Source organism: Bradyrhizobium sp. AZCC 2176 (genome assembly GCF_036924645.1).
Classification (GTDB): domain Bacteria; phylum Pseudomonadota; class Alphaproteobacteria; order Rhizobiales; family Xanthobacteraceae; genus Bradyrhizobium.
Genome location: NZ_JAZHRX010000001.1, coordinates 3258052 through 3372710 on the forward strand (window position 1 = coordinate 3258052; position 114659 = coordinate 3372710).

Here is a 114659-nt window from a genome sequence, read left to right on the forward strand (position 1 = left end):
CCTGAGGTCGACGATCTCGACCAGCGACATGCCGGGGCTGACGCGCTCGGGCGCAATATCGTACATCTCGACGAAGCGGTCGTTGCAGACGATCAGCCGGTGGTCGGAATCGAAGAAGCATAGCCCCTGCGACATATTGTTGATCGCGGTGTCGAACTGGAAGTTCCTGACGCGCAGCGTCTCTTCCTGCTCCCTGCCGAGTTCGTATTGTTTCTTCAGCCGGGCGTTGAGCTCTTCGCGCTCGGTGATGTCCTCATGGGTCGCCATTCCGCCGCCGCCGGGCATCGGGTAGACGGTGTAGGCGATGATCCGGCCGTCGGTGAATTCCTGCACCGTGGTGTCGAGCGCGATGTCGCGGCCGATGCGCTCACGGATGTAATCATCGGGCGCAACCGGCAGCTTCAGGCCGAGCTTAAGCCGATGCTGGATCAGTTCACGGGTCGGGATCCCCGGCTTCACCTGTTCAGGCGAAAGCCCGTACATCTCCCTGTAACGGGCGTTGCAGAAAACGATTTCGCGGTTTTCGTCGAAGACGACGATCCCGAGCGACAAATGGTTGATCGCCTCTTCGAGGCGCGCACTCAAATGCGCTGACCGCGGAACGGTTATGTGGCCGTGATCCGTCATATAGCGTTTCCCCAGCCGCTATCGGCGGCCCTCCCCCTCCAGGAGAGCGGCCATTAGAGGCGCAAGCTGGTGAATCGCGTCTTCGAGATGGGCCGGCTGCGGGCCGGTTCTTCGCAACCTTGCTCAACAAAGCGTTAACGCCGTCACGGCACGTACGGGATGCCGGCGGTCGCTCGGAAAACCTAGGCGGGGTCCACCAAAATCACCCTGACGTCGTTGACGTTGGTGAGCGTCGGGCCCGTCAGCACGAGATCGCCGGTGGCTGAAAAGAATGCGGTGGCATCGTTGTTGGCGAGATAGGCCGCAGGTGAGAGCCCGAGCGAGGTCATCTTCGCAAACGTCGTCTGATCGACCACGGCGCCGGCCGGATCGGTCGCGCTGCCAGCGCCGCCGTCGGCGCCGTCGGTGTCCGCGGCCAGCGCGACGATGCCTGAAGTGTCCTTCAGAAGGTCCGCCAGCGCCAGCGCATATTCCTGGTTGGGACCGCCACGGCCATTGCCGCGCACGGTCACCGTGAGTTCGCCGCCCGACAGGATCGCGATGCGCTTGCCTTCGCTCTGTGCCTTCAGCGCCAGGCGTGCATGATCGGCCGCAACATCGCGCGCCTCGCCTTCGAGATCGGCACCGAGGCCTATCACCTCATAGCCCGCGTCCTTGGCGACCTTGATGGCTGCATCGAGCGAAGCCTTGGGTTTTGCGATCATCTCGAATTGGGCGCGGGCAAACGCGCCATCGCCGGGCTTGCAGCTCTCATTCCGGGGATCTTCGAGCGCGCGCCTGACGGCATCGTCGACCGTGAGATTGTACTTCGCCACCAGCGCGCGGGCGTCCGCCAGCGTACTCGGATCCGGCACCGTCGGTCCCGATGCAATCGCGGACGGATCATCGTGCGGCACGTCGGATATCGCCAGCGTCACGATCTCGGCGGCGCGCTGTCCGGCACGGGCCAGCCGGCCGCCCTTGATCCGCGACAGATGCTTGCGGACGATATTCATCTCGCCGATCGGCGCGCCCGAACGCAACAACGCGCGGTTGACTTGCTGCTTCTGCGCGAACGAAACGCCGTCGGCCGGCGCGATCCAGTTCGCCGAGCCGCCGCCGGACAACAGCACCAGCAGCAGATCGTCAGCGGTTGCCTCCGCGGCGAGACGCAGCGTCTCGTCGGCGGCTTTCAGCCCGGCTTCGTCGGGCACGGGGTGGCCAGCCTCGACCACCCTGATCCGCCGCGTCGGCACGCCGTGGCCGTGGCGCGTGGTGGCAAGGCCGGTCAGTCGCGCGGGATCGAGCCCCAGCGTATCGAGGTAGTGCCGCTCCGCCGCAGCCGCCATCGCGGCTGCGCCCTTGCCGGCGGCGAGGCAGATTACGCGGCCTTTCGGTACGGGGCGCAGATGCGCCGAGAGCACGACGTCGGGATGCGCGGCCGCCACGGCCGCGTCAAAGATCGCACGCAAGAGGGGACGTCGGTCGGTCATGTCTGCTCGGGGACGAAGAGGGACGGGAAATCAGGTTATCCCTCCAATCGCCGCAAAAGAAAACCCCCGCGGGATGGCCGCGGGGGCGTTGCTGGCTACCAATCGATCGATAGGATTTTTCGATTAGCCGCCGACCTCGGCATCGATCACTTCGCCGAAGCGTTCCCAGGCCTCGCCTTTGAATCTATGAAGCTGGACCGCCGAAATCGGGGCAAAGTCGGTAGCGCTGGTGTTGACCTTGATGCCGGGCAGCAAGCTGCCGATCTCGAGACCTTTGATGCTGGCCGCCTGCTTCATGACGTTCTCGCGGGTGAGATTGTCGCCGCAGGCTTTGAGCACATGCACGAGCCCCTGGGCGACCGTGTAGCCGTACATGACAAAGCTATCGATCCTGTTGGCCTCGGGGTAGTACTTGGCCAGAAATTCGTCAAAGGCTTTCATGCCGGGGTCGTTCTTCCACTCCGGATCAGACGTATCCTTGAGGTAGTTGGACGAGATGATGCCCTGCGCGTTCTCGAAGCCGGCCGGCTTGATCACGCTGCCGATCGAAGAGGAGACACTGTTGAGAAAGTGCAGCGGATTCCAACCGATCTCCGCATTCTTCTTGATCGCCTGCGCCGCGAACTTCGGCGTGGTGATGTTGATAAACACGTCGGCGCCGGAAGCCTTCAGCTTGACGATGTGGGAATCGATGGTCGGTTCGGAGACTTCGTAGCTTTCCTCCAGGACGATCATCGATGAGGCCTTGGCGCCGAGCCCGTCCTTGAAGCCTTTCAGATAATCCTTACCGTAATCGTCGTTCTGGTAGAGAATTCCGACCTTGGCATCCGGCTTGTTCTTCAGAATATACTTGGCGTAGATCTGCGTTTCGCTCTGGTAGTTGGGCTGCCAGCCCATCGTCCACGGGAAGTTCTTCGGATCGTTCCACTTGGTGGCGCCGGTGGCGACGAACAGTTGCGGCACCTTCTTGCTGTTCAGGTATTTCTGAATCGCGGTGTTTGGCGGCGTGCCGAGTGGATTGAAGACAACCAGGACTTCATCGCTCTCGACCAGCTTGCGCGCCTGCTCCACCGTCTTCGGCGGGCTGTAGGCGTCGTCGTAGCTGATGAAGTTGATCTTGCGGCCGTTGATGCCGCCCTCGGCATTGATCTTCTTGAAATACGCATCCTCGGTCTTCGCGATCACGCCATAAGCGGAAGCAGGGCCGCTATAAGGCATGATGTTGCCGATCTTGATCTCGGTGTCGGTTGCGCCGGTATCGTATTTCTTCTGCGCGAGAACGCCGCTCGACGATGCAGCTAGCAATCCAAGCGCAGTCGAAAGAACTGCAAGTTTTTTTAATGCGGACATTTCTGTCTCTCCCTTTTCATTTAAACAAAGCTGGTCGTCAGGCTTCCTTGAAAGAAGCTCTTTAGCGTCGCGTGCTTACCATCTTGCCGGAAGCCTCACAACAAAAAGCCCCTGCGGCAAAGCCGCAGGGGCTGCGTGCTTGGTAGGCGAAGCCGGCGCGTCAGCCGCCGACGTCATCCGAGAGAATTTCGCCGAAGCGTTCCCACGTCTCGCCCTTTAACCTCATCAGTTGGACCTGCGAGATAGGTGCAAAGTCGGCCTCCGACGTGTTGACCTTGATGCCCGGCAGCAAGCCGCCGAGCTCGAGGTTCTTGATACTCGCGGCCTGCTTCATGACGTTGGCGCGTGTGAGATTGTCGCCGCTCGCCCTTAACACATGCTCGAGGCCCTGTGCCACGGTATATGCATACATCACGAAGATGTCGGAACGATTGGCTTCCGGGTAATATTTGTCCAGGAATTCGTTCCACGCCTTCATGCCGGCATCGTTCTTCCACTCGACATCCGTCGGATCCTTCAGGTAGTTCGAAGAGATGATGCCTTGCGAATTCTCAAAGCCCGCAGGCTTGATAACGCTGCCGATCGAGGAAGAGACGCCGTTGAGGAAGTGCAGCGGCTTCCAACCGATCTCCTGGTTCTTCTTGATCGCCTGCGCGGCAAACTTCGGCGTGGAGATGTTGAAGAAGACGTCGGCGCCGGTCGCCTTCATCTTGACGATGTGAGAGTCGATGGTCGGCTCGGAAACCTCGTAGCTTTCCTCAATGACAATCATCGAGGCGGCCTTGTCGCCGAGACCGTCCTTGAAGCCCTTCAGATAGTCCTTGCCGTAGTCGTCGTTTTGATAGAGCACGGCGATCTTGGCGTCCGGCTTGTTCTTCAGAATGTACTTCGCATAGATTCGGGATTCGCTCTGGTAGTTGGGCTGCCATCCCATGGTCCAGGGGAAGTCCTTCGGATCGTTCCACTTGGTGGCGCCGGTGGCGACAAACAGTTGCGGCACCTTCTTGCTGTTCAGGTACTTCTGGATTGCGGTATTCGGCGGAGTGCCCAGCGGATTGAAGACGAGCAGGACTTCGTCGCTCTCGACCAGCTTGCGCGCCTGCTCCACGGTCTTCGGCGGGCTATAGGCGTCGTCATAGCTGACGAAGTTGATCTTGCGGCCGTTGATGCCGCCCTCGGCGTTGATCTTCCTGAAATAGGCCTCTTCGGTTTTTCCGATCACGCCGTAGGCCGAGGCCGGCCCGCTGTAGGGCATGATATTGCCGATCTTGATCTCGGTGTCGGTGGCGCCGGTGTCGTATTTCTTTTGTGCCAATGCGCCGCTGCTGGTCGCGGCAAGCAATGCGAGGGCAGCAGCAAAAGCTCCCAGTCGCAAGTTGATAACGGACATTTTGATCTCCCTGGGATCACGATGGATGTGTCATCTTCTTTTTGATTGGAGCGCTTGGCGGCTCTTTGGGGATATTGAATACCTTTCGGCCCCGTCCAGCAACAGAAAGCCCCCCGCGACGGCGTCGCGGGAGGCGATATTTAGTCTGATCCTCCGGGAAACTACCGTCCGGCGGAATATTGGTTAATGGCTGGGCTCGCCGCTGATGACCTCACCGACATATCCCATCTCTCACCCTTGAAGCGCATCATCTGAAGTTGCTCGATCGGCGCGAAGTCGGTGGCTGAGATTACTTCTTCAGTTTTCCGATGAGGTGCTGGGCGACCATCGCGACCTGCCTGGCTCCGTGTGGCACGAGGAAGATGACGAGGAACAGAAGCACGCCGAATACGGCGCCCGAGAGGCCTTTGGAGATTCCCTCCGCGATATTCGGCACGAAGATGATGAATGCAGAACCGACGATCGATCCCGGCAGCCAGCCGACGCCGCCGACGACCATGCCGAGGAACAGCGAGATCGCAAGCACTATGGTGTAGCCGTCGGGTGCCACGAACTGCACCGCGATGGCGCCGAGCCCGCCGGCAACGCCGGTGATGCCGGCCGAGACGCCGAACGCCAGCGTCTTGTACAGCGCGACGTCGACGCCCATCGCGGAGGCTGCGATCTCGTTGTCGCGGATCGCCATGAAGGCGCGGCCCGAGCGCGACCGCAGCAGGTTGACCGATGCGATATAGATTCCGATCGTGATCACGAGCGTGAAATAATACAGCCACATGTCCTGCGACATCGGCAGGCCGAACGGCGCATCGGGCTTGGTCACGACCAGGCCCTGGACGCCGCCGGTCCAGTGCTCGAAGAAGCCGAGCTTGAGCAACTGCGGCATTGCGGTGGCAAGCGCGAACGTCGCCAGCGCGAGATAAACGCCGGAAAGACGCAATGCCGGCTGGCCGAAGGCGAAGCCGAAGGCAAAGCAGATGACCCCCGCGATCGGCAGCGTCAGCGCGTAGTTCATGCCGACGTGTTCCATCAGGATCGCCGACGTGTAGGCGCCGACCGCGTAAAACGCGCTCTGGCCCAGTGAGAATTGGCCGCTTCCGCCGGTCAGGATGTTCAGCGCGAGAACTGCAAGGCCGTAGATCAGGAGCATCGTCATCTGGAAGATGATGAAGTTCTTGACGAACAGCGGCGCGATGACGAGCGCGGCCAGCACCACCAGCGAGGTGCCCAGTCCCAGCGTCATGGCTCGCTTCGGAACGGCCTCGACGGCCGGTGCTTCTGTGACGACGTCTTCGACAGCGCTCATGATCAAACTCGCTTCACGATGGGCCGGCCCAGCAGGCCAGCGGGTTTGAAGACCAGGACGGTAATGATCAGCGCAAGCGCGATCGGCAGTTTCAGCTCGTTACCGACGCCGGGAATGTAGGTTCCGGCGAGATTTTCAAAGATGCCGACCAGGAAACCGCCGATCACGGCGCCGAGCGGTGAGGTCAGGCCGCCGAGCACGGCCGCGGCGAAGCCATAGAGCAGCACGCCTAACATCATGTTCGGCTCCAGGAACACGACGGGTGCGATCAGGATGCCGGCGATCGCGCCGATTGCGGACGCCATGCCCCAGCCCAACGCGATCATCCATGAGGTGTTGATGCCGACCAGCCGCGCCGATTCAGGCAGCGCGGCGGCGGCGCGCATTGCAAGACCGATCCGCGTGAACTGGAAGAAGACATAAAGTGCGATCAGCAGCAGTACGGTGACGCCGATCATGCCGGCCTGGTGGGTCGAGATCAGTTGGCTGCCGAGGAACGGCGAAGATCCAAACGGGGTGGGATACTGCTTGATGGTGAAGTCCCAGATCAGCCCGGCGACGCTGTTGATGATACCATATAGCGCAATGAAGCCGGCGACGTTGGTCAGCACCGGGGCCTTGGCGAGCGGCTTGAACAGCAGCCGCTCGATCACGATGCCGCCGGCAAAGGAAATGATCAGCGTGATCAGGAAAGCCCACCAGTAGGGTATGCCCCACTGCATCAACTGCCAGGAAATGAAGGTCGAGAACATCGCCATTTCGCCCTGGGCAAAATTCAGATGGTCGATCGCCTGGTAGATCATCACGACGGCGAGTGCCATACAGGCATAGATCGCGCCCGTGGCGATCCCGGCCAGGACTTGGTTGGTAAAAAGCTCCATTGTCCTGCTCCTCAGTAGCCGAGATAGGATTTGCGAACGTCTTCGTTGTTCGCGATGTCCTTGGCGTTGCCCGACATCACGATCTTCCCGGTTTCGATCACATAGGCCTGGTCGGCGAGCTCCAGCGCCAGTTGCGCGTTCTGCTCCACCACCAGAATGGTGACCTTGTCCTCGCGGTTGATCTTGCCGAGAATCTTGAACAGCTCGCGCACGATCAACGGCGCCAGGCCGAATGACGGCTCATCCAGCAGCATCAGTCGCGGCCGCAGCATCAGCGCGCGCGCCACCGCGAGCATTTGTTGCTCGCCGCCCGACAGCGTGCCCGCCTGCTGGGTATGCCGTTCCTTCAGCACCGGGAAGTGCTCATACATCCGCTCGATATCGGCGACGATATTCTTCTTGTCGGTGCGGGTGATGGCCCCTAACTGCAGGTTTTCCTCCACCGTCATGGTGGTGAAGGTGCCGCGGCCCTGCGGCACATGCGCAATGCCGAGACGGACCACGTTTTCGGTCGACTTGCCGGAGAGCGGCTTGCCCTCGAACTCGATCGCGCCGGTCGAACGCACCATGTTGCAGATCGCCCGCAAGGTGGTGGTCTTGCCGGCGCCGTTGGCGCCGAGCAGGGTGGTCAGCGAGCCCTCGTTGAGCGCGAACGAGAGGCCGTGAAGCGCCTGGACCTGCCCGTAATAGGCGCGGAGATCCTTGATGTTGAGCATCGCGGTCATTGGTCCTTGCTCCCCAGATAGGCTTTGATGACATCCGGGTCGGCCTGGACCTGGGCCGGTGTTCCCTCGGCGAGCTTGCGGCCGAAGTTGAGAGCGACGACGTGATCGGCGATCGACATCACCAGACCCATGTGATGCTCGACCAGCAGCACGGTCATGTGACGCTCGTCGCGAATCCGGCGGATCAAATCGCCGAGCACGTAGACTTCTTCGTGGTTGAGGCCGCCGGCGGGCTCGTCGAGCAGCAGGATCTTCGGGTCGGCGGCGAGCGCACGCGCGAGCTCAACACGCTTCTGGGTGCCGAAGGGCAGACCGGAAACCACCGTGTGGGCGACGTCATTGAGATCCAGGTAATCCAGTATCTCGTGGACCTTCTTGTTGACCTCGGCCTCGAGGCGGCGGACCTTGCCGAGCTTCAGCGAGTCGCTGACGATGTCGCTGGTGGTGCGGGAGTGCGTGCCTACGCGAACATTGTCGAGCACGGAGAGATTCGGAAACAGCGCGACATTCTGGAAGGTGCGGCCGATGCCGATCTCGGCGATCCGGTGCGGCGGGCGCGTCAGGATGCTCGCGCCCTCCATCAGGATATCGCCGGAGCTCGGCTGATAGAGTCTGGAGAGACAGTTGAACAGCGTCGTCTTGCCGGCGCCGTTCGGTCCGATCAGGCCGAGGATTGCGCCTTTGTGCATGTCAAAGGACACGCCATTCAACGCGATGATGCCGCCGAACACGACGCTGACGTCGCGAACCGCGAGCAGGGGGGCACTTCCCTGCGCGAGCTGTGCCTGCGTCATCGCGCCCCGCCCGCTCTGATCACGGAGCGGGAAAGACCTTGCGAATGGTTTCGCCGGTCGTGATGAAGGCTATCTGATCCCCTCGGCCAAACGTGCAACTTTCCCTCCTGGTTTCGACTTCTTGTTCTCTGTTTTTTTTGATTGCGGGGCTGCGCCACCCAACGCTGCCTCGATGTTCCTTACCATCGTGACAAGGCGAGGTCCAATGTCGTTGATCAAGCGATCTTCCGTGAAGCGGAAAGCAGGCGCACCGCAATTAAAGGCATACGGTCCGGTTCCGTCATTGAGCTTCAACGCCACACCTACCGCGTGCACGTCCTCTTGCCATTCACCTGCGGAGATCGTGAATCCGTGACGCGCAACCATTTCCCCCGCGCGTTCGATGCCGTCGCGCATCCGCGACCAGCGGCTACCGTAATGATCGCGCAGTTCGCGCAACAAGGTGGCGCGCTCATCCTCGGGCAGCGCCCAGATATAGGCGCGCCCCATCGCGGTAGTCGCAATCGGTACGCGCGAACCGACGTCGAGCTGCACACCGAGTAGCCCGGTACGGCTCTGCCCGAAATAGATCATGCTGTGGCGGTCACGTCCGCCGACGGCGACGGCGCCGCCGGTCTCGCGCATCAGTTCTTCCCGGTAGGGTTCGGACAAATGCCGAACGCCGAGATTGGCAAGGGCGGCATACCCCAGCGCCATGGCCGACGGCGCGAGCTGATACTTCTCGAACCGCGGAACGGGTGTAAGATAACCCAGCTTGGTCAGGGTATAGGTCAGCCGGGAAATGGTCGGCTTCGGCAAATTGGTACGGGCAGCGAGTTCCTGATTGCCGAGCAGCCCATCATTGGGATGAAATGCGCGCAACACATCGAGTCCGCGGGAGAGTGCGACGACGAAGCTGCGATCAGTCGCCACCTTTTTCCCTGGACGCTTCATTACCCGCTACTGCTGCTGATGAGCTCGTTGACAAGGGACGTGCTTCAAAATAACCCTCCCTGTCAAGATGTGGAATTAAATTTCGCAGTGCGAAATCGGCGAGATTGACCGTAGCCACTCAACGCAAGTCGAGCGGCATCCAAGAACAAACGATCCAGAGAACAAACGATCCAGGGAGAGTCCCGTGAGCGAAGTGGTAAAACTCGAGCGTCATGACATCATCGCCATCGTCACGGTCGACAGTCCTCCCGTCAACGCGCTGAGCGCTGCGGTGCGCGGCGGCATCTTCGAATGCATGAAGAGCGCGATCGCCGATGCCGAAGTGAAGGCCATCGTGCTGACCTGCGGCGGCCGCACCTTCATTGCCGGCGCCGACATCACCGAATTCGGCAAGCCGCCGAAGCCTCCGGGGCTCGCCGAAGTACTTGTCCTGATGGAGAACTCGCCGAAGCCGATCGTTGCCGCCATTCACGGCACTGCGCTCGGCGGCGGTCTGGAAGTCGCGCTGGCATGCCACTACCGCGTGGCGACCAAGGAGGCCAGACTCGGCCTGCCCGAAGTGAAGCTCGGCCTTCTGCCCGGTGCCGGCGGCACGCAGCGGCTGCCGCGCGCGGTCGGCCCTGAACTTGCGGTCAAGATGATCGTCAGCGGCGATCCGATCAGCGCGGCGGAAGCCCTCAAGAACGGCCTGATCGAGGAGATCGTCGAAGGTCCGGCGGCCGGCGGCGAGGCCTTTGCGCTCAAGGTGCTGGCGGAGAAGCGCCCGCTGCGCAAGCTGCGCGACGACGACTCCAAGCTCGCGGCGGCCAAGGCCGACATCTCGATCTTCACCAATGCGGTCGCAGCGCTGACCAAGAAGGCGCGCGGGCTCGAAGCGCCGTTCGCGGCGGCAGATGCCGTGCGCGCCGCGATCGAGTTGCCGTTCGACGAGGGACTGAAGAAAGAGCGCGAAGGTTTCCTCAAGCTCGTCGCCAGCGACCAGTCGAAAGCGCAGCGCTACGCCTTCTTCTCCGAGCGCGAAGCCGCCAAGATCGCCGGCGTGCCTGAGGGCACCAAGGCGCGTCCGGTCGAGCGCGTCGCCATCATCGGCGCCGGCACCATGGGCGGCGGTATCGCGATGTCGTTCGCCAATGCCGGTATCCCGGTGACGCTGATCGAGACTGGCGAAGAGCAGCTCAAGCGCGGCATGGGCGTGATGCAGAAGAACTACGAGGCCACCGCGGCCCGCGGCGGTATCCCGGCGGATGCGCCCGCCAAGCGCATGGGACTGATCAATGGCGTCGTTGGCCTGGAGAACGTCAGGGACGCTGACCTGGTGATTGAAGCCGTGTTCGAAACCATGGCGGTCAAGAAGGAAGTGTTCGAGGCGCTCGACAAGCACGCCAAGCCGGGCGCGGTGCTGGCCTCCAACACCTCCTATCTCAACATCGACGAAATCGCGAAAGTGACAAAGCGTCCGCAGGACGTGCTCGGCATGCACTTCTTCTCGCCTGCCAACGTCATGAAGCTGTGCGAGATCGTCCGCGCCGACAAGACCGCGCCGGATGCGCTGACCACAGCGGTTTCGATCGCCCGCAAGATCGCCAAGGTTCCGGCCGTAGTCGGCGTCTGTGACGGCTTTGTCGGGAACCGCATGCTGGCCCAACGCGGCAAGCAGTCCGAGAAGCTGTTGTTCGAAGGTGCGCTGCCGCAGCAGGTCGACGCTGTCGTGACGAAGTTCGGCATGCCGATGGGCCCGTTCGCGATGAGCGATCTGGCCGGCCTCGATATCGGCTGGCGTTCGCGCAAAGATCGCGGCATCAAGTCGGAAATCGCCGACGCGCTGTGTGAGGCCGGACGCTTCGGCCAGAAGACCGGCAAGGGCTACTACAAGTATGAAGGCGGCTCGCGCGCGCCGTTGCCCGATCCGGACGTCGAAAAACTGATCGACGAGACGCTGCAGCGTCTTGGCCGCAAGAAGCGCGTCGTCAGCGACGACGAGATCCTCGAGCGCATGATGTACCCGATGATCAACGAGGGTGCGCGCATCCTGGAAGAGGGCATCGCGGCGCGTCCGAGCGACATCGACGTGATCTGGCTCTACGGCTATGGCTGGCCGATCTATCGCGGCGGCCCGATGTTCTATGCCGACCAGGTCGGTCTCAAGCACATCGCCGATCGTCTCTCCTACTACGCCAAGGAGACCAACGATCCCTCGCTCGAACCGGCCCCGCTGCTCAAGCGTCTGGCCGCGGAAGGCAAGACCTTTGCGTCGCTGGCCGCGCAGTCGAAGGCGGCTTGATGGGGCACTGCTCCCACCACACGTCATTCCGGGATGGTGCGACAGCACCAGACCCGGAATCTCGAGATTCCGGGTTCGCGCGCCGCGCGCCCCGGAATGACGGCTTCCACTGAGCGCTTCCATGACCCATCCCGGCGAACAGTTCTATCCGGAAGGCGTCCGCTGGGACGATCCGATCGCGCGCGGAACGTTGCCGGACCTGTTGTCGGCGGCCGCCGCGGAATTCGGACCGCGCCCCGCTATCGAATTCCGCGACCGGCCGATCAGCTACGCTGAACTGGAAGACAAGGTCGAACTTGCCGCCAGCGCCTTTCTGCGCGCCGGCTACGGCAAGGACAGTTCGGTCGCGCTGTTCCTCGGCAATTCGCCCGACCATCCCGTCAATTTCTTCGGCGCGCTGAAGGCAGGCGCCCGCGTCGTGCATTTGTCGCCGCTCGACGGCGAGATCGCGCTGTCGCACAAGCTCACCGATTCCGGCGCGCGCGTGCTGGTCACCAGCAATCTTTCGGCGTTGCTGCCGACCGCACTGAAATTCCTGGACAAGGGCCTGCTCGACCGCCTGATCGTCTGCGAGGACGATTATTGGGGCAAGGCCGGAACGCCGCAGACGGCGCTGCCGGATAATCCGAAGATCGTCACCTGCAGCCAATTCACCGACGGCGCGGCGAAGCCCGCGCGGTGGCCGGCGATCTCGGTCGATGACGTCGCGCTGCTGCAATATACCGGCGGCACGACAGGGCTTCCAAAAGGCGCGATGCTCAGCCACGGCAATCTCACGTCCGCAGTCTCGGTCTACGACATCTGGGGCAAGCCGGCGCGCGCCGAGCGCAATGCGATCGAGCGCGTGATCTGCGTGCTGCCGCTGTTCCACATCTATGCGTTGACCGTGGTGCTGCTGTCGTCGATCCGCCGCGGCAATCTGATTTCGCTGCATCAACGTTTTGACGTCGAGGCCGTGATGCGCGATATCGAGATCAAGCGCGCCACTTCATTCCCGGGCGTGCCGACGATGTGGATCGCGATCGCAGCACTTCCCGATCTCGACAAGCGCGATCTGTCCTCGCTGGTGTCCTGCGGCTCCGGCGGCGCGCCGCTGCCGGTCGAGGTCGCAAAAATCTTCGAGCGCCGGGTCGGCATGAAGCTGAAGAGCGGCTGGGGCATGACCGAGACCTGCTCGCCCGGCACCGCTCACCCCAAGGATGGGCCGGACAAGCCCGGCTCGATCGGCCTGATGCTGCCCGGCATCGAGATGGACGTGGTGTCGCTGGAAGACCCCACAAAACTGATGCCGGTGGGCGAAGTCGGCGAAATCAGAATCCGCGGTCCGAACGTCACCAAAGGCTACTGGAACCGGCCGAAAGAAACCGCGGAAGCCTTCGTCGGCGACCGCTTTCTCACCGGCGACATCGGCTACATGGACGCCGACGGCTATTTCTATCTGGTCGATCGCAAGAAGGACATGATCATCTCCGGCGGCTTCAACGTCTATCCGCAGATGATCGAGCAGGCGATCTACACGCACCCTTCGGTGCAGGAAGTGATCGTGATCGGCATATCAGATGACTATCGCGGCGAAGCCGCAAAAGCCTTCATCAAGCTGCGCGCGAATGCAAAGCCCTTCACGCTGGATGAATTGCGCGCCTTCCTCACCGGCAAGCTCGGCAAGCACGAGATTCCGGCGGCGGTCGATTTCGTCGACGAGTTGCCGCGCACGCCGGTCGGAAAATTGTCGCGCCACGAATTGCGCATGCAGCAATCGCCGCCGCAGGCCACCATCAAGAAAGACGTCGCGTAACCGGAATTTGGAATTATTCGCTCACAGGAGGATCCGATGGATCTCGCTTTCAGCAAGGAAGAAATCGCGTTTCGTGAGGAGGTGCGGGCCTTCTTCCGGGACAACGTGCCGCCGGAGACGCGGCGCAAGATGGTGGAGGGCCGCCATCTCTCCAAGGACGAGATGGTCGCCTGGTGGCGCATCCTGAACAAGAAGGGCTGGGGCGTCTCGCACTGGCCGAAGGAATATGGCGGCACCGGCTGGACCTCGGTACAGCACTATATCTTCAACGAAGAGCTGCAGATGCATCCGGCGCCGGCGCCGCTCGCCTTCGGCGTCAGCATGGTCGGCCCGGTCATCTACACCTTCGGCAACGAGAAGCAGAAGAAGCAGTATCTGCCGCGCATCGCCAATGTCGACGACTGGTGGTGCCAGGGCTTTTCGGAGCCCGGCTCGGGATCGGACCTCGCCTCGCTGAAGACCAAGGCCGAGCGCAAGGGCGACAAGTACATCATCAACGGCCAGAAGACCTGGACCACGCTCGCCCAGCACGCCGACATGATCTTCTGCCTGTGCCGCACCGACAGTAATGCGAAGAAGCAGATGGGCATCTCCTTCATCGTCTTCGACATGAAGTCGAAGGGCGTCACCGTGCGCCCGATCGAGACCATCGATGGCGGCCATGAGGTCAACGAAGTGTTCTTCGACGACGTCGAGGTGCCGGTCGAGAATCTGATCGGGGAAGAGAACAAGGGCTGGGACTACGCAAAATTCCTGCTCGGCAACGAACGCACCGGCATCGCCCGCGTCGGCGTCTCCAAGGAGCGGCTGCGCCGCATCAAGGAGCTCGCCTCCAAGGTCGAACAGAACGGCAAGCCCGTGATCGAGGACCAGGGTTTCCGCGAAAAGCTCGCCGCCTGCGAGATCGAACTCAAGGCGCTCGAGCTCACCCAGCTCCGCGTCGTCGCGGATGAAGGCAAGCACGGCAAGGGCAAGCCCAATCCGGCATCCTCGGTGCTGAAGATCAAGGGCTCGGAGATCCAGCAGACCACCACCGAACTGTTGATGGAAGTAATCGGCCCGTTCGCGGCGCCTTACGACGTGCACGGCGACGACGGCTCCAACGAGACCATGGACTGGACCGCCCAGATCGCGCCGAGCTACTTCAACAACCGCAAGGTCTCGATCTACGGCGGCTCCAACGAGATCCAGCGCAACATCATCACCAAGGCGGTGCTGGGGCTGTAGGCCCACCACCGTCATGCCCGGGCTTGTCCCGGGCATCCACGTCTTGTTTTGAGGATAGGAAAGTCGTGGATGGCCGGGTCAAGCCCGGCCATGACGACATAGAGGTCGGAAAGTAACGAACATGGATTTTGATTTGTCCGAGGAGCAGCGCCTTCTCAAGGAAAGCATCGACGGTCTGTTGACCGACTCCTACGATTTCGATGCGCGCAAGAAGTACCAGAAGGAGAAGGGTGGCTGGAGCAAGGCCGTCTGGAGCAAGCTCGCCGAGCAGGGCTTGCTGGGCCTGCCGTTTGCCGAAACCGATGGCGGCTTTGGCGCCGGCGCGGTCGAGACCATGATCGTGATGGAGGCGCTCGGCAAGGCGCTGGTGCTGGAGCCGTATCTCGCCACCGTGGTGGTCGGCGGCGGCTTCCTGCGCCATGGCGGCTCGGCCGAGCAGAAGGCCGCGCATATCCCCGGCATCATCGACGGCAGCAAGACTTTTGCATTTGCGCAGCTCGAGAAGAACTCGCGCTATGATCTCGGCGATGTCGCAACATCAGCCAAGAAGAAGGGTTCGGGGTGGGTCATCGACGGCGAGAAATTCGTCGTGCTCAACGGCGAGAACGCCGACACCCTGATCGTGACCGCGCGCACCAAGGGCGCGCAACGCGATCGCAGCGGCATCGGCGCGTTTTTGGTGCCGGCCAATGCCAAGGGTGTCACCCGCAAGGGCTATCCGACTCAGGACGGCCTGCATGCGGCCGACATCGCCTTCACCGGCGTCGAGGTCGGCGCTGATGCCGCAATCGGCGATCCCGAGAACGGCTTGCCTTTGATCGAGCGCGTGGTGGATGAAGCCCGCACCGCAATGTGCGCGGAAGCAGTCGGCGCGATGGATGAATCGCTGAAGTCGACCGTCGAATATCTCAAGACCCGAAAGCAGTTCGGCGTGCCAATCGGCAGCTTCCAGACCCTGCAGCACCGCGCCGCCGACATGTTCGTGGCGCTCGAACAGGCCCGCAGCATGTCGATGTTTGCGACCATGGCGGCCGATTTCGACAGCGCGAAAGAGCGCGCCACCGCGGTCGCTGCCGCCAAGGTGCAGATCGGCAAATCCGGCAAGTTCATCGGTCAGCAGTCGATCCAGCTTCACGGCGGCATCGGCATGACCCAGGAAGCCAAGATCGGCCACTACTTCAAGCGGCTCACCATGATCGAGAACACCTTTGGCGACACCGACTACCACCTCCGCCGCGTCACCGACGCGGGCGGGCTGGTGTAGTTCCCCTGCCGTATCTTACCCTCCCCTGGAGGGGGAGGGTCGATGCGACCCGGCGACGCGAAGGGTCGTCCGGTAGAGCGGCGGGGTGGGGCGACGGTCTCTCCACTCGAACAGTGCCCGAGTTGAGAGACCGTCACCCCACCCCGTCTCGCATTTCGCTTCGCTCCATGCGAGCCGACCCACGAGCGAGCTCCGCTCGTCTCGGACCCCTCCAGGGGAGGGTAAGAGAAGGCGTCGCCTCCCGCATATTGACCTTCGCCGCCCAATCGGATTGCCTCTTGGCAACTAAAATGTCCCGGGGAAGCAACGTCATGTCCTTTGTGCTGGCCATCGATCAGGGCACCACGTCCTCACGCGCCATGGTGTTTCGATCAGACATCTCCATCGCCGCCACGGCGCAGCAGGAATTCCCGCAGCATTTTCCGGCGTCTGGCTGGGTCGAGCACGAGCCGGAGGACATCTGGACCTCGACAATAGCGGTCTGCCGCGAGGCGCTGGAGAAAGCCGGCCTGAAAGCGCAGGACATCGCCGCGATCGGCATCACCAACCAGCGCGAGACCACCGTGGTGTGGGACCGCGCGACGGGTCAGGCGGTGCACCGCGCCATCGTCTGGCAGGACCGCCGTACCGCCGACATCTGCGCTAAACTAAAAGCCGAGGGCCACGAGCCTGCGATTTCGGCCAAGACCGGCCTGATCATCGATCCCTATTTCTCCGGAACCAAAGTCGCCTGGATCCTCGACCACGTCCCGGGCGCGCGCGAACGCGCGCGTAGCGGCGAGCTGATGTTCGGCACCGTCGATTGCTATCTGCTGTGGCGCCTGACGCGCGGCAAGGTGCACGCGACCGACGCCACCAACGCTTCGCGCACGCTGCTGTTCAACATCCACACCGGCGAGTGGGACGACGAGCTCTTAAAGCTCCTGCGCGTGCCGCGCTCGATGCTGCCCGAGGTAAAAGACTCCTCCGCCAAATTCGGCGATAGCGACCCAAGCCTGTTTGGCGGCTCGATCGCGATTTCAGGCATCGCCGGTGACCAGCAGGCGGCGACCATCGGCCAGGCCTGCTTCACGCCCGGCATGATCAAATCGACCTACGGCACCGGCTGCTTCGCGCTCCTCAACACCGGCACTACGCCGGTCGCCTCGAAGAACAAGCTGCTCACAACCATTGCCTATCAACTGAACGGCAAGCGCACCTATGCGCTCGAAGGCTCGATCTTCGTCGCAGGAAGCGCGGTGCAGTGGCTGCGCGACGGCCTCGGCATCATCAAGCAGGCGTCGGAGACCGGCCCGCTTGCCGACAAATCCGATTCCATGCAGAGCGTCTATCTGGTGCCGGCCTTCGTCGGCCTCGGCGCGCCTTACTGGAACCCCCGCGTCCGCGGCGCATTGTTCGGCCTCACCCGCAACACCGGCCCGGCCGAACTGGCGCATGCTGCGCTGGAAAGCGTCTGCTACCAGACTTTTGACCTCTGGGCCGCGATGCGCGCCGACTGGCCGGATGCGACCGCCGCCAACATCGTACTCCGCGTCGACGGCGGCATGACGGCGTCGGACTGGACCATGCAGCGCCTCGCCGACCTGCTCGACGCCCCGGTCGATCGCCCGATGATCCAGGAGACCACCGCGCTCGGCGCCGCCTATCTCGCGGGACTGCAGGCCGGCGTCTATCCCGAACCCGCAAAGTTCGCCGACAACTGGCGGCTGGAGCACCGCTTCAAGCCGGCGATGAGCGTGGCGACGCGTGAGCGCAAGCTGGCCGGATGGGCGAGGGCGGTGAAGGGCGTCCTGGCAAGCGATGAGGGGGAGTAGCGTCGGATGATCCTGCCCGACGGCCATTCCGACGTCCCTGCCGGCAAGATCGCCGCCGTCGTCACGCATCTGGAAATGACCGCGCGCCCCGCGCCGCGTTCCGATCCCGCAGGCTCGTGGTCGCTACGGCGGGTCGATGTTCTCGCGCTCGACTGGTTTCGTGATCTCTATTGTCGCGTCGGCCAGCAATGGCTGTGGATTTCAAGGATGCGGATGTCCGACGCGGAATTGGCTGCGATCATTCAATCGCCGCGGGTGGAGGTCTACGCGCTGGCCCACGAGGGACACGACGAAGGCTTGCTCGAACTGGATTTTCGCGAGCCCGGACAATGCGAACTCGTCTCTTTCGGGGTCACCGAAAAACTTGTCGGAACGGGTGCCGGCCGCTGGCTGATGAACCGCGCACTGGAGCTCGCATGGTCGCGGCCGGTTACGCGCGTCTGGCTGCACACCTGTACCTTCGATCATCCCGCCGCGCTCGCCTTCTACCAGCGCTCGGGCTTTCGTCCATTCCGGCGGCAGGTCGAAATCGTCAACGATCCGCGGCTCAATGGAACAGTGCCGCGCGACGTGGCGCGGCATGTGCCGATTATTGAGTAATGGGTGTCGTCGCACACTCAAGCGTCATCACCGGGCTTGTCCCCGATGATACACGTCTTACGTTCCTGGGTAGGAGCCAAAGACATTGGATGGCCGGGTCAAGCCCGGCATGACAAGTGGGGAGAGCACAACGAACATGATCCTGATCGGCCAATTCGATTCCCCCTTTGTCCGCCGCGTCGCCATTGCGATGCGGCTCTATGGCATCGCCTTCGAGCATAAGCCGTGGTCGACCTTCGGCGACGCTGACAAGATCGCACCCTATAATCCGCTGCGACGGGTGCCGACGCTGGTACTTGACGATGGCGAGGCGCTGATCGAGAGCGCGATGATCCTGGATCATCTCGATGATCGCGTCGGCCCCGAGAAAGCGATGCTTGCGCGGAGCGGCGAGGCGCGGCGGCGGCATTTGCGGATTTGCGCGCTGGCGATGGGGCTCGGCGACAAGGGCGTCAGCCTGCTGTACGAACGCGTGCTGCGCAAGGAGAAGCAACTCGATCTCTGGGTCGAGCGCTGCAAGTCGCAGATATCAGGTGTGCTGGAGGTGCTGGAAAAGGAGCGCGCTGATGTCAAGACGCCGTACTGGTTCGGCGAAAACATCGGCCACGCCGATATCGCGGTCGCCTGCGTGCTGCGCTTCACCGGCGAGGCGCATCCCGCGCTGTTCGACATGCGCTATCCTGCGCTGAAGGCGCATGCCGAGCGTTGCGAGGCGCTGCCGCCGTTCAAGGAAATCGTCCAGCCACTGGCGCCGCCGAGCGGCGATTGAGCTGGACGGGGCCGCGCCCGGCCACGGCCGCGGTGCCGGGCCCAATCCTACTTTGCATGGGGTTGTTTTCGCGATTTTTTTCGGCCGGGTGCGGCGCGTCCGGGGAGTCGTGCCGCCGGACGGCGAGCCTCGCTTTCACACCTTATGCCGCATCGCCTCCGGCGTGTCCGGCTGCGCCAGCGGATGCGCTTTCGCAAATTCCGGGAGCGCCATTGCCGTCTCGAAGATGCGCTTCACGGTGGGATAGATGTTCAAATCGATCTGCTGCGTCACGGCGAAGGTGACATGCCCCACCATGCAGATATCGGCCAGCGTCGGTGCATCGCCGTGGCAGAATTTACCCGTGTCCTTGTCGCCGGCGAGATGTCCCTCCAGCGCCGCCAGCGTTTCCACGATCCAGTGCCGTCGCCATGCCGCTTGCTGCGTATCGCGCAGATTGAGTTCGTGGTCGAGATAGCGCCGCACCCGCGGCGTCAGCAGCGGATGGCCCTCGCAGGCGACCATCAGCGCCAGCGCGCGGACGCGAGCGCGGCCGTTGATGTCGGCGGGCAGCAAAGGCGGGGAGGGAAATCTCTCGTCGAGATATTCGAGGATCGCCAGCGACTGGAACAGCGTGGTGCCGTCGTCTTCGACCAGCGCCGGCAGCGCCATCTGCGGGTTGATGCGGCGATACTCGGCCTCGCGATGGGCATTGGCGTCGAGGTCGACGACGATCACCTCGGTCGGAATATTTTTCAGATTGAGCGCGATGCGCACGCGAAAACTCGCCAGCGATCGCCAGAACGAGAAGAATTTCATGAGGCCTCCGCACCTTTTCTTCCCCTCTCCCCTTGTGGGAGAGGGTGGATCAATCGTGCGAAGCACGATTGAGACGGGTGAGGGGTTCTTTCCGCGGATAGAGACCCCTCATCCGGCAGCCTTCGGCTGCCACCTTCTCCCACAAGGGGAGAAGGGAAGAAAGCAAGAAAGCAAGAAAGCAAGAAAGCGAGTTATCAGGCCCCGACGGCCTTCTTCCGCCAGGCCAGATGCACGGCACAGGTGCAGCCGGGCGGATGCGAAGCGACGTCGTTGGCGGGGACGATCTCGGCCACCGCCGGCGCCTTCGCCGCGGCCTGCTCCTGCAACGGAATATAGTTCAGCACCGGCGCCAGCCAGCGCTCGGTCTCGGCGACGCTCATGCCCTTGCGGGCGGCATAATCCTCGACCTGGTCGCGCTCGATCTTGCCGACGCCGAAATAGAAGCTTTCGGGATGCGAGAAATACAGCCCGGACACCGACGAGCCCGGCCACATCGCAAAGCTCTCGGTCAGCTTCACGCCCGCCGTGTTCTCCGCATCCAGCAGGCGGAACAGCGTCGCCTTCTCGGTGTGGTCGGGCTGCGCGGGGTAACCCGGCGCGGGACGGATGCCGGCATATTGTTCGAGGATCAACTGATCGGAGGCCAGCGCCTCGTCCGGCGCGTAGCCCCAGAATTCCTTGCGGACGCGCTGATGCATCCGCTCGGCAAAAGCTTCCGCCAGACGATCGGCCAGCGCCTTGCACAGGATCGAGGAATAATCGTCATTGGCGTTCTTGAAGCGGTCGGCGACCGCGTCCTCGCCGATCCCGGCGGTGACGACGAAGGCGCCGATATAATCCGGCACGCCCGAAGACGCGGGTGCGATGAAATCCGACAGCGCGGCGTTGAAGCGGCCTTCCCGCTTCTCCAGTTGCTGGCGCAGCGTGTGGAAGGTCGCGATTTTTTGCTTGCGGCTGTCGTCGGCATAGACGGCAATATCGTCGCCGTCGGCATTGGCCGGCCAGAAGCCGATCGTGGTGCGGGCGGTGAACCATTTCTCCTTGATGATGCGGTCGAGCATCTTGCGCGCGTCGTCATAAAGCGAGCGCGCGACTTCGCCGATCTTGGGGTCGTCGAGGATGGCCGGGAAGCGCCCGGTCAGTTCCCAGGTCTGGAAGAACGGCGTCCAGTCGATATATTCCGCGAGCTCCGCGAGGTCGTAGGCGTCAAAGCTCTTGATGCCAAGGAACGAAGGCTTCTTCGGCGGCGTCTTGGCGAAGTCGGCCTTGACGGCATTGGCGCGGGCATCCGCCAGCTTCAGCCGCTTCTTGTCGGCCTGCGCGCGGAAATGCGCCGCAGAAATTTTGGCGTATTCGGCGCGGATGTCGGCGGCGTATGCCTCGCGCTTGTCGGGCGAGAGCAGCGACGACGCCACGCCGACCGCGCGGCTGGCGTCGTTGACATGCACCACCGGGCCGCCCTTGTAGTTCGGGTCGATCTTGACAGCGGTATGGACGCGGCTCGTCGTGGCACCGCCGATCAACAGCGGCATCTTCATGCCCTGCCGCTCCATTTCGCCCGCCAGAAAACTCATCTCGTCGAGCGAGGGCGTGATCAGGCCGGACAGCCCGATGATGTCGGCGTCTTCGGCCTTGGCGGTTTCGATGATCTTGGCGGCCGGCACCATGACGCCGAGGTCGATCACCTCGAAATTATTACATTGCAGCACGATGCCGACGATGTTCTTGCCGATGTCGTGGACGTCGCCCTTGACGGTGGCGAGCACGATCTTGCCCGCCGCGTTGCGGCCGTCGCCGGTCACGCCGTTGGCGAGGTTGCGGGCCTTCTCCTCCTCCATGAACGGCATCAGATAGGCGACCGCCTGCTTCATCACGCGGGCGGACTTCACCACCTGCGGCAGGAACATTTTTCCATCGCCGAAGAGGTCGCCGACGATGTTCATGCCGGCCATCAGCGGGCCTTCGATCACGTTCAGCGGCCGCTCCACCGTCAGGCGCGCGGCCTCGGTGTCCTCCTCGATGAATTCGGTAATGCCGTGCACCAGCGCATGCGACAGCCGCTTCTCGACCGGCCATTCGCGCCAGGCAAGATCCTGCTCCTTGGTCTGCTTCTCCTTGCCGCGGAATTTTTCCGCCAGCGTCAAGAGCCGCTCGGACGCGCCGGGGTCGCGGTTGAGGATGACGTCCTCGCAGACCTGCCGCAACTCGGGATCGATGTCGTCATAGACGATCATCTGCCCGGCATTGACGATGCCCATGTCCATGCCGGCGTGAATCGCGTGATACAGGAACACCGAATGCATCGCCTCGCGCACCGGCTCGTTGCCGCGGAACGAAAACGAGAGATTCGACACGCCGCCGGAGATGTGCGCATGCGGCAGATTCTGCCGGATCCAGCGCGTCGCCTCGATGAAGTCGACGCCGTAATTGTTGTGCTCGTCCAGCCCGGTCGCGATGGCAAAGATATTCGGATCGAAGATGATGTCCTCGGGCGGAAAGCCGACCTCGTTGACCAGGATGTCATAGGCGCGCTTGCAGATTTCGGTCTTGCGCGCAAACGTGTCCGCCTGTCCGACCTCGTCGAATGCCATCACCACGACGGCGGCGCCGTGGCGGCGCGCGATCTGGGCCTCGTGGACGAACTTCTCCACGCCTTCCTTCATCGAGATCGAGTTCACGACAGGCTTGCCCTGAACGCATTTCAGGCCGGCCTCGATCACGTTGAATTTCGAGGAATCGACCATCACGGGAACGCGGGCGATGTCGGGCTCGGCGGCGACGAGATTGAGGAACGTCACCATCGCCGCTTCAGAGTCGAGCAGGCCCTCGTCCATGTTGACGTCGATGATCTGCGCGCCGTTCTCGACCTGGTCACGCGCCACCTGAAGCGCCGCGGTGTAATCGCCGGCCGTGATCAGCTTGCGGAATTTGGCGGAGCCTGTGACGTTGGTGCGCTCGCCGACATTGACGAAGGGGATCGCCGGCGTCAGTTCAAACGGCTCGAGACCCGACAGCCGCAGGCGCGGCTCGATCGTGGGGATCGCGCGCGGCTTGTGCGGGGCGACGGCGGCGGCGATCGCGGCGATATGGTCCGGCGTGGTGCCGCAGCAGCCGCCGACGATATTGACGAGGCCCGCCTCGGCAAACTCGCCGATCAGCCGCGCCATGTATTCCGGCGTCTCGTCGTACTGGCCGAACTCGTTGGGCAGGCCGGCGTTCGGATAAGCACAAACCAAGGTATCGGCGACGCGGCCGATGTCGGCAATGTGGGCGCGCAGGTCTTCGGCGCCGAGCGCGCAGTTGAATCCGATGGTGATCGGCTTGGCGTGCCGCACCGAATTCCAGAACGCTTCCGGCAACTGCCCCGAAAGCAGGCGGCCCGACTTGTCGGTAATGGTGCCCGAGATCATCACGGGCACGTCGATGCCGCGCGCTTCCGTGATTTCGGCAATGGCGTAGAGCGCGGCCTTGGCGTTGAGGGTGTCGAAGATGGTTTCGACCAGCAGCATATCTGCGCCGCCGTCCAGGAGGCCGTTGATCTGCTCGCCGTAGGCCTTGCGCAGATCGTCGAAAGTGACGGCGCGATAGCCGGGGTTGGAAACGTCGGGCGAGATCGACGCGGTGCGGTTGGTCGGGCCCAGCGCCCCCGCGACAAAACGGGGCTTGCCGTCCTCGGCGCTGACGCGCATCGCTGCGGCGCGGGCGAGTTTTGCGCCATCGCGGTTCAGCTCATAGGCGAGGTCCGACATGTCGTAGTCGGCCTGCGCGATCGAGGTCGAGGAAAACGTGTTGGTCGCGACGATGTCGGCACCCGCGCGCAAGTAAGCAGCATGGATGTCCTCGATCGCTTGCGGCTGCGTCAGGATCAAAAGATCGTTGTTACCCCTGACGTCGCGATGGAAGTCGGCAAAACGTTGCCCCCGAAACGCGGCCTCGTCATACTGCAGACCCTGGATCATGGTGCCCATGGCGCCGTCGAGCACCAGTATGCGCTCTCGGGCGGCGGCGAGCAGGGCAGTCCGCTTCGGCGAACTCTTGGGCGAAATCGAAACACTCATCGGATCAGGCGGCCTTCTGTGCGCCATTGGGGCGGATGCCCAGCAAATGGCTGATCGCAAACACGAGGTCCGCGCGGTTCATGGTGTAGAAGTGAAAGGTATCGACGCCGTGCTTGGCGAGCTTTTGCACCTGGCCGGCCGCGACAGTTGCCGCCACCAGTTTGCGGGTATCGGCATCGTCGTCGAGGCCATCGAATTTTGCCGCGAACCAATCCGGCACCGTGGTGCCAGCGCGGGTGACAAACTTGCGTGCCTGCTTGAAATTGTGCATCGGCATGATGCCAGGCACGACCGGAATATCGATGCCGCGGGCGCGGACGCGGTCGAGGTAGCGGAAGTAGAGGTCGTTATCGAAGAACACCTGGGTGATGGCTCGCGCCGCGCCGGCGTCGACCTTGGCCTTCAACGTATCGATGTCGGCGTCGATCGTCGGGCTCTCCGGATGTTTTTCGGGATAGGCCGAAACCGAGATCTCGATATCCGGATAGCGCTTCTTGATGCCCGCGATCAGGTCGGGCGAGCTCTGGTAGCCATCGGGATGCGCATGATAGGCGGTGCCGATGCCGGTGGTGGGGTCGCCGCGCAGCGCCACGATATGGCGGACGCCGATCTCGTGATAGCGCGCCACCACGTCGTCGATCTCGCCCTTCGGCGCGCCGACGCAGGTCAGGTGCGCTGCCGGCGTCAGGCGGGTCTCTTTGAGGATGCGGGCGATGGTCGAATGGGTCCGCTCGCGGGTCGATCCGCCGGCGCCATAGGTCACGGAGACGAAATTCGGCGTCAGCGGCGCCAGCCGGTTGATGGTTTCCCACAGGCTCCGCTCCATCTCTTCCGTCTTGGGCGGGAAGAACTCGAAGGAAATCTTGGGCGAATGCAGCGCACGATGGCCGTCGAAAGCGGGGGACGTAAGCTCGGTCATGGCACTCACAAAAGCTCCACAGAAATGGGCAGGCATCAGGCCTAGCGGTCGTCAGCTAAAATAAGCCAAACAAGGCCGACCAAACAGCCCATCAGCGATGGGAAATAGCCCAATATGTGTAGAAAAATGCGAAATATCGGCCTTGTTGGAAGGTTGTTGGGCAGTCGTCGAATAAAGATTTATATAGCAAAAACAATTCTATAGCGAATTTTCGGCCATCCGGAGGGGTGTTTCGGATTGTGGGCAGATCAGTAATCTGATGAATTTGTTGAATTTTATCCCACTCAAGGGATGCGCCGCCACCGCCGCTTTCCCCACAAGCGCGGGCCTGACCTGCACCAGCCAGGCCTTTGTCGCCCTCGTTTGCCGCACTAGTTTAGCGCCATGATCCCGCTTTCAGTCCTCGACCTCTCCGTCGTCACCACAGGCACCCGTCCCGCCCACGCGCTGCAGAACAGCATCGATCTGGCGCGCCATGTCGATGGGCTCGGCTATGTCCGCTACTGGCTCGCCGAGCATCACAATCTGGCGTCGGTGGCGAGCCCCGCGCCCGATCTGATGATCGGGCAGATCGCGGCGGTGACGAACAATATCCGCGTCGGCTCCGGCGGCGTGATGCTGCCCAACCATGCGCCGCTTGTCGTGGCCGAGCGCTTCAAGATGCTCGAGGCGCTGTTTCCCGGCCGCATCGATCTCGGCCTCGGCCGCGCGCCCGGCACCGACGGCGCCACGGCGCATGCGCTGCGCAGCCGGCTCGATCGCCGCGAGGGTGACGATTTTCTCGAACGCTTAAGTGAACTGGTGTTGTGGGAGACTCGCGATTTCCCTGCCGGGCATCCCTACAACAATGTGGTGGCGATGCCCGACGACACGCCGCTGCCGCCGATCTGGCTGCTCGGTTCGAGCGATTACAGTTCGGAGCTGGCGGCACAGGTCGGCATGGGGTTCGCGTTTGCGCATCATTTTGCGTCCTACGACGCGATCGCGGCGATGACCAATTACCGCGACCATTTCAAGCCGTCCGGCTGGCGCGCCACGCCGCACGGCATTCTCGCCGTCGCTGCCGTTGCCGCCGAAACCGATGCGGAAGCTGAACAGCTCGCGTCCTCGATGGACCTCAACCGCCTGCGCCGTGACCGCGGACAATACCTGCCGCTGCCGAGCGTCGAGGAAGCGCTGGCCTATAATTATACGGACGCCGAGCGCGGCTCGGTCGCGCGCAATCGCTCGCGGCTGTTCGTCGGCAGCCCGGCGACGATCCTGTCGAAGCTGCAGCCGATGATTACAGCCAGCCAGCCGGATGAGTTGATGATCATCACCGCCGTCTACGATCATGACGCGCGGAAGAAGTCGTATAGTCTGCTGGCGGATGCGTTCGGGCCGAGCAAGAAAGCCGCCGCATAAAGACTGTCGTCCCTGCGAACGCAATGCGAACGCAGGGACCCATACCGCGTGATCTATCGATGAGGCAGTGTGGCTGACACCTTCAACGACAACTATGTTCGGTGGCTATGCGTCCCTGCGAACGCAAGGGACGACCCGCTGAGGGAGCGCCGGATGTCGCGCGAACCGCATCTCTCCCGTCGGGCGGCGCTCACCGGCTTGGCCGCGACCTGCGCCGCCGGCCTTATGTCCCGGGCATCCGCTGAAGAGGCGGTGCCGATCTTCTCCTCCACTGGTCCAAATGCCGACCGCTATGGTGCCGCCGCGGGATATCCTGTCCCCGACGCCGCAAGGGCGCGGTGGCAAGGCAATCCGTGGCAGCCAGCTGATCGCGTCGGCGCGTTCACCCACATCGATGACATCTATCCGACGCGGCAGGTGAAGCGCGCCGCAGTACCCTGGGCGTTCAAGCGCGCACCGGTGGAATTGTCTGATCCGTTTCGGGCTGAAGTGACCGGCTACCTCGCGCGCAATCCCGTCACCGGCCTGCTGATCGCCAAAGACGACCAGATCCTGTTCGAGCATTACCAATACGGCCGGACCGACCGCCACCGGTTTGTTTCCCAGTCGATGGTCAAGTCGATCACCGGCCTGTTGATCGGCATCGCGGTTTCCGAAGGCGCGATCAAATCGGTCGACGACACGGCCGAGATGTATGTGCGGGGCTTCCGCGGATCGGAATATGGCCGAACGCCGATCCACGATCTCCTGCACATGTCCTCAGGGATCGACTTTGGCGAGGAGGCGGAAGGCGGGCGCGATCTCAACCGGCTATGGCAGGACATGGTCGCCGGCTTTTCGGGGAAAGGCACAGTCAACAGCATTGTTCAATTCAATCACCGGATCGCGCCGCCAGGGACGCGCTTCCATTACGCCAGCATTGAACCGGATGTGCTCGGTATGGTCCTGCGCAACGCCACCGGCAAATCGCTGTCCGACTGCCTGCAGGAAAAAATCTGGCAACCCATCGGGACAGAAGCCGATGCCAGATGGATGGTGGACGCCGAAGGGTTCGAACTGGCTCACTTCGGCTTCAATGCGGTGCTGCGCGATTATGCCCGGCTCGCGCGCTTGCTGGCGCATGACGGCGCGTGGGGTGGGCGGCAGATCATTCCGGCGCAGTGGGTGATTGATGCGACCACGGTGCGGCCGTCAGGCGGCTATCTCGCGCCGGGAAAAGCCGATCGCGATTTCGGCTATGGCTATTTGCTGTGGCTGCTGCCCTGGGGGCAGCGCCAGTTTGCGATGTTCGGTGATTTCGGACAGCGCGTCTGCATCGATCCGGCTTCAAAAATCGTGATCGTGCAGACCGGACTGGAGCAGACCCCGGAGATTTGGAAACTGTGGTTGGCGGCGCTGAAGCGGTTCAGCTAGAGCATTATCCGGAAAAGTGGCTACCGGTTTTCGGAAAAGATCGTGCTTAAAAAAGGATAATGCGGGATGACTTTTCTTCGAATCTTCATCGCATCCTTTTGAACATGCCTACGTTTGTTCGAGCCTCAAAAGCAACCAAGCGTTGTCAAGGGAGTTGTTGCAGTCTCCAACCAGGGAGACAAACCATGGAACTGAAATCTGCAGTTGTTGGGTTGGCCGCCCTCGGCGGCGTTATGCTCGCCGCTGGCTCAGCTTCCGCCGCGATGCCGAACGGGCTTCCGCATGCCGACCAGATCTCACGCCAGGCCACTGATGTCGAGCAGGTCCGCTGGGTCTGCAACGCCTGGGGTCGCTGCTGGTGGCGTCCGGGTCCGAGATGGGGCGCCGGCGGTTGGGGCCCGCGCCCCGTGTGGCGTCCGGGATGGCGCAGCGCCTATGCTTGGGGCGGGCCGGTTTGGGGCCCGCGGCCCGTGTGGGGTCCGCGGCCAGGATGGGGCCCGCGTCCAGGGTGGGGCTGGAACGGCAGGTGGTGATCGGAGAGGGGGCGTACGCCGGCTGATAACGCCGCGAGTACTGCTTTCATAATATCCGTACCCGCTGCACCGTTGGTGCCGCGCAACTCGCCGCTCGCTGGTAAGTGTCCGGCTGCTGCACGTCACGAATCTGCGCTCTCCGCGCGCTCGGCAGCAGTCGTGCGCCGGGAGACGCTAGCAGAGGCGTGTGTGTCCCTTAGTCCTGCTTCTCGCTGAACGTCGCGCGGAACGGATGTGCCGGGTAGACGCCGACGATGCGGAATTCACGCGAGAAGAATTTCAGTTCCTCCAGCGCAAAGGCGAGGCCGCGGTCATCGGGGTGGCCGTCGACATCGGCATAGAACTGCGTCGCAAAGAAATTGCCATCGACCATGTAGCTTTCCAATTTCGTCATGTTGACGCTATTGGTGGCGAAACCGCCGAGCGCCTTGTAGAGCGCGGCGGGCAAATTGCGCACCCGGAAAACAAAAGTGGTGACCAGCGGGCCAGAGCCCTGGGCGGCCCATTTCTGGTCGCGCGCGAGCACCACGAAGCGCGTGGTGTTGTGGGTCTCGTCCTCGACGTCCTCGGCCAGGATATCGAGGCCGTAGATTTGCGCCGCCAGGCGGGAGGCAATCGCGGCAACGCTCTTGTCCTTGCGTTCGGAAACGTCGCGCGCGCTGCCGGCGGTATCGGCCGCAACGATCGGCTTGATGCCAAGCTTGCGGATGATGCGGCGGCATTGCCCGAGCGCGTGGACGTGGCTCTCCACCGTCTTGATGTCGGAAAGCTTTGTGCCCTTCGGTGCCATCAATTGATGGCGGATCGGCAAGAACCATTCACCGACGATGAATAGACCGGACGCCGGCAGGAGATGATGGATGTCGGCGACCCGGCCGGCGACCGAATTCTCGATCGGGATCATGCCGAGGTCGGCCTCGCCGGAGGCGATCACCGACAGCGCGTCCTCGAAGGTCGGGCAGGGCAGCGGCTCGGCGTCGGGATAGGCCTCGACGATGGCGATATGGGAATTGGCGCCAGGCTCGCCCTGGAATGCGATTTTGAACTTTTTGGTCATGCGGGGCCTTTTAGCAGCGGCTCAGGCTTTTGCCAGTGTGCGGCGGGCGGTTTCGAGGTCATCAGGCGTATCGACGCCGAGCGGCACCGAACTCACGATGGCGGCGTCGATCCGCATGCCGGCTTCCAGCGCCCTGAGCTGCTCGAGTTTCTCGCGTTGTTCCAGGACGGAGGGCGGCAGTTTGACGAAGCGCTCCAGCGCTCGCCGCCGATAGGCATAGAGCCCGATGTGATGGTAGCGCGGACCGTCGCCGTACGGCGCGGTGGCGCGGGTAAAATACAGCCCACGGAGCCGTTGGCCGCCCAATGGCGACCCGATCAGCTTCACTACGCTCGGGTTGGTGTGTTCTTCATCTCGTCGGATCTCGGCGGCCAAGGTCCCGATGTCGACCTGGGGGTCGTCGAGCAGCGCGAGCGCGGCCCGGATATCCTGAGGGGGAATGGTCGGCAAATCGCCCTGGACGTTGACCACGCTCTCGGCCCGGCCCTCGGGATCGAGCCGCGTCAGCGCCTCGTAAATACGGTCCGAGCCGGAGGGATGGTCGGGCCGGGTCATGACCGCCGTGCCGCCATGGGCTTTCACGGCGGCCGCGATCTCGGGCGTGTCGGTGGCGACTGCCACCCGGCCGATTTGGGCCTCCTCGGCGCGCCGCAGCACGTGGACGATCATCGGCAGGCCGCCGATGTCGAGCAGCGGCTTGCCGGGCAGGCGGGTCGCCGCCATGCGGGCGGGAATCAGCACAAGAATGCGGGTTTCGGTCATCCGTCGCGAGGTCAGCCGGCCAGCAAAAACAGGCCGGAAATAATGGGGGATCGATGGAAAGTCGGGGCGTTTATACGGGTTGCCAGAGCCCGGGCAAACCGATATCTCAACCCCGCTGAGGGTGCGGCGCGAAAAGCTGATTCCTGACGCGCATCCGCGGCCGTTCGCCGGCCTTCAGTCGACCTTTCCGGCCTGGAGCCTGATCCGTTATGGACTCCTTCGAACTCAACAAGATTCTCGGTGCCATCCTCGGCACCTGCATTCTCGTTCTGGTGACGAGCTTTGCCGCCCATGCGATTTTTGCGCCCGTGAAGCCGGAAAAGCCGGGCTTCGAGATCGCCGTGAAGGAAGACGCCTCTCACGGCGGCGCCAAGGAAGCTGCCGCGCCGTCCGAGCCGATCGAGAAGCTGTTGCAGACGGCTTCCGTCGAGAAGGGCACCGCCGCCGCCAAGAAGTGCGCCGCCTGCCACACCTTCGAGAAGGGTGGCCCGAACCGCGTTGGCCCGAACCTTTACGGCGTCCTCAACGAGCCAAAGGGCGCCGGCCGCGGCGGGTTCAATTTCTCGGCCGCCATGAAAAGCAAGGGTGGCACCTGGACCTATGAAGACCTCAACAAGTTCCTTGCCAACCCCAAGGCTTTTGTTCCGGGCACCGCGATGGGCTTTGCCGGCATCCCGAAGGACAGCGAGCGCGCCGACGTGATCGCCTATCTGCGCAGCCTTTCGGAGAATCCGGCTCCGCTACCGACGGCGGCGAAGTAATATTTCGCCTCTTCGGCATGGACTTCCGAGCGATATCACGGCCAGGCAATGCCTGGCCGTTTCGCTATGAGGGGATCGCATTGTTGTTATCGGAGTTGTTACCGGGACTTTTCGCCGCAGCGGCGGTGTTCCCAAGCTGCTATCATGAGGAAAAAGCAACGTAATTGGTCGAACCCTTGCCTTATATTGGGTCCTCACTAACTCCGCCTCGTGCTTGCGTCGTTCGCGTCTGGGGCCGCCGCGGACTCGACAGTACGGATACTGGCGTCAGCAACAGGAATTCTGCATTTGGCCATTACCCGACGACATCTTCTCCAGGGCGGCGCGCTTGCCGCCATGACCCCCGCGCTGGGGCTTGCTCCCGGAATCTCGGCCATTACTCCAGCCCACGCCCAATCGGCGTCCGGCGAACTGACGTGGCGGCATGCGCTGTCGCTGTTCGGCGAAGTCAAGTACCCGGCCGGCTTCAAGCGCTTCGACTACGTCAATCCGGAGGCCCCTAAGGGCGGCACCGTACGTCAGATCCAGATCGGGACGTTTGATAACTTCAACCTTGTGGTTGCCGGCGTCAAAGGATCGCTCGCAGGCGGCGTTCAGCTGATCTACGAATCTCTCATGACGCAGTCGCTGGATGAGGTTTCGACCGAGTACGGCGAATTGGCCGAAGCCGTCAGCCATCCCGAGGATTTCTCCTGGGTAACGTACCGTCTCAGGCAAGAGGCGAAATGGCACGACGGAAAGCCTGTCACGCCTGACGACGTGATCTTCTCACTTGACGCGTTTAAGCAAAATCATCCGCAATATTCGGCTTACTATCGCCATGTGGTGAAAGCTGAAAAAGTCGGTGATCGCGAGATAAAGTTCAGCTTCCATGCGCCTGGCAATCGCGAGCTCCCGCAGATCGTTGGACAGCTCACGATCTTGCCGAAGCATTGGTGGGAGGGCACTGACAGTCAGGGCCGCAAGCGCGACATCTCCGCGACAACGCTGGAGAAGCCGCTGGGCTCGGGCGCTTACCGCATCAAGGAATTTGTCCCGGGAAGGACGCTGACGCTGGAGCGGGTGAAGGACCATTGGGGGCGCGATTCCAGCACGAATGTCGGCCGCAACAATTTCGACGAGTTGCGTCTGGAATATTTCCGGGACTCGACGGTCGCACTCGAGGCTTTCAAGGGCGATCAAGTCGATTGGCGCACAGAGAACAGCGCGAAGAACTGGGCGACGGCCTACGACTTTCCGGCCGTCAATGACAAGCGTGTGCTGCTCGAGGAGTTTCCAAACCGCAGTTCCGGAATCATGCAGGCATTCGCGTTGAATACCCGGCGTGAGCAGTTCAAGGATCCGCGGGTGCGTCGTGCGCTGAATTTTGCGTTCGATTTCGAGGAAACGAACAAGCAGATGTTCTTCGGTCAGTACAAGCGCATCAGCAGCTACTTCGATGGCACTGACCTGGCTTCAAGCGGCGTGCCGCAAGGTAAGGAATTGGAAATACTCGAAGCCGTCCGCGCGGAAGTGCCGCCCGAGGTTTTCACGAAGCCCTATACCAATCCGGTCGGCGGCAGTCCCGAGGCGGTTCGCGAAAATCTACGTGAGGCGCTGCGCTTGCTGAAGGAAGCTGGGTACGAGGTGCGCGAGCGCAAGCTAGTCGATAGCAAGACTGGAGCACAGTTTGCGCTCGAATTGCTCGGTGCCGACCCGACCTTCGAACGGGTGATGCTGTTCTTCAAGCCGTCGCTGGAGCGGCTTGGCATCGTTGTCAGTGTGCGCACAATCGATCCAACACAGTATGAAAACCGGCTTCGCAGCTGGGATTTCGACGTGGTCGTCTCGTCGTGGGCGGAATCATTGTCACCCGGAAATGAACAGCGCGAATATTGGGGTTCGCAGGCGGCGGACATGGCGGGTTCGCGCAATGTCATCGGCATCAAGAATCCGGCCATCGACAAATTGATCGAGCGGCTGATCTATGCCAAGGGTCGGGATGACCTTGTTGCCGCGACCAGGGCGCTCGACCGCGTGCTGCTGTGGAATCACTATGTCGTGCCGCAGTGGAATTATCCCAAGGTCCGTACCGCGCGCTGGGATCGCTTCGGCCGGCCGTCCGAATTGCCCAAATACGGCCTGTCGGGCTTCCCGACGCTGTGGTGGTGGGACGCCGAAAAGGCTGCCAAGATCGGAAAGCGCAGTTGAAGGAATCGCGCATGGCGCTACTCAATCGCCGGCACGTGCTGGGTCTCGGTGTCGGCGCGTTAAGCGCTGTCGGCCTCAAACCGGTCGCCACCGCTTCCGAGGCGGGCACTGAAAGCCACGGCATGTCGGTGTTCGGCGACCTGAAATACCCTGCCGACTTCAAGCATTTCGACTACGTCAATCCGCAAGCGCCGAAAGGCGGGTTGTTTTCCACGATCCCGTCGACCCGTGCCTATAATCAGTCCTTCCAGACGTTCAATTCCTTCAACGCCTTCATCCTCAAAGGCGAAGGCGCAAAGGGCATGGAGCTGACCTTTGACTCGCTGATGGCGCGCGCGAATGACGAGCCCGACGCGATGTACGGCCTTGCCGCAAAGTCGGTGCGGATCTCGCCTGACAAGCTGACCTACCGCTTCACGATGCGGCCCGAGGCGCGTTTTCATGACGGCTCGAAGATGACGGCGCATGACGTCGCCTTCTCGCTCAACACGCTGAAGGAAAAGGGTCATCCGCTGATCCTGGTTCAGTTGCGCGACTTCGTGAAGGCCGAGGCGCTCGACGATGGGAAGCTGGCCGTTGTCTTTGCGCCGAACCGCGCGCGCGACGTCCCGCTCTATGTTGCAGGCTTGCCGATCTTCTCCAAAGCCTATTACGCGAAGCGCGTGTTCGAGGAATCGACCACCGAGATCCCGCTCGGCTCGGGGCCGTACAAGGTGGGCAAATACGAAATCAACCGCTACGTCGAATACGAACGGGTGAAGGACTGGTGGGCGGCCGATCTTCCCGTCAACCGCGGCAGCTACAATTTCGACACCGTGCGCTACGAGTTCTATCGCGACCGCGACGTGGCGTTCGAAGGCTTTACCGGCAAGAGCTATCTCTACCGCGAGGAGTTCACCGCGCGGATCTGGGCGACGCGTTACGATTTTCCGGCGATCAAGGATGGCCGCGTCAAGCGCGAGACCCTGCCGGACGAACTGCCGTCGGGAGGACAGGGCTGGTTCTTCAACACCCGCCGCGACAAGTTCAAAGACCCCAAAGTGCGCGAAGCGGTCATCAATGCCTTCGATTTCGAATGGACCAACAAGACCGTGATGTACGGCGCCTATGCGCGCACGGTGTCGCCGTTCCAGAATTCGGACATGGTGGCGACCGGGCTGCCGTCGCCGGAAGAGCTGAAGCTGCTCGAGCCGTTCCGTGGGCAGGTGCCGGACGAGGTGTTCGGCGAGCCGTTCGTGCCGCCGGTATCGGATGGATCGGGCCAGGACCGGCAATTGCTGCGCAAGGCGCAGCAACTGCTGCAGGAGGCAAAACTTCCCGTCAAGGACGGCAAGCGGCTCATGCCGAACGGCGAGATCTTTGCGATCGAGTTCCTGCTCGACGAGCCATCGTTCCAGCCGCATCATGCGACCTTCATCAAGAATCTCGGCCAGCTCGGCATCGAAGCCAGCATCCGGTTGATTGACGCCGTGCAATATCGCGCGCGGGTGGAGGCCTTCGATTTCGACATCACGACGATGCGCCTGAGCATGTCACCAACGCCGGGCGACAGCCTGCGGCCGTATTTTACGTCGCATGCGGCCGCTACCAAGGGATCGTACAATCTGGCGGGGGTGGCCAGCCCCGCGATCGATGCGCTGGTCGACAAGGCCATCGGCGCCGAAACGCGGGCTGATTTGACCTTCGCGTGCCGCGCGCTCGATCGCGTGTTCCGGGCCGGCCGCTATTGGGTGCCGCAATGGTACCGCACCAACCACCCGATCGCCTATTGGGACCTGTTCGCGCATCCGCCAAAGCCGGCGCGCTACACGCAAGGCACCGGTGCGCCGGACAACTGGTGGTATGACGCCGCCAAGGCCGCGAAGCTCGAGCAGGCGAAGTAATTCATGACCGCCTATATCGCCCGCCGCATTCTCCTGATGGTACCGACGCTGCTCGGAATCCTTCTGGTATCGTTCGTGGTCGTGCAGTTCGCGCCCGGAGGTCCGGTTGAACGCGTCATTGCGCAGCTCTCGGGCGCCGACACCGGCGGCACGTCGCGGGTATCGGGCGGCGGCGGCGATTTCGGCGCACGCGGCAACCAGGTCGGCGCGGCGGCGGACGCCGTCAGTTCGAAATATCGCGGCGCGCAGGGGCTCGATCCTGACTTCATCAAGAAGCTCGAAGTCCAGTTTGGCTTCGACAAGCCGGCGCCCGAGCGTTTTGCGCTGATGCTGTGGAATTTCGCGCGCTTCGATTTCGGCAAGAGCTATTTCCGCGACGTCAGCGTGCTCCAGCTCATCAAGGAGAAGCTGCCGGTGTCGATGTCGCTCGGCATCTGGATGACGCTCCTGACCTACCTGATCTCGATTCCGCTCGGCATCCGCAAGGCTGTCGCGGACGGTTCAAAGTTCGACACCTGGACCTCGGCGGTGATCATCATCGGCTTTGCGATACCGGGATTCCTGTTCGCGATCCTGCTGATCGTCCTGTTCGCCGGCGGTTCGTTCTTCAACGTGTTCCCGCTGCGCGGCCTGACCTCGGACGGCTGGGCGCAGTTTCCCTGGTATTGGAAGATCATCGACTATTTCTGGCACATCACGCTGCCGCTGGTGTCGATGGCGCTCGGCGCCTTCGCCACCATGTCGCTGCTCACCAAGAACTCGTTCCTCGATGAGATCCGCAAGCAATATGTCATGACCGCGCGCGCCAAGGGCTGCAGCGAGCGGCAGGTGCTCTACAATCACATCTTCCGCAATGCGATGCTGATCGTGATCGCCGGCTTCCCGAGCGCGTTCATCCACGCCTTTTTCTCCGGCTCGCTCCTGATCGAAACCATCTTCTCGCTCGACGGCCTCGGTCTGCTCGGATTCGAGAGCGTGCTGAACCGCGACTACCCCGTGGTATTTGGAACATTGTTCATCTTTTCGCTGGTCGGTCTCGTGGTCAACCTGATCTCCGACCTCGCTTATATGTGGATCGACCCGAGGATCGATTTTGAGGCGAGGGAAGTCTGATGGCGATGCTCGCGCCCCAGCCGGTCGAAACCACCACGCAGTCACCGCTCGGCGAAGTCGTGCCGCCGGTGCGCCACGTCTTCCAACCTTCGCCGCTCAATCGTCGTCGCTGGCATAATTTCAAGGCGAACCGCCGCGGCTACTGGTCGTTCTGGATATTTACGGTTCTGTTCGTGATGTCGCTGTTTGCCGAGTTGATCGCCAACGACCGGCCATTCCTGATCAAATATGACGGCCATCTCTACTGGCCGGCCTTCGTCACCTATTCCGAAACCACTTTCGGCGGCGACTTCGAGACCGCTGCCGACTATCGCGATCCCTACTTGCAGAAGCAGATCGCGGCCAAGGGTGGCACCGTCGTCTGGCCGCTGGTCCGCTTCTCCTACCACACCCACAATCTCGACCTGCCGACGCCGGCGCCGTCGCCGCCGACCTGGATGCTCACCGAAACGCAGTGCAAGGAGATGGTGCAGAAGAAGGGTCTCAAGGGCTGCAGCGACCTCGAATACAACTGGCTCGGTACCGACGACCAGGGCCGCGATGTGGTCGCGCGCCTGATCTACGGCTTTCGCATCTCGGTGCTGTTCGGCCTGACGCTGACGATTATCTCCTCGATCATCGGCATCGCGGCCGGCGGCGTGCAGGGCTATTTCGGCGGCTGGATCGATCTGACCTTCCAGCGGCTGATCGAGGTCTGGACTGCCATTCCTTCGCTGTATCTGCTGCTGATCCTGTCCTCGGTGCTGGTGCCGGGCTTCTTTGTCCTGCTCGGCATCTTGCTGTTGTTCTCCTGGGTGTCGCTGGTCGGGCTGGTGCGCGCCGAGTTCCTGCGCGGACGAAATTTCGAATATATCCAGGCGGCGCGAGCGCTCGGTGTTTCAAATCGGGTGATCATGTTCCGCCACCTGCTGCCGAACGCGATGGTGGCGACGATGACGTTCCTGCCGTTCATCGTGTCGTCCTCGGTGATGACGCTGACGGCGCTGGATTTTCTCGGCTTCGGCCTGCCGCCCGGTTCGCCGTCGCTCGGCGAATTGCTGTCGCAAGCAAAAGCAAACGTGCAGGCGCCCTGGCTCGGTTTCACCGGCTTCTTCTCGGTCGCGATCATGCTGTCGCTCCTGATCTTCATCGGCGAAGCCGCGCGCGACGCCTTCGATCCGCGCAAGACGTTCCGGTAAGGGTGCTGCGCATGGACGCCATCAACCAGCCTTTACTCGATGTCCGCGACCTCTCCGTAGCGTTCGGCGATACGCTCGCGGTCGATCGCGTCTCGTTTTCGATCCGGCGCGGCGAATGCGTGGCCCTTGTTGGCGAGTCAGGCTCGGGAAAATCAGTCAGCGCATTGTCGATCCTCAAGCTGTTGCCCTATCCCAGCGCCTCGCATCCCTCAGGCCACATCCGCTTCCGCGGCCGCGAGCTGCTGACCGCGGCGGAAGGCGAGATGCGCGAGATCCGCGGCAATGACATCTCGATCATCTTCCAGGAGCCGATGACCTCGCTCAATCCGCTGCACACGATCGAGGCGCAGATCGGCGAGATTCTTTCCCTGCATAGCGGTCTCGGCGGGCAGATGGCGCGGGCGCGCACGCTGGAGCTTTTGACGCAGGTCGGCATTCCCGATCCCGAAACCCGGCTGAAGAGCTATCCCCATCAATTGTCCGGCGGCCAGCGCCAGCGCGTCATGATCGCGATGGCGCTCGCCAACGAGCCGGACCTCCTGATCGCGGATGAACCGACCACCGCGCTCGACGTCACGGTGCAGGCCCAGATCCTGGCGCTCTTGGCGGAAATTCGTTCCCGGCTCGGCATGAGCATGCTGTTCATTACCCACGATCTCGGCATCGTCCGCCGCATCGCCGACGTCGTCTGCGTGATGAATTCAGGCAAGATCGTCGAGCAGGGGCCGGTCGAGGAGGTCTTTACCGCACCGAAACATACCTATACCCGCGCGCTGCTCGCGGCCGAACCCAAGCCCGATCCGGCGCCGCCGCGGCCCAACGAGCCGGTGGTGATGTCGGCGGATAATCTGAAGGTCTGGTTTCCGATCAAGCGCGGGCTGTTGCGCTCGACCGTTGGCCATATCAAGGCGGTGGATGGCGTCAGCCTAGCGGTGCGCAAAGGCGAGACGCTCGGCGTCGTCGGCGAATCCGGCTCGGGCAAGACCACGCTGGGCCTGGCGCTGCTCCGGCTGATTTCCTCTGACGGCCCGATCGTGTTCCTCGGCAACAACATTCAAGGCCTGCGCTTCAAGGCCATGCTGCCATTCCGCCGCGACATGCAGATCGTGTTTCAGGATCCGTTCGGCGCGCTGAGCCCGCGCATGTCGGTCGGCGATATCGTCGCCGAGGGCCTTTCCGTGCATCAGAAGTCGTTGTCGCACGAAGAGCGCGAGGCCCGCGTCGTCAAGGCGCTGCGGGACGTCGGTCTCGATCCGGAGACCCGATTCCGCTACCCGCATGAATTCTCCGGCGGTCAGCGCCAGCGCATCTCGATCGCGCGCGCGGTGGTGCTGGAGCCGAATTTCGTCGTGCTGGACGAGCCGACGAGCGCGCTCGACATGCTGTTCCAGGCGCAGATGGTCGACCTGTTGCGCGAGCTGCAGCGCAAGCGCGACCTGACCTACATGTTCATCTCGCACGATCTACGCGTGGTGGCCTCGCTGGCGAGCCATCTGATCGTGATGCGTCACGGCAAGGTAGTCGAGGAGGGGCCGGCCGCGGAGCTGTTCAGGAATCCGACGAGCGATTACACCCGCGCCTTGTTCGCCGCCGCTTTCCGCATCGAGGCCGTGCCGGACGCACCCGCTACCTGACCGTCATTCCGAGGCAGGCTACAGTCGTTTGATCGCCGTCACCTCGCTGCCCGCCGCCTTGATCCGCACAATCGCCTCGTGCGCGTTCTCGACCACGGTCGCCATATGATGCGCGTTGGCGTGAACGATAGTGTCGGGATCGCGGACGATCGCGACGTGGCCTTTCCAGAAGATCAAGTCGCCGCGTTGCAGCTTTTTCATTTCAGCCGGACTCAGTGCCCGGCCCAAGCCATCCTGCTGCAGGTCGCTGTCGCGCGGGCAGCCGATGCCGGCGGCGTTCAGCGATACCTGGACGAGGCCGGAGCAATCGATGCCGAGTGAGCTCTTGCCGCCCCAAAGATACGGCGTGCCGACGAACCGTTCAGCGACCGCCACAAAGTCAGATTCATAGTCGTGAAGATCCACGAGATGACGCTTCGGCAGATACTGGCCGTCATGCCTGATGGCAAAATCGCCTTCTTCGCGCGTGATTTCGACCCATGATCCCATGACCAGCGAATCCGAGGGCGCCACTTTGATCGAGGGGCCGGGGAATGCGAATGTCCGAATGGCAATAACCTTGTGCGTTGGCGCAGTCGTCTCCCCCATGAGCGAGGAATCGGGTAGCCACCCTACATAGCCATCGACGTTGAGTTGACCCCACGCCCAGCCCTCACTGTTGCGGTCGTAGACCGTGACGCGCTCGCCTTTCAGCACTTGCGTCATCATCTCGGCATCGGGAGAGGGCACGCGGCGAAGGGGAGCGATGGTTTCGATCACCTCGAACACCTCGCCCTCGACGAAGCGCGCGGCCTTTACCTTGCCTTCGAGATATTTTGCGGCGACCTCTGGCCGTGCCGGTGTCAGGCGCGGGTCATCCATAGCGTTCGCTCAGCAGTTTGTAGATCGCGCGCGCGGCCTGGCACTCGCCGCCTTCCGGACGCGCGGGTTTTGCGGACGGCGTCCAGCCGTAGATATCGACATGCAGCCAGCTCTTGGCATCCGTCACGAAGCGCTGCAGGAACAGCGCACAGGTGATCGAGCCGGCAAAGCCGCCGGATGGTGCGTTGTTGATGTCGGCAACCTTCGAATCCAGCCAGGAATCGTAGGGCGGCCACAGCGGCATTCGCCACAACGGATCGTTCTCCCGTTTCGCATGGGCTGCGACGCTTTCGGCGAGCCTCTCATCATGGGTGTAAAAGGGCGGTAAATCCGGCCCCAGCGCCACACGCGCCGCACCCGTCAGGGTGCCGAGGTCAACCAGCAGATCCGGTTTCTCTTCGTCGGCGAGCGCCAGTGCGTCCGCCAGCACCAGTCGTCCCTCGGCGTCGGTGTTGCCGATCTCCACCGTTGGTCCCTTGCGCGATTTGAAGATGTCGAGCGGGCGGAAGGCGTTGCCGGCCACCGCGTTCTCGACCGCGGGGATCAGCACGCGCAGGCGGACCTTCAGCTTCGCATCCATCACCATCTGCGCCAGCGCCAGCACGTTGGCGGCGCCGCCCATGTCCTTTTTCATGATCAGCATGCCGCTGGACGGTTTCAGGTCGAGGCCGCCAGTGTCGAAACAGACGCCCTTGCCGACCAGCGTCACTTTGGGATGGGCGGGATCGCCCCAGGTCAGGTCGATCAGGCGCGGGGCGCGCGTCGAGGCCATGCCGACGGCGTGGATCAGCGGAAAGTTCTGCTTCACCAGTTCGTCGCCGATGATGCAGTTGAACTCGGCGCCGAAGCGCGTCGCCAACTGTTGCGCAGCTTCTGCCAGTTCCGCCGGTCCCATGTCATTCGACGGCGTGTTGATCAGGTCCCGCGCCAGCGCGGCGGCCTCGGCCATCCGCGCAATGTCGGCGATGTCGACGCCCTCGGGCGGCACCAGCCGGACCGCGGGCTTGTCGGCCTTGCGGTAGCGGCCGAAGCGATAGGTGCCCAGCGCAAAAGCGAGCGTAGCCAGCCGGAAATCATGCGGCGCATTGGCGAAGCGATAGACGCCGGGCGGTAGCAGGCCGGGCAGCGCGCCCGGCCGGAACAGATCGCGCGACTTGGCGGTCTCGTCCTCCAGCCCGAAAACGACCCGTGCGATCTGACCGTCGGGCGCGGGCAACGCCAGGCATTTGCCGGGCTTGGCGGTGAAGTCGTTGGCCGTCGCAAATTGCCGGGCCTGTTCGGGGAGTTCCCTGGCGATCGCGCTCCAGGTCGTCTTGGTGGTGAAGGTAATCGGAATGGCAGCGGCGTCGGGCGCGGTCTCGAACGGGGATGGCATGCGGATCTCGCGGAAGAGGGCGGGCAGGGTGGTGCCGATGGGCATAGCACGGCCAATTAACCGGCCGTTAGGGTTAACAGTCTATTGCTGGCGCGTTCGGCTCCATTCATCAGCCATTCCCGTGAGTTAAGGTGCCATGCGTCGACAGTCCAGCCACGCCGGATCGCTTGCCCGGTTCCTGACCTCCGCGGCCGTAACCGCGGTTTTGGCCGCAGGCCTTGGTGGCTGCCAGACCATGTCCGACATAACAGGATCGCTGACCTCATCGTCTCCCAAAGCGCAAACCATTCCTGAGGATCCGCGCCGCGCGGCCGAGGTCTACGGCGAGCGCTACCGCGCCAACCCCAAGGATGCCGAGGCGGCACTGGGTTACGGCCAGGCGCTGCGCGCCACCGGCCAGCGGGCGCAGGCCGTCGCCGTGCTCGAGCAGGCAACCATCGCCCATCCCGGCAACAAGGCGCTGCTCGCCGCCTACGGTCGCGCGCTCGCCGACAACGGCAATTCGCAGGCCGCCTTCGACGTACTCAGCCGCGCCCATTCGCCGGCCAATCCCGACTGGCGCATTCTTTCGGTGCAGGGCACCACGCTCGACAAGATGGCCAAGCACGAGGAGGCCCGCCGCTATTACGCGAGCGCGCTGAAGATCATGCCGGAAGAACCCTCGGTGCTGTCCAATCTCGGTCTCTCCTACATGCTGACGCGGGAGCTGCCGCAGGCCGAGGAAACGCTACGGCGCGCCTATTCCAATCCCGGCGCCGACGGCAGGGTGCGGCAGAACCTGGCGCTCGTGGTCGGCCTGCAGGGCCGCTTCGCGGAAGCCGAGACCATCGCCAAGGGCGATCTGCCCGCCGACGAGGCGGCCACCAACGTGGCTTACCTGCGGGAAATGCTGAGCCGCAAAGACAAGGACAGTTCGCGTCCTTCCGGCAACAAGGCGGCCGTCCCGGTTGCAGCGCTCAGCCGGCCGGACTAGAGCTTCGGTTCTGAATCCCGATATTCAAGGCTGTCTACTGTCAATCCGGCGTCGCGCGTGCCGTGGCAAGCCGGGGTTGACGACGTCGAACGGCGCAGCAGCGGCTGCGCCGTTCGCCTTACGGCATCATCTGGATCTTGATGTAGGTCGGCCCCAGAATGACGATGAACAGACACGGCAGGAAGAACAGGATCATCGGCACGGTCAGCTTCGGCGGCAGCGCCGCCGCCTTCTTCTCGGCCTCGGTCATCCGCATGTCGCGGTTTTCCTGCGCCATCACGCGCAGGCTCTGGCCGAGCGGGGTGCCGTAGCGTTCCGACTGCATCAGCGCCAGGCAGACCGATTTCACGCCCTCCAGCCCGGTGCGCTTGGCGAGGTTCTCGTAGGCCACCTTGCGATCCTGCAGGTATGACAATTCCGCCGTTGTCAGCGAGAATTCCTCCGACAGCGCGATCGATTGCGACGTGATCTCGGTGGAAACCTTGCGGAAGGCGACTTCGACCGACATGCCGGACTCGATGCAGATCAGCAGGAGATCGAGCGCGTCGGGAAAGGCGCGCTTGATGGAGAGCTGTCGCTTGCTGATGGCGTTCTTCAGGAACAGCATCGGCGCCTGCAGTCCGAGATAGGCGGCGCCGATGCAGATGCCGAGCTTGACCGTCAGCGACTTGTCCAAGTTGGTGATCACGAACACGTAGAGGACCGCGCCGAGAAACAGCACGATCGGCGTCACCGCGCGGGCAAACAGGAAAGTGACGTAGGGCGCGTGGCCGCGATAGCCGGCCATGATCAGCTTGTCGCGTGCGGCTTCCTGCGCCAGCCATTTGGTCAGGTTGAAGTCTTCCACCACCTTGGAAACGAGTTGCTTCGGGGTCTGCCGCAGCGACACCTTCTCCGATTTGTTGAGGCGTTCGCGCTCGCGCTGGCGAAGCCGCTCGCGCTCGCTGGCGACCGCCTTCATGCGTTTGGCAAGACCTTCGCCGGCAAACAGCGGCATGATCAGCGTATAGGCGGTCGCACTCGCCGCGATGGCGGCAAGCAGCATGGTCATGAACCGCGCGTCGTGCATCTTGGCGATCAGGAACTCAATCATAGGCGCACCGTCAGAAGTCGAAGTTGATCATTTTCTTCATCACCAGAACGCCGATCGTCATCCAGGCGACGCAGCACACCAGCATGAACTGGCCGACGTGGGTGGTCCAAAGCAGTGCGATGTAGTCGGGCGTCGAGATCCACACCAGCATCATCACGGCCGGCGGCAACGAGCCGATGATACCGGCCGAGGCCTTGGCTTCCATCGACATCGCCTGAATCTTCTCCGCCATCTTCTTGCGATCGCGCAGCACCTTGGACAGATTGCCGAGCGCTTCGGACAGATTGCCGCCCGACTTCTGCTGGATCGCGACCACGATGCCGAAGAAGTTTGCCTCCGGCAGCGGCATCCGCTCATACAGGCGAGCGCAGGCCTCGCCTAGCGGCATGCCGATGGTCTGGGTTTCGATGATAGCCAGGAACTCGCTCTTGAGCGGCTCCGGCGCGTCGGCGGCGACCACCTTGATGGATTCGAACAGCGGCAGACCGGCCTTGATGCCGCGCACGATGACGTCGACGGCGTCGGGGAGCGCCTTCAGAAACGCTTTCTCGCGGCGCTTCTTGAGATAGCCCAGGATCCAGCGCGGCAGGCCGAGGCCGGTGCCGAAAGCCATCACGGCGGCGCCCAGCAGGTGGCCGCCGAACATAAAAGCGAGCACGAATCCAACCGCGCCGGAAACGGCTGATACGATCCAGAATTTCTGAGGCGTCCACGATCCCAAACCGGCCTGCGCAAGGCGGGTTGAAAGGGGCACGGACTTGTCCTTCTTGCGGCGGGCGTCGAGCTCCTTCAGCGATCCTTCGACCTGGTCACGGCGCGAACGCTGGCTTTTTTCGGTCTGGCGCGCCGGGGCGTCGGTCCGTGCGATTGAGGCGCGGCGGGATTCGGCCTTCCGCTCACCCGACAGCGACGGATAGATGAATACCCAGGCTAGGCCACCGATAGTAGTGGCGGCGAGAAAGGCCAGTGCAAGTATCTGCATGCTCATCGCATTCCTCAAACGGTCTCGATGACTTCGGCGGCATCGAGCGCGGCCGCAAGCCGCTTCTCTTCGCCGTAATATCGTGCCCGCTCCCAGAACCGCGGACGTCCGATTCCGGTCGAGCGGTGCCGCCCGATAATCTTGCCGTTCGCGTCCTCGCCGATCATGTCGTAAAGAAATACGTCCTGCGTGATGATGGTATCGCCTTCCATGCCCATCACCTCGGTGATGTGGGTGATGCGGCGTGAACCGTCGCGAAGGCGCGCGGCCTGCACGATGACGTCGATCGAGGCGCAGATCATTTCGCGGATGGTACGCGAGGGCAGCGAGAAGCCGCCCATCGTGATCATCGATTCGCAGCGCGACAGGGCTTCGCGGGGATTGTTGGCGTGCAGCGTTCCCATCGAGCCGTCGTGGCCGGTGTTCATGGCCTGCAGCAGATCGAACGCTTCTGGTCCACGGACTTCGCCGACTATGATGCGCTCGGGACGCATACGCAGGCAGTTCCGGACCAGTTCGCGCATCGTGATCTGGCCTTCGCCTTCGATGTTGGGCGGGCGGGTTTCCAGCCGCACCACGTGAGGCTGCTGGAGCTGAAGTTCGGCGGCGTCTTCGCAGGTTATGACGCGCTCATCATGTTCGATGAACTGGGTCAGGCAGTTCAACAGCGTGGTCTTGCCGGAGCCGGTGCCGCCCGAGATCAGCACGTTGCAGCGGACGCGACCTATGATCTGCAGGATCTGCGCGCCCTCTGGCGAGATCGCGCCGAACTTGACGAGCTGATCGAGCGTCAGCTTGTCCTTCTTGAACTTACGAATGGTGAGCGCAGGCCCGTCGATCGCCAGCGGCGGAACGATGGCGTTGACGCGGGAGCCGTCGGCGAGGCGAGCGTCGCAGATCGGCGAGGATTCGTCGACGCGCCGGCCGACCTGGCTGACGATGCGCTGGCAGATGTTGAGAAGCTGCTGATTGTCGCGGAAGCGGATGCCGGTCTTCTGGATCTTGCCGGCGACTTCGATGAACACCGTGCCGGCGCCGTTGACCATGATGTCGGCGATGTCGTCGCGCGACAACAGCGGCTCCAGCGGGCCGTAGCCGAGCACGTCGTTGCAGATGTCGTCAAGCAGCTCTTCCTGCTCGGCAATCGACATCACGATGTTCTTGATCGCGATGATTTCGTTGACGATGTCGCGGATTTCTTCGCGCGCCGACTCGCCGTCCAGCTTGGCAAGCTGGGCGAGGTCGATCGCTTCGATCAGGGCACCGAAGATGGTCGCCTTGACCTGATAGTAATTGTCGGACCGCCGCGCCTCCATGGCCGGGGCGGGCGGTGGCGCCTTCATCGGCGCGATTGGAGGCGAAGCGACGGCCGGCGCGGCCATCTCGCGCGCAACGGCCGGCACTGAAGCCGGCTCCGGCGCCTGAATGGCGGGCTTCAGTACCCGCGTATCACTATCATTTCCGCTACGCTTACCGAACACGATGACACTCCACGCGGGCGACCTACTTCTTGGCCCGCAACTTCTCGATCAAGGGCGACAGCAACGAACTCTTGGGCTTTTTGGTCTCGCCGCGGCCGGTAAGCCGCTGCGCGATCTGCAGGAACATTTCGGTGGTGCGATGTGTGGCGGAGATTTCCGCGATCATCTGGCCATTGTTCGCGGCCGAGCCGAACATCTGCGGCTCGAACGGGATAGTGGCGATCGGCTGGCTTTCGATTGCCTTGGCGAATTCGCTGGCGGGGATCTCCGGCCGCTTCGGCACACCGACCTGGTTCAGGCAATAAAGCGGCGCGCGATCGTTTGGCCGCGATGCCTTCAGGAGATCGAAGATGTTCTTCGTGTTGCGTAAATTCGCCAGATCGGGCGCCGCGACGATCAGAATATCGTCGGCTGCAATCAGGGCACGCTTGGTCCATCCCGACCATTGATGGGGAACGTCGAGCACGATGCAGGGCATCGTGGTGCGAAGCGTATCGAAGATCGAATCGAACGCCTCGGCGCCGAAATCGTAGACCCGATCCAGCGTAGCCGGCGCGGCCAGCAGACTGAGGTGGTCGGTGCATTTCGACAGCAGGCGGTCGAGGAACGCGGTATCGACCCGATCGGGCGAGAACACCGCGTCCGCAATGCCCTGCGGCGGGTCCTGGTTGTAGTCGAGGCCGGCGGTGCCGAAGGCGAGGTCGAGGTCGGCGACCACGGAATCCAGCGCCAGATCGCGTGCGATCGCCCAGGCGACGTTATGCGCGACGGTGGAGGCGCCGACGCCACCCTTGGCACCGACGATGGCGATGATGCGGCCAACGGCCTTGGCTTCCGGCGACGAAAACAGGTTGCAGACCGAGCGCACGACGTCGATGGCGCTGACCGGAGCGATGACGTAGTCGCTGACGCCGCGGCGGACCAGTTCGCGATAGAGCATGACATCGTTGATGCGGCCGATCACGATCACGCGGGTCCCGGCGTCGCAAACGGTGGCAAGCTGGTCGAGGCCGGTGAGAATGTCGTTGCGGCCTTCGGTCTCCAGGATGATGACGTTCGGGGTCGGGGCCGAGCGGTAGGCCTCGATGGCAGCGGCCATGCCGCCCATCTGGATCTTGAGATGAGCCTTGCCGAGGCGGCGGTCCTCGCCCGCCGCCTGCACCGCGGCCGCGGTTTCCACCGTATCGCAGAAAGCCTGTACCGACACCCGCGGCGCCGGCGCGATGTGATCCTCGGTCGAGGGCGCCGTGATATGCGGCTGCTGTTCTGAATTCTGACGCTGGTAAGTGATCATTTGCCGGTATCGCTGAGTTTGGCCCTGTCGCTCTCGGGATAGGTGGTCGCGGTGGAAAGGCCCTTGCGATACTTTTCGAAGGCTATACCACGGCGCGGCGCAAAGGCTGGGGTTTCGGGACGCGGCTGCGCGAGGTCGGATGGGTTATCGACCATCGCCGCCAGGTTGCGCTGGTTGGAGCAGCCGAAATTGTAGTACTGCTTGTTGTCGAAATAGCCCTTGTTGTTGATCGACGGTCCGAGATCCTCCGGCCACAGCCCGCACGGCCCGGCCACCGCCGAGATCTTCGGATAGTTGAGGCGGATCGCGGCCATATGCCTGGGATCTTCCGGGTGATACTGACGGACATTGATCGCGCGCGGCGGCACGCCGGCAGCGGCAAAGGTCGCCCGGATCTCGCGCAAGGAATCCTCGGCCGCCCGCGCGTTCGGGGTATTGACGGGCACGTCGACGCTGATGACGCCGGTGCCTTCGCGAAGCCAGTCCTGGGCTAGGCCCATGACGTCGGCGCGCTGAGAGGCGGACAAGCCGCCGCGCCCGCGACCGACGAAAACGACGATCGAGCGGTCGGCTTCCTGGACCGCGATCGGATGGCGCTGGCGGTAATCGTCGGGCACGCCGGCCGTCGTCACGGGATCGACGACGGTATGCTTGCAGGCGCCGAGCGCCACGGAAACACCGATCAGCGCTGCGGTCAGGCGGAGCGCGCGCTTGCGATCGGCGGGTTTTGTGCTCTGTGCTGTCATCGTCCCGCCTCAGTCCGTAATAAAGCCGTAGGTGCCGCGATAATTCCGCGCCTTCTCGACGCGGCCCGGAACGCCGTAGATGCGATTGATGCTGCCGAGCAGGTCGGCCTGCGGATCCGACGCGCTGGCAAAGCCGTCATCGGGACGCGACAGGTCTTTCTGCGCAACTGCACGCACCACATAGGGCGTGACCAGAACCATCAATTCAGTCTGGCTGTTGACGAAGTCGCGGCTGCGAAACAGCGTGCCGAGAACCGGCAGTTGCGCCAGACCCGGCAGACCGTTGATCGCCTGCTTGGTCTGTTCCTGGATCAGGCCGGCCATCGCCATCGCGCCGCCGGAGGGAATTTCCAGCGTGGTCTCGGCGCGGCGGGTCTTGATCGAGGGAATCGTTGTGCCGCCGGCACCGCCCTGCAAAGCGTTTTCGGTCGAGACTTCCGACACTTCGGTCATCACCCGAAGGCTGATCCGTCCCTCCGTCAGCACGACCGGCGTGAAGTTGAGGGAGATGCCGAATTTCTTGAAGCTGACTGTCTGGACGCAGTTTCCGAGGCCACCGCCCGCTGTGGTTTGGCAGGTCACCCCGGTCGGAATTGGAAATTCGCCGCCGGAGACAAATGTTGCGGACTCGCCGGAAATGGCTGTGAGGTTTGGCTCGGCAAGGGTCCGCACCACGCCGGCGCTTTCCATCGCGCGCAGCGTCGCCTGCACGGATGGCGTCGCGCCGAAAGCCCCGGTAAGGGCATTGCCGGGGACGAGCGGCGCACTGTTTGCGGTGAACGGGTTGTTATTCTTGAAGCTAACAACGGATGTGCCGTAGGTCAGGTTGGCGCTGAGATCGATGCCCATCTGCTTGATGATCGAGCGCTGGACTTCAGCAAGCGTGACTTTCAGCATCACCTGGTCGCGGCCGCGAACTGCGATCGAATTGACGACCTTTTCGGCGCCGCCCACCAGACGGGCGGCAATGTCGGCGGCCTGCTGCGCTTCGATCGGGCTTGCCGCGGTGCCGCTCAGCACCACGCCGTCACCGATGCCTTCGATCAGGATCTCCGAATTCGGCAGCGACTGCTTCAGCGCCGCGCGCACGCCGTTGAGGTCGCGCTTGACCGCGATGTCATAGGCCGCGATCTGTGCACCGGTGGAATCGAAGAAAACGATATTGGTCTGGCCGACGGCGGCGCCGATGATATAGGCGCGCTGGGTCGAACGCACCACCGCGTTGGCGACCTTCGGATCGGCAACCAGCACGTCCTTGATCTCGCGCGGCAGGTCGATCACGAAGGATTTGCCGATCCCGAGCGAAACGAAGCGCGCGTTCATCTGACCATCGGCGACGGGCGGGGGCGCAACGCGATAGTCGCTCGCCACCACCGGCGTCAGCGCCGGATTGAGCGTGAGTGCAGCCACGGCCGAAAACGACAGGGCGCGGACGATGAACGTTCGCATCATCGGCTGAACTTCCCTGCACTTCATATCGTGCGTCCTTTCGGTCACTTCTGCATCGTCTGCTGGCTGGCAACGCCGTAACGAATGACGTTGAGGTTTTCGCCGCGCTTGAATTGTTCGTCCGGCTTCTCGACCGCGTTGACGTCGGCGATGCTGCGCAGCGCCAGCGTCAGCGTGCCGTTCTGGCGCGACCGCGCCAGCGTCTCGGCCTGGTCGGGCTTCAGTTCGAGGGTAACCGTCTTGCCGACCAGCGCGCTGGTGCCTTCTTTTTCCTTCGGTGCCTGGTCGATAGCGAGAACGCGGACATTGCTGAGGATGATCTCCGAATTGGAGATATCCGGGCCGCTGCCGTCCGGGTTCTTCACGCGCTTGGTAAGAATCACGTCGACGCGGTCGTTCGGCAGGATGAAGCCGCCGGCGCCGGTTTCCGGCGAAATTTCGGTGGAAATGGCCCGGAAGCCTGCGGGCAGAATCGCCGCCATGAAGCCGGAGCCGTCGGCCCTCACCAGCTTCTGCTCGCGAATTGGCTCACCCGCGATGAACGGCGCGCGCGCGATCGAGCTGGTGATCTCCTTGACGGCGTCGGCCCTGCTGGCGCGGCTTATGAAGTTGCTGCTGGCGGTCGAGGCCGGCCAGGTCTGCCATTGCAGATCGTCCGACTTGACCGACTGGCCGAGGCCGATATCCGATTTGGCGACGAGAATATCGACGGTCTGCATCTGCGCGACGGGCTGGGCCGGCGCAGGCTTGTCGCCGGACCCGCTGGCGAGATATGCGGCAATGCCGCCGGCGCCGATAGCGATGGCCAGGACCACAATGCGTGCGGTATTCATTACGCTTCACTTTCCACATTACGCTGCGACGCTTCCGTCGCCGTGATGGGAGTTGACCAGCTATTCGTCAAAGCATGGTTAATGAGGCGTGTGTAAATTGCCTTAACGGAAAGTTAGCGGCGTTGGATCAGCGCATGGCGAGGTGCGCGAGGTCGATCGCCTTGATCCATGCGGTCTCCGGATAGACGGTCAGCGCGCCGAGGGCGAGCGCGATGCCGTAGGGGATTCCGCTTTGCTTGTCGTGCAGCCGGTCCAGCCAGACCTGTCTCGAAAGCGGGTAGGGCAGCGGCCACTGCCGGAACTGCAGCAGCAACAGCGTCAGTGCCCCGCCGAACAGCGACGCGTAGACCAGAAAATTCAGAAGCTGGTCGAAACCCAACCAGAGCGCCACGCTGGCCGCGACCTTGGCATCGCCGCCGCCGACCCACCCCATCGCGAAGCAGGCAAAAGCCACCACCAGAACGGCGGCGCCGGCGCCGAAATGCATGAGCATGTCGTGCAGGCCCATGCCGCCCAGCACCGCGAGCAGCACAAAGCCGGCGATCAGCGCCAGCGACACCCGGTTCGAAATCGTCATCGTGAACAGGTCGCTCGCGGCTGCGAACGCCATCAGAGCCGGAAACAGCAGGAGGCGGGCAATATCGAGAATCATGAATTTTCACACACCCTGCGGTTAGCCCGGGGTCCAGGCTCTGGCCGAGCCTAGCCACGAGAAATGAACAATCGGGAAACGCCGGAATGTCGCGGCTCGTGCCACATCCGGCGGCTTGCTAGATCCAGCGCACGCCTGCCAAAACGAATAAAGGCCCCGGCTTGCCGGGGCCTTTTGACGCTTGCTCGCAACCGTCGCTTATTTCAGGTCGGTCGAGATCGTACTGAAGGCCGTGCTCAGCTTGGTGCCGATGCCGTTGACGATGCCGATGATTGCGACCGAGATGCCGGCAGCGATCAGACCGTATTCGATGGCGGTGGCGCCGGACTCATCCTTCACGAAACGCAAAACGAGATTCTTCATAGATGATAGCTCCTGTGTAGACACGTGGCTGGTCGGACTTAAGTTTGGTCTGGCCGGCGTTCTCAGCACCGTGACCATGGCGTCACCCTAGGGTGCGACAATTTCGGCGCAGTTAATTCGACCGTGCAAAAATGCCTGGAACTTGCAGTTCTTGAGCACAGTAAACACTGCATTAAGGCGCTCGATAAAATGCAAGCTGCGACTGCGGGGTCGTTCGTCGCGATCGCGCAGTGTCGAGCGACTCCTTTGATTCACGGCCCCTTAAGCGCGAGCGGATACCCCTTGTGGTCCCCGATCGAACGAGGCCGTCATGTCCGGTTTGCCAATGGAAGTCAGCGAGGTGATAGACGAGACGATGGCGAACGTCGTTCCGGTCACGATCGCGCTCGCCCTCGTGTTTACGGCACTCTCGCATTTCTGGGCCTGCAATCCCGCCAAGCTTCGGTGGCGCAAGCGCGAGTTCATCACCGCCATCTGTTACTGGTTCTTCGAGCCGGTGTTTTGCGGGCTGATGGCATGAATACAATTATTGCAGCCGCTTCCAATGCGAAGCCCGCCATCCTCGGCCAGGTACCTGCATGGCTATGGGTCGGCATCGGTGTCTACGCGCTGCTATTGAGCAATGGCGGCATGCTCCTGAACGATTCCGATACCTACTGGCAGATCACCGTGGGTCAGTGGATCCTCGATCACCACGCCTTGCCGCGCACCGACATCTATTCCTTCACCAAGGCCGGAGAGCCATGGACATCGTCGTCCTGGCTGGCGCAGGTACTCTATGCGGTAAGCTACAATCTGGCGGGCTGGATCGGGCCGGTGGTTCTCGCCTCGACCTGCATCGCCGTGACATTCGCCTTGTTCACTCATATTCTCAGCCGCCGTGTTCCCGCAACCTATGCGTTCGCCGTCGCGATGATGGCGCTGGCGCTTTCGATGGGGCATTTTCTGGCGCGGCCGCATGTGCTGGCCCTGCCGATCATGCTTGCGTGGGCGAACGGGCTGATGTCGGCGAGCGAGCGCGGCCAGGCGCCGTCGCCATGGCTGCTCTCGTTGATCGCGTTGTGGGCGAACCTGCACGGCGGATTCGTGTTTGGCCTGGTGCTGGTCGGCGCGTTCGCGCTCGATGCACTGTGGAATGCCGATCGGGCGCAGCAAAAGCCATTGGTGCTGCGCTGGGCGGCGTTCGGCATCGGCGCGTTGGCGGCCTGCTGCGCCACGCCCTACGGCTGGGGATCGATCCTCGCCGCACGCAAGATTCTCGATCTCGGCGAACTCCTGCATCTGATCTATGAATGGACGCCGGCGGACTTCAGCAAGTTCGGCGAGTTCGAGATGGCGATCCTCACGCTGATCGCCGGCGCGCTTTACGGCGGCGTCAAACTGTCGCCGCCGCGGATCGCGCTGGTGCTGGGCCTTTTGCACATGGCGCTGTCGCATGTCAGGAATTTCGAGATCTTCGCATTGCTGCTGCCGATCGTGGTGCTCGCGCCGGTGGCGTCGCAGTTCGCGCTGCGGCCGGCTTGGCACGCCCGCGTCCCGATGGCTGTGATGGCGGCAGTAATGGTCCTGCTCGGCGGCTCGACATGGCTGCTCGCGGCCAACGCCACGTTTGCACCGCGCGAAAGCCAGTCGCCTTCCGCGGCCGTCGATGCGCTGAAGGCGCATAATCCGAAGCGGGTTCTCAACGACCTTCCGTTCGGCGGCTATCTGATCTGGCGGCAGATTCCCGTATTCGTCGACGGACGCGCCGAACTCTACGGCGAAGCGTTCGAGATGGCCTATTACCGTGCGCTCAAGCTCAAGGACGTCAACCAGTTTCTCGACATTCTCAAGAAATGGGACATCGACGCCGTGCTGCTGACGCCGTCTACGCCTGCGGTCGGCCTGCTCGATCATATTGGCGGCTGGCGGCGCGCCTACGCCGATGAGAATGCGGTGCTGCACCTTCGCACGGCCAACTGATCCGGCCGATCTTTTGGGGACTCCAACTGGCGGGCGAGCGGGGATTCTGCTACGCGGGCCGGATGAACCTGCCGATCGAAGTCGTCGAGATGCTGGGCCAGACGATGGCCAAGGTGGTGCCGGTCACGATCGCGCTGGCGCTATTGTTCTCGATGCTTTCGCATTTCTGGGCCTGCAATCCCGGTAAGCCCTGGTGGCGCAAGCGCGAACTCGTCACCGACATCTGCTACTGGTTCCTGGTGCCGCTGTTCGCGCGCGTGTTCCGCATCGCCCTGTTGGTGCTCGGCGCCGCGCTGGTGTTCGGAATTCGCGACGCCGACGAGCTGATCGCCTTCTACGACAACGGCCACGGCCCGTTGTCGAGGCTGCCGTTGTGGCTGCAGGCGATCCTGTTTCTGGTCGCAACCGACTTCATGATGTACTGGCTGCACCGCATGTTTCATGGCGGCGGGTTCTGGAAATACCACGCCATTCACCATTCGTCGGAGGATGTCGACTGGATCTCGGCGGCGCGCTTTCACCCCGTCAACCTGCTGCTAGGTACCATCGGGGTCGACGTCGCGCTGCTGATGGCCGGCATTTCGCCGGGCGTGATGCTCTGGCTCGGCCCGTTCAACATCTTCCTTTCGGCGTTCGTTCACGCCAACCTCAACTGGACCCTCGGACCGTTCAAATACGTCGTGGCGACGCCGGTGTTTCACCGTTGGCACCACACCGCGCGCGAAGAAGGCGGCGACAGCAATTTCGCGGGCACCTTTCCGCTCTGGGACATCCTGTTCGGGACCTTCCGGATGCCATCGGATCGCCTGCCGGAGCAGTACGGCGTGGACGATCAGCCCTCGTTCCCGCGGGAGATCATTGGGCAACTGGCTTACCCATTCCGCAAATAGGCGGGTCGCGGATTTCTTGCCCCATTGCGGGGCCTATTTGCCCTTTGTTCATGAATTGTCGTCAGATTCAGTGTGTCGGGCGCCGGTTCCGCTGCGTATCGCCATTGCCGGCTTGTTGATGCCCCGGGGTAAAGTATGTCGTTCAAGCGTATTCGCGCGCGCGCGCATTTTGGATCGTCTCTCGCTGCAGGCCTCCTGCTGTGGCCCGCCGTCTGCCTGGCAGCGCCCGATCCCGACCGAATCGCCGTCTATGTCGACCAGGCAAAGCTCGTGAAGCTTCCGGCCAAGGTCTCCACCATCGTGGTCGGAAACCCGCTGATTGCGGACGTGACGCTGCAGAGCGGCGGCATCGTCGTCGTCACCGGCAAGGGCTACGGCGCGACCAATTTCATCGCCATGGACCGCAACGGCGAGGTATTGGTGGACCGCCAGATCCAGGTCGAAGGCCCGACCGATCAGCTTGTCACCGTCTACCGCGGCGTCGAGCGCGAGTCCTATAGCTGCATGCCGATCTGCCAGCGCCGGGTTACGCTGGGCGACGGCGAAACCTACTTCAAATCGGCGATCGACCAGGCCGGTTCTCTCAGCGGCCAAGCCAGCAGCGCCGGGACCAAATCGGCAAACTGAGCTCTTTCGGTTCTGATTCAATCAGAACCGAAACTCTAGTCGGCGTGTCCGGCACATTATCCTGTCCGCGAATCGACCTCGGCCCGCACGAGGCTCGTTTCGAAGAGAGTTAACGTCCGGTTAGCGGGCCGGGCCGCTCTGCCTCGATTCGACGAAACACTTCCACAATCACTTTCAGGTAGTTCTTGCAGGCGGATAATCGTGCCGTCTGGGGATCTTTCGATGTCATCACCCGCTGCTGCAACAGTCTCTGTCAGAAATGCACTGTACCGATTTCGCCGCAACCGCCGGGGTTCGGCCGCCGTCGAGTTTGCGCTGATTGCGCCGTTGTTCTTCGGCGTGCTGTTCGCGATTCTCGAGACGGCGATTATTTTTTTTGCAGGACAGGTTCTGGACCATGGAATGCAGGAAAGCGCGCGGCTGATGCTCACGCATCAAGCCCAGGACAGCGGCATGGACGAAGCTGCGTTCAAAACGGACCTCTGCAATCGCATCAAGGTGATGTTTAACTGCGACGGCAATCTGGCCAACCTTACTGTGGATCTGAAGGTCTTTCCCCCGGGCACCGCGATCACGATTACCGCTCCGATCGTCGCTGGAAGCCTGACCGGACCTTTCTCGTATTCTCTCCCGGCAGCCGGCTCTCCCAACACCGTCGTCATTCGCGCTTTTTATAAATGGCCGCTGTATGTGACGGGATTCGGCTACGACATCGCAAATCTCAACGGCAGACAGCGGCTGCTCGCTGCGACCGCCGCTTTTCATGTAGAGCCGTGATACGATGATGGTATCCCCGATGCAGAAGGTGTCGCTTCGCGTGCGCGGCTTGTTGGATGATCGCAGCGGCCTCGCCGCGATCGAGTTTGCCATGATCTTTCCGCTGATGGTGGTGATGTTCCTCGGAGTGGTCGAGATTTCGTCGGCCATTGCTGTGGATCGCAAGGCTACCCAGGTGGCGCGAACGCTTTCCGATCTTACCTCTCAGATGAAGAGCGTGGTGAATGCCGATATCATCAGTTTTGGCGAAACGGCAAAGGCGATCATGACACCCTACCCGGCGTCGCCGTTGGTATCCTCGATCACGGAGGTTTACGTCGATAGCGCGACGGGGGTCGCTCGGGTTCAGTGGAGCAAGGGGTTGACGATCGATACAGGAGGCGTTGTCGCGATCGCGTCGACGCCGCCTCATAATCAGGGTGACATTGTGCCGTTGCCTCCAACTCTCGTCGTGGCCAAGGGGACATACGTGATCTGGAGCGAGGTCAGCTACAAGTACACGCCGGCCGTCGGTTATATCCTGGCGAAGGCTGGCAAGACCGTTGAAGATGCCGCCTTCACGCGTCCGCGCCTGGAGCTCTGCGTTAAATATCGAGCATCCGCTTCGGATCCCCTGCCTCTCAACTGCCCGACGCTGTGACGGCAGCAGTCTGCGATAACCTTCGCAACTCGTAGCGTTCACCGCGACCTTCTCCTGGAGGAGGACCGGCGCTGTATTCGTCGGTTGCATTGGTTCAAGCTTCGGTAAGGGCGGGCTCGATCCGGTGCATCGGAAAGCCGCTTCCGTATGGCAGCACTGTTTTAGCGCGGGGATACGTCCAACTCTCCACTGACCGACACAAGGCGCTTCTGCCCAACGCCATCGTGGGGCTTGAGCTGCCCATGATCCGCACCCGCAGGGCCGCGTTAGCGCAAGCGGGAACCGGTTTTCGCTTGGGACAAACGCGAAGCGTTCGTCGGGGGGATCATCCGCCAAGACATTAGATCTTGATCCGATTCAATCCAATCGGATCAAGATCTATCGCGTGCGAGCCACGCGGAATTCCTCGATTTAGCGCCTGCTTGTGCCGGCTACCGAACGGGCAACCGATCTCATCGTAGTCCATCTGGACACCTGCCGCCTTGAGATAGAACCCGAAGAAGGCGCCGGCCTCGTGGGCCATCCGTAATTCTGACCGAATTTTAAGGGCCCACGCGGCCAAACAGTCCATTGGAGGTCTGATGGCCGGCCCAAATCAACCCTTGGCGTCTCCGCGGTCCGTCCAGTGGCCTTGCCGGTCCATGCCATCGACCCGGGCGCAATCACGGTACACCCTTGTGCGCCGATCAATAAAAAGCCCCGGATCGCTCCGGGGCTTTCTGAGGCTCGGTGTTTACTTCACGGCGCCGCCCGCGCCGCCTTCCAGGTCATTGCGTAATATGCGCGGTCTGCAGCGCGTGCTTGAACATGGCGTTCAGCGCCGTGGTGATATCAGTGGGCGTGTTCGCGGTGTAGAAGTAGCCGGGCGACGCGCATTTCTTCAGGCTGGCCGGAATATACTTAATGTTGTTGTTGGCATAGGTGTCTTCGTCGCCGGCAAAGGTCGTGACCACGGGTGAAACCGGTTGATAGGGAATATAGAGCACGGAAACGATGACGCCGCGGCCCTTGAGGGTTTCGCAGGAGGGAACGGTCGCCAGGGTGTTCTGTTTATCAATCGTGGTGGCGCGGTTGCTGCCGTGCCAGCTGCCGTTGGGAACGTCTTTGTATTGGTTGTCTTGTGCGCCGTCGGTGACGAGGAAGACGTAAGGCTGCGGGGTGGTCGGGGTGCTGCCGTCGCCGACGGTGCCGGTACCGCCGGAGATGAGGTTATTGACCGAAGTAAGCGCGGTATCGATATGCGTGCCGCCGGAGCCAAGGTTTGAATTCATATTGGTATCAAGCAGCGTGGCCAAGTTTGCGGCCGCATAGTTGATGGTCGAGGAATTGGTGGGAGAGCCGTTGATGCTGCTGGTCAGCGGAAAATAGGCATAAAGTTTTTGAATGAACGGGTAGAGGCCGATCCGGAACTGGTTGGCAACCTTCATCTCGGCGTTCGCGGTTTTGAACAATTCGTTCACGGCGTAGCCGACCGCGTCGAGGCGCAACTGGATGCAGTCGTCGGTGCCATCTTTCGGGCAGGATGAAACCGCCGGCACGCTGTACGGCAGGCTCTTAGAGTTGCCGGTAATCAGCGAATTCGGCGAGCCGGGGGTAACCGTCGTATTCAGGTCGGGAAGCATCGCTATCGGCAAGCCAGGAACCTGCTTCTTTACGGAACTGGTCGAAGCCTGGTTGATGAGGTTCTTGAGCGCGGTCTGGCTGAGACGCGAATACACGTAGCCCATGCAATAATTGTTCGTATTGTATTGCTGTGTATACGAAGTGGTACTGGTGGGGGGATTGGCAGGCGGAGCGGTAGGGGCAGTAACGGGGGGATCGACGCACGCGCTCTTTTGCGGCGCAAAATGGCAGGCAAGGGTACAGCTGATGCCGGTGCTGTTGCGGTATTGGACCCAGTTATCCGGGTTGATCGCGCCCAACCGCTTCTGCTCGTCGCTCGTCGACGGCAAGCCCATCGAGCCCGAGACGTCCAGCGTCAAATAAAAATCGAGGTACGGCGGCAGCGCGGCGGCTGAGCTCGAAAGGCCCGTTACCGTCAGTTTCTGAAACCCAAGCACCTTCATGAAGGTCACCGGCACCTCGGCAGTGAACTGGACGCTGGCAGTCAGCTTGATTCCGGTCTTCGTAACGGAGCTGGTGCGAACCAGGTTTTGGTAGCCCGTGATCCCGCTCATGTTGGCGTCAAAGACATTATTGGCATCGGTAACGCCGGCGGTTACCGAGCCGTTGCCAGACATCACCGAAGCCGCGAGGAAGCCAGGCGACTTCTGCGCAAGCGCGGCAATGCTCGCGGCATCTGCCGCGGATTGCAGTTTTGCCTTCATTCTGGTCGCGAGCGAGTAATCCACCGCAGAACCAACGGCCGATATCAGGGGGATCGCCGCGATCCCGAAAATTATCGCGATATTGCCGCGTTGATCGCGACGGAAACGGGAAAGACACTGCTTAAGACGAAATGGCACGACAACGCCCCTTGGCTATCCAAAAGCGCGTGATCGTAGCCTTGGCCTCCCTAAGTGCCCCTTAATTTGATTGGCGAAAAACAGGCCGATCTCGGATGTGACCGATTTCAGCAACCGTGGTTACGATCTCTTTACTACGTGCGCTCCACTACGTGGGCTCCGTGAAGGCGCCACGGCTGTGCGTTCTTCGTCGACTCGCTAAATCGCTCGCATCGACCCAATAAGAAAGGCCGCGCATCAGCGCGGCCTTTCTATATTTCGAACGGGATTTCTTGGCCGAGGCCCGAAGAAATCCCTTATCCGGCGGCGCGCAGATTGTCGGCCGAAGATTTGCCAGAGCGGCGATCTGCCACGATTTCGTAGGAGATCTTCTGGCCTTCACGCAACGTTCCGAGGCCGGCACGTTCGACAGCGCTGATGTGCACGAACACGTCATTGCCGCCGTCATCCGGCTGGATGAAGCCATAGCCCTTGGTTGCGTTAAACCACTTCACGGTTCCCATGCTCACGGGGGTAGTCCCTTCTCAGATATACAAGTCGTAGCCCACCCTTCGATGGGCTGGTGAGATCGAATTTTTGGAAGGGTCGTCAGCGTCTAAACCGGCTGTACCGGTGGATAGCTAATGTCGTCCGGCCGAAAATCGATGGCTAATATTATTCGATAGTAGTGGTCAAAACAATCCTGACGTGCACGATTTTTTGATTCGGCCGGCCAGCCGGCCGCGACCGCGCACGATATGGGCGTATCGGGCGCGATTTCGGCAGGCGTTAATGGCGCGTTTACCGGCGGCGGAACTGGCCGCCGCGCGGCGGCCCGCTACGCGGGGCTCCGGTACTTGGACGCTCGTCCTTGTGACGGAAGATCAGGCGTCCTTTCTCCAGATCGTAAGGTGACATTTCGATCGTTACCCGATCGCCTGCGAGCGTCTTGATCCGGTTCTTCTTCATCTTGCCCGCGGTATAGGCAACAATCTCGTGTCCGGCATCGAGCTGCACGCGATAGCGCGCGTCGGGGAGGATTTCGGTCACCAGTCCTTCGAACTGGATCAGCTCTTCTTTAGCCATGGTGGTCTCCAGGTCGATCGAGGCTAGCGCTGCGGTCGGTGGCTACGGTTCGGTTGATTATTCGGACGGCTCTCGCGATGCAAGAAGGCGACGCCTTGAATGCCTTCGCTTTGGCCGGCCTGGCTCTTGCCGCCCTGCTGCGCCGGACGCGGCTGCTCGTGCCGGTTCGGCTGCGGCGGCGCATTATTACCACCACCGCGGCGGCGTCGGCGAGGGCCTTTTGAAGCCTGTACGCCGTCATTGGAACGGACCGTATGGGCGCGCGGCGCCGACCGTCCGCCCCGGTGCTGGGCGGGGTGCTGCGAGGCTGCCGGCGCGGCGTCCCGGCTGCCCGGCGTGCGGCGGTCTTCCCGCGGCAGTGCAATGCGAATCAGCCGCTCGATGTCGCGCAGATAGCCCATTTCCTCGGCGCCAGCGATCAGCGAGATCGCGATGCCCTCGGCGCCGGCGCGGGCCGTGCGGCCGATGCGGTGGACATAGGTTTCGGGAACGTTGGGCAGGTCGTAATTCACGACATGGCTGATGCCGTCGACGTCGATGCCGCGGGCGGCAATATCGGTCGCGACCAAGGTGCGGATCTCGCCGGTGCGGAACGCCGCCAGCACGCGCTCGCGGTGGTTCTGCGACTTGTTGCCGTGGATGGCGTTGGCGTTGATGCCGGCCTTGGCCAGCACCTTCACCACCTTGTCGGCGCCGTGCTTGGTGCGGGTAAAGACCAGCGCACGGTCGACCGGTTCCTGCTTCAGAAGCTGGGCCAGCACCGCCGGTTTGGCGACGAAATCGACCTGGATGATGCGCTGGGTGATGCGGTCGGCAGTTGCGGCCACCGGCGTCACCGCCACGCGGGCGGGGTCGCGCAGCATGGATTCGGCGAGTTCGGCGATGTCCTTCGGCATGGTGGCCGAGAAGAACAGCGTCTGACGCTTGATCGGCAGCTTGGCGACGACTTTGCGGATGTCGTTGATGAAGCCCATGTCGAGCATGCGGTCGGCTTCGTCGAGCACGAGGAACTCGACCTGGTTAAGCTTCAGTCCGTTGCTCTGGACGAGGTCGAGCAGGCGCCCGGGGGTTGCGACCATGACTTCGACGCCCTGCATCACCGAGCGGACCTGGCGGCCCATCGGCACGCCGCCGATCGCCAGCGCCGAGGTCAGGCGGATGTGGCGGCCGTAGGCGTTGAAACTGTCGAGGATCTGGCCGGACAATTCACGGGTCGGCGACAGCACCAGCACGCGGCAGCTCTTCGGCTGCGGCCGGACCCGGTTCTCCAGGATGCGGTGCAGGATCGGCAGCGCAAACGCTGCAGTCTTGCCGGTGCCGGTCTGGGCGATGCCGACCACGTCACGGCCGGTCAATGCGAGGGGAATGGTCTGGGCCTGGATTGGCGTGGGCGTGTGGTAATTTTCTTCCTTGAGCGCACGCGAGATGGGATCGGCGAGGCCGAAATCCTGAAAGGAGGTCAAAAGAGGGTTCTTTCCATTAAAAAAGGCAGGCGCCCGGCGATGTCAGCCAGGAGCGCGCGAGTGTGTCTGAGACACCCGCGTGTTTGGGGCGTCGGTTTTGCTAGCTGAAGGGGGCAAGCCAGAAACCGCAAAACGGGATCAGAACACGCGGCTCGCAAGGACCTGATGATTCTCTAGGTCACGAGGATCATATGGAGCACCAGCACGGCGCTTTCAAGGCGAATTCCGCGCCTGTCGTCCACGCGGTTAAGGAAACTGATCGTCCAGGCCAGCCGCGACGCCCGTTAGAAATCCAAACGATCAAAATTCGTGCAAGAAATTTAGCCAAATTGCGGCTTTTGCACAAAAAATAGATAGTTTGCCGCGAAAGCATACATTTACGCCGTCTAAAAAATAAGCAGACTTGCTGCCGCTCCTTTCCGCGCACTCGGGATTCCCAAGCAGTTAGATGGGCTTACTCCGTTTTCTGCCAATGGCATGGTTCTTGCGATTCCGTCAACGCAGGCGGCCGTGGGGCCGTTCGCAGCGTTTAACGCGTCTGCGTCAGGGAGATGACACCTCATGCTTACTCAATTGACTCACGATATAACGACGATGAGCCGCCGTCGCTGGCTGGCGGCGACCGCCGGCCTGGTTTTGGGTCTGGCCGCATTTTCAAACGCCAAGGCGCAGGAGACCATCAAGGTCGGCGTCCTGCACTCGCTTTCCGGCACCATGGCCATCAGCGAAACCACGCTGAAGGACACCATCCTCTTCCTGATCGACGAGCAGAACAAGAAGGGCGGCGTGCTCGGCAAGAAGCTCGAAGCCGTCGTCGTCGACCCCGCCTCGAACTGGCCGCTGTTCGCCGAAAAGGCCCGCGAGCTGATCACCAAGGACAAGGTCTCGGTCGTATTCGGCTGCTGGACCTCGGTGTCGCGCAAGTCCGTGCTGCCGGTGTTCAAGGAGCTGAACTCGATCCTGTTCTACCCCGTGCAGTACGAGGGTGAGGAGAGCGAGCGCAACGTGTTCTACACGGGTGCGGCGCCGAACCAGCAGGCGATCCCCGCGGTTGATTACCTGATGAAGGACGAAAAGGTGAAGCGCTGGGTGCTGGCCGGCACCGACTATGTCTATCCGCGCACCACCAACAAGATCCTCGAAGCCTACTTGAAGTCGAAGGGCGTCAAGCAGGAAGACATCATGATCAACTACACGCCGTTCGGCCATAGCGACTGGCAGACGATCGTGGCCGACATCAAGAAGTTCGGCTCGGCCGGCAAAAAGACCGCCGTGGTTTCCACCATCAATGGCGACGCCAACGTTCCCTTCTACAAGGAACTCGGCAACCAGGGCATCAAGGCGACCGACATTCCGGTTGTCGCGTTCTCGGTCGGTGAGGAAGAACTCGCCGGCATCGACACCAAGCCGCTGCTCGGCCATCTCGCCGCCTGGAACTACTTCCAGTCGATCAAGGATCCGGGCAACGAGAAGTTCATCAAGGCCTGGCAGGCCTACACCAAGAATCCGAAGCGCGTGACCAACGATCCGATGGAAGCGCACGTCATCGGCTTCGAAATGTGGGTCAAGGCGGTCGAGAAGGTGAAGTCGACCGATCCGGACAAGGTGATCGACGCGCTGCCCGGCATCGAAGCCAAGAACCTGACCGGCGGCACCTCCAAGATGCTTCCGAACCATCACATCACCAAGCCGGTGTTCATTGGCGAAATCAAAGCCAACGGCCAGTTCGACGTGGTGTGGAAGACCCCGGGTCTTGTCGCCGGTGACGCCTGGTCGAAGGAGCTCGAGGGCTCCAAGGACCTGATCGGCGACTGGGTCGGCAAGAAGTGCGGCAACTACAACACCAAGACCAACAAGTGCGGCGGTCAGGGCTCCTGATCTCTGTCTGAGTTGCAATAAACCCTCCAAGAGAATTACCAAGAGAGACCGGAGAAGGCGGCGGTGCCGCCGCCTTCTCCCCACTCCTGCCGGGGTCGTATTGTGTCTGCCTATTTCTTTCACCGTTTTCGCGCGGTTTTGCTCGCACTCCTTTTGGCCGTAGCGTTCGCGATGCCGGCGCTGGCGGGGCCGTTCGAGGACGCGGTCGCCAAATTCGCCAATGACGATTTTTCCGATACCGACGAGGCGATCGGCGCGGTCGCGACATCGGGCAATCCGCTGGCCTTTCCCATCATCAGCGCGCTGCAGGACGGCCGGCTGTCGGCCGATCCTGACACCAAGAAGGTTTTCGTGACCGGGAGCGACGGCAAGATCATCGATGCCGCCACTGGAGCCGCCGTCGACAAGCTGCCCGACAATGCCGCTGCCGTCCGTCTCAACAATCGCCTGCGCCGCGCCGTGGAGGCCGCCCTCGGCGGCCTGACGCTGTTGTCGCCCGATCCCGCCAAGCGCATCGCGGCCGCGCAATCGGTCTTCAAGAGCCACGAGGAGAGCGCGCTTGCCGTGATCGATGGCGCGCTGGCGAAGGAAACTAACAAGGCCGCCAAGACGGCGTTCGCCGAGGCCCGCGCCGCGATCCTGCTTTACAAGGCCGATGCCACCGAGGTCGAAAAGCTCGAAGCCGTCGCCGTCGTCAAGGCGAAGGGCGACCAGGAGGCGATGGCGCTTCTGACCGGGCTCGGCAGCGACCTGCCGCCCAACGTCGCGCGTACGGCGGCCAGCGCGATCGCCTCGATCCAGAGCAATCTGGCGATGTGGTCGATGGTGCAAAACGCCTGGTATGGCCTGTCGCTGGGCTCGGTGCTGCTGCTCGCGGCGATTGGCCTTGCGATCACCTTCGGCGTCATGGGCGTCATCAACATGGCCCATGGCGAGATGGTGATGATCGGCGCCTATACCACCTTCGTGGTGCAGGAAGTCATCCGCACCCGCTATCCCGGCCTGTTCGACTACTCGCTGTTGATCGCGGTGCCGCTGGCCTTCCTCGTCGCCGGCGCCATTGGCGTCCTGATCGAACGCGGCATCATCCGCTTCCTCTATGGCCGCCCGCTGGAAACGCTGCTGGCGACCTGGGGCCTGTCGCTGGTGCTGCAGCAGGCCGTGCGCACCATGTTCGGTCCTACCAACCGCGAGGTCGGCAATCCCACCTGGATGAGCGGCGCGTTCGAGCTTGGCCAGATCACCATCACCTATAACCGGCTCTGGATCCTCTGCTTCACGCTGGCGGTCTTCGTCATCCTGCTCGCCATGCTGCGCTACACGGCGCTCGGGCTCGAGATGCGCGCGGTCACTCAAAATCGACGCATGGCGGCCTCAATGGGGATTGCCACCTCGCGGGTCGATGCACTGACCTTTGGTCTCGGCTCGGGCATTGCCGGGATCGCCGGCGTCGCGCTGTCGCAGATCGACAATGTCAGCCCCAACCTCGGCCAGAGCTACATCATCGACAGCTTCATGGTGGTCGTGTTCGGCGGCGTCGGCAATTTGTGGGGCACGCTGGTCGGCGCGTTCACGCTCGGCATCGCCAACAAGTTCCTGGAGCCGGTGGCGGGCGCCGTGCTCGGCAAGATCGCCATTCTGGTGCTGATCATCCTGTTTATCCAGAAACGGCCGCGTGGCCTGTTCGCGCTCAAGGGCCGGGCGGTGGAAGCATGACGGCACACGTCCTGACGCGTTCGCTGGATCGCAGCGCCACCATCTTCCTCGTCGTCGTCGCCGGGCTCGGCGTACTGATCCCGCTGTCCAACCTGCTGCTGCCGGCCGGTTCGGCGCTACAGGTGCCGACCTATCTGGTCGCGCTGTTCGGCAAATACGCCTGCTACGCCATTCTCGCGCTCTCAATCGATCTGATCTGGGGCTATTGCGGCATTCTCTCGCTCGGCCACGGCGCGTTCTTCGCGCTCGGCGGCTACGCCATGGGCATGTACCTGATGCGCCAGATCGGCAGCCGCGGCGTCTACGGCAACCCGATCCTGCCCGATTTCATGGTGTTCCTGAACTATCCAAGCCTGCCATGGTACTGGTACGGCTTCGACATGTTCTGGTTCGCGGCGTTGATGGTGCTGGTCGTGCCGGGCCTGCTGGCGTTCTGCTTCGGTTGGCTGGCCTTCCGCTCCCGCGTCACCGGCGTCTATCTCTCCATCATCACCCAGGCGATGACCTACGCGTTGTTGCTGGCGTTCTTCCGCAACGATTTCGGCTTCGGCGGTAACAACGGTCTGACCGACTTCAAGGACATCCTCGGCTTCAACGTGCAGGCCGACGGCACCCGTGCGGCGTTGTTCGCACTGAGTTGCCTCGCGCTGATCCTGGCCTTCCTGGTCTGCCGGGCGGTGGTAACCTCGAAACTCGGCAAGGTCTTGATCGCGATCCGCGACGCCGAGTCCCGCACGCGGTTCCTCGGCTACCGCGTCGAATCCTACAAGCTGTTCGTGTTCACGCTTTCGGCCTGCATGGCCGGCGTCGCCGGGGCACTCTACGTACCGCAGGTCGGCATCATCAACCCATCTGAATTCGCGCCGGGCAATTCCATCGAGGCGGTAATCTGGGTTGCCGTCGGCGGCCGTGGCACGCTGGTGGGCGCCGCGCTCGGCGCGGTCGTCGTCAATTACGCCAAGACCTATTTCACGTCGGGCCCGCTGGCACCGTACTGGCTGTTCATGCTGGGCGCGTTGTTCATCCTGGTGACGCTGCTGCTGCCGAAGGGAATTGTCGGCACCTTCTCTGCTTGGCGGGAGTCCCGGAAAGAAACGGACAGGGCTAATGCTGAAAGCGCGGCGCGCGAAGACGGCGTCGGCGAACCGAACCCGGCGGAGTGAGCGCATGAGTGTCATGGAGGGAAGGACCACTTCCGCGCTGCTCTATCTCGACGGCGTGCACGTCTCGTTCGATGGCTTTCACGCCATCAACAATCTGTCGCTGACGCTCGAGCCCGGCGAGATGCGCGCCATCATCGGCCCGAACGGCGCCGGCAAGACCACGATGATGGACATCATCACCGGCAAGACCAAGCCCGACGAGGGCACGGTGCTGTTCGATGGCATCACCGACCTGACGCGGCTCGACGAAACCCGTATCGCCGAACTCGGCATCGGCCGCAAATTCCAGAAGCCGACGGTGTTCGAGAGCCAGACGATCGAGGACAATCTCTTGCTGGCGCTCAATGTCGATCACAGCGTCAAGGGCACGCTGTTCTGGCGCGAAAGCAAGCCTGAATCCGAGCGGATCGAGCGCGTGCTGGAAACCATTCGGCTCACGGATGCGCGCAATAGACTGGCAGGCAGCCTGTCGCACGGCCAGAAGCAGTGGCTCGAGATCGGCATGCTGCTGGCGCAGGATCCAAAACTGCTGCTGGTCGACGAGCCGGTCGCCGGCATGACCGACGTCGAGACGCATCAGACCGCGGAGCTCTTGAAGGAGATCAACAAGGAAAAGACGGTCATGGTCGTCGAGCACGACATGACCTTCGTCCGCGAACTCGGCGTCAAGGTCACCTGCCTGCACGAAGGCACGGTGCTGGCGGAAGGGACCATCGATCAGGTCTCGTCGAACGAGCGGGTGATCGAGGTGTATTTAGGAAGATAGGCTAATGGCGGGTAGCGAATAGCGAATGGAATACTTCTTCTAACTATTCGCTACTCGCCATTCGCTATTCGCGAAAGGCTGACGATGCTGGTCGTGAAAGACATCAATCTCTACTACGGCGCAGCCCAGGCCCTGCGCGGCGTCTCGCTGTCCGCCGAACCCGGCAAGGTCACCTGCGTGCTCGGCCGCAACGGCGTCGGCAAGACGTCGCTGCTGCGCGCGATGGTCGGCCAATACCCGATCGCGGGCGGATCGATCACGCTCGATGGAAACGACATCACCGGCCTCAAGCCTTACGAGCGCGCACGGCGCGGCATCGGTTTCGTGCCGCAGGGCCGCGAGATTTTTCCGCTGCTCACAGTCGAGGAAAATCTCAAGACCGGTTTTGGCCCGCTCAAGCGCGATGACCGCCATATCCCCGACGACGTGTTCTCGCTGTTTCCGGTGCTGAACACGATGCTGGGCCGGCGCGGCGGCGATCTCTCCGGCGGCCAGCAGCAGCAACTTGCGATCGGCCGCGCGCTGGTGATGCGGCCAAAATTGTTGCTGCTGGACGAGCCGACCGAAGGCATCCAGCCCTCGATCATCAAGGATATCGGCCGCGCCATCTCCTATTTGCGCAGCCTCGGCAACATCGCGATCGTACTGGTCGAGCAATATCTCGACTTTGCCTGCGAGCTCGGCGACAATTTTGCGGTCATGGACCGCGGCGCGGTGAAATATGCCTGCGATCGCGCCAACCTCGATCCCGCCGAGATCAGCCGCCAGATGGCGTTGTAAGGCCGTATCGATCGTTGCGTTTGGGGGACGGATGCGGACCGATAGCACGCGCGCAAGTTCAGCGACGTTCGCGGCCAACCGTGCCCAGGGCGCGGTCAGGTTTGGCGTGCATGTCAAGGATGGCGTCACCCGCCGGGGCGATTTGCATGAATCCGGCTCGCTGCGCGTGCGCTTTCCTTCTCCTGAAGCGGAAGGACTGTCCGGCGTGTTCGTCAACACCGCCGGCGGCATCGCCGGCGGCGACCGCTTCGATATCGATATCGCGGCAGGCGAGGGGGCACGGCTGACGCTGACGACGGCTGCGGCCGAGAAGGTCTATCGTGCGCCGGGCGCCGCTGCCCAGCTCAGTATCGCCCTGAAGGCGGAGGCGAACGCGCACCTCGCCTGGCTGCCCCAGGAGACCATCCTGTTCGACCGCGCGCGGATTGTCAGGCGCATCGATATCGATCTGGCCGAAGGCGCTTCGCTTCTGCTCTGCGAAATCGTGGTATTCGGCCGCACGGCGATGGGCGAAACGATGCTGCACGGCGAGTTCGTCGATCGCTGGCGCTTGCGCCGCGGCGGTCGCCTCGTGTTTGCGGAAACCGTCCGGCTCGACGGCGACATCGGCGAAAAGCTGGCGCGACCTGCCATCGCCAAAGGCGGCGTCGCCATCGGCACGGCGCTGATCGTGCCGGGCGACGAGGCTGTGGTGGAGCGCATCCGCGAGGCATCTGAATCGTTTGGCGGCGAGGTCGGCATCTCCTGCTGGAATGGATTTGCAATGGCGCGCTTCTGTGCCCAAGATGCAGCCCGGCTCCGCGCCGACATGATGGCAGTGCTCGGCCGCGCCAGCGGCGTGGCGCTGCCAAGGCTTTGGCTAAATTAGGTCTTCAATCACCAGAGTGCTCGCATGAATCTCTCCCCCCGCGAAAAGGACAAGCTCTTGATCTCGATGGCGGCCACGGTGGCGCGCCGAAGACTGGAGCGCGGCGTCAAGCTCAACCACCCCGAGGCGATCGCCATCATCTCCGATTTCATCGTCGAAGGCGCGCGCGACGGCCGCACCGTTGCGGAGTTGATGCAGGCCGGCGCGCAAGTGCTGACCCGCGCGCAGGTGATGGATGGCATCCCGGAGATGATCCACGACATCCAGGTCGAGGCAACGTTTCCCGACGGCACAAAACTCGTCACCGTGCATGAGCCGATCCGGTGACGCAGTCATTCCGGGGCGGCCGCAAAGCGGCCGAACTATGATGTGCAATTGCACATCTGAGAATCCAGAGGTTATTGATTTCGAGATTCCGGGTTCACGCTTCGCGTGCCCCGGAATGACAAAGGAGGGTACATGATCCCCGGCGAACTCTTCATCAAGGACGGCGAGATCGAACTCAATGCCGGCCGCAAAACCGTGACACTCACCGTCGCCAATACCGGCGATCGTCCGATCCAGGTCGGCTCGCATTATCATTTCTTCGAAACCAATCCCGCGCTGAAATTTGACCGCAAGAAATCCCGCGGCATGCGGCTCGACATCGCCGCCGGCACCGCTGTCCGCTTCGAACCCGGCCAGACCCGCGACGTGCAGTTGGTTGCGCTCGCCGGCAAGCGCACCATCTACGGCTTCCGCGGCGACGTACAGGGCAAGCTATGAGCACGAAAATCAAACGTAGCGTCTATGCCGACATGTTCGGGCCGACCACCGGCGACAAGGTGCGGCTCGCCGATACCGATCTCATCATCGAGGTGGAAAAGGATTTAACCACCTATGGCGAGGAGGTGAAGTTCGGCGGCGGCAAGGTGATCCGCGACGGCATGGGGCAATCGCAGGTCACCAACAGGCAGGGCGCGGCCGATACCGTCATCACCAATGCGCTGATCGTCGACCACTGGGGCATCGTCAAAGCCGACGTCTCGATCAAGGAAGGCATGATCGCGGCGATCGGCAAGGCCGGCAATCCCGACATCCAGCCCGGCGTCACCATCATCATCGGCCCCGGCACTGACGTGATCGCAGGCGAGGGGAAAATTCTCACCGCCGGCGGCTTCGACAGCCACATCCATTTCATCTGCCCGCAGCAGATCGAGCACGCGCTGATGTCTGGCGTCACCTCGATGCTCGGCGGCGGCACCGGCCCCTCGCACGGCACCTTTGCCACGACCTGCACGCCTGGCCCGTGGCACATGGCGCGGATGATCCAGTCGTTCGACGCGTTCCCGGTCAACCTCGGCATCTCGGGCAAGGGCAACGCCTCGCGCCCCGCTTCGCTGGTCGAAATGATCAAGGGTGGCGCCTGCGCGCTGAAGCTGCATGAAGACTGGGGCACCACGCCGGCCGCGATCGACAACTGCCTGAGCGTGGCCGATGACTACGACGTCCAGGTGATGCTGCATTCGGATACGTTGAACGAGTCAGGTTTTGTCGAGGATACGGTGAAGGCGTTCAAGGGCCGCACCATCCACGCTTTCCACACCGAGGGCGCGGGCGGCGGACATGCGCCAGACATCATCAAGATCGCTGGGTTGAAGAACGTGCTGCCGTCCTCGACCAACCCGACGCGCCCGTTCACCCGCAACACCATCGACGAGCATCTCGACATGCTGATGGTGTGCCACCATCTCGATCCCTCGATCGCCGAAGACCTCGCGTTCGCCGAAAGCCGGATCCGCAAAGAGACCATCGCCGCGGAAGACATCCTGCACGATCTTGGCGCGCTCTCGATGATGTCGTCGGACTCGCAGGCCATGGGCCGGCTCGGCGAAGTCATCATCCGCACCTGGCAGACCGCCGACAAGATGAAGAAGCAACGCGGCGCGCTGCCCGAGGACAAGGGCAACGACAACGACAATTTCCGCGTCAAGCGCTACATTTCAAAATACACCATCAATCCGTCGATCGCGCATGGCGTCTCGAAGCTGATCGGTTCAGTCGAGAAGGGCAAGCTAGCCGACCTCGTGCTGTGGTCGCCGGCCTTCTTCGGCGTGAAACCCGATTGCATCATCAAGGGCGGCTCGATCGTGGCGGCACCGATGGGCGACCCGAATGCGTCGATCCCGACGCCGCAGCCGGTGCATTACCAGCCGATGTTCGCCGCCTACGGCAAATCGCTGACGGCGTCTTCGGTGGTGTTCACCTCGAAGGCTGCCATCACCGGTGGGCTGGCGCGCAAGCTCGGCATCGAGAAGCAGCTTTACCCGGTGAAAAACACCCGCGGCGGCATCTCCAAGAAGAGCATGATCCATAACGGTGCCACGCCGAAAATCGAGGTCGACGCCGAAACCTATGAGGTGCGCGCAGATGGCGAGCTTCTGACATGCGCTCCAGCCGAGGTCCTGCCCATGGCGCAGAGGTATTTCATGTATTAGGGTTTCTCCCGGAAACTCAAGCCAGAACAAATCCGGGAGGATCGAGTGATTTACGTCGTTGCCACGCTGACCGTGAAGCCCGAAACGCGCGCCGAATTCATCGCGGCCGCTACCGCCTGCATCAAGGAAACAAGGAAAGAGCCGGGCAATATCGCCTACGATCTGCACGAGAGCGTCACCGATCCCTCGAAAATGGTGTTCGTCGAGCAGTGGGAAAATGTGGAGGCGCTGGGGCCGCATCGGGCCGCCGAGCACATGAAGACTTTTGGCCGCGTCGCGGTCAAATGCATGACGGCGCCGCCGAAGATCGAAGTGATCACGCCGGAAAAGGTCGACGTCCGCTAAAAGAAAAGCAAGGGATAAAACTCATGATCTACGTCATCGCCACCACGCCGATGAAGCCGGAGAACAAGGACGACTTCATCAAGGGACACAAGGCCTGTACCGCCGAAACGCTCAAGGAGAAGGGCTGCATCTCCTATGATGGCCATGTCAGCGTGAACAACCCTAATCTGTATGTGGTGGTGGAGCGCTGGGAAACCCGCGACGACCTCAATGCGCATGGCCGTGCGCCCCATATGAAGGTGTGGCGGGAGTATTCCTCGCAGATGAAGACGGCGCCGACGGTGATCGAGATCATCAGCGACGGCAAGGTGGAGAAATTCTAGCAAAGCGTTTTCAAGCGAAGTGGAAACCGGTTCGCATAGCAATCAAGTTTACGCAGATTGCGTAGACTTATCTGCGGTAGAAAACGCATCAAAATATAGGGCTGCCATGATCCGCGCGACAAAAGTCCTGGGCCAGCATCGCTGGACGAACGCCGCCGCCGATACCGTCGTGCTCGATTTCGACGACCGGCACCGGCGGCGGATGGCGATGACGGGAACGCGCGGGCTGGAATTCCTGCTCGATCTGGAGAACGCGGTCGCGCTTCGCGGCGGCGATGCACTGGTACTGGAAGACGGCCGGCTGATCGAGGTGGTCGCGGCCGCCGAGCCGCTGGTCGAGATCAGGGGCGCTGATCCCCTGCATTTGGTTCGGGTCGCCTGGCATCTCGGCAACCGCCACCTGCCGACGCAGATCATGCCAAAAGGCCTGCGCATCCGCCGGGATCACGTCATCGAGGCGATGGTGAAGGGACTCGGCGCGCGCATCATCGAGATCGAGGCGCCGTTCGATCCCGAGGGCGGAGCGTATGCGGCAAGCCATGCGCCGGACAGCCACGCGCATGGCCACACCGCGCATGATCATGGTCACCATCACCATGGTGATCAAAATCACGACCACCATCACCACGACGAACATTGCGACCACGATCATCACCACCACGATCACTCCCATGCTCATGACCACAAGTGAGCCCGCGCCGAGCGAGGCTAGCAGCGGAATGAATGCCGATGAGGCGGCGGCGCTGTACCGGCTGATGACCTGGCTGTCGCCGTCGTTTCCGGTCGGCGCGTTCTCCTATTCCAGCGGCATCGAATGGGCGGTGGAGGCGGGCGACATCACGGACGCCGCATCGCTGCGCGACTGGCTGGCCGCGATGCTCAGCGAAGGCTCGGGCTTCTGCGACGCCGTGTTCCTGGCGCAGGCGCATCGCGCCGCATCCGCGCAGGACGAGATCGCCTTGCGCGGGATTGCCGAACTCGCGGCTGCCTTTGTGCCCTCGCGCGAGCGCCAGCTCGAGACCTCGACGCAGGGCCGCGCCTTTATCGACATTGCCCGCTCGGCCTGGGCCTGCGACGGGCTCGACGGCATGGTCGCCGCTTGCGGCGGCGCTACGGTTTATCCCGTCTCAGTTGGAATCGTCAGCGCGGCCCATGCCGTTCCGCTGGCGCCGGCGATGCATGCCTTCCTGCATGCCGTGGTGTCGAATTGGATTTCCGCCGGCGCTCGCCTGGTGCCGCTCGGGCAAACCGACAGCCAGCGCATTCTGGCAAGCCTCGAAACCGGTGTCGCCGCTGCCGCCGGCCGCGCGCTCACAGCTTCGCTCGACGATCTCGGCAGCGCCACCTTCCGTGCCGATCTCGCCAGCCTCCGCCATGAGACGCAATATACGCGGCTGTTCCGGTCATGATGAGGGTGAGATATTCACCGCGCGTCGTCCCTGCGAACGCAGGGACGACGAAAACAGAGAGGGCTGCGCACATGTCTAAATCTCACGGCCCGTTGCGGATCGGCGTCGGCGGTCCCGTCGGCTCCGGCAAGACCGCGCTGATGGACCTGCTCTGCAAATCGATGCGCCAGCGCTACGATATCGCTGCGATCACCAACGACATCTACACCAAATGGGATGCCGAGTTTCTGGTGCGCTCGGGCTCGCTGACGCCAGACCGCATCGCCGGCGTCGAGACCGGCGGCTGCCCGCACACCGCAATCCGCGAGGACGCCTCGATGAATCTCGCTGCGGTGGCCGACATGCGCGCGAAGTTTCCCGATCTCGACCTGGTGCTGATCGAATCCGGCGGCGACAATCTCGCCGCGACGTTTTCGCCCGAGCTCGCCGATCTCACGATCTACGTGATCGACGTCGCCGCCGGCGACAAGATCCCCTCCAAGGGCGGACCCGGCATCACCCGTTCGGACCTGCTCGTGATCAACAAGATCGACCTCGCACCGCATGTCGGTGCGTCGCTCGAGAAGATGGAGATCGACGCCAAGAGGATGCGCGGCGAACGGCCGTTCGTGATGACCAACCTGAAGAAGAGCGAGGGGCTCGATCGCATCATCGGCTTCATCGAGACCAAGGGCGGCCTGCGGCCGGCCGCGAAGGCCAAGGCCGGATAGACCAAGATAGGCGGCCCAGATGGGCGGTCGAGCCAGCCGGGGCGAGCGGCTGGACAAGCGGCCGGGGTGGGCGGCGCGTTAACATTAATAGTCGGTCGCCGCCGCAAGCCCCTGGATTTGTCCGCTGCCGCCGGAACCAAATCGGCTCTGTCAGATTATCAACTTCTGGCCCCGCCAAATCAGCGTTAACGGCGGCCATGTTGTTTACCCGCTGCCAACCTCTCAGTTGCGTGCTGATGAACGCTCCGTCATATTCGCCGCGGTTGGCCTTCGCGCTATTGCTATGTGCTTCTGCCCCGGCAGACCCAAAGATGCTTCCAATACGTCTTCGCCAACACATCATTCCTGAGTAAGCGAGTGGTTCGGCTGGGCTTCATTATCGGCTTTATCGCGCTGATCGGAGTTCTGCTCTCCGGTCTCGCGGCCTATCGCGTCCACGAACAGGAACTGGCGATCGACGGCATCGCGCTGTCCCGCGCCATCGACATTCATGCCAGCCTGGTGCAGGACCGGTTGACCGAGCGCGAATTGCTCGCACGCGTTGCATCCGGGTTGTTTCGTGCACCTTCGGTGGTGAAGGCCAATATGCTGCAGCCGCTGCGCTCGGCGATCTATGCCTTCAAGACCGATTTCGTGATCGCGTCCTGGATCGCGCGGCTCAGGCCGGCCGACCTGCCCACGGCGCTGGCGGAGCTGAAGGGTGCCGGCTTCACCAATCCGACGATTCGCGATTTCGACGATCGGCCGCTCGACATCAAGGCGCTCGACAAGCCGCTCGACGTCCTGATGGATCTCGAACCGCGCAGCGCGGATACGCTGGGCTTTCCGGGTCGCGCCTACGACCGGCATTCGGTGATCGGGCCGATGCTGGCGCAGGCAGCCTCCGGCAAACCGGTGGCGTCGGACCCGATTCCGCTGCTGCGGAAGAACGGGCCGATCGGCATCGTGCTGGCCTCCGCCATTCTGAAGGAAGGCACTGCGGAGCCCGTGGGCTTCGTCACCTTTTCCTACGAGCTGGCGCCGCTGATGCTGACCAACGACGACCGCTCGCTGTTTTCGGTGGTGCTGAAGGACCCCGATGACGCCAGCGACGAATATGTCGCCAACGACCAGGGCGTCATCACCTTGCGGCCGGTCAAGCAGGGCGATCCGCTGCCGTCGGTGGTGCGGACGGTGACGTTCGGCGGCCGCGACTGGTCGCTCGGTTACTACGCCAAGAACAACGCTGTACAGCGCGCGCAGCAGACCGCGATCATCGTGGCGGCCATCGGCTTCGCGCTCACTGGCATCGTCTGCGGCCTGTTCGGCTATGTCGCCTACAACAATCTGCGGCTCAGCCGCGAGATCCAGGTGCGGATCGGTTTCGAGCGGCGGTTGACCGCCGTCATCGACGAGCTCAACCATCGGGTCAAGAACATCCTCGCCGTGATCCAGTCGATCGTGACACGCACGCTGCGCCACGGCTCCGACATGGACGTGTCGCGCGAACTCCTGATCGGCCGCATCCATGCGATGTCGAACGTGGTGACGCTGCTCAGCGAAAGCCAGTGGCAGGGCGTCAAGCTCAGGGGCCTGTTCGAGTCGCGCGCGATCCCGCATGCCGACCGCATTGTGGTCAACGGCCCGGATATCTCGGTCAGCGCGCGCGCCGCGCAGTCGCTCTCGCTGCTGTTCTTCGAACTGGCGTCGCATTCCGACGAAGGCCTGTCGCTAGTCGGCAAGCACCCGCACATCGTCGCGAACTGGGAGGTCACCGGCGAGGAGCCCGACGAGATTTTTCACTTCCGCTGGGAAGAGTTCAACACCAGCGCGGCGACGCGGCGGGAAGACAGCGATTTCGGTCTCATCCTGCTCGACCGCGTCGCGCCGGAAGCGATGGGCGGCACCGCAAAGCGCTATTTTACGGAAGTGAGCTACGTCTATGAACTCACCGCGCCGATGGTCACCGTCGTCGACATGACCGAGCGCGACCGCACCGAACAAATTTCGGCACCGGTGCGGCCGGTGAAGTAGGGCGCGCTCTCTCTGCGTCGCACGCAGAGACCCATAACCACCGCCGTAAGTTGGTGAGAGAAGCCGTCTCCTCTTGTGCCACTTCCATCGGCCGCGGCGTATGGGCCCTGCATTCGCAGGGACGACTTCGTTTCGCTCATCCGCGCTACAGCAACCACAAACCACAAAACCAAAGGCGGCCCGCGGGCCGCCTTTTCTTCATACGCTCAGTGCCGTAATTACCCGCCGTTGCCGCCGATCACCGCGCGCACGGTCTCGTCGGGTCCGAAATCCTCGGCGCCATCGACATAGAGCAGCGCCGACAGTTTCGAGCGCGCGCGGTTGACGCGGCTCTTGATGGTGCCGACCGCGCAGCCGCAGATGGCGGCGGCGTCCTCATAGGAAAAGCCGGAGGCGCCGACCAGGATCAACGCTTCACGCTGGTCCTGCGGCAGCTTGTCGAGCGCGTTGCGAAACTCCTCAAACTCCAGATGCGCATTCTGCGCCGGCTGGGTCTTCAGGGTTTTCGCGTAATTGCCCTCAGCGTCCTCCACCTCGCGCCGCCGCTTCCGGTAGTCCGAGCGGAACAGGTTGCGCAGGATGGTGAACAGCCAGGCCGGCAGGTTCGAGCCGGGCTGGAACGAGTCGATATTGGCAATGGCGCGCAGCAATGTTTCCTGAACCAGGTCGTCCGCACGGTCGCCGTTACCTGAGAGCGAGATCGCGAACGCGCGCAGGCTGGGTACCGACGCCAAAATGTCGTCGCGAAGAGAGTCTGTGAGAGGCATTAGTCCCTCCCGTCATTTTTTGCTGTTTCGTCGATCTGGGCCGCCGCCGCTTCCGGCCCATCGAGCTTACGGATCAGCTCTGCAAAGCGGTCCGGCACGCCCTGTCGGACCACGTCATCGTACATGGCGCGGAGCTGATGCCCGATCCTGGATTGAATCTCTGCATTGAGCCCGCCCTGCTTTTTTACTTCCTTCATGGTCTGATCCACGCTTCCCCGAGAGTTAAGTCTCTGTGGTTTCAAGAGTTTACCTCGAAATTGGGCCTAGGCCGCCGCGTTATAGGTCAAAGGCTAATGCGAATATGTGCGGAAGGTTCCGAAATCTGGGAACTTTTTCCGGAACTTTTTTGTCCCCCGCGAGTAATCGGGGGTGACAGGGGAACCGGGGTCCCCCCGCCGAAACTAAATTTGACGCCCGACGCGGCGGCATCAGGTTACGTCCGTCCGGCTGAGACCCTAAGTTATGGCCAAGGATACGGCCTAAGATAAGGATGGAATGGGGATGTCCCGATCACAGCTCGTTGCTGAACATCTGCCGCTGTTGCGGCGCTATGCCCGTGCGCTGACCGGAAATCAGGCCTCGGGCGATGCCTATGTGGCCGCCATGCTGGAGGCCCTGCTGCAGGATGGCTCCCTGCTGGACGAACGGTTCGGCCCGCGCGCCGGGCTGTTCAAGCTGTTCACCCAGATCTGGAACTCGGTCGCGCTCAACGACAATCCTGATGTCGCGACACTGGCGCTGCCGCCGGAGCGCCGGTTGTCGAACATCACGCCGTTGCCGCGGCAGGCGTTCCTGCTGCTGTCGCTCGAAGGCTTCTCCGAGGAGGAGGTGGCGTTCATCCTCAATACCGACATCGCCGAGACCCGCGCGCTGACGGATGCCGCCGGCCGCGAGATGGCGGCGGAAATCGCCACCGACGTTCTGATCATCGAGGACGAGACTTTCATCGCGATGGACCTCGAGAGCCTCGTGAAGAACCTCGGTCACAACGTAATCGGCGTCGCCCGCACCCATGCCGATGCGGTGGCGCTCGCCAAGAACAAGAAGCCCGGCCTGATCCTCGCCGATATCCAGCTCGCCGACGGCTCGTCGGGCCTGGATGCGGTCAACGAATTGCTGCGCGTGTTCGAGGTGCCGGTGGTGTTCATCACCGCTTACCCCGAGCGCTTCCTGACCGGCGAACGCCCCGAGCCGGCGTTCCTGATCTCGAAACCATTCCAGCCCGCGATGGTCTCTGCCGTCGCCAGCCAGGCGCTATTCTTCCAGCGCAACTCGCGCAACCGCGCGCCGCGGGCGGCCACGGGCTGATCGAGGCGTCACGGCGCAGAGTTGGAATGATCCGGCGTGCCTCACTGCGCGCCGGATTTTTCTCGTCGTGTTGCAGGCCGCGGGCAGTCGGCGGCGAGCAGCGAATGACGTTGGGGGTAGAAACCGATGAGTGTCGGGCTGATCGGCCTTCTCGACGATGTGGCTGCGATCGCGAAGGTAGCCGCAGCCTCCCTCGATGATGTGGCGAGCCAGGCCGCCAAGGCGGGCGCAAAGGCCGCAGGCGTCGTCATCGATGATACCGCGGTCACGCCCGGCTACGTGATCGGATTCGAGCCGAAGCGCGAGCTGCCGATCGTGGGCAAGATCGCGACGGGATCGCTGCGCAACAAGTTGTTGGCCCTGCTGCCCGCGGCCCTCGTGCTCAGCTACTTCCTTGCCTGGTTGATCACACCGCTGCTGATGCTGGGCGGCGCCTATCTCTGCTACGAAGGCGCGGAGAAGGTGCTCGAGGCCGTCATGCCTCACAGTGCACATCGGCATGAGGCTCAACTCGGCACCGTCGCCTTGAACGCGCAGTCGGTCGAGGAAGAAAAAGTCGCAAGCGCGATCAAGACCGACTTCATCCTATCGGCCGAAATCATGGCGATCACGCTGGCGGCCCTCCCCGCAGGGAGCATCTGGAAGCAGTCGCTCGTGCTGGCGGTCGTAGCCGTCGGAATAACCGTCGCCGTGTATGGCTTGGTGGCGCTGATCGTGAAAGCCGACGACGCTGGCGTGGCGCTTGCGAAGAGCGATCGTGCCTCGCTCCTTGGCCGCGCGCTCGGACGTGGCATCGTTCGCGGCATGCCCGTGCTTCTGAAGATTCTCAGCGTGGTCGGCACCGCCGCCATGATTTGGGTGGGCGGCGGCATCATCCTGCATGGCATCGAGGTCTACGCTCCGCCGGCCATCGGCCATATCGTCAAGGCCGCTGCCGAAGCTGTGGCCCACGCATTCCCGTCGCTAGCCGCGATCCTCGAATGGGCGGTCGAGGCAGCCATATCCGGCGCGATAGGCCTGCTGGTCGGCGCCGCATTGATTCCGCTCGCCGGATTTGTTTTCGCGCCTGCATGGAAACTGTTGAAGAGTTTTCTGCAGGGCGGTCGGAAAGGGTCCTAGGCCGGGCTCGCCGGCGTTGCTGCTTCGCTGGCTCTCGCAGGCATGGCTTTAGCCACACGCTCCACGTCCTGACGTCAGCAGGAAGATCGACGGCGGTGCAACAAGCGGCGGTAAATCCGCCGGCGCGCAAAAGCGTCACGCTGCGGCAGCCTGCCGGCGCATGCTGCGGCCAGAAAGCAAGATGACAATTTGACGAGATGGTGGCAGACTTGGTTTCGAGGCCAGGCGCGGCAAGAAAAACGAAGAAATACGTTCGCCCAGGTCACGTCGTCCAAGGGAGGAGATTGCTCATGAAACGCTTGTTTCTGGGATTAGTCGCCGTTGCCCTGATCGCATCGGCGTTCGTCGGATCCACCACTGCAGTCATGGCGCAGACGAAGGTGTTGAAGATGCAGGCCACATGGCCCGCGTCGCTTACGCTCTATGACAACTTCACCTACTTCGCTGAGCGGGTGAACAAGCTGTCGGCCGGCGCGCTGAAGATCGAGGCGATGCCCGCCGGCCAGGTCGTGCCCGCGTTCGAGGTGCTGGATGCGACCCACAAGAAGGTGCTCGACGGAGCGCATGCGTGGGCCGGCTACTGGACCGGCAAGAACAAGACCGCGATCCTTTTCACCGGCGGTCCCGGCGGCACCTTCGGCATGGACTTCATGGACGTGATGGGTTGGCTCTATCACGGCGGCGGCCTCGATCTATACAACGAGTTCTATCAGAAGGAACTCAAGCTCAACGTGGTCGTGTTCCCCATCCTCCCTGCAGGGCCGCAGGCGTTCGGCTGGTTCAAGAAGCCGATCCAGACGATCGAGGACATGAAGGGCATGAAATGCCGCCAGACCGGCATGGCCGGCGAAGTCTGGCAGGCACTCGGCTTCACGGTGGTCAACATGCCGGGCGGCGAAATCATTCCCTCTGCGCAGCGCGGCGTGATCGATTGCGCGGAATGGGTCGGTGGCATCGAGGACCTGCAGCTCGGCTTCCACAACGTCTGGAAGTATCACTATTCGCCCGGCTTGCATGAGAACGTGACGGTCGGCGAAATCGTGATCAACGGCGATGTGTGGAAGGAGCTCATCCCGCAGCACCAGGAGATCATCAAGTCGGCGGCCAACGAGACATTCCTTGTCTGGTGGACCAAGTGGCAGCGCCAGAACGCCGACGCACTGATTGAGATGCAGCAGAAGCACGGCGTACAGATCCTGCGCACGCCGACCGAGATACTGCTGGCCTTCATCAAGAAGTGGGACGAGATCGCGGCGGCCGAGGGCGCCAGGAATCCGTTCTTCAAGAAAGTGCACGACTCGCAGAAGGCCTACGCCAGCGCTGTGGTGCCGTACAAGCGATCCTATTTCCCGCCATACTCCTTCATGGCGAACTATTACTTCCCGGTCGAGAAATAGGGCTTCTTGGAGGGCGGCCGGTTCGGCCGCCCTCCATCCGCGCACGGCCGGCCTGCGTCACGCCGCAAGGCGCGCGATACGAACCGTCGGCGGTAGGGGGAGGGATGGCTGAGATAACAGAGAGGCAGTCGCCGACGCTCCTGGCCATAATCAGGATCATCGACGGCTTCACGGACCGGACCGGCACGGTCATCTCGTGGCTGTCGGTGCCGCTGGTTCTAGCCGTCGCCTACGAGGTGGGAGCGCGCTACCTGTTCAACGCGCCGACCATATGGGCCTACGATGCCACCTACATGCTCTACGGCTCGCTGTTCATGCTCGGCGCCGCTTACGCGCTGCACAAGGGTGCTCATATCCGCACCGACTTCTTCTGGGAGAAGTTCTCCATCCGCAGGAAGGGCTGGATCGATACGATCTCCTACATTGTCTTCTTCTTTCCGAGCCTGATCATGCTGCTCTTGATCAGTTGGAACGAGTTTCACTACGCCTGGGAGATCAACGAGACGTCGGACCAGACACCGTGGCGACCGGCGCTGTGGCCGTTCAAGTTCGTCGTTCCGCTCGCCTGTCTCTTGCTGCTGATCCAGGGCGTGTCCGAGTTGATCAAGAGCATCTACATGTGGCGCACCGGCGTGGAGCTCGAGCACAAGGAGAAGGTCGAGATATGACCGCAGAAGCGCTCATCGGCCTCATCATGCTTCTGGTGCTGCTTGGAGCGATCTTCATCGGCGTGCCGATCTCCTTCACGCTGCTGTTTCTCGCCTTTGCGTTTGGTTATCTCGGCATCGGCGCGACGGTCTTCGACCTTGCCTACTTCCAGACCATCGGGCTGATGAAAGAGGAACTGCTGGCCGCTGTGCCGCTGTTCATCTTCATGGGCTTCATCACCGAGCAGGCGGGGTTGATGGAGCGCCTTTTTACGGCGTTCCGCATGCTGCTTGCGCCGGTGCGCGGCGCGCTCTTCCTCGTCGTCATTCTGACCTCGACCGTATTCGCGATGGCGACCGGCATCGTCGGCGCAGCCGTCACCGTTCTTGGCATTATGGCCTCGCCGATCATGACGAAAGCGGGTTACGACGCCAAGCTTTCAGCGGGCACTATCACTGCCGGCGGCACGCTCGGCATTCTCATTCCACCGTCGGTGATGCTGATCGTGATGGGGCCGGTGCTCGGGGTGTCGGTCGCCGATCTCTATGCCGCCGCCTTTGGGCCGGGCTTCCTGCTGGCGGGCCTATACATCACCTATCTGATGGGCCGGGCCTTCATGAACCCCAAACTCGGGCCGCCGGTGCCAATGGACGAACGGATCTACTCGGCGGGGTACATTGCGCGCGAAGTGATCGTCGGCACCCTGCCCCTGCTCGGGCTCATCACGGCGACGCTCGGCTCGATCATCGGGGGGCTTGCGACGCCGACGGAGGCCGCCGGCATCGGCAGCGTCGGGGCGGTGATCCTGGCCATCGCATATCGCAGGTTCTCGCTCAGCGGACTGCAGCGAGCGCTGATCTCGACGATGGCAACCTCGAGCATGGTCCTGCTGCTGGCTGTTACCTCGAACATTTTCGGTGCGGTGTTCGCCCGCCTCGGCTCGGCGAACTGGATCACCGAGACGATGCTCAGCCTACAGTTGCCGCCCAGCCTCATGCTGATTGTCGTGCTCTTTCTCGTCTTCCTGCTGGGTTGGCCGTTTGAGTGGCCAGCCATCATCCTGGTGTTCCTGCCGATCTTCTATCCCGTCGTGAAGGGCATGGGCATCGACCTCATATGGTTCGGGGCGCTGATTGCGGTGGTGCTGCAGACCGCCTTCCTGTCGCCGCCGGTCGCCATGTCAGCGTACTATCTCAAGCAGGTGGTCAAGGGCTGGAGTCTTGCGACGATTTACGCCGGCATGTTCCAGTTCATGATCCTGCAGGTGATCTGCGTCGGGCTTATGATTGCTTTCCCCGGCATTGCGACTTGGTTCCCGCAGACGCTGCACGAGGCATCCCGCAGTCAGGTCATCCCGGAGGAGCACAAGAGAATACTGGAACAGCAGAAGCTGGCACCGTCCCTGGAAGACGACGACTGGCTGATGCCGAAAAAGAAGTAGGCCGATTGACTACCCCCCGGGCGCAGCTCGTCCGGCCCTTCACGCCAGATCGCGAATGGTATGGAAAATCGAAAGTTGAAATGGCGGCGGTCCCGTTCTGCCACCCGTTCAATCCGCATATCCTCTACGAAAGGACCTCTCGCGCTTTGGCTCCAGGCTTGCTCGGCGGTGGCCAGCCTGAAACCGGACAACAGCAGCTCGCATTGGCCGGGATCGCCGTGCAGCACGCCGATCCTAAACCTTCGTATAGCCAGTCCATCCGTTTCGACGTCGGCTATTTACCTCGGTACAATTGAGCTGGATGCGCAGGGAGCCTAATGTCGGCACGTCGAGGCAGGATGTACATTATCGAATTGCCTGCGCATCGTCGGCTCTCCTCCGGTCGTCGGCGCCGCCTGCCTCGTCACCTCGGTCAATTTCGGCGCATTACCGGCCCTGCGGGAAAAAGCCTGAGCGGATGCTCGCTTGGCCCGCGTATTTTGAATGAGAGGTCATTGTCTGATGTCACCATCTGCCAGAATCGCACTCTTCATCGATGGCGCCAATTTGCACGCGACCGCCAGGGCGCTCGGTTTCGACATCGACTACAGGCGCCTGCTCAAGGAATTCCAGGACCGTGGCGCGCTATTGCGGGCCTTCTATTACACGGCGATTATCGAGGATCAGGAATATACATCCATCCGTCCGCTGGTCGATTGGCTCGACTATAACGGCTACACCGTCGTCACCAAGCCCACCAAGGAATTCGTCGACGCCGGCGGCCGCCGCAAGGTGAAGGGCAGCATGAGTATCGAGCTTGCCGTCGATGCGATAGAACTCGCCGATCATATCGACGCAATGGTTCTGTTCTCCGGTGATGGGGACTATCGACCGCTGCTGAAGGCGGTGCAGCGCCGTGGCGTGCACGTTACCGTGGTCTCCACCTTGGCCAGTCAGCCGCCAATGGTGGCGGACGAATTGCGGCGTCAGGCCGACGCTTTCCTTGATCTTGCGGAATTGAAGCCGAAGCTCGGGCGCGATCCGGCCGAGCGGCCGGCACAACGCGAGAGTCGCCAGCAATCGCCGCAATTGTCGACGCGCGCGACGATCAACGGAACTGAACTCACGAAATGAATTTCCGGCCGAGGGCGCGCCATGTGAACCAGATCACCTTCGGCTTGCGACGCCGGCGGTATCATCATCTCTCCTGATTCAACCGCCGATCCCGAAGGCTTGCGCCTTTCGGAATGGCGATTGCGAACGACACCTGTTCGCGGCCAGGACCTCCCCCTGGCTCGGGCCACCAGCTTCGATACGAAAGCTGGTCGGACTTATCCGGCGTGTCCCACCGGCGCGCCGGATTTTTTTCGCGCAAGGGGCCCTGCGCGCGCTGACCATGGAGCCACGGGTTCCAAGCTGCAAACAGAATGAACGCGGCGCTCTCGGTGGTCCCCATTTCCGTGAATCGCTCGGCGTGACGTGGTTTTGCGGGATCGGCAGATTGCGTGTTGAACTGCGCCCGACGCCCGCATAGGGTCGCTGCAGCAACAAGAAAATAAACGGGAACGCCCCTTCAACCGATGCAGTCCGCCGAGCGGCCTTTCCCCCACCGCCGGGGCCTGATCATCGTTGCGACATTGGCGACCGCCTATGTCGCCAGCCATTTTTTCCGCGCCTCCAACGTCACCATCGGTCTCGATTTGATGCGCGATCTCGCGATCGGGCCGGAAGCGCTGGGGGCGCTGACCGGCGCATTCTTCTTCGGCTTCGCCGCGATGCAGATTCCCTGCGGTTTCTTCTTCGACCGGTTCGGGCCGCGCTATACCGTGGTCGGCATGCTGATCGTGGCCAGCCTCGGCGGCGCCATGTTCACGCTGGCGCCGAGCTGGCCGGTGCTGTTGACCGGCCGGGCGCTGATGGGCGCCGGCTGCGGCGTGATGCTGATCGGCAGCATGGTGGTGATCTCGCGCTGGTTTCCGCCGGACCGCTTCTCGACGCTGACAGCCATGGTGTTGTCGATCGGCCTGCTCGGCAATCTGGCCGCCACCACGCCGCTCGCCTGGGCATCGCAGGCGGTCGGCTGGCGCCCGGTGTTCGGCGCCGTCGTCGTCTTCACGGCGCTGGCGACCGTTGCGATCTGGCTGGTGGTGCGCGACGCGCCGCCCGGCCATCCCTTCCTGAGCCGCAAGGCGGAGCCGCCGGGCGAGATGCTCAATGGCCTGGTCGAGGTGCTGCGCAACCCGCGCCTGAAGCCGATCCTGGCGCTGAATTTCTGCAATTATGCCTGTACCTTCACCGTGCAGGGCCTGTGGGGCGGCGCGTTCCTGCGCGAGGTGCATGGCTTAAGCCCGATCGCGGCCGGCAACGTCCTGCTCTTCGCCGTGATCGCCTATCAGGCCGGCATGCTCGCCTTCGGTCCGCTCGACCGCCGGCTCGACACCCGCAAGGGCATCGCGATTGGCGGCACGCTGGTGATCATCTGTCTGCTCGCGATCCTGGCGCTGTTTTCCCACCCGCCGGTCTGGCTGCCGATAGCTGTCATCATCGCCATGGGATTCTTCTCTGCCTCCAGCACCATGGTGATGACGCACGGCCGCGGCATCTTCCCCGACCGCCTGATCGGCCGCGGCATCTCGACCATGAACACGTCAGTGATGCTCGGTGTCGCCTGCATGCAGACACTGTCCGGAATCATCATCGGCGCGTTCGAACCGCTGGTCAGCGGCGCCCGCACCGAGGACGCCTATCGCACACTGTTCGGCACGCTGACGCTGGTGCTGCTCGTTGCGGTCGCGATCTACGGCCGCTCGCAGGACGTGAAGCCGAGCGATGAGATGCGGGCGGCGAAGCTATAGTCAATCGCCGGTTAAGCTGCCCGCCGTACCGGTTGGCCCGAGCGCCAAGCCGCTTTAATTTTCGGTTGCAGTGCACGATTGCCATTCCGCCCCAGCGGGAGGATGTTTCGACGCAGGCACAAGGGAGAGCGGCATGAGCAAGGCAGTTCCCGACAATCGCCAGCGCGACCAGGATGGCGACATCAGCCACAAGCACGGCACTACACCCATCGGCACCCTGCGCAAGATTTACGGGCAGGGTTTTGCCGCCGGTTACCCCCCAACCGACAGACTGAGCGAAGCTTTGCCTTACCTGAACGAGACATCGCTGAGCCAGCTTCGCCGCGATTACAAGACCGGTCATCTTGATCACAAGATCACGAACGCCTCGGGTTGAAAGCGTGTCCGTCACCATCGACTATTACATGTCGCTCAACTCGCCTTGGACCTACCTCGGCAGCGCGCCGTTCGCCGAGATCGCCGGGCGCAATGGCGCGATCGTCAACATCAAGCCCTGCAAGTTCGGACCGATCTTTGAGCAGACCGGCGGGCTGCCATTGCCGAAGCGCTCGCCGCAGCGGCGCGCCTACCGGATGATGGAGTTAAAGCGCTGGCGCGAGGTACGGAACGTTCCCATCAATCTCGAGCCGAAGCATTTCCCCTGCGACGACGCCGCGGCGGTTCGACTGGTCATCGCAGCCAAGCTGCAGGGCAAGAATGCCCACAGACTGTCGCTGGAGCTTGGGCGTGCGCTGTGGGAACGTGAGGAAACGCTCGCCGATCCGGCAATCATCGCGTTGGCCGCCGAGCGCGCCGGTCTCGACGCGGCGGAGCTGCGCGCGGGCGGGCCCTCGGACGCTGAACTTGACGCGCGGTATGAGAAGTTTACGCAGGAGGCGCTTGGCGCGGGCGTCTTCGGTGCGCCGAGCTACGTGCTGCCTTCGGGCGAGATCTTCTGGGGCCAGGACCGGCTGGAGCTGCTGGAACGCGCTTTGAAAAAGCTGGCGCCTTGAGAAGCTGTCTCGTCAAAAAAAGCAGGGTGCGACCGGCATCACCACGGTCGCACCCTACGTCGCCGGTCAATGGGGCAGGGGGAATAACCGGCTGCCGGGATGACTCCGAGCCCCCCGGAGTCGTTCCAAGGGGCCGCAAATATTTTTCATACACGGTTAAGTGATTGAGAACGGCCGGACCCCCTGCGGCTCGGTTCGGGTTGTGTCCGTGATCGCCATGGGGCGAGGGATACATCGCCATGTCACAGATATTCAAAGCAATTTTAGCCACTCTCGCCGTCTTTGCGACGTTTGGCGCCGTCCAGCTTGCGTCAGGTCATGATCTCGCCAGCGTGCGGCAACTCGCCTCCAGCGCGCCTGCGGCGGACGTCAACCGCGCTGCCAAAGCCGATCGTGCGGCGCTCAGGGCCGCGCAAAGCCAGACTGAGACGATCACGATCCGGAGCGTTGGCCTCGACGACACATCGGTGGTGCTGCGGGTTCCCGTCGTCACCGAGGCGGTGCGGAACCGCCCGGAGGTGCCGGCCAAGCCCGATGCCTCGAAGCCCGATGCCTCAAAGCCCGGCGCCCCGAAGACAGTGGTCGCCTGCGAACCGCCGGTCAGCGTTTTGACCGAAGTCGCAAAACTGCTTCAGCCCGGCCGCTGCGTGACCTGATTTGCGAAGCGAGCTGGATACATAGGGCTGGGCAAAAGCGCGCAGCGCTGTGCCACCATCGATCCAGAACATCATCGCTTGAATGGTGGGCGCGCGGAGCCTGTCATCACCGCGCGAGCGCATTTGCGCTCGTCGCCGGGCGCGCGCATTCGCGACCCGTTGGCTTTGCGCATCCTAATCGTCCACATCCTCCTGCGGACGTCCGAACAGATGAATGATTCCCGGCGTCGTGATCGAGACGAACACGAAGCGCGACAGATGATGGGCGCCGACGAAGATCGGATCGATATGCAGCGTGAGCGCCAGCGCCAGCATGGCGTCCATCGCGCCCGGCGCGAACGCCACCACGACGTCGGCGAAGCGTACATGGGTGGCCAGCACGATCACCATGACGAAAACGGCGGATATGGCAATGGCGACGGCAAACGAGCCCAGCCCGGCATTGATGTGGCTGAGCAGCGTCGACTTGCTGATCCGCGCGAACCGTGTGCCGATCACGGCGCCGATGCCGACCAGCGCCACGCCGCGCATCCATGGCGGCAGGCCGCCTTCGATCAGGCCGGTGCCGTGCAGCACGGCGGAGGCAATCATCGCGCCGAACATCCAGCTCGCCGGAAATTGGGCGAGCCGAAGCAATAGCGCGACGGCGATGGCAGCGGCCGCCAGTACGGCGAGTTCGAGCGGCGAAGCGATAAGGCTAATCACCTCCGGCGGCGCCGAGGGCGCAATCCCGGTCAGCGCCAGCAGCAGCGGCAGGGCTGCGGTCAGGATGATCACGCGCATGGTCTGCACCACGGCGATCGCGGCGACGTCGGCACCCTTCTCGGCGGCCAGCATGGTGATCTGCGACAGCGCGCCGGGGCTGCCGGCCAGCAGCGCCGAGGTCTGGTCCCAGCCGTGCATGCGTTGCAGATAGAAGCTCGAGCCGAAGGTCGAGCAGAATGTCGCCAGCGCCAGCAGGCCGATGGTCAGGGGATAGGCGCTCATGTGCTGGATCAGTTGCCGCGACACCAGCGAGCCGAGCGTGATGCCGAGCAGCACCAGCACGGTCTGCGTCAGGATCGGCGGCATGGTGACCGGCCGCCCTGCCAGCGCGGCGATGCCGACGGCAGCCATCGCGCCGGAAATCAGTCCGCCCGGCAGGTTGGCCCACAGAAACAGCAGCCCGCCGGCCGCGCCGATGACGAGCGTCTCGATCGTGCCCAAAATTTTGGCGCGGTCGATAATCGCGGAGGAAATCGAAGTGGGGATCAGGCTCACGCTGCCTTATGGCAAATCCGCACGCGAGGGACAAATGCGCCACGCGATTGCAGCAATGCAGGGCGTCGCCGGCGGTGGCCCGCCGGCGTCATCAAAAATTCAGAAGGTCCCGATACGGCCCTCGCGCAGGAGGCGGGCGGCTACTTCGCCTTTTCGGCGGCAGCCTTCTTGCACTCGGAGCGGAATTTCTTGCGTTCCTTGCCGTGAAGCCCCTTGGCGTCGGCTTCCTTCGAACATTCGAGCGAGGCGGCGGTGCGCGGTTTCTCGGCCTTCTTTTCCGCCGACGCCTTGGTTTCGGTCTTGGTCGCCTCGGTCTTGGCCGGAGCCGTGGTTTGTGCGGACGCGGCGCCCATCAGCAGAAGGGAAGCCACGGCGGCTGCGGTGGCAAGGGAGGAGATCTTCGTCATGGGGGCACCTCGGTTTGAAAACAAGGGCGCAACCGTCGCGCTGCGATGCTGAACCACAGGTGAATGAAGTCGAGCGGGCCGCTACAATATTTTGATCGGACGAACGCATCGCGCGTTGTCGCAAGCAGTAGTTGCGCTAGGATAGGAGGTGCAGATGACGACTGCCCCAAGGAGACCAGGGATGACTATTCAAGCGAAAATACTGGGCGCGATTGCGATGTCGGGTTTGGCTGCGCTGGCGATGACCTCGCAGGCGAATGCCCTGACCGCGCAGGAATGCAGCGCCAAATACCAGGCTGCCAAAGCCGCCGGCACGCTCGGCGGCCAGAAGTGGAACGACTTCCGGAAAGCCCAGTGCGGCGCTGACGCTGCGGCCGCACCGGCGGCAGCAGCCCCCGCCGCCGAGCCAAAGGAAGCCGCCAAGAAAGAATCCAAGAAGGAAACTGCGAAGGAGGCTGCGGCGCCGGCCGCTCCGTCAGGCCCGGCGGTCTATCCGAGCGCCGTCGATCCCAAGTATTCCAAAGAGACCGCCGGCAAGGCCCGCATGCACACCTGCGTGGATCAGTACAACGCCAACAAGGCCACCAATGCCAATGGCGGCCTGAAGTGGATCCAGAAGGGCGGCGGCTATTACAGCGAATGCTCCAAGAAGCTGAAGGGCGCGGCCTAGGCAGCTATCGACACGGGCGCGGCCGGAAATTTCGGCCGCGCCTACACTTCGCGGAGCAACGTTTCGGCCGACTTCGCCACCAGTTGCGCGCGTTTGCGCGGGCCCCGTTCGAGAAACAGCAGGCTCTGGCCGAACACGAAACAGTAGAACAGGAATGCCTGCGCGTCGGCTTCCTCCGCCGGAAGGCCCGTCGCGCGATAGAGATGCCCGACATTCTTCAACCGGGCGACATCAACCTGGGCTGCCGCGTTGGCGGCAAGCTCGTCCGACCGGGCCCATTGCCGGATCGCGAGTTCAACGGCCATGCCCTCGGTATTCATGCGCTCCGAGTAAAGTGCGATCAGCGCCTTCAGCCGCTCGCGGGCGGTCGCGCCGTCGAGGCTGGTGTGTTTTTCGATCGCGGCGATGCGGCCCGCGCTCCAGTGCTGCAGCATGGCCTCCAGCAGGGCGGCGCGATCGCGGAAGCGGCGGTAGAAGCCGCCCTTGGTGACGCCGAGGTTCTTGGCCAAAACCTCGACCCGCACGCCCTCGACGCCGGTCCGGGCGATTTCGTTCAGGCCGGCCTCGATCCAGCTCTCGCTGCGCACCTCGCCGGTTCGCGCGTCCATCTTGGTATCGCTCATGGTCCGGCCTCACCGGTTGTTGATACGGTGCCGTATTGCTAACCCGGACAAGATCTGATACGCTACCGTATCAAGATGCAAAAAGGCGGGTGAAAACGGTGGAGACGGACGCGACCTATCGCGGCACGGTCTATCCCTGGCAATGCGACCATGTCGGGCACATGAACATCATGTGGTATGTCGGCAAGTTCGACGAGGCGAACTGGAATCTGTTCGCCCGGTTGGGGCTGACGCCGTCCTATCAGCGCGGGTCCGGCCGCGGCATGGCCGCCGTGCAGCAGAACATCACCTACAAGCGCGAGTTGCTGGCCGGCGACATCGTCGAGGTCAAGAGCCGGCTGCTGGAAATCCGCGACAAGTCGATCCGCTTCCTGCACGAGATGCGCAACGCCGAAACCGGCGAGATTGCCGCGACTTGCGAATTCGTCGGCGTCCATATGGACCGGCAAGCGCGGAAGTCGACACCCTTCGCATCCGCGATCCGCGACGCCGCGATGAGGCATCTCGAACCGGCAACGGCGTGACCCATGCTGCGTTTCCAGCCGAAGAACCCGGATTTTCGCGCGGTCGCGACCGACACGTTCGAACAGCAGCGCGCAATGAAGACGCTCGGCATTTCGATCGCGCGGCTGGAGCCGGGTGAGGTCGATCTCGCGATGGACTATTCGGCGGACCTCACCCAGCAGCACGGCTTCATCCATGCCGGGATCATCACCGCCGGTCTCGACAATGCCTGCGGCATCGCTGCGTTCACGCTGATGCCGCCGGCAACGGGAATTCTCACCGTGGAATTCAAGACCAACCTGCTGGCGCCCGCGCGGGGCGAGCGGTTTGCCTTCCGTGCCACCGTCGTCAAACCCGGCCGTACGCTGACGGTGTGCGAGGCCAGGGCCTATGCCGAGCAGGACGGCAATGAGACGCTGATCGCGACCATGAGCGGCACGCTGATGGCGCTGCCGGCCGGTGAAGGTGCGGCGTCGCCGGGGAGGGAGCGGGCATCGATCTGATGCGCTGATCTCTGTTGCAGTGCAGCTTTGTGCTGCAGCCATGGCGATCCGGAGAAATTCCTTCTATGGTCGCACCGTGCAACTGAGTCTTTCAATTTGATCATCTCCACCGCGCAAGGCGTGCTGGGGCTGGCGTCGGGGATGCTGGTCGGGTTTTCGCTTGGCCTGGTCGGCGGCGGCGGCTCGATTCTGGCGGTGCCGCTGATGGTCTATGTGGTCGGCGTGGTAGAGCCCCATGTCGCGATCGGCACCAGCGCGATCGCGGTGGCTGCCAACGCCGCGATCAATCTGTCCAACCATGCGCGCGGCGGCACCGTGATCTGGTCCTGCGCGTTGATTTTCGCCGCAGCCGGCATGGCCGGCGCCTTCGGCGGCTCGATCCTCGGCAAGATGATGGACGGTCAACGGCTGCTGGCGCTGTTTGCGCTGGTCATGATCGTGATTGCGCTATTAATGCTGAAGACGCGCTCGCGGATCGGCCTGCCCGACGTCAAGGTCTCGATGTCGAACATATCGGCCATCGCAGGCCTTGGCCTCGCGACCGGGACGGTGTCCGGCTTTTTCGGCATCGGCGGCGGCTTCCTGATCGTGCCGGCCCTGATGCTGGCGACTGGCATGCCGATCATGAACGCGGTCTCCTCCTCGCTGGTCGCGGTCACCGCATTTGGTCTGACCACGGCCGCCAGCTATGCCTGGTCCGGGCTGGTGTCGTGGGCATTGGCAGGTCTGTTCGTAGCGGGCGGCATCGCTGGCGGATTGGCCGGCACGCGTTCGGCGCGGCACCTCGCCAAGCGCCGCGGCGCGCTCAATATCGTGTTCGCCGTGGTCATCATAGCCGTGGCGCTCTATATGCTGGCGCGTAACATATCCCTGCCTCAGCCGTAGACAGGAATGCAGCCCCTTCGCGAGACCCACATGAAGCGATCGAATAATCCCACCGGGACCAACCCGGGATGCACACGGCGCAAGGCGCTCGGCTTGCTCGGCGGCGGTGCCGCGCTGCTTGGCACCGGCGCGGCACAGCGATCGGCGTTCGCGCAAGGCAGCGACGACGTTCTGACCGAGGCGCTGGTGCTGCGGGACCCTGATGTACCCGCGACGGGCAATCTCGAGGGTGACATCAACATCGTCGAATGGTTCGATTACAATTGTCCGTATTGCCGCAAGATCGCACCCGAGATCCACCAAGTCGTGCAGGACGACGGCAAGGTCCGCCTGGTGCTGAAGGATTGGCCGATCCTGGGCGAGGTCTCGAAATTCGGAGCGCGGATGGCGCTGGCGGCGAAGTATCAGGACAAGTACTTGGCCGCGCATGAGGCCATGATAGGCGTCAGCTCGAAATTGACCGAACCGCGCATCCGCGAATTGCTGGCCGGCGCCGGCATCGACATGGATCGCCTCAACCGCGACGCCACGACCAACGCCAGGGCGATCGACGCCATCCTCGCCCGCAACCACGATCAGGCGGTGGCGTTTGGATTCAAGGGAACGCCGTCCTTCATCGTCGGCAAGTTCCGCGTGCCGGGAATCCTGACCATGGCGGAATTCGAGATGGTGATCGCCGACGCGCGCAAGGCGAAGAAGAGCAACTAGCGATCAGAAAAAACGCCCAGAAAAACGCCGTCGTGACCGACGACGGCGTGTACCCTATCGTTCCTGGCGCCTGAATTTACTTCGACGAAATCTTGACCCAATCCTCATGGGCGCGCGTCTTCAGCTTGCTCCAGTCGGCGGCCACGACGTCCCAGTTGACGATGGTGCGATTGGCTTGGGCGACCTGGCCGCTCGCGACGCTCGACGTCTGCATGGAATCGTAGACATAGACGCCGCCAGCCAGCAGCAGCGCACCCAAAATCATCCCGACAAACGTCTGCATGGTAGTTCCTCCGTTGCGGCTGATAACGCCGTGCCCGGAGGATGGTTCCGCGGCCTACGGGCCGGTCACCCATTGCAGGATTTCCGCGTTCATCTCGCGCGGATAGGTATGACTGAGGTCGTCGATCTCGCGATAGGTGACGTTAGCGCCCGCCGCAGACAACGCCTGGCTGGTCTGCCGCGCCACCTGCACCGGAAACATCCAGTCGAGCCGGCCGTGCACGATATGAATGGGCAGGCCGCGCAACCTGTCGGCATCGGCCATTTCCGCCAGCAGCGGATGGAAGGTCGCCGACACCGGCGCGAGGTGGGTGAAAGGCGAAGCGCCGTCGAAACCCGTCACGTAGCAGAAGGTGCCGCCGTCGCTCATGCCGGTCAGCAGCATCCGCTCCGGATCGACGTTCCATCGCGCGCGCACGGATTCCAGGATGCGCATGAGGTTCGGCGTATCAGTGTCCTCGCCCATCAAGGCCCAGGTGTTCCCGGTAGCGGTCGGCGCGATCACAATCGCGCCGCGGCTGCGGGCATCGCGCAGCCAGCTCCACAGGAAGCCGCGGCCGTTGCCGCTGCCGCCATGCAGCGCCATCACCAGCGGCCAGGCGCGGTCGACCGTGTAATATTCCGGCACGTAGAGCGAGAAGCCGCCGCGGCTGCCGGGCTCGTTGGCGTTGTGGAAGACGCCGGTGTTTTCGTTGGCCGGCGCCGCCAGCCGCGCCGCGAGGTCGGCGTCGCCGCGCAGTGCAGGATCGACAAAGAACTGGTTCACCGGCGGCAATCTTGCCGACAGCGCATAGAGTGCTTCCTGCGCGCGCGGAGCGTGACGCAGCGCGCCAAACAGGCTGACGAAATCGCCGTTGCCGCTTTGCACGACGCGCAAGGCTTCGAACGCAGCGAGCGCCGCATCGCTTGCGGTTTCGAGCGGAGTCTTGATGTCAGCGAAGCCCGCGGGCCATTGCTCGAGCCGCGGCCGGATCGCGCGCAGCGCGTCGTCCGGCTTGCCGGCCGCTTCCATCACACGGTCGAAGTCCGGTGGATTGAGGTAGCGCGCGATGAAGCCGAGCGCTTCCAGCGATTGCAACAGCGGCGGCAGCACGGCCACGATGTCGTCCACCACGGCCTCACTCATTACGTATTCCCTGTCCCAAAGCGTTTTCCAGCGAAGTGGTGACCGGTTCGCGTCAAGAAAACGCGTCAAATCAAAAGGCTTTAATGCAGTCTTGGCGCCTTCAGCAGCTTGGCGCGATCGGTCGAACTCAGCACCACGTCGAAGGTGACGCCCTCGTGGTAGACCGTGAGCGGCACGTCGATGCCGGCGGCGCCGAGCGACCATAGCTTTTGGTAGAAGCCGGTCTGGCTGGTGATCTTGTCGCCGTTGACCGCGAGGATCACGTCGCCGGTCTTGAGTTCGGCACGCGCCGCCGGTCCCTTGCTGGCGATGCCGACCACCACGACGCGGTTGTCGATTTCGGTGGTGTACATGCCGAGCCACGGCCGCGCCGGCTTGTTGACGCGGCCGAATTTCCTGATGTCGTCGAGTACCGGCTTCAACAGGTCGATCGGCACGATCATGTTGACATGCTCGGCCTTGCCCTCGCGCTCGCGTTCGAGCTGCAGCGAGCCGATGCCGATCAGTTCACCGCGGCTGGAGATCAGCCCGGTGCCGCCCCAATTGGGATGCGCGGGATGGGTGAAGATCGCCTCATCCAGCAGGTACTCCCAATAGCCGGCGAATTCCTGCTTGGCGGCGATCTGGCTGGCGACCGAGCGCGTGCGCCCGCCGGCGCCGCCGACCACCACGCGATCGCCGACTTGCGCAGCCGCCGAAGAGCCGAGCGGCAGCGGCTCGAGATCGAGGTCGCCGAGCGCCTGCACCAGGCCAAAGCCGGATTCGAAATCGAAGCCGAGCGCATGTCCCTCCACGACGCGGCCGTCGCTGCGATGCAGCCACACCGCTTCGGCTTCGGTGATCAGATAGCCGATGGTCAGCACCAGCCCGTCATCGATCACGACGCCATTGCCGGCGCGTTCGGTGCCCAGCGTCTCCGCGCTGAAGGCATCGGGCGGGATGATCGAATGCAGGCCGACCACCGACGACAGGGCTTTGTCGAGGTCGAATGCGTAATCGCCCGCGCGCGGCTGGTTTGCGGGCGGCACTCTCCATTCGGTCAAGGAAGGCATGGATGGTCTCCTGGCGAACCGGCGCGCGCACCCTCCGAGAAAATTCGGCCAGCAGGGCCGCGCGAAACTGCCAGCGATCATATTCTGCCAACGACCGGCTTGAAAGTCTCCCATGGGATGATTGTGGTGCCGGTCAGGCCACTCCGAACGTCACGTTTGGCCAGCGCTGTCATGACGCGCCCGCGCTCGCCCCGGGCGTTCCAGCAATTCGGAAAATGGGCGGTCCTTGACCGTCGGAATGACCGTCGGATCCGATTGGACCGGAACCAGGATGCCGCAGCTTCGCGCAATCTTGATAGCCAGGTCGGGTCGCTTTTCCGGACAAATTCTGCCGAGAAAGGCGAGATAGCCTTCCCTTGGTGCAGGTGTCGGTCGATGCAAATCGAGCGGAATTCCATGATGGACGGTCGCCACGAAATTCGCAGTCGACAGTGGGCTGCGCTGCGCATCGGAAATCGAGACCAGCGGCATGTCGTCGAATGTCCTGTACAGCGGCCAAAGATCGGCAATATCGAGCCGGCCGTGAAGCGTCGTCACTGTCCGTGCAGCCATTGGCCGGAAGATCGGGAAATGGAGGTAATCGATGTGAAAGTGAAGGATGTCGAATTCGTGCGCCCGCTCGCGGACCTTTTCCAGCATCAGTACGTGGTGCGGGCTGTGGTCGCGAACGTCCGGATCGAGTCGCAGCGCCATCGGCGAGCACGCGACCAGTTCGGCTGAAGTGGCGGAATCGCCGCTCGCAAACAAGGTGACGCGGTGCCCCTGCTTGACCAACTCTTCGCTCAAGTATGAAACCACTCGCTCGGTGCCCCCGTAAAGACGAGGCGGAACGCTTTCGAAAAGCGGGGCAATCTGGGCGATTTTCATGGCGGTCCTCCACCCGCGCTACAAGGTCCAATGGTCCGGATACTCTTGTTCGAAATCATCTTGTCTGCTGTCGATGCCGCAACGACCCGCCCAACCTCGCTTGTCCTGGTCTCGCTCGCGGTCTGCGCCGGTCAGCCGCTATTGATTGGGATCCGTTTCGTCCGCTGCGCGACAGCCAGTTTCGGCAGGGTAACGGTGAGAACGCCGTTCCGGAATGAAGCCGCGACATTCTCCTCCGCGACGTCGCAGTCGAGAGTTATGCAGCGCTCAATCCGGCCATAGCAGTGTTCGCCGTATGGCCGACCGCCGTCCTTGCTGCCGCGGTTTGTCTCTCCCTTGATGGTCAGCACATTTTTGGTGAGCTCAACGTCGACTTCGCGCTCGCTGAAGTCCGGGAGTTCGGCCGTGACGCGGTACTCGGTATTGGTTTCGGCAATTTCGATGTCAGGCTGGATCACAGCGCGGCTGAACCCAAACGGCGCAAACTCAAAAGCAAAGAAGAAGCCGCGAAACACACCATCAAAGAGCCCACCGACCTCGCGGTGAGGAAACATCCACAACGGATCGAATCCCTCGCTAATGCGCCGCCGGCCCTCGCGCGCGACCGGCAAACGGTGATTCAACGGAACGAGTTCTGTCCTGTTCATTGTCATTCTCCCAAATCCTCCCGACCGCCAGCGGTCGGCGAGGGAATGCACCCCGGGCGAGCGCCGCCACCGGTTTTAGCCGCCGGGCCCGGGGGGCCAAGTTTGAGCGGCTTGGTGTGAATTTGCGAAATCGTAAGGTCCTGATGGGCCACGTCTTCCCCGAGCGACATGGATACATCGACACGCTCCCGTGCCGGAGACGACCAGCGCCGGTCTCACCGGGCCCGGGAAGGCGTCCGGACCGCATTCGAAGCGAGCAGACAATCCAGCCAACCTCCGTCTGGTTTCAATCTCCTAGTTGAAATTTTTTGCTTGGAACCAGCAGTGCGTTGTCCGGCTTAGTCCGCAAACGATCTCAATTTGTGGAGAGCACAACAAATGAATGGACCCAACTTGCCCCTGCACGTTCTGGAGCGCGCGGAACGGCGGTGGGCATCGGTGCTTTCGCGTCAAGCCGCCAAGCCGCCGGCCACGAAATCCGCGGGAACGCCTTCTTCGCCCGACGACACAAGGCAGTCGTCGGGAAGTAACCCTGGCGAGCAGACGTTGAACCGGACCGAATGGAACCGGACGCCCTGATTTGCGTTTGCAGCGCGAAAATGCGGAGATATTGGGAGCCGTTTCTCCGGTTTTGCTGTCGTCGCCAACGACAGAGCGCGTGCATCGGCTTCCGGAAGGAGGAGCCATGAACGTGTGGTCGAATGAGAAATATTGCGACTTGGCGAACCTGATCCTCGGGGCGGTGCTGATTGTCTCGCCGTGGATTTTCGGATTTGCGGCTGGAGCTCCATCGCAAAACGCCTGGATCACCGGTATTGCGATTGCGATCCTCTCCATCGCCGCCCTCGCAGCGTTTGCTGAGTGGGAGGAGTGGCTCAATCTTGTCGTGGGACTCTGGGCGATCGCGTCGCCATGGGTGCTGGGATTCCAGGGAACTACAGCAATGACCGTTCACGTGGTGATCGGTGTCGTTGTTGCTGCGCTGGCAGCCGCTGAGTTGTGGATGCGGTATCACAATCCGCCGCGACTGACGGCCGGCCGCTAGAGCCTATAAAAAAGAAGCCCAAAAACGAATGGCCCCGTTTCGGCGGGGCCATCCTGAGCGGGCGTCTACGCGATTGGCTCACCAGCCGGAAACCGCGTAGCCGACGTCGGTGGTGTAGTCGTAGGGTGCGTAGCCGTAAGGCACCGGCGCGCCAAACGCGGGGGCCGGCACATAGGTCCGGCGGCTCACCACGACGGTGCGTGGCCGCACGATCGGCGGTGCTCCGATGACCGGCCCCGGTGCGACGTAAACGCTGCCTGGAGCCACCGCCACGGGATACGGGTCGGCTACCGGATAGGGGTCGGCATATGAATCGACATAGATTGCCTGTGCCGATGCACCAGTGACGCCGAAGGCCAACAAACCGGCGATTGCCAGGCCGGCCGTCGAGCAAATGCGCGATCTCGTTATCATGTTCCGCAATCTCCTTCACTGCTTGGCTTGCAACCGAACAACCGAACCCACACCGCGCGCGGTCGTTCCCGGCGCTCACGAGGTTTTTGACCGCAAGTTCCACCGTGTTCGCTTTGCCGTTTACGGACCGGCCAGGATATCGGCGTCCAGCGGGTTATCGCGTGAAGCAAACCATTCGGCGCGAAGCGCTGCGCGGCGTCGGCCGCGATCGTTGATTGGCAGCTTCAATGCATCGAGCAAGCCCCGCAGCTCGCAGCGCACGGGGAGGCGAGACGCTTCCCCGTCGATGCCGGGCAGTGCGTCGCATGGCTCGTCCAGCGCGGTTAGCCCGCGGGGAAAAAGATCGCGATAAATCGGGCGCTCCTGCAAGCCGGTTGCGACCCGGAAACCTGCATTAAGCGCCAGTTCCTGCAAGCAACCGCAAAGAACCGGGGCGGCTGGTGACTGTTGCGGCGAGATGCGGTTGCGCACGACCACCCAATCGACGAGAGCGCCGTCGACTGGCCGGCGATGGCGACGTGCCTCGCGCACCAGTTCGCTGTAACGGCTGACCCCCGTGACCGTCAACGTGACCGGATCGAGTGTCGCCAGCACATCGAGGTCGAGAAAACTGTCGTTCAGCGGCGTCACCAGGGTGTCGGTGATCGAATGGGCGAGCCGCATCAGGTAGCTGTCATGCGGGGGCGTATCGATCACGACGAAGTCATGGCGATTCTGCGCGGTGGCAACGGCCCGCTGGAAATCGGAGAGTTCGGCAGCCTCGTTTTGCTCAACCATGGCGCCTTCGACGCGTGCGATGCAGAAATGCGTCGGCAACTCCAGATCCGTTTGGCTCCGCCGCGCCCAGCCGCGCCGGCTCTCGACGTAGTGGGTGAGGGTCCGTTGCCGGCCGTCGAGGTCGATGGTTGCGACGCGCTGGCCGGCCTTCAGCAGCGCAACGGCGAGGTGCATCGCGATTGTGGTCTTACCCGAGCCGCCCTTTTCGTTTCCAACCACGACGACATGCGGCGACGGGCGCAATTGATGTACGGGCGCGGTAAGCACGGCTGCGCCTCCACGAACCGTCGGTTGCTTTCAAGCCTGCTCAGGAAGGGCGCTCCGCAAAAGCGCGACAGTCCAATGCGGCAGGCAGCGAGATAACAGGCGCGTCGAGCCGTTTGTTCCTGGAACGCCTGCAGCCGCGCGACTTATCGATCATTTTTTTGCAAGCCCCTTGAAGCGCAACTCTGACCCACCTAGGTCGCATGCTGCAGCCGCAGACTTTCGCGTGTCGCAGACTTTCCGCCTGTCGATGGCTGCGATTTCCGTATCGTATCCACAAACAGCCGAGGAGGAACGCAATGAAATTCCGTCCGCTTCACGATCGGGTAGTCGTCAAGCGCGTTGAAGCCGAGGAGAAGACCGCCGGAGGCATCATCATTCCCGATACAGCCAAGGAGAAGCCGCAACAGGGCGAGGTCATTGCGGTCGGGCCCGGAGGGCGTGACGAGGCCGGTAAGCTCGTTCCGATCGACCTCCAGGCCGGCGATCGCGTGCTGTTCGGAAAATGGTCGGGTACTGAGGTCAAGATCGACGGCACCGAATACTTGATCATGAAAGAAAGCGACATCATGGGCGTGCTGGTCGCCGCCGGCGCCAGTCGCAAGGCCGCTTGAGTCCGCCAGTCCGCCCCTAGCAAAAGAATAGTATCGTAGGGAGCAAGACCATGACTGCCAAGGAAGTCAAATTCTCGGTCGATGCCCGCGAGAAGATGCTGCGCGGCGTCGACATTCTCGCCAACACGGTGAAAGTCACGCTTGGTCCGAAAGGACGAAACGTCGTCATCGAAAAGTCGTTCGGCGCGCCACGCATCACCAAGGACGGGGTGACCGTCGCCAAGGAAATCGAACTCGACGACAAGTTTGAGAACATGGGCGCCCAGATGGTGCGCGAGGTGGCGTCGAAGACGTCGGATCGCGTTGGCGACGGCACCACGACTGCCACCGTGCTCGCCCAGGCGATCGTGAAAGAGGGTGCGAAGGCCGTCGCCGCGGGCATGAATCCGATGGACCTCAAGCGCGGTATCGACCGCGCTATCGATACGCTGATCGCTGATATCGAGAAGAACTCGAAAAAAATCACCTCGAACGACGAGATCGCGCAAGTTGCAACCATTTCGGCCAATGGCGACTCGGAGATCGGCCGCTTCCTGGCCGATGCCATGAAGAAGGTCGGTAACGACGGTGTCATCACCGTCGAGGAGGCCAAGTCGCTGCAGACCGAGCTCGAGGTAGTCGAGGGCATGCAGTTCGACCGCGGCTACATCTCGCCCTACTTCATCACCAATGCCGAGAAGATGCGGGTCGAGCTCGAAGACCCCTACATTCTGATCCATGAAAAGAAACTGTCGGGACTGCAGCCGATGCTGCCGCTGCTTGAATCGATCGTGCAGTCGGGCAAACCGCTGCTCATCATTGCCGAGGATGTGGAGGGCGAGGCGCTTGCCACCCTTGTCGTGAACAGGCTGCGGGGCGGGCTGAAAGTCGCGGCGGTGAAAGCGCCGGGCTTCGGCGATCGCCGCAAGGCGATGCTTCAGGACATCGCCATCCTGACCGGCGGCACCATGATCTCCGAAGATCTCGGCATCAAGCTGGAGAGCGTGACCACCAATATGCTGGGCCACGCCAAGAGGGTGAGGATCGAGAAGGAGAATACCACGATCGTTAGCGGCGGCGGCAAGAAGGCCGATATTGAAGCCCGCATCGCCCAGATCAAGGCGGAGATCGCGGAGACCACCTCGGACTACGACCGTGAGAAGCTCCAGGAGCGGCTCGCCAAGCTCGCGGGCGGCGTCGCGGTGATCCGCGTCGGCGGGGCCACCGAGGTCGAGGTGAGGGAACGCAAGGACCGTGTCGACGACGCGCTGCATGCGACCCGCGCCGCAGTCGAGGAAGGCATTTTGCCCGGCGGCGGCGTTCCGCTGCTCCGTGCGGTCAAGGCGCTCGACAGGCTGAAAGCAGCCAACGAGGATGAGCGCTATGGCGTCGAGATCGTGAAGAAAGCGCTGTCGTGGCCGACGCGCCAGATCGCGATCAATGCGGGCGAGGATGGCTCGCTCGTGGTCGGACAGATCCTGGACAAGGATACGTATGCCTTCGGATTTGATGCCCAGACCGGCGAGTTCGGTAACCTGATCTCAAAGGGCATTATTGATCCCACCAAGGTGGTGCGCACGGCACTGGAGGACGCCGCCTCGGTGGCGGGCCTGCTGGTCACCACGGAGGCAATGGTCGCTGAACTTCCGAAGAAGAAGTCCCCGCCGACAGCACCGGGCGCGAGCATGGCCGACATGGACTATCAGATCTAACTCGCGAGATGATTGGCGGGCCTGCGAGGGCGCGCCAATCACTGGAGATTCAATTTCACCATGGCGCGTGGCCTTCGGAACCGGAACGCATTGTCTTGATGTCGTTGCCGGCTGCATCGAAGGCCAACCGATGGAAGGTGCAATAAGTCCGCGCGCCGAACCTTACGGATCGAGTTCCGTATCCCAGTATAAATAATCCAGCCAGCTATCGTGCAGGTAGTTCGGCGGAAACAGCCGGCCATTGCGATGGAGCTGATGCACCGTCGGCGCGAACGGGTGTTGTCTCGGAAACATCCGCGCCTGCTGTGGCGTCAGATTGCCCTTGCGCAGATTGCAGGGGGAGCAGGCCGCGACCACGTTCTCCCAGGTGGTCTGGCCGCCCTTGCTGCGCGGGATGATGTGATCGAAGGTGAGGTCGTCATGCGCGTGGCAGTACTGGCAGACGAAGCGGTCGCGCAGGAAGACGTTGAACCGGGTGAAGGCGGGATGCGTGGTCGGCTTGACGAACGACTTCAGCGAGACCACGCTTGGAAGCTGGATCTCGAAGCTCGGGCTGTGCACCGCGCGGTCATAGTGCTCGACGATATTGACGCGATCGAGAAACACCGCCTTGATCGCGTCCTGCCACGACCAGAGAGACAGCGGGTAGTAACTCAGCGGCCGGAAATCCGCGTTCAGCACCAGTACCGGCCAACCGCCCTGCGAGACATGTGCGTTCAAGTAACGCTCCTGACCCCCATGTTAGCTGCGAAGCAGCATGCGCCTTGCATACTACAGGCAGCGTGACGGGATTGTGAAGAGCGTTCCGGGGCTTATCCAGCAAGGGAACGTGTCCGCGGCAAGCCACGCCCGGGAAATCGCCTCGGTTCCTTGCTCCGCAGAGGCCTGGCTTTCGCGGTCAATCGATCGTGATAGGGCGATCGGGACTGGCGATTCGGCGCCTTGGGCCGCGCATCAACGCCGGGCGTTCAGACCAACAGGCGCCCATTTGCCGGCGGCTTCCACAAGAGACGTGAATGACAAAGCCGGGCATCTTCGACCGGCCGCCTACGGTTTGGCAGCGCTCGTCACGAGCTTCAGGCCGAGACCGAGCATGACCGCACCGGCCGCGCGGTCAATCCAGGACTTGTACGACAGATAAGCCCGTTGCGGCCCTGCCGACGAGAAGAGCACGGCGACCAGCGCATACCAGGCGGTCTCGACGAGAAACACGGCTGCAAGCAGCGCGGCAGCAAACCCCAGCGAGAGGGATGCGGGAAGAAAAGCCGCGAACACGCTTGCATAGACGATGGCTGCCTTCGGGTTGCTTATTTGTGTTGTGAGCCCCAGCCAAAATGCGCGAAAGGGCCCGCTGCTTCGCCCGCCGTCAGCGCCGATGGCCGCGAGAGGCTGCCGCGCCGATCTGAAGATGAGAAAGCCCAAATAGTAGAGGTACAGCCCTCCGAGGATCCTGAGCCCTGCATAGAGCGCAGGTACGGCCAACAGGACGCTCTGCAGCCCGAGCAGTGCCGCTGCGCCGAACATGGCGCCTCCTGCGCCCATACCTAACGCCGTGGCAAGCGCCCTGACGCGGCTGGATGCGACCGCCACGCGGGCCACCATGACGAAGCTGGGCCCGGGGCTGATCACCCGACACTGAGCGCGGCGACGATGCTGACGAGCGCTGCAAGTTCTTGCATGCCGTTCCTCCGGGGTTGGAAGTAAGGCCCGACTATTCAGTGTGCGGCGGCGCTTTGACCGCCCATTCCGGATCGGCGCCGAACGGATGATCCATGAAGAACACCCAGGTGCCGTCGGGCAGCCGGCGGTGAACCTCCATGCCGTGATGATGCACCTCGGTCGGCTTGCCGCTTTCGTCGGTGCCCTTGATCAGCCACTGCGACCGCGTCATCGCGAAGTCGCCGGAGACCGTGGTGTGATGGGTCACGACATCCATGTGCGGCTTCAATCCGACATAGGCCGCCATCGTCTTCCGGATGCCTTCGGCGCCGCGCGCGACTCTGCTGCCGCCATGGACCTCGTCGACCTGAACGATCGAGGCGTCGGGGTGGTACATCGCCGCCGCGGCGTCAACGTCCTGCGCATTGAATGCGCGCGCCAGCCAGAGATTGCAAAGTTCGGGGGACGGAGCTCCCATGGCTCAACTCCCATGTTCAGGGTTGATCGATCAGCGAGCTGACGCAGCGGGCTTAATGCTTCGGCGCAAAGCTGTACTGGCGTCATGCGGTATTGCCTCATCTCGCTTTGGTTGCTCCGACAGGTAACGTCTGGCGGCACGGAAAGCACGTTGGAAATACGCCAGCGCGACTTGCGAAACTGCAAGGAACCCCTAGCTGTGCAGCCATGGAGGACTGGAACGAACCCCAACTCGTGTTGGCGATGCATCGGGCAGGCAGCCTCACCGGCGCCGCCAAAGCGCTTGATATCGATCACTCGACCGCGTTCCGGCGCCTGAATGCGCTGGAAGCGCGGCTTGGTGTTCGCCTGTTCGAACGGCTTCCCGGCGGCGCATACCAGGCGACACCGGAGGGCGAGCGGATGGCGACGGCGGCCGAGCGGATGGAAGATGAGGCGCTCGCCATCGACCGCGACATTGCCGGCCGCGATCACCGTCTCTCCGGCCGCCTGCGCGTCACCTCGTCGGAGACGCTGGCATATAGAAAGCTCACCAGCCATCTTGCCGCGTTCCGGCGAACCCATCCCGGCATCGTCGTTGAACTCGTAATCGACAACCGCGTGCTCAACCTCTCGCGACGGGAGGCGGACATCGCGCTTCGTCCCATGCGGCCGAAGGAGGGTGATCTCTGGGGTCGCAAGCTCGCCGACGTCGCATGGACCGTCTATGGCGCTGCTGGCCATATCGAGAAGAGCGGCGGAGCCGTTTCATCCCCGGAAGACCTCGGCCGTCATGCCCTGATCGGATGGGAAGAAACGGCGGCCGGCATCATGGCTGCCGATTGGCTAAATCGAATGGCGCCAGATGGCGCCTTCGTCTACCGGACCAACAGTCTCGTCAATCAGTTCAGCGCCGCGAAAGCCGGCATCGGTCTTGCGCTGCTTCCCTGCTATCTCGGTGACGAAGATTCCGATCTCGCCCGCGCGCTGCCGAACCCGGTGCCGGATCTGGCTGGTGAACTCTGGATCGTGACACACGCTGACCTGAAACGGACCGCGCGGGTCCGCGCCTTCTTCGATCTCGTCGGGGAGGGCCTTGCGCGCGAGCACAATTTGTTTGAGGGGCGAGGCCGATCCCGCCCTTCCGTCTAGATCTTCTCCAGCTTCTGCAGGCAGCGGCTCACCCGAACCTCCGGCGGCATCGGCGTATCCGGAAAGCTGGTCTTCCAGTCGGTGACGCCGACTTCACCGACATAGATGTCGCCCCTGGAATCCATCGCGATGCCGTGCGGCGCGAGGAATTTTCCCGCCTCCAGCCCAGGGCCGTTCTCGCCGCCGAGGCGGGCAATCCGTTTGCCTTTTGAATCGACGATCGAGAGCCGCGGGCCCAGATTGGGCACCTTGCGGTTGACCGCCATGCCGGGACCGAGCTCGCCAATGATGAAATTCGGCTGCTTACCGCCGCAGCAACATAGCGCGCAGGGCCGGTGCAGAAAGTTCCACTGCGTCTCGTATTTGCCATTGCCGTCGAACACCTGGACGCGGTGGTTCTCGCGGTCGGCGACATAGACCCAGCCGTCGGCATCGGTCGCGATGTTGTGGACGATGTTGAACTGGCCGGGATCGGTGCCGGGCTCGCCCCAGGTCTTCAGCAGCTTTCCATCCGGCGAATATTTATGGACGCAGGCATTGCCGTAGCCGTCCGAGACGTAGATATCGCCCTTCGGCGACAGCGCCGTATGGGTGCAGCGGTGGAACGGCTCACCGCTCATGAACGGCGCGGGCTTGTTCGGGATGCCGATCGTCAGCAGCACCTTGCCGTCGGTCGTGCATTTGCGGACGGTGTGGTCGCCGTCATCCGTGCAATAGAGATGGTCGTCGGCGTCGATGTGCAGTCCATGCGCACGATTGAACAGGCCTTCGCCCCAGCTCGTGATGAAATTGCCTTCGCGGTCCAGCACCACCATCGGATGGGCGCCGCGGTTGAAGACATAGATTCGGTCCTTGCTGTCGACCGCGACGGAAGCGGCGTCGGTCAGGCTCCAGCCGTCCGGCAGCTTCGCCCAATTCTCCACCACGCGATAATGGTGTTCGCCCGAGCCGAGAATAGCCGGCATGTGTTTCTCCCGGTCTGATGTTTGTTGGCGGGAGTGTTGCAGAGACCTGTCCGAAGCACGAGGGGAATTTGCGCATGGCACGTCTCTTCCAGACTTAGCTCCCGATATCCTCCGCCGCGATGATCCGCTGGCGAAGCGCCAGGCGCACCAATTCGATGTCGGAGCCGACGCCGAGCTTGGCGCGGATCTGATAGCGGGTGTTGGCCGCGGTCTTGACGCTGATATGCAGCGTGTTTGCGATCTCATCCACGGATTTCTCCGCCAGCAGCATGCGCAGGATCTCGAATTCCCGTGGGCTCAGAGCGTCGATCGCCGAAGGCTCGCCGGCGAGGCTGTTGATGGCGAGTTCGTGATCGATGTCGGGGCTGAGCGCGATGCGTCCGGCCATGACCTCGGCGATCGCGCGCAATAGCGCCTCGGGCGGATTGCTTTTGGTGACAAAGCCGCGTGCGCCGGCCTTGATCGCCTGCACCGCGTAGGTGGCGCTCTGGTGCATCGTGAAGACGAGGATGCGCGCTGACTTGTCCCATTGCCGGATACGCCTGATAGCCTCGACCCCGCCAATTCCCGGCATCGACAGGTCCATGATGACGAGGTCGGGCCTGGCTTCCTTGTAGACGCGATAGGCGTCGGCACCGTTGTCGGCTTCGGCGACGACCTGAAGGCGATCCTGCTTCTGCAACAGCGAGCGATAGCCCTCGCGCACGATGGCATGGTCGTCCGCCAGCATCACGCGCGTGCGGCCTGCGGTGTCCGCCAGGTCCAAGGCTGCCATGTCTAAGGCTCCGCTCGCATGGGAATGCGTGCGACAAGCCGGGCGCCGCCGGCCTGGCGCCGCTCGAATTGCAGGGTCCCGCCGAGCGAAACCACGCGCTCCTGCATGCCGAGCAGTCCCATGCCGGCTTTCGGTGTAAGGCCGGCGCCGGCCGCTTCGCCGTCGTCCTCGACGGTCAGGACGATATCGGCGTCGCCGGCCTCGAGCCGCAACTGCACGTGCCGGGCGTGCGCGTGCTTTGCCGCATTGGTGATCGCCTCCTGCGCGATCCGATAAAGACTGGCGCTGACGCCGGGCGGCAAATCGTCGGCCTCGCCAATGACGGCAATCTCAAACCGGGTGCGGCCTTTTTCGAAGCCGTTCCAGCTCGCCACCAGGCTTTCGAGGCTGAGGGTGAGGCCGAGTTCCTCGACATCGGGCGGACGCAGGCGCACCAGCGCGCCGCGCAGGGTTTCCATCATATGCGCCGTCGTGCGCGAGATGCCCCGACATTCCTCGTACAGCGGCGGGCATTCGCGCTCCGCGGTATGGGCGGCGGCTGCGGCCTGCGCCGCGATGGCGGAAAGCGACTGGCCGAATTCGTCGTGCAACTCGCGTGCAAGATGGCGCCGCTCCTCGTCCTGTACTTCGATCAGCTTTCGCGTCAGGGCGTTGCGTTCGGCAAGCGTGGTCTGCAGCCGTTCTGCAAGCTTGTTGAAGACACCGGAGATGACAGACAATTCCGCGAGATCAAAACGCGGCAGGCGTGCGGAAAGATCGTTCGCGGCCAGTCGCCGCAGTCCTGCGTCGATTGCCTGGGTCGGGCGCAGCGCACGCGCCAGCGCGGCATAGACCGCAACACAAAGCCCTGCCAGCGCGAAAGCCATGATGGAGAGCAGCCGGCTCGCCTCGCGCCAGCTCTGGCCGATCTGCGTGGCGGGGTCGAAGGTCGCAACCGCCGTGCCCCGGGCACTGCCGGCCACGAGGACCGGCATCGAGACCGGTTCACCCGGACGAAAGACGGCGCGGTAGAGCGACGCGAAGATCTCGGGCGCGGCCATTTCGTCGGCGGGCGCTCCGCTGCAGACCCCTTGCCGAAACGCGCCGGTGTTGTCGCGGTAGGCGATGCAGAGCCCCGACTCCATCAGCTCCGCGATGCCCTGCAAATCCGGCGTCGCGGCGATGGACACGGAGAGCCATTGCGCCTGCGATTGCCGCAACGAGATATCCCGCGCCACGATCTCGGCGATACGGCTCGCCTTGGCCTTCGCAACCCGGTCGCTGTCAAACAAGGCATAGGCCGCGACGGCAATGAAGCAAACCGCCGCGAGCGCCGCAACGCGCAACGCCAGCCGCAGCTTCAGATCGATGGCGGGCGCCGGGTCCGCCATGGAGTTGGATGCCTGTCGCAAGCTTCCTCCCCACGCTTCCTTCCATCAGTTTCGAATATAGAGGCAAATTTCGGCGGGAAGGAAGCGGGGCAAGAGAGACAGGACAAGATCGGGTATTTCACCCGGCCGATCCGGGGAAAGCTGCCGTTTCGGAAAACCAGCCGATCGGGCGAACTTGCGACCGGGTTGGCAGTTCTGAGGTGATCCATGCGTACCATCGCCCTTATCCTCGCGCCGGCAATCGTGCTTGCAGCGCTCGCAGCGGCTGGGGCTGCCGAGACGTCCGCGCCGTCTCCGATCAAAATGGCCGTGTTTCCGTTCGAACTGGAGGATTTCAGCGCCGGGGCCGCCTATATCCCTGCTGATGACTTCGACCGTGAGCAATTGCGGCTTTCGACGGAGGAAGCCCGTCGGCTGATCGTGGCATCCGGGCGCTACCAACTGGTCGACATCAGCGCTGCGAACGACCAGGCCGCGAAAGCCGGCAAGTTGCGGGATTGCGACGGCTGCGAAGCCGAGATCGCCGCCGGCCACGGCGCAGACCAATCGATGATCGGGATCGTCTCGCGCATCACCCGAACGGAATACGCGGTCACCTACCGGATTCGCGACGCCAGATCCGGCGCGATCGTCGCGGTCGCGCAGACCGACCTCCGCATGGGCGCCAACGTGGCCTGGAGCCGCGGGGCGCGGTGGCTGATCGAGAACCGTCTGCTGGCGCAGGCGCAGGACAAGCCACCCGTCTTCGCGGTCGCCGGAATCGAATATATTGACACCTCGGGCGAGGTTATCGATCAAAGCGCCGACCATGCGCGGCGCCTGCGCGCTTTCGAAGCCTCGCTGCGGACCGATCTGGCGGCGGGCGGAAAGCTGCGAAGTGCCGACCTCGACTGCCCGCCAAACGCCTGTTCGGTCGGCGACATCGATGTCGGTCAGTTGCTCGGCAAGGCGCAGGCGGCCGGCGTCGACTTTCTCCTGATCGGCAGCGTTCACAAGATGAGCACGCTGGTGCAATGGGCGAAATTCGACATCATCGATGTGAAGGCGCGGAAGGTGGTGTTCGATCGCCTCGTCACCTTCCGCGGCGACAATGACGAGGCGTGGCGCCGCGCGGAAGACTTCATCGTCCGGCAAATCAGGGATCGCGAGGCGGATCTCATGCGCCCCGTGGCAGCAGCCCTTCCTCGATCGCCTTGATCTGCAGCGCTAAGTGCTTTGAGCCGATCCGGCATTGCGCGAGGCCGCCGGCGATCAGCCAGAGGCCGGGCTGGCCGGTGCGCGTGTACATGTTGCGCAGCTCCTGCTCCTCGCCGAAGCCCCAGATGGTGCCAACGCGTTTCGCTACCGTCTCGCCGAACAGCTTGCGCACCAGCTCTTCCTGGCGCTTGTAGCCGGTCGCCAGCACGACGAGATCGGCGGCAACAGTCTCGCCGCTGTTCATTCTCGCACCATCGCTGACGAACGTGTCGAGATCGGCGAATTGCCTCAGCGCGATGTCGCCTTTGACGATCAGGTCAGAGCATCCGACGTTGAAATAATAGCCGCCGCCGCGGGTGAGGTATTTGAACTGCCAGCCGGTATTGTCCTCGCCGAAATCGAGCTTGAAGCCGACGCGCTCCAGGCCGTCGAGCAGTTCCTGATCCAGCGCCTTGGATTTTTCCGCTGTCAGCGCATGGCTCCTGCGCGCCAGCTTGAGCGGCATCGAGGTTGCGATCAGGTCGTTATCCTCGAGGGTGCCCTCGTTGTAGGGCGCGTAGACCAGTTGCGCCGATGGCTCGATGCTGACGACCAGCGTGGAAGAGCGCTGGAACAGCGTGACCTCGGCGCCGCTCGAATGCAAATCCTGCGCTATGTCGTGGCCGCTGTTGCCAGTGCCGACCACGATCGCGCGCTTGCCCTTCCAGTTCTCGCCATCGTCATACTGGCTGGAATGCATCACCTTGCCGGCGAAATCTTTCAGGCCGGGAATTACTGGCACGCTCGGAATGCCGCTGACGCCGGTCGCCAGCACCACATGGCGCGGCTGCATGGTGCGTTTGGATCCGTCGGCGCGACGCAGCGTCACCGTCCAGCGGTCTTCTTTCTCATCATAGCTGCCGCCCCCGAATTCGGTCTCGGTCCAGAAATTCAGCTCCATGGCCTCGACATAGGCCTCGAACCAGTTGGCGAGCTTGTCCTTCGGGATATAGGTCGGCCAGTTCGGCGGGAAATGCAGGTAGGGCAGGTGGTTGACCTGCACCTGGTTGTGCAGCGTCAGCGCGTGATAGCGCTTGCGCCAGTTGTCGCCGATGCGCTTTTCGCGATCGACGATCAGCGTATCGACATTCAACTGCTTCAGCCGCGCGGCGATCGAAAGCCCGGATTGGCCGCCGCCGATGACGAGGACGGTTGGATCGCGATCGGCATAGCCAGCCGAAGCGTTGCGCAGGTCGAGCCAGTTGGGGCCACGAAAGTCTCGCGAGTACGCGTTGCCGCGAGGCCGATTGACGCCGAGCTGTTCTTCAAAACCTTTGAGTTCGCCGAGCTCGGTCAGCAGCGTCCAGGCCTTGAGCCGGTTGCCGTCGTCCGCATCCGGAATCAGGCGGATGACGCCGTTGCCGCGGCCGACCTTGGTCTCGAACCTGAAGATGGCCTCGATCGCGCTGGTGCCGGCGCGCATCACCTTGCGGGGCGCGGCGCGACCGGGGGCAATGGCGAAGCCGCTCGGCCCCGCACTGCGGGCCAGCGGCGGCAGCGCCTTCAGGATGGCGTCCCTGCCGTTGAGGGTCTGGAGGTTCCAGCTCAGCGCCAGCACGTCACGCCAATAGCTGTCGGGATGAAACAGCGTCTTCAGCAGGCCATCGTCGGGTTTTCCGAGCGCTTCCTCGAACTGCGCAAGCCAAGTGTCGGCGGCAACCGAACTGTCGTCCGTCCTGTCGAGCATGGGCCTTTCCCATCACCAGCCGTCTTCGCGGCGTTTCCCAGTCCTGCGAGCCTATACCCATTCGGGACGGCGCAGAATGGGCGTGAGGAGATATCGGTCATGCGCCGCTACAGCGACAGGATGAGCCCCTGATCCGGCGGCACGCGGCCGTTGAGAGTGTCGAGATAGGCGCGTTGAACTGCGCCGGGGCCATGGGCCCCGATGACCGTCACCCATCGATCCAGCATCGGGACGAAGGTGGACCACGCCGCGCCGAACCGCATGTCGACGCCGCCCGGTCCCCATTCCCTGGCGCGCGTGCGGATATGGTCCGGCGCGAAGAAAAATTGGGGCTTGGCGCCCGGCAGCGCCTGCGCCGGTTCATCAGGCGATGACTTGCGATGCGTGAGCCCGATGATTCCGCTATATTTCATTTGCTCGCCGAAGTGCCGGTGCAGCAACGCGCGTAACGGGCTGTTGCCCGCCATATCGACATACGCGACCGCGGAATTCGCCGACAGCGCGCTTACGTTGTCATAGGGTCACGACCTCGTCGTAGCAGCCCAGCGAATTGACGAAGCCGGTGTTGCCCGCTGACGTCAGCCCGATCACCTTGATGCCGTTGGCTCTGGCATGCAGTAGATGCGCGAGACCGTAGGCCGTCTTGCTTGAAGCCGAGGAGAGCATCACGCTTTTCGCGCCATAAAATTCGTTCTCGGCGAGAAAGTCGTCAACCAGGAACGACAGCATGAACAAGGGGCGCAGCAGCGCCTGATAGTCGCCCTGCTTACCGGCAAACGCCGGATCGCCGCCGACGCGCGCATAGGCGTTGTAGACCGGCGCCACGCCTTGCCGGTGCGCGGCGGCGTCGCGCAGGCCGCGCTTAGAGACGTCGGCCGCTTCGATGACAAGATGCGTCGCCATCGGGAAGTAGCCGAACAGCGTCTCGCCGGCGGCAATCCCGGGATGCTTCGAGGCAATCACCTCGCCAAATCCCCACACCGGAACGTTGCCGAAACCTGCGGGCGCCGGGAATAGGTGCCAATACTTCAGATGATCGCCGAGCACGGCGTAAGTAATGTTGTTGGCGGTGAAGGCGAAGCGCGTGATCTTCACCAGCAGCGCTTCATCGGGCAAGGCCGCCGCATCGGGCAGTTGCGTTTCGATCACCTTGCATTGCTGCAGATCGTTGCGGGCAACGACGAAGTCGGTGGATTGCATTGTTTCGATCCCTGCTTCTCAGATGCAGCAATCTTTGCGCCGTCCGATGACCGTTTTGCAACAGCAATGACGTTTAAAACGCTGTTCGATTTGGATGGCAGAATGCTTCCTCGTCATCGCGAGGAGCGAAGCGACGAAGCAATCCATCTATCCCCGCGCTGAGAGATGGATTGCTTCGCTTCGCTCGCAATGACGCGGAGGGTGCGGAAGGTGATCCCTCACGCCATCGCGCGCAGTTTACCCTCGGCATGCAGATCGCGAAGCTTGCGCTTGAAGATCTTGCCCGTCGCCTCGCGCGGCATCGCGTCCATGAACTGGATGTCCTTTGGCACCTTGAAGTTGGCGAGACGTCCGCGCAAGAACTCCTGCACCGCGGCCGGTGACAGTGCGGCATCCGCCTCCGGCTCGATGCAGGCGAACAGCCGCTCACCGAACTCGTCGTCGGGCACGCCGAACACCGCGCAGTCACGCACGCCGTCCATGCCGATCAGCGCGTTCTCGATCTCCGCCGGGTAGATGTTGACGCCGCCCGAGATTACCATGTCGCGCTTGCGGTCGCACAGGAACAGGTAGCCGTCTTCGTCCAGGTAGCCGACATCGCCGACACTGACGAGGCCGTCGCGGCCGGCTTCAGCCCGCGCCTCGGCCTTGCCGTGATAGTCGAAATCCGGCACCGACATCTGCCGCATGAAGATCTCGCCGGGTTCGCTGACGCCGCACTGCGAACCGTCCGGCCGGAAGATTTTGACGACACCGCCTTCGATGGCGCGGCCGACGGTGCCGGGTTTTGCCAGCGCCTCGTTGGCCGAGTGCCACACCGGAATCCCGGTTTCGGTCGAGCCAAAATATTCGTTGATGACCGGTCCCCACCATTCGATCATGGCGCGCTTGACCTGCGGCGGGCAGGGCGCCGCGCCGTGCACGATGAAGCGCAGCGACGACAGATCGTAGCGCCGCTTCACCTCATCAGGCAGCCGCAGCAGGCGGACGAACATGGTCGGCACCATGTGCATGTGGGTCACACGGTGGCGCTCGATCAGTTGCAGCATGTCCTCGGGATCGAAGCGCGGTTCGAGCACGATTCTGCAAGCACTGCGGAACGCCAGCATGCCGTACGAGTTCGGCGCCGAATGATACATCGGCCCGTTCATCAGGATCACCTGATCCTCGTTCGGCTTCACGCCATAGGCGATGCCGCCGACGCGCACCGAGGCCGCGGCCTGTTCCGGCGTCATCGGCTTGCGGCGCACGCCCTTGGGCAAGCCGGTCGTTCCCGACGTGTAGAACATTGGCGCGCTGCCGATCGCGGCTTCCTGCAACGGTGCATGCGTGTCGCGCCAGCGCTCCCAGTCGGTCATGCCATCGGGGACTTGCGTCAGCGCGGGCGCAACGTTGAACGCGGCGGCGATTTCCGGCGGCGTGGGCACCACCAGTAGCCGCACATCGCCGGGCAGGCCATGGTTGATCTGCGGCAGCAGGTCGGCGTGGCAGACCAGTATTTTGGCGCCGCTGTCGGCGAGGATATAGGCGACTTCGTCGGCCTTCAGATGCCAGTTGATCGGCACCACCGGGCTGCCCAGTGCGGCCGCGCCGCCTGAGACTTCGAAGAACGCAAAATCGTTGCGCAGCATCATGCCGACTGGCGTTCCACCACGGATGCCGAGCGCCCTGAAGCCCGCCGCCGCCCGCGCGATGCGGGCGTGGATATCGGGATAGCTGATCTGGCGTTCGCCGCCGATGATCGATGTCATTTTTCCTCTCGGTCGTCCAGAATTTCACCGAATCCGACCCAACTCTTGCCGTCGAAGCGACGCAGCCTCAATTGCTGGAACGGCAGATAGTCGTCGGCATCGGTCGATACCGTGATGCCCGGCAGCAACAGCGGCAACGGCACCTCGCGCAGCGACGCCGCCTGTTTCATGATGTTCTCGCGGCTGAGATCGCCCTTGCAGGCCATCAGAACCTTCACCATGAGGTTGGCGTAATGATAGCCGGCAGCGTAGTTCGAATTGGTCAGATCCGCATTCGGCAGATATTGCTTCATGAAGGCGAAATATTCCTTCACGCCGGGGTCATTGGCCCATTGCGCGTCCAGCGTGTCCTTCACGTTGCTGGATGAGATCAGGCCGACGGCGTTCTCCAGGCCGGCCGGTTCCAGGAACGAGATCGATGACGCCGAGGTCGGCACAAAGAACAGGTCAGGCTTCCAGTTGATCTCGGCCACGCCCTTGATCATCTGCGAGGTGAATTTGCCGAGCACGACGCCGAACATCACGTTGGCGCCGGAGGCCTTCAGCGTCGCAAGCTGCGAACTGACGGTCGGCGCGCTGGTCTCGTAGGTTGCTTCCGACACGATCATGGTCGCGGCCTTGTCTCCCAGGCCGCGCTTGAAGCCGGCGACGTAATCACGGCCGAAATCGTCGTTTTGCGAAAGGATGGCGATTTTGGCGTCAGGCTTGGTCCGCAGGATATGCTTGGCATAGACGACGCCCTCGGACTGGTAGGCCGCCATTCCCGGCATGGTCCAGCGGAAATTCTTCGGGTCGGCCCATTTGGTCGCGCCGCTCAGCACGAAGAGCTGCGGCACCTTCTTGCCGTTGAGGTAGCGATGCACCGCGTTGTTGGTGGCGGTCCCGAGCGAACCGAACATCAGCAGCACTTCCTCCTGTTCGACGAGTTTTCGGGTCTGCTCGACCGTCTTGGGCGGCGAGTAGGCGTCGTCGAGGCTGATGAACTTGATCTTGCGGCCGTTGATGCCGCCCTCAGTGTTGATCTTCTCGAAATAGGCCTCCTGCGCCCGGCCGATGATGCCGAAGCCGGATGCCGGGCCGCTGTAGGGCAGCGTCTGGCCGATGCGGATCTCGTCCTTGTCGCCCTCGGCGAGAGCGGCAGTACTTGCCAACAACGCGAATGCGATCGTCAATAAAGGTCGCGACACTCTCATTGTTTCCGTCCCTCCGTTTTGTTTTATTCGATTGGCTGTTGGAAACCGTCGCGTCTTAGGCGCGCGCTCGGTTGAGAAAGTCACTGCGAGCCTCGGTGAATTCGGACTTCAACCGCTCGACCAGTTCGGCGACCGGCGGCGCATCCGCAATCTGGCCGATGCCCTGGCCGGAGCCCCAGATGTCGCGCCACGCCTTGGCCTTGGTATTGCCGCCGGAGCCGAAATTCATCTTCGACTTGTCGCTTTGCGGCAGATTGGCGGGATCGAGGCCAGCGGCCACGATCGAGGGGCCGAGATAATTGCCGTGCACGCCGGTGAACAGGTTGGAATAGACGATGTCCTCGGCC

General features: G+C 62.8%; 109 protein-coding genes and 2 pseudogenes (2 of these 111 only partly in view). 58 read left to right on the forward strand and 53 right to left on the reverse strand.

From position 1 onward, the window contains the following. The 9 genes from V1288_RS15090 to V1288_RS15130 all read right to left on the reverse strand — a co-directional run. Positions 1-627, reverse strand: the start of a protein-coding gene (locus tag V1288_RS15090; protein ID WP_334357791.1) for a sensor domain-containing protein. 1521 nt of this gene lie to the left of the window's left edge; only the first 627 of its 2148 coding nucleotides appear in the window; its start codon is at positions 625-627; its stop codon lies beyond the left edge, outside the window. Between the two features lie 182 nt (positions 628-809). After that, positions 810-2099, reverse strand: a complete 1290-nt coding sequence (locus V1288_RS15095) for a glycerate kinase type-2 family protein (protein ID WP_334357792.1) — start codon at positions 2097-2099, stop codon at positions 810-812. Between the two features lie 123 nt (positions 2100-2222). Continuing rightward, the gene (locus tag V1288_RS15100; protein ID WP_334357793.1) at positions 2223-3449 is read right to left on the reverse strand and encodes an ABC transporter substrate-binding protein; all 1227 of its coding nucleotides are present in this window, start codon (positions 3447-3449) and stop codon (positions 2223-2225) included. A 160-nt stretch (positions 3450-3609) separates the two neighbouring features. Next, positions 3610-4839 (reverse strand): ABC transporter substrate-binding protein, encoded by a 1230-nt coding sequence (locus V1288_RS15105; RefSeq protein ID WP_334357794.1) that lies wholly within the window; start codon positions 4837-4839, stop codon positions 3610-3612. Between the two features lie 289 nt (positions 4840-5128). Further along, positions 5129-6142 carry a branched-chain amino acid ABC transporter permease gene (locus V1288_RS15110; RefSeq protein ID WP_334357795.1) on the reverse strand — a complete coding sequence of 338 codons (1014 nt, stop codon included), beginning with the start codon at positions 6140-6142 and terminating at the stop codon, positions 5129-5131. A gap of 2 nt (positions 6143-6144) precedes the next feature. Continuing rightward, a complete protein-coding gene (locus V1288_RS15115; RefSeq protein WP_334357796.1) occupies positions 6145-7023 on the reverse strand; it encodes a branched-chain amino acid ABC transporter permease in 879 nt (292 codons plus the stop codon). Between the two features lie 11 nt (positions 7024-7034). Further along, entirely contained in the window at positions 7035-7748 is a 714-nt protein-coding gene (locus V1288_RS15120; RefSeq protein ID WP_334357797.1) for an ABC transporter ATP-binding protein, read from the reverse strand. Further along, positions 7745-8542 (reverse strand): ABC transporter ATP-binding protein, encoded by a 798-nt coding sequence (locus V1288_RS15125; RefSeq protein WP_334357798.1) that lies wholly within the window; start codon positions 8540-8542, stop codon positions 7745-7747. Before V1288_RS15125 ends, V1288_RS15120 begins: the two co-directional genes overlap by 4 nt. A gap of 69 nt (positions 8543-8611) precedes the next feature. Then, positions 8612-9475: an IclR family transcriptional regulator gene (locus V1288_RS15130; RefSeq protein ID WP_334357799.1), complete on the reverse strand. Its 864-nt coding sequence runs from the start codon at positions 9473-9475 to the stop codon at positions 8612-8614. Between the two features lie 184 nt (positions 9476-9659). Here V1288_RS15130 and V1288_RS15135 point away from each other — a divergent pair, with 184 nt between their 5' ends. From V1288_RS15135 to V1288_RS15165, 7 genes are all read left to right on the forward strand, one after another. After that, positions 9660-11756, forward strand: a complete 2097-nt coding sequence (locus V1288_RS15135; protein ID WP_334357800.1) for a 3-hydroxyacyl-CoA dehydrogenase NAD-binding domain-containing protein — start codon at positions 9660-9662, stop codon at positions 11754-11756. Positions 11757-11877: 121 nt separating this feature from the next. Further along, a complete protein-coding gene (gene pimA, locus V1288_RS15140; protein ID WP_334357801.1) occupies positions 11878-13551 on the forward strand; it encodes a dicarboxylate--CoA ligase PimA in 1674 nt (557 codons plus the stop codon). 36 nt (positions 13552-13587) lie between these two features. After that, positions 13588-14778, forward strand: a complete 1191-nt coding sequence (pimC, locus tag V1288_RS15145) for a pimeloyl-CoA dehydrogenase large subunit (RefSeq protein ID WP_334357802.1) — start codon at positions 13588-13590, stop codon at positions 14776-14778. Positions 14779-14899: 121 nt separating this feature from the next. Beyond that, positions 14900-16042: a pimeloyl-CoA dehydrogenase small subunit gene (pimD, locus tag V1288_RS15150; protein ID WP_334357803.1), complete on the forward strand. Its 1143-nt coding sequence runs from the start codon at positions 14900-14902 to the stop codon at positions 16040-16042. Between the two features lie 311 nt (positions 16043-16353). After that, complete coding sequence (glpK, locus tag V1288_RS15155; protein ID WP_334357804.1) at positions 16354-17856, forward strand: glycerol kinase GlpK; 1503 nt, start codon at positions 16354-16356, stop codon at positions 17854-17856. A gap of 6 nt (positions 17857-17862) precedes the next feature. Further along, a complete protein-coding gene (locus tag V1288_RS15160) occupies positions 17863-18456 on the forward strand; it encodes a GNAT family N-acetyltransferase (RefSeq protein ID WP_334357805.1) in 594 nt (197 codons plus the stop codon). Positions 18457-18592: 136 nt separating this feature from the next. Beyond that, on the forward strand, positions 18593-19225 hold the full coding sequence (locus V1288_RS15165; RefSeq protein WP_334357806.1) for a glutathione S-transferase family protein: 633 nt from the start codon (positions 18593-18595) through the stop codon (positions 19223-19225). 135 nt (positions 19226-19360) lie between these two features. Here V1288_RS15165 and maiA read toward each other — a convergent pair whose 3' ends face one another. The 3 genes from maiA to metF all read right to left on the reverse strand — a co-directional run bounded on the left by maiA (position 19361) and on the right by metF (position 25000). Then, on the reverse strand, positions 19361-20023 hold the full coding sequence (maiA, locus tag V1288_RS15170; protein WP_334357807.1) for a maleylacetoacetate isomerase: 663 nt from the start codon (positions 20021-20023) through the stop codon (positions 19361-19363). A gap of 194 nt (positions 20024-20217) precedes the next feature. Then, positions 20218-24081 carry a methionine synthase gene (metH, locus tag V1288_RS15175; protein WP_334357808.1) on the reverse strand — a complete coding sequence of 1288 codons (3864 nt, stop codon included), beginning with the start codon at positions 24079-24081 and terminating at the stop codon, positions 20218-20220. 4 nt (positions 24082-24085) lie between these two features. After that, positions 24086-25000, reverse strand: coding sequence for a methylenetetrahydrofolate reductase [NAD(P)H] (gene metF / locus V1288_RS15180; protein WP_334357809.1), 915 nt, complete (start codon positions 24998-25000; stop codon positions 24086-24088). A 384-nt stretch (positions 25001-25384) separates the two neighbouring features. On the opposite strand from metF, the gene V1288_RS15185 reads away from it, so the two are divergent. Together V1288_RS15185 and V1288_RS15190 are read left to right on the forward strand one after the other, a co-directional pair. After that, positions 25385-26404 (forward strand): LLM class flavin-dependent oxidoreductase, encoded by a 1020-nt coding sequence (locus V1288_RS15185; protein WP_334357810.1) that lies wholly within the window; start codon positions 25385-25387, stop codon positions 26402-26404. Positions 26405-26557: 153 nt separating this feature from the next. Continuing rightward, positions 26558-27817: a serine hydrolase domain-containing protein gene (locus V1288_RS15190; RefSeq protein WP_334357811.1), complete on the forward strand. Its 1260-nt coding sequence runs from the start codon at positions 26558-26560 to the stop codon at positions 27815-27817. A gap of 729 nt (positions 27818-28546) precedes the next feature. On the opposite strand, the gene V1288_RS15195 is transcribed toward V1288_RS15190, so the two are convergent. Both V1288_RS15195 and V1288_RS15200 read right to left on the reverse strand, forming a co-directional pair. Then, the gene (locus V1288_RS15195; RefSeq protein ID WP_334357812.1) at positions 28547-29407 is read right to left on the reverse strand and encodes a prephenate dehydratase; all 861 of its coding nucleotides are present in this window, start codon (positions 29405-29407) and stop codon (positions 28547-28549) included. 21 nt (positions 29408-29428) lie between these two features. After that, entirely contained in the window at positions 29429-30169 is a 741-nt protein-coding gene (locus tag V1288_RS15200) for a 3-deoxy-manno-octulosonate cytidylyltransferase (RefSeq protein ID WP_334357813.1), read from the reverse strand. Positions 30170-30378: 209 nt separating this feature from the next. Here V1288_RS15200 and V1288_RS15205 point away from each other — a divergent pair, with 209 nt between their 5' ends. From V1288_RS15205 to V1288_RS15230, 6 genes are all read left to right on the forward strand, one after another. Beyond that, positions 30379-30930, forward strand: a complete 552-nt coding sequence (locus tag V1288_RS15205) for a c-type cytochrome (RefSeq protein WP_334357814.1) — start codon at positions 30379-30381, stop codon at positions 30928-30930. A 288-nt stretch (positions 30931-31218) separates the two neighbouring features. After that, the gene (locus V1288_RS15210) at positions 31219-33120 is read left to right on the forward strand and encodes an extracellular solute-binding protein (RefSeq protein ID WP_334357815.1); all 1902 of its coding nucleotides are present in this window, start codon (positions 31219-31221) and stop codon (positions 33118-33120) included. 11 nt (positions 33121-33131) lie between these two features. Then, a complete protein-coding gene (locus tag V1288_RS15215) occupies positions 33132-35003 on the forward strand; it encodes an extracellular solute-binding protein (protein ID WP_334357816.1) in 1872 nt (623 codons plus the stop codon). Between the two features lie 3 nt (positions 35004-35006). Further along, positions 35007-36116 (forward strand): microcin C ABC transporter permease YejB, encoded by a 1110-nt coding sequence (locus tag V1288_RS15220; RefSeq protein WP_334357817.1) that lies wholly within the window; start codon positions 35007-35009, stop codon positions 36114-36116. After that, a complete protein-coding gene (locus V1288_RS15225) occupies positions 36116-37294 on the forward strand; it encodes an ABC transporter permease (RefSeq protein WP_334357818.1) in 1179 nt (392 codons plus the stop codon). The genes V1288_RS15220 and V1288_RS15225 overlap by 1 nt, the downstream gene beginning before the upstream one ends. Before the next feature lie 11 nt (positions 37295-37305). Beyond that, the gene (locus tag V1288_RS15230) at positions 37306-38928 is read left to right on the forward strand and encodes an ABC transporter ATP-binding protein (RefSeq protein WP_334357819.1); all 1623 of its coding nucleotides are present in this window, start codon (positions 37306-37308) and stop codon (positions 38926-38928) included. A gap of 18 nt (positions 38929-38946) precedes the next feature. On the opposite strand, the gene V1288_RS15235 is transcribed toward V1288_RS15230, so the two are convergent. Both V1288_RS15235 and V1288_RS15240 read right to left on the reverse strand, forming a co-directional pair. Further along, entirely contained in the window at positions 38947-39789 is an 843-nt protein-coding gene (locus V1288_RS15235) for a C40 family peptidase (protein ID WP_334357820.1), read from the reverse strand. Further along, complete coding sequence (locus tag V1288_RS15240) at positions 39782-41164, reverse strand: leucyl aminopeptidase family protein (RefSeq protein WP_334357821.1); 1383 nt, start codon at positions 41162-41164, stop codon at positions 39782-39784. Before V1288_RS15240 ends, V1288_RS15235 begins: the two co-directional genes overlap by 8 nt. Positions 41165-41300: 136 nt before the next feature. On the opposite strand from V1288_RS15240, the gene V1288_RS15245 reads away from it, so the two are divergent. Continuing rightward, positions 41301-42137, forward strand: coding sequence for a tetratricopeptide repeat protein (locus tag V1288_RS15245; RefSeq protein ID WP_334357822.1), 837 nt, complete (start codon positions 41301-41303; stop codon positions 42135-42137). 118 nt (positions 42138-42255) lie between these two features. On the opposite strand, the gene V1288_RS15250 is transcribed toward V1288_RS15245, so the two are convergent. The 9 genes from V1288_RS15250 to V1288_RS15290 form a co-directional block, all read right to left on the reverse strand. Further along, positions 42256-43230, reverse strand: coding sequence for a type II secretion system F family protein (locus V1288_RS15250; RefSeq protein WP_334357823.1), 975 nt, complete (start codon positions 43228-43230; stop codon positions 42256-42258). Positions 43231-43240: 10 nt separating this feature from the next. Next, positions 43241-44218 carry a type II secretion system F family protein gene (locus V1288_RS15255; RefSeq protein ID WP_334357824.1) on the reverse strand — a complete coding sequence of 326 codons (978 nt, stop codon included), beginning with the start codon at positions 44216-44218 and terminating at the stop codon, positions 43241-43243. Between the two features lie 8 nt (positions 44219-44226). Then, positions 44227-45693, reverse strand: coding sequence for a CpaF family protein (locus V1288_RS15260; RefSeq protein WP_334357825.1), 1467 nt, complete (start codon positions 45691-45693; stop codon positions 44227-44229). A 22-nt stretch (positions 45694-45715) separates the two neighbouring features. Beyond that, positions 45716-46987, reverse strand: coding sequence for an AAA family ATPase (locus tag V1288_RS15265; protein ID WP_334357826.1), 1272 nt, complete (start codon positions 46985-46987; stop codon positions 45716-45718). Continuing rightward, positions 46984-47733, reverse strand: coding sequence for a CpaD family pilus assembly protein (locus V1288_RS15270; protein ID WP_334357827.1), 750 nt, complete (start codon positions 47731-47733; stop codon positions 46984-46986). Before V1288_RS15270 ends, V1288_RS15265 begins: the two co-directional genes overlap by 4 nt. Before the next feature lie 9 nt (positions 47734-47742). Next, positions 47743-49209 (reverse strand): type II and III secretion system protein family protein, encoded by a 1467-nt coding sequence (locus tag V1288_RS15275; RefSeq protein ID WP_334357828.1) that lies wholly within the window; start codon positions 49207-49209, stop codon positions 47743-47745. A gap of 17 nt (positions 49210-49226) precedes the next feature. Next, positions 49227-50015 (reverse strand): Flp pilus assembly protein CpaB, encoded by a 789-nt coding sequence (cpaB, locus tag V1288_RS15280; RefSeq protein WP_334357829.1) that lies wholly within the window; start codon positions 50013-50015, stop codon positions 49227-49229. Between the two features lie 127 nt (positions 50016-50142). Further along, positions 50143-50667 carry an A24 family peptidase gene (locus tag V1288_RS15285; protein ID WP_334357830.1) on the reverse strand — a complete coding sequence of 175 codons (525 nt, stop codon included), beginning with the start codon at positions 50665-50667 and terminating at the stop codon, positions 50143-50145. A 198-nt stretch (positions 50668-50865) separates the two neighbouring features. Beyond that, on the reverse strand, positions 50866-51030 hold the full coding sequence (locus V1288_RS15290) for a Flp family type IVb pilin (RefSeq protein WP_334357831.1): 165 nt from the start codon (positions 51028-51030) through the stop codon (positions 50866-50868). A gap of 310 nt (positions 51031-51340) precedes the next feature. Between V1288_RS15290 and V1288_RS15295 the strand changes: the two genes are divergently transcribed. From V1288_RS15295 to V1288_RS15320, 6 genes are all read left to right on the forward strand, one after another. Continuing rightward, entirely contained in the window at positions 51341-51550 is a 210-nt protein-coding gene (locus V1288_RS15295; RefSeq protein ID WP_334357832.1) for a hypothetical protein, read from the forward strand. Then, a complete protein-coding gene (locus V1288_RS15300) occupies positions 51547-52992 on the forward strand; it encodes a hypothetical protein (protein ID WP_334357833.1) in 1446 nt (481 codons plus the stop codon). The genes V1288_RS15295 and V1288_RS15300 overlap by 4 nt, the downstream gene beginning before the upstream one ends. Before the next feature lie 62 nt (positions 52993-53054). After that, positions 53055-53882, forward strand: a complete 828-nt coding sequence (locus V1288_RS15305; protein WP_334357834.1) for a sterol desaturase family protein — start codon at positions 53055-53057, stop codon at positions 53880-53882. Between the two features lie 135 nt (positions 53883-54017). After that, the gene (locus tag V1288_RS15310) at positions 54018-54509 is read left to right on the forward strand and encodes a pilus assembly protein N-terminal domain-containing protein (protein WP_334357835.1); all 492 of its coding nucleotides are present in this window, start codon (positions 54018-54020) and stop codon (positions 54507-54509) included. 222 nt (positions 54510-54731) lie between these two features. Further along, on the forward strand, positions 54732-55286 hold the full coding sequence (locus V1288_RS15315) for a TadE/TadG family type IV pilus assembly protein (RefSeq protein WP_334357836.1): 555 nt from the start codon (positions 54732-54734) through the stop codon (positions 55284-55286). Between the two features lie 19 nt (positions 55287-55305). Beyond that, the gene (locus V1288_RS15320) at positions 55306-55926 is read left to right on the forward strand and encodes a TadE/TadG family type IV pilus assembly protein (protein WP_334357837.1); all 621 of its coding nucleotides are present in this window, start codon (positions 55306-55308) and stop codon (positions 55924-55926) included. 340 nt (positions 55927-56266) lie between these two features. On the opposite strand, the gene V1288_RS15325 is transcribed toward V1288_RS15320, so the two are convergent. The 5 genes from V1288_RS15325 to V1288_RS15345 form a co-directional block, all read right to left on the reverse strand. Beyond that, positions 56267-56449: a hypothetical protein gene (locus V1288_RS15325; RefSeq protein WP_334357838.1), complete on the reverse strand. Its 183-nt coding sequence runs from the start codon at positions 56447-56449 to the stop codon at positions 56267-56269. A 244-nt stretch (positions 56450-56693) separates the two neighbouring features. Further along, positions 56694-58391 carry a pilus assembly protein TadG-related protein gene (locus V1288_RS15330; protein WP_334357839.1) on the reverse strand — a complete coding sequence of 566 codons (1698 nt, stop codon included), beginning with the start codon at positions 58389-58391 and terminating at the stop codon, positions 56694-56696. 296 nt (positions 58392-58687) lie between these two features. Further along, complete coding sequence (locus V1288_RS15335) at positions 58688-58900, reverse strand: cold-shock protein (RefSeq protein ID WP_002714433.1); 213 nt, start codon at positions 58898-58900, stop codon at positions 58688-58690. A 271-nt stretch (positions 58901-59171) separates the two neighbouring features. Beyond that, the gene (gene infA, locus V1288_RS15340) at positions 59172-59456 is read right to left on the reverse strand and encodes a translation initiation factor IF-1 (protein WP_057853167.1); all 285 of its coding nucleotides are present in this window, start codon (positions 59454-59456) and stop codon (positions 59172-59174) included. Between the two features lie 23 nt (positions 59457-59479). Next, positions 59480-60919 (reverse strand): DEAD/DEAH box helicase, encoded by a 1440-nt coding sequence (locus V1288_RS15345; protein WP_334357840.1) that lies wholly within the window; start codon positions 60917-60919, stop codon positions 59480-59482. A gap of 594 nt (positions 60920-61513) precedes the next feature. On the opposite strand from V1288_RS15345, the gene urtA reads away from it, so the two are divergent. The 15 genes from urtA (at position 61514) to V1288_RS15420 (ending at position 75367) form a co-directional block, all read left to right on the forward strand. After that, positions 61514-62797, forward strand: a complete 1284-nt coding sequence (gene urtA, locus V1288_RS15350) for an urea ABC transporter substrate-binding protein (protein WP_334357841.1) — start codon at positions 61514-61516, stop codon at positions 62795-62797. Between the two features lie 171 nt (positions 62798-62968). Then, positions 62969-64513, forward strand: coding sequence for an urea ABC transporter permease subunit UrtB (gene urtB / locus V1288_RS15355; RefSeq protein WP_334361311.1), 1545 nt, complete (start codon positions 62969-62971; stop codon positions 64511-64513). After that, positions 64510-65676 carry an urea ABC transporter permease subunit UrtC gene (gene urtC / locus V1288_RS15360; RefSeq protein ID WP_334357842.1) on the forward strand — a complete coding sequence of 389 codons (1167 nt, stop codon included), beginning with the start codon at positions 64510-64512 and terminating at the stop codon, positions 65674-65676. Before urtB ends, urtC begins: the two co-directional genes overlap by 4 nt. A gap of 4 nt (positions 65677-65680) precedes the next feature. Continuing rightward, positions 65681-66442 carry an urea ABC transporter ATP-binding protein UrtD gene (gene urtD / locus V1288_RS15365; protein WP_334357843.1) on the forward strand — a complete coding sequence of 254 codons (762 nt, stop codon included), beginning with the start codon at positions 65681-65683 and terminating at the stop codon, positions 66440-66442. A gap of 84 nt (positions 66443-66526) precedes the next feature. Then, on the forward strand, positions 66527-67222 hold the full coding sequence (urtE, locus tag V1288_RS15370; RefSeq protein ID WP_334357844.1) for an urea ABC transporter ATP-binding subunit UrtE: 696 nt from the start codon (positions 66527-66529) through the stop codon (positions 67220-67222). A gap of 31 nt (positions 67223-67253) precedes the next feature. Then, positions 67254-68090, forward strand: coding sequence for an urease accessory protein UreD (locus V1288_RS15375; RefSeq protein ID WP_334357845.1), 837 nt, complete (start codon positions 67254-67256; stop codon positions 68088-68090). Positions 68091-68114: 24 nt separating this feature from the next. Continuing rightward, positions 68115-68417, forward strand: coding sequence for an urease subunit gamma (locus tag V1288_RS15380; RefSeq protein ID WP_334357846.1), 303 nt, complete (start codon positions 68115-68117; stop codon positions 68415-68417). A gap of 132 nt (positions 68418-68549) precedes the next feature. Beyond that, positions 68550-68855 (forward strand): urease subunit beta, encoded by a 306-nt coding sequence (locus V1288_RS15385; protein ID WP_057858347.1) that lies wholly within the window; start codon positions 68550-68552, stop codon positions 68853-68855. Further along, positions 68852-70567 (forward strand): urease subunit alpha, encoded by a 1716-nt coding sequence (gene ureC / locus V1288_RS15390; protein WP_334357847.1) that lies wholly within the window; start codon positions 68852-68854, stop codon positions 70565-70567. The genes V1288_RS15385 and ureC overlap by 4 nt, the downstream gene beginning before the upstream one ends. A 45-nt stretch (positions 70568-70612) precedes the next feature. Then, complete coding sequence (locus V1288_RS15395; protein WP_334357848.1) at positions 70613-70912, forward strand: putative quinol monooxygenase; 300 nt, start codon at positions 70613-70615, stop codon at positions 70910-70912. A gap of 23 nt (positions 70913-70935) precedes the next feature. After that, the gene (locus tag V1288_RS15400; protein ID WP_309179981.1) at positions 70936-71235 is read left to right on the forward strand and encodes a putative quinol monooxygenase; all 300 of its coding nucleotides are present in this window, start codon (positions 70936-70938) and stop codon (positions 71233-71235) included. Positions 71236-71341: 106 nt separating this feature from the next. Next, positions 71342-71926: an urease accessory protein UreE gene (locus V1288_RS15405; protein ID WP_334357849.1), complete on the forward strand. Its 585-nt coding sequence runs from the start codon at positions 71342-71344 to the stop codon at positions 71924-71926. Beyond that, complete coding sequence (locus V1288_RS15410; RefSeq protein WP_334361312.1) at positions 71907-72644, forward strand: urease accessory protein UreF; 738 nt, start codon at positions 71907-71909, stop codon at positions 72642-72644. Before V1288_RS15405 ends, V1288_RS15410 begins: the two co-directional genes overlap by 20 nt. A gap of 71 nt (positions 72645-72715) precedes the next feature. Beyond that, positions 72716-73354 (forward strand): urease accessory protein UreG, encoded by a 639-nt coding sequence (ureG, locus tag V1288_RS15415; RefSeq protein ID WP_334357850.1) that lies wholly within the window; start codon positions 72716-72718, stop codon positions 73352-73354. A 357-nt stretch (positions 73355-73711) separates the two neighbouring features. After that, entirely contained in the window at positions 73712-75367 is a 1656-nt protein-coding gene (locus V1288_RS15420; protein WP_334357851.1) for a CHASE domain-containing protein, read from the forward strand. A gap of 218 nt (positions 75368-75585) precedes the next feature. Here V1288_RS15420 and V1288_RS15425 read toward each other — a convergent pair whose 3' ends face one another. Both V1288_RS15425 and V1288_RS15430 read right to left on the reverse strand, forming a co-directional pair. Continuing rightward, a complete protein-coding gene (locus V1288_RS15425) occupies positions 75586-76134 on the reverse strand; it encodes a sigma-70 family RNA polymerase sigma factor (protein WP_057854563.1) in 549 nt (182 codons plus the stop codon). After that, positions 76134-76331, reverse strand: a complete 198-nt coding sequence (locus V1288_RS15430; protein WP_057838541.1) for a NepR family anti-sigma factor — start codon at positions 76329-76331, stop codon at positions 76134-76136. Before V1288_RS15430 ends, V1288_RS15425 begins: the two co-directional genes overlap by 1 nt. Before the next feature lie 304 nt (positions 76332-76635). On the opposite strand from V1288_RS15430, the gene V1288_RS15435 reads away from it, so the two are divergent. The 11 genes from V1288_RS15435 (at position 76636) to V1288_RS15485 (ending at position 86529) form a co-directional block, all read left to right on the forward strand. Next, positions 76636-77442: a response regulator gene (locus V1288_RS15435; RefSeq protein ID WP_334357852.1), complete on the forward strand. Its 807-nt coding sequence runs from the start codon at positions 76636-76638 to the stop codon at positions 77440-77442. A gap of 126 nt (positions 77443-77568) precedes the next feature. Beyond that, on the forward strand, positions 77569-78561 hold the full coding sequence (locus V1288_RS15440; protein ID WP_334357853.1) for a DUF808 domain-containing protein: 993 nt from the start codon (positions 77569-77571) through the stop codon (positions 78559-78561). A gap of 290 nt (positions 78562-78851) precedes the next feature. Then, positions 78852-79958 carry a TRAP transporter substrate-binding protein gene (locus V1288_RS15445; RefSeq protein WP_334357854.1) on the forward strand — a complete coding sequence of 369 codons (1107 nt, stop codon included), beginning with the start codon at positions 78852-78854 and terminating at the stop codon, positions 79956-79958. 104 nt (positions 79959-80062) lie between these two features. Next, positions 80063-80626 carry a TRAP transporter small permease subunit gene (locus V1288_RS15450; RefSeq protein ID WP_334357855.1) on the forward strand — a complete coding sequence of 188 codons (564 nt, stop codon included), beginning with the start codon at positions 80063-80065 and terminating at the stop codon, positions 80624-80626. Then, positions 80578-82047, forward strand: a complete 1470-nt coding sequence (locus V1288_RS15455) for a TRAP transporter large permease (protein WP_334357856.1) — start codon at positions 80578-80580, stop codon at positions 82045-82047. The genes V1288_RS15450 and V1288_RS15455 overlap by 49 nt, the downstream gene beginning before the upstream one ends. A 5-nt stretch (positions 82048-82052) precedes the next feature. Then, entirely contained in the window at positions 82053-82343 is a 291-nt protein-coding gene (locus V1288_RS15460) for a hypothetical protein (protein ID WP_334357857.1), read from the forward strand. A gap of 205 nt (positions 82344-82548) precedes the next feature. Next, positions 82549-83160, forward strand: a complete 612-nt coding sequence (locus V1288_RS15465) for a LabA-like NYN domain-containing protein (RefSeq protein WP_442893954.1) — start codon at positions 82549-82551, stop codon at positions 83158-83160. Between the two features lie 446 nt (positions 83161-83606). Next, positions 83607-84881 carry an MFS transporter gene (locus V1288_RS15470; protein WP_334357858.1) on the forward strand — a complete coding sequence of 425 codons (1275 nt, stop codon included), beginning with the start codon at positions 83607-83609 and terminating at the stop codon, positions 84879-84881. Between the two features lie 133 nt (positions 84882-85014). Next, entirely contained in the window at positions 85015-85257 is a 243-nt protein-coding gene (locus V1288_RS15475; RefSeq protein ID WP_334357859.1) for a hypothetical protein, read from the forward strand. Positions 85258-85261: 4 nt separating this feature from the next. Beyond that, a complete protein-coding gene (locus tag V1288_RS15480) occupies positions 85262-85873 on the forward strand; it encodes a 2-hydroxychromene-2-carboxylate isomerase (protein ID WP_334357860.1) in 612 nt (203 codons plus the stop codon). A 239-nt stretch (positions 85874-86112) separates the two neighbouring features. Then, entirely contained in the window at positions 86113-86529 is a 417-nt protein-coding gene (locus V1288_RS15485; RefSeq protein WP_334357861.1) for a hypothetical protein, read from the forward strand. Between the two features lie 174 nt (positions 86530-86703). Here the strand turns inward: V1288_RS15485 and V1288_RS15490 are convergent, their stop codons facing one another. Both V1288_RS15490 and V1288_RS15495 read right to left on the reverse strand, forming a co-directional pair. Continuing rightward, positions 86704-87789, reverse strand: coding sequence for an AbrB family transcriptional regulator (locus tag V1288_RS15490; protein WP_334357862.1), 1086 nt, complete (start codon positions 87787-87789; stop codon positions 86704-86706). 140 nt (positions 87790-87929) lie between these two features. Then, complete coding sequence (locus V1288_RS15495) at positions 87930-88196, reverse strand: PsiF family protein (RefSeq protein ID WP_334357863.1); 267 nt, start codon at positions 88194-88196, stop codon at positions 87930-87932. A gap of 181 nt (positions 88197-88377) precedes the next feature. On the opposite strand from V1288_RS15495, the gene V1288_RS15500 reads away from it, so the two are divergent. Continuing rightward, on the forward strand, positions 88378-88866 hold the full coding sequence (locus tag V1288_RS15500) for a hypothetical protein (protein WP_334357864.1): 489 nt from the start codon (positions 88378-88380) through the stop codon (positions 88864-88866). Positions 88867-88907: 41 nt separating this feature from the next. Here V1288_RS15500 and V1288_RS15505 read toward each other — a convergent pair whose 3' ends face one another. After that, complete coding sequence (locus tag V1288_RS15505) at positions 88908-89489, reverse strand: TetR/AcrR family transcriptional regulator (protein ID WP_334357865.1); 582 nt, start codon at positions 89487-89489, stop codon at positions 88908-88910. Positions 89490-89587: 98 nt separating this feature from the next. Between V1288_RS15505 and V1288_RS15510 the strand changes: the two genes are divergently transcribed. The 4 genes from V1288_RS15510 (at position 89588) to V1288_RS15525 (ending at position 92089) form a co-directional block, all read left to right on the forward strand. Continuing rightward, the gene (locus V1288_RS15510) at positions 89588-90013 is read left to right on the forward strand and encodes an acyl-CoA thioesterase (protein ID WP_334357866.1); all 426 of its coding nucleotides are present in this window, start codon (positions 89588-89590) and stop codon (positions 90011-90013) included. A gap of 3 nt (positions 90014-90016) precedes the next feature. Continuing rightward, positions 90017-90496, forward strand: a complete 480-nt coding sequence (locus V1288_RS15515) for a PaaI family thioesterase (RefSeq protein WP_334357867.1) — start codon at positions 90017-90019, stop codon at positions 90494-90496. A 99-nt stretch (positions 90497-90595) separates the two neighbouring features. Beyond that, complete coding sequence (locus V1288_RS15520) at positions 90596-91381, forward strand: sulfite exporter TauE/SafE family protein (RefSeq protein WP_334361314.1); 786 nt, start codon at positions 90596-90598, stop codon at positions 91379-91381. A gap of 30 nt (positions 91382-91411) precedes the next feature. Then, a complete protein-coding gene (locus V1288_RS15525) occupies positions 91412-92089 on the forward strand; it encodes a DsbA family protein (RefSeq protein ID WP_334357868.1) in 678 nt (225 codons plus the stop codon). A gap of 76 nt (positions 92090-92165) precedes the next feature. Here V1288_RS15525 and V1288_RS15530 read toward each other — a convergent pair whose 3' ends face one another. The 5 genes and pseudogenes from V1288_RS15530 to V1288_RS15550 all read right to left on the reverse strand — a co-directional run bounded on the left by V1288_RS15530 (position 92166) and on the right by V1288_RS15550 (position 96069). Then, positions 92166-92372, reverse strand: a complete 207-nt coding sequence (locus V1288_RS15530) for a hypothetical protein (protein ID WP_334357869.1) — start codon at positions 92370-92372, stop codon at positions 92166-92168. Positions 92373-92426: 54 nt separating this feature from the next. Then, complete coding sequence (locus V1288_RS15535) at positions 92427-93497, reverse strand: phospholipase (protein WP_334357870.1); 1071 nt, start codon at positions 93495-93497, stop codon at positions 92427-92429. 80 nt (positions 93498-93577) lie between these two features. After that, a complete protein-coding gene (locus tag V1288_RS15540; protein WP_334357871.1) occupies positions 93578-94549 on the reverse strand; it encodes a S1C family serine protease in 972 nt (323 codons plus the stop codon). Between the two features lie 201 nt (positions 94550-94750). Then, positions 94751-95416: pseudogene (locus V1288_RS15545) on the reverse strand (glycosyltransferase); the annotation flags it as partial. 131 nt (positions 95417-95547) lie between these two features. Further along, positions 95548-96069: an Hsp20/alpha crystallin family protein gene (locus V1288_RS15550; protein ID WP_334357872.1), complete on the reverse strand. Its 522-nt coding sequence runs from the start codon at positions 96067-96069 to the stop codon at positions 95548-95550. Positions 96070-96748: 679 nt separating this feature from the next. Between V1288_RS15550 and V1288_RS15555 the strand changes: the two genes are divergently transcribed. Continuing rightward, a complete protein-coding gene (locus V1288_RS15555; RefSeq protein ID WP_334361315.1) occupies positions 96749-97108 on the forward strand; it encodes an SPW repeat protein in 360 nt (119 codons plus the stop codon). 78 nt (positions 97109-97186) lie between these two features. Here the strand turns inward: V1288_RS15555 and V1288_RS15560 are convergent, their stop codons facing one another. Both V1288_RS15560 and V1288_RS15565 read right to left on the reverse strand, forming a co-directional pair. Next, the gene (locus V1288_RS15560) at positions 97187-97522 is read right to left on the reverse strand and encodes a hypothetical protein (RefSeq protein WP_334357873.1); all 336 of its coding nucleotides are present in this window, start codon (positions 97520-97522) and stop codon (positions 97187-97189) included. Between the two features lie 120 nt (positions 97523-97642). Continuing rightward, positions 97643-98566: a division plane positioning ATPase MipZ gene (locus V1288_RS15565; protein ID WP_334357874.1), complete on the reverse strand. Its 924-nt coding sequence runs from the start codon at positions 98564-98566 to the stop codon at positions 97643-97645. A 296-nt stretch (positions 98567-98862) separates the two neighbouring features. On the opposite strand from V1288_RS15565, the gene groES reads away from it, so the two are divergent. Both groES and groL read left to right on the forward strand, forming a co-directional pair. Continuing rightward, positions 98863-99177 (forward strand): co-chaperone GroES, encoded by a 315-nt coding sequence (gene groES / locus V1288_RS15570; protein WP_334357875.1) that lies wholly within the window; start codon positions 98863-98865, stop codon positions 99175-99177. A 50-nt stretch (positions 99178-99227) separates the two neighbouring features. Next, positions 99228-100868 (forward strand): chaperonin GroEL, encoded by a 1641-nt coding sequence (groL, locus tag V1288_RS15575; protein ID WP_334357876.1) that lies wholly within the window; start codon positions 99228-99230, stop codon positions 100866-100868. Between the two features lie 162 nt (positions 100869-101030). Here the strand turns inward: groL and V1288_RS15580 are convergent, their stop codons facing one another. The 3 genes from V1288_RS15580 to V1288_RS15590 form a co-directional block, all read right to left on the reverse strand. After that, positions 101031-101588: an HNH endonuclease gene (locus tag V1288_RS15580; RefSeq protein WP_214493640.1), complete on the reverse strand. Its 558-nt coding sequence runs from the start codon at positions 101586-101588 to the stop codon at positions 101031-101033. A 327-nt stretch (positions 101589-101915) separates the two neighbouring features. Continuing rightward, positions 101916-102470 (reverse strand): LysE family translocator, encoded by a 555-nt coding sequence (locus V1288_RS15585; protein ID WP_334357877.1) that lies wholly within the window; start codon positions 102468-102470, stop codon positions 101916-101918. A gap of 109 nt (positions 102471-102579) precedes the next feature. Next, complete coding sequence (locus V1288_RS15590) at positions 102580-103005, reverse strand: YybH family protein (protein WP_334357878.1); 426 nt, start codon at positions 103003-103005, stop codon at positions 102580-102582. Positions 103006-103211: 206 nt separating this feature from the next. Here V1288_RS15590 and V1288_RS15595 point away from each other — a divergent pair, with 206 nt between their 5' ends. Next, positions 103212-104135, forward strand: coding sequence for a LysR family transcriptional regulator (locus tag V1288_RS15595; protein WP_334357879.1), 924 nt, complete (start codon positions 103212-103214; stop codon positions 104133-104135). On the opposite strand, the gene V1288_RS15600 is transcribed toward V1288_RS15595, so the two are convergent. The 3 genes from V1288_RS15600 to V1288_RS15610 all read right to left on the reverse strand — a co-directional run bounded on the left by V1288_RS15600 (position 104132) and on the right by V1288_RS15610 (position 107245). Then, positions 104132-105100, reverse strand: coding sequence for a peptidyl-alpha-hydroxyglycine alpha-amidating lyase family protein (locus V1288_RS15600; RefSeq protein ID WP_334357880.1), 969 nt, complete (start codon positions 105098-105100; stop codon positions 104132-104134). The two genes, V1288_RS15595 and V1288_RS15600, sit on opposite strands and share 4 nt — an antisense overlap. A 94-nt stretch (positions 105101-105194) precedes the next feature. Next, the gene (locus tag V1288_RS15605) at positions 105195-105875 is read right to left on the reverse strand and encodes a response regulator transcription factor (protein WP_334357881.1); all 681 of its coding nucleotides are present in this window, start codon (positions 105873-105875) and stop codon (positions 105195-105197) included. 2 nt (positions 105876-105877) lie between these two features. Further along, positions 105878-107245 carry a histidine kinase gene (locus V1288_RS15610; RefSeq protein ID WP_442894026.1) on the reverse strand — a complete coding sequence of 456 codons (1368 nt, stop codon included), beginning with the start codon at positions 107243-107245 and terminating at the stop codon, positions 105878-105880. 207 nt (positions 107246-107452) lie between these two features. On the opposite strand from V1288_RS15610, the gene V1288_RS15615 reads away from it, so the two are divergent. Next, positions 107453-108442, forward strand: a complete 990-nt coding sequence (locus tag V1288_RS15615; protein ID WP_334357883.1) for a DUF2380 domain-containing protein — start codon at positions 107453-107455, stop codon at positions 108440-108442. Here the strand turns inward: V1288_RS15615 and V1288_RS15620 are convergent. From V1288_RS15620 to V1288_RS15640, 5 genes and pseudogenes are all read right to left on the reverse strand, one after another. Continuing rightward, positions 108402-110168 carry a flavin-containing monooxygenase gene (locus tag V1288_RS15620; protein WP_334357884.1) on the reverse strand — a complete coding sequence of 589 codons (1767 nt, stop codon included), beginning with the start codon at positions 110166-110168 and terminating at the stop codon, positions 108402-108404. The genes V1288_RS15615 and V1288_RS15620 overlap by 41 nt on opposite strands. A 107-nt stretch (positions 110169-110275) precedes the next feature. Then, positions 110276-111368, reverse strand: a pseudogene (locus V1288_RS15625) (DUF2855 family protein). A 218-nt stretch (positions 111369-111586) separates the two neighbouring features. Continuing rightward, complete coding sequence (locus V1288_RS15630) at positions 111587-113119, reverse strand: acyl-CoA synthetase (RefSeq protein ID WP_334357885.1); 1533 nt, start codon at positions 113117-113119, stop codon at positions 111587-111589. Then, complete coding sequence (locus tag V1288_RS15635) at positions 113116-114312, reverse strand: ABC transporter substrate-binding protein (protein WP_334357886.1); 1197 nt, start codon at positions 114310-114312, stop codon at positions 113116-113118. Before V1288_RS15635 ends, V1288_RS15630 begins: the two co-directional genes overlap by 4 nt. A 55-nt stretch (positions 114313-114367) precedes the next feature. Continuing rightward, a protein-coding gene (locus V1288_RS15640; protein ID WP_334357887.1) for an NAD(P)H-dependent flavin oxidoreductase crosses the window boundary here: on the reverse strand, positions 114368-114659 show its end. The gene runs 683 nt beyond the window's last position; 292 of the gene's 975 nt are visible here — the last part of the coding sequence; the start codon falls outside the window, past its right edge; its stop codon occupies positions 114368-114370.

What these genes read in the sequence shown, in the direction of transcription:
- ureG (WP_334357850.1), top strand. Translation starts at nt 72,716, where the DNA reads ATGTCTAAATCTCACGGCCCGTTGCGGATCGGCGTCGGCGGTCCCGTC.
- V1288_RS15550 (WP_334357872.1), bottom strand. Translation starts at nt 96,069, where the DNA reads ATGACAATGAACAGGACAGAACTCGTTCCGTTGAATCACCGTTTGCCG.
- V1288_RS15255 (WP_334357824.1), bottom strand. Translation starts at nt 44,218, where the DNA reads ATGAGCATGCAGATACTTGCACTGGCCTTTCTCGCCGCCACTACTATC.
- V1288_RS15425 (WP_057854563.1), bottom strand. Translation starts at nt 76,134, where the DNA reads ATGCCTCTCACAGACTCTCTTCGCGACGACATTTTGGCGTCGGTACCC.
- V1288_RS15475 (WP_334357859.1), top strand. Translation starts at nt 85,015, where the DNA reads ATGAGCAAGGCAGTTCCCGACAATCGCCAGCGCGACCAGGATGGCGAC.
- V1288_RS15265 (WP_334357826.1), bottom strand. Translation starts at nt 46,987, where the DNA reads ATGATCACTTACCAGCGTCAGAATTCAGAACAGCAGCCGCATATCACG.
- V1288_RS15290 (WP_334357831.1), bottom strand. Translation starts at nt 51,030, where the DNA reads ATGAAGAATCTCGTTTTGCGTTTCGTGAAGGATGAGTCCGGCGCCACC.
- metF (WP_334357809.1), bottom strand. Translation starts at nt 25,000, where the DNA reads ATGACCGAGCTTACGTCCCCCGCTTTCGACGGCCATCGTGCGCTGCAT.
- V1288_RS15485 (WP_334357861.1), top strand. Translation starts at nt 86,113, where the DNA reads ATGTCACAGATATTCAAAGCAATTTTAGCCACTCTCGCCGTCTTTGCG.
- V1288_RS15305 (WP_334357834.1), top strand. Translation starts at nt 53,055, where the DNA reads ATGAACCTGCCGATCGAAGTCGTCGAGATGCTGGGCCAGACGATGGCC.
- V1288_RS15295 (WP_334357832.1), top strand. Translation starts at nt 51,341, where the DNA reads ATGTCCGGTTTGCCAATGGAAGTCAGCGAGGTGATAGACGAGACGATG.
- V1288_RS15505 (WP_334357865.1), bottom strand. Translation starts at nt 89,489, where the DNA reads ATGAGCGATACCAAGATGGACGCGCGAACCGGCGAGGTGCGCAGCGAG.
- V1288_RS15525 (WP_334357868.1), top strand. Translation starts at nt 91,412, where the DNA reads ATGAAGCGATCGAATAATCCCACCGGGACCAACCCGGGATGCACACGG.
- V1288_RS15200 (WP_334357813.1), bottom strand. Translation starts at nt 30,169, where the DNA reads ATGACCGAAACCCGCATTCTTGTGCTGATTCCCGCCCGCATGGCGGCG.
- urtA (WP_334357841.1), top strand. Translation starts at nt 61,514, where the DNA reads ATGAGCCGCCGTCGCTGGCTGGCGGCGACCGCCGGCCTGGTTTTGGGT.
- V1288_RS15470 (WP_334357858.1), top strand. Translation starts at nt 83,607, where the DNA reads ATGCAGTCCGCCGAGCGGCCTTTCCCCCACCGCCGGGGCCTGATCATC.
- V1288_RS15185 (WP_334357810.1), top strand. Translation starts at nt 25,385, where the DNA reads ATGATCCCGCTTTCAGTCCTCGACCTCTCCGTCGTCACCACAGGCACC.
- V1288_RS15630 (WP_334357885.1), bottom strand. Translation starts at nt 113,119, where the DNA reads ATGACATCGATCATCGGCGGCGAACGCCAGATCAGCTATCCCGATATC.
- V1288_RS15245 (WP_334357822.1), top strand. Translation starts at nt 41,301, where the DNA reads ATGCGTCGACAGTCCAGCCACGCCGGATCGCTTGCCCGGTTCCTGACC.
- V1288_RS15240 (WP_334357821.1), bottom strand. Translation starts at nt 41,164, where the DNA reads ATGCCATCCCCGTTCGAGACCGCGCCCGACGCCGCTGCCATTCCGATT.
- V1288_RS15100 (WP_334357793.1), bottom strand. Translation starts at nt 3,449, where the DNA reads ATGTCCGCATTAAAAAAACTTGCAGTTCTTTCGACTGCGCTTGGATTG.
- urtB (WP_334361311.1), top strand. Translation starts at nt 62,969, where the DNA reads ATGCCGGCGCTGGCGGGGCCGTTCGAGGACGCGGTCGCCAAATTCGCC.
- V1288_RS15205 (WP_334357814.1), top strand. Translation starts at nt 30,379, where the DNA reads ATGGACTCCTTCGAACTCAACAAGATTCTCGGTGCCATCCTCGGCACC.
- ureC (WP_334357847.1), top strand. Translation starts at nt 68,852, where the DNA reads ATGAGCACGAAAATCAAACGTAGCGTCTATGCCGACATGTTCGGGCCG.
- V1288_RS15535 (WP_334357870.1), bottom strand. Translation starts at nt 93,497, where the DNA reads ATGAGTGAGGCCGTGGTGGACGACATCGTGGCCGTGCTGCCGCCGCTG.
- V1288_RS15225 (WP_334357818.1), top strand. Translation starts at nt 36,116, where the DNA reads ATGGCGATGCTCGCGCCCCAGCCGGTCGAAACCACCACGCAGTCACCG.
- V1288_RS15450 (WP_334357855.1), top strand. Translation starts at nt 80,063, where the DNA reads ATGGCTGAGATAACAGAGAGGCAGTCGCCGACGCTCCTGGCCATAATC.
- V1288_RS15405 (WP_334357849.1), top strand. Translation starts at nt 71,342, where the DNA reads ATGATCCGCGCGACAAAAGTCCTGGGCCAGCATCGCTGGACGAACGCC.
- V1288_RS15435 (WP_334357852.1), top strand. Translation starts at nt 76,636, where the DNA reads ATGTCCCGATCACAGCTCGTTGCTGAACATCTGCCGCTGTTGCGGCGC.
- V1288_RS15095 (WP_334357792.1), bottom strand. Translation starts at nt 2,099, where the DNA reads ATGACCGACCGACGTCCCCTCTTGCGTGCGATCTTTGACGCGGCCGTG.
- V1288_RS15275 (WP_334357828.1), bottom strand. Translation starts at nt 49,209, where the DNA reads ATGAAGTGCAGGGAAGTTCAGCCGATGATGCGAACGTTCATCGTCCGC.
- infA (WP_057853167.1), bottom strand. Translation starts at nt 59,456, where the DNA reads ATGGCTAAAGAAGAGCTGATCCAGTTCGAAGGACTGGTGACCGAAATC.
- V1288_RS15560 (WP_334357873.1), bottom strand. Translation starts at nt 97,522, where the DNA reads ATGATAACGAGATCGCGCATTTGCTCGACGGCCGGCCTGGCAATCGCC.
- V1288_RS15635 (WP_334357886.1), bottom strand. Translation starts at nt 114,312, where the DNA reads ATGAGAGTGTCGCGACCTTTATTGACGATCGCATTCGCGTTGTTGGCA.
- metH (WP_334357808.1), bottom strand. Translation starts at nt 24,081, where the DNA reads ATGAGTGTTTCGATTTCGCCCAAGAGTTCGCCGAAGCGGACTGCCCTG.
- V1288_RS15195 (WP_334357812.1), bottom strand. Translation starts at nt 29,407, where the DNA reads ATGACCAAAAAGTTCAAAATCGCATTCCAGGGCGAGCCTGGCGCCAAT.
- V1288_RS15125 (WP_334357798.1), bottom strand. Translation starts at nt 8,542, where the DNA reads ATGACGCAGGCACAGCTCGCGCAGGGAAGTGCCCCCCTGCTCGCGGTT.
- V1288_RS15300 (WP_334357833.1), top strand. Translation starts at nt 51,547, where the DNA reads ATGAATACAATTATTGCAGCCGCTTCCAATGCGAAGCCCGCCATCCTC.
- V1288_RS15385 (WP_057858347.1), top strand. Translation starts at nt 68,550, where the DNA reads ATGATCCCCGGCGAACTCTTCATCAAGGACGGCGAGATCGAACTCAAT.
- V1288_RS15590 (WP_334357878.1), bottom strand. Translation starts at nt 103,005, where the DNA reads ATGGGAGCTCCGTCCCCCGAACTTTGCAATCTCTGGCTGGCGCGCGCA.
- groES (WP_334357875.1), top strand. Translation starts at nt 98,863, where the DNA reads ATGAAATTCCGTCCGCTTCACGATCGGGTAGTCGTCAAGCGCGTTGAA.
- V1288_RS15605 (WP_334357881.1), bottom strand. Translation starts at nt 105,875, where the DNA reads ATGGCAGCCTTGGACCTGGCGGACACCGCAGGCCGCACGCGCGTGATG.
- V1288_RS15230 (WP_334357819.1), top strand. Translation starts at nt 37,306, where the DNA reads ATGGACGCCATCAACCAGCCTTTACTCGATGTCCGCGACCTCTCCGTA.
- V1288_RS15610 (WP_442894026.1), bottom strand. Translation starts at nt 107,245, where the DNA reads ATGGCGGACCCGGCGCCCGCCATCGATCTGAAGCTGCGGCTGGCGTTG.
- pimD (WP_334357803.1), top strand. Translation starts at nt 14,900, where the DNA reads ATGGATTTTGATTTGTCCGAGGAGCAGCGCCTTCTCAAGGAAAGCATC.
- V1288_RS15495 (WP_334357863.1), bottom strand. Translation starts at nt 88,196, where the DNA reads ATGACGAAGATCTCCTCCCTTGCCACCGCAGCCGCCGTGGCTTCCCTT.
- V1288_RS15595 (WP_334357879.1), top strand. Translation starts at nt 103,212, where the DNA reads ATGGAGGACTGGAACGAACCCCAACTCGTGTTGGCGATGCATCGGGCA.
- V1288_RS15430 (WP_057838541.1), bottom strand. Translation starts at nt 76,331, where the DNA reads ATGAAGGAAGTAAAAAAGCAGGGCGGGCTCAATGCAGAGATTCAATCC.
- V1288_RS15440 (WP_334357853.1), top strand. Translation starts at nt 77,569, where the DNA reads ATGAGTGTCGGGCTGATCGGCCTTCTCGACGATGTGGCTGCGATCGCG.
- pimA (WP_334357801.1), top strand. Translation starts at nt 11,878, where the DNA reads ATGACCCATCCCGGCGAACAGTTCTATCCGGAAGGCGTCCGCTGGGAC.
- V1288_RS15105 (WP_334357794.1), bottom strand. Translation starts at nt 4,839, where the DNA reads ATGTCCGTTATCAACTTGCGACTGGGAGCTTTTGCTGCTGCCCTCGCA.
- V1288_RS15165 (WP_334357806.1), top strand. Translation starts at nt 18,593, where the DNA reads ATGATCCTGATCGGCCAATTCGATTCCCCCTTTGTCCGCCGCGTCGCC.
- V1288_RS15310 (WP_334357835.1), top strand. Translation starts at nt 54,018, where the DNA reads ATGTCGTTCAAGCGTATTCGCGCGCGCGCGCATTTTGGATCGTCTCTC.
- V1288_RS15235 (WP_334357820.1), bottom strand. Translation starts at nt 39,789, where the DNA reads ATGGATGACCCGCGCCTGACACCGGCACGGCCAGAGGTCGCCGCAAAA.
- V1288_RS15130 (WP_334357799.1), bottom strand. Translation starts at nt 9,475, where the DNA reads ATGAAGCGTCCAGGGAAAAAGGTGGCGACTGATCGCAGCTTCGTCGTC.
- groL (WP_334357876.1), top strand. Translation starts at nt 99,228, where the DNA reads ATGACTGCCAAGGAAGTCAAATTCTCGGTCGATGCCCGCGAGAAGATG.
- V1288_RS15600 (WP_334357880.1), bottom strand. Translation starts at nt 105,100, where the DNA reads ATGCCGGCTATTCTCGGCTCGGGCGAACACCATTATCGCGTGGTGGAG.
- V1288_RS15615 (WP_334357883.1), top strand. Translation starts at nt 107,453, where the DNA reads ATGCGTACCATCGCCCTTATCCTCGCGCCGGCAATCGTGCTTGCAGCG.
- V1288_RS15115 (WP_334357796.1), bottom strand. Translation starts at nt 7,023, where the DNA reads ATGGAGCTTTTTACCAACCAAGTCCTGGCCGGGATCGCCACGGGCGCG.
- V1288_RS15190 (WP_334357811.1), top strand. Translation starts at nt 26,558, where the DNA reads ATGTCGCGCGAACCGCATCTCTCCCGTCGGGCGGCGCTCACCGGCTTG.
- V1288_RS15160 (WP_334357805.1), top strand. Translation starts at nt 17,863, where the DNA reads ATGATCCTGCCCGACGGCCATTCCGACGTCCCTGCCGGCAAGATCGCC.
- V1288_RS15380 (WP_334357846.1), top strand. Translation starts at nt 68,115, where the DNA reads ATGAATCTCTCCCCCCGCGAAAAGGACAAGCTCTTGATCTCGATGGCG.
- maiA (WP_334357807.1), bottom strand. Translation starts at nt 20,023, where the DNA reads ATGAAATTCTTCTCGTTCTGGCGATCGCTGGCGAGTTTTCGCGTGCGC.
- V1288_RS15400 (WP_309179981.1), top strand. Translation starts at nt 70,936, where the DNA reads ATGATCTACGTCATCGCCACCACGCCGATGAAGCCGGAGAACAAGGAC.
- V1288_RS15530 (WP_334357869.1), bottom strand. Translation starts at nt 92,372, where the DNA reads ATGCAGACGTTTGTCGGGATGATTTTGGGTGCGCTGCTGCTGGCTGGC.
- V1288_RS15515 (WP_334357867.1), top strand. Translation starts at nt 90,017, where the DNA reads ATGCTGCGTTTCCAGCCGAAGAACCCGGATTTTCGCGCGGTCGCGACC.
- V1288_RS15315 (WP_334357836.1), top strand. Translation starts at nt 54,732, where the DNA reads ATGTCATCACCCGCTGCTGCAACAGTCTCTGTCAGAAATGCACTGTAC.
- V1288_RS15320 (WP_334357837.1), top strand. Translation starts at nt 55,306, where the DNA reads ATGCAGAAGGTGTCGCTTCGCGTGCGCGGCTTGTTGGATGATCGCAGC.
- V1288_RS15270 (WP_334357827.1), bottom strand. Translation starts at nt 47,733, where the DNA reads ATGACAGCACAGAGCACAAAACCCGCCGATCGCAAGCGCGCGCTCCGC.
- V1288_RS15540 (WP_334357871.1), bottom strand. Translation starts at nt 94,549, where the DNA reads ATGCCTTCCTTGACCGAATGGAGAGTGCCGCCCGCAAACCAGCCGCGC.
- V1288_RS15250 (WP_334357823.1), bottom strand. Translation starts at nt 43,230, where the DNA reads ATGATTGAGTTCCTGATCGCCAAGATGCACGACGCGCGGTTCATGACC.
- cpaB (WP_334357829.1), bottom strand. Translation starts at nt 50,015, where the DNA reads ATGAATACCGCACGCATTGTGGTCCTGGCCATCGCTATCGGCGCCGGC.
- V1288_RS15500 (WP_334357864.1), top strand. Translation starts at nt 88,378, where the DNA reads ATGACTATTCAAGCGAAAATACTGGGCGCGATTGCGATGTCGGGTTTG.
- V1288_RS15585 (WP_334357877.1), bottom strand. Translation starts at nt 102,470, where the DNA reads ATGGTGGCCCGCGTGGCGGTCGCATCCAGCCGCGTCAGGGCGCTTGCC.
- V1288_RS15285 (WP_334357830.1), bottom strand. Translation starts at nt 50,667, where the DNA reads ATGATTCTCGATATTGCCCGCCTCCTGCTGTTTCCGGCTCTGATGGCG.
- V1288_RS15215 (WP_334357816.1), top strand. Translation starts at nt 33,132, where the DNA reads ATGGCGCTACTCAATCGCCGGCACGTGCTGGGTCTCGGTGTCGGCGCG.
- V1288_RS15375 (WP_334357845.1), top strand. Translation starts at nt 67,254, where the DNA reads ATGCGGACCGATAGCACGCGCGCAAGTTCAGCGACGTTCGCGGCCAAC.
- V1288_RS15120 (WP_334357797.1), bottom strand. Translation starts at nt 7,748, where the DNA reads ATGACCGCGATGCTCAACATCAAGGATCTCCGCGCCTATTACGGGCAG.
- pimC (WP_334357802.1), top strand. Translation starts at nt 13,588, where the DNA reads ATGGATCTCGCTTTCAGCAAGGAAGAAATCGCGTTTCGTGAGGAGGTG.
- V1288_RS15620 (WP_334357884.1), bottom strand. Translation starts at nt 110,168, where the DNA reads ATGCTCGACAGGACGGACGACAGTTCGGTTGCCGCCGACACTTGGCTT.
- V1288_RS15110 (WP_334357795.1), bottom strand. Translation starts at nt 6,142, where the DNA reads ATGAGCGCTGTCGAAGACGTCGTCACAGAAGCACCGGCCGTCGAGGCC.
- urtD (WP_334357843.1), top strand. Translation starts at nt 65,681, where the DNA reads ATGAGTGTCATGGAGGGAAGGACCACTTCCGCGCTGCTCTATCTCGAC.
- V1288_RS15220 (WP_334357817.1), top strand. Translation starts at nt 35,007, where the DNA reads ATGACCGCCTATATCGCCCGCCGCATTCTCCTGATGGTACCGACGCTG.
- urtE (WP_334357844.1), top strand. Translation starts at nt 66,527, where the DNA reads ATGCTGGTCGTGAAAGACATCAATCTCTACTACGGCGCAGCCCAGGCC.
- V1288_RS15465 (WP_442893954.1), top strand. Translation starts at nt 82,549, where the DNA reads ATGTCACCATCTGCCAGAATCGCACTCTTCATCGATGGCGCCAATTTG.
- V1288_RS15410 (WP_334361312.1), top strand. Translation starts at nt 71,907, where the DNA reads ATGCTCATGACCACAAGTGAGCCCGCGCCGAGCGAGGCTAGCAGCGGA.
- glpK (WP_334357804.1), top strand. Translation starts at nt 16,354, where the DNA reads ATGTCCTTTGTGCTGGCCATCGATCAGGGCACCACGTCCTCACGCGCC.
- V1288_RS15555 (WP_334361315.1), top strand. Translation starts at nt 96,749, where the DNA reads ATGAACGTGTGGTCGAATGAGAAATATTGCGACTTGGCGAACCTGATC.
- V1288_RS15325 (WP_334357838.1), bottom strand. Translation starts at nt 56,449, where the DNA reads ATGGCCCACGAGGCCGGCGCCTTCTTCGGGTTCTATCTCAAGGCGGCA.
- V1288_RS15445 (WP_334357854.1), top strand. Translation starts at nt 78,852, where the DNA reads ATGAAACGCTTGTTTCTGGGATTAGTCGCCGTTGCCCTGATCGCATCG.
- urtC (WP_334357842.1), top strand. Translation starts at nt 64,510, where the DNA reads ATGACGGCACACGTCCTGACGCGTTCGCTGGATCGCAGCGCCACCATC.